Source organism: Pseudomonas sp. URMO17WK12:I6 (assembly GCF_003253625.1).
Classification (GTDB): domain Bacteria; phylum Pseudomonadota; class Gammaproteobacteria; order Pseudomonadales; family Pseudomonadaceae; genus Aquipseudomonas.
This window is the reverse complement of the sequence record NZ_QKYZ01000008.1, coordinates 171,272-284,645: the sequence shown is the minus strand read 5'-3', so window position 1 is coordinate 284,645 and position 113,374 is coordinate 171,272. Positions and strand designations below refer to the sequence as shown.

The window sequence follows — 113,374 nt, the reverse complement described above, 5'->3', positions numbered from 1 at the left end:
GGTGTTGTCAGCGCTGGTATCGGCGCGGCGTACGAAGCCGGCGTATTGGGCGTTGACCCGCAGGCGCGGCACCGACTCCTGGTTCAGTTCCACCAGCCAGCGCTCGTTGTCCTTGCGCACGATCACGTCGGGAACGACGTATTCGGCTTCGGTGGACTCGATTTGCGAACCCGGGCGCGGGTTGAGGCTCTGGACCAGTTCGATCACCTGGCGCAGTTCATCTTCCTTGAGCTTCATGCGGCGCATCAGCTGGCTGTAGTCGCGGCTGCCGAGCAAGTCGATGTAATCGGTGACCAGGCGCTTGGCCTCGGTCAGCCAAGGGGTCTTGGCGGGCAGTTGGCGCAGTTGCAGCAGCAGGCATTCACCGAGGTTGCGGGCGCCGATACCGGCGGGCTCGAATTGCTGGATGCGGTGCAGGACGGCTTCGATTTCGTCCAGTTCGATGTCCAGTTCCGGATCGAAGGCCTCGAGGATTTCCTCGAGGGTTTCGTCCAGATAGCCCTGATTGTTGATGCAGTCGATCAGGGTCACGGCGATCAGGCGATCGGTGTCGGACATCGGTGCCAGGTTCAGTTGCCAGAGCAAATGGCTTTGCAGGCTTTCACCGGCCGAAGTACGGGTGGTGAAATCCCACTCGTCGTCATCGTTGCTCGGCAGGCTGCTGGCGCTGGTCTGGTAGACGTCTTCCCAGGCGGTATCGACAGGTAATTCGTTGGGAATGCGCTCGTTCCAGTCGCCTTCCTCAAGGTTATCCACCGTCGGGGCGGTTTCCTGGTAGGAGGGTTCCTGAATGTCGGTGTTGGGTTGCTGTTCGGCTTTGTCGGCCAAGGGGTCTGCGTTATCGAAGTCGTCGCCTTCTTCCTGGCGTTCGAGCATCGGATTGGACTCCAGGGCCTCCTGGATTTCCTGTTGCAGGTCCAGGGTCGACAATTGGAGCAGGCGGATGGCCTGTTGCAGCTGCGGTGTCATCGTCAGCTGCTGGCCCATTCTCAAGACTAGCGATGGTTTCATGGCAGGGGCTTAACACCTTATTCGCCGGCGCACATGCGCCATCCACTACAGGGCGCCGAAGCGCCAAACATAAGCAAATTATATGCCTGAAACTGAAGTGTTTGCCTAGAGCGCTGTAACAATAAAAAACTATTGATTTTTTATTGATATGAGCACCAAGGCGACTGGCCAGGCACCTCAGCGCTTACAGGCGGAACTCATGGCCCAGATACACTTCCTTGACCAGTTCGTTGGCCAGGATGGTGGCGGAGTCGCCTTCAGCGATCAGCTGGCCATCGTTGACGATGTAGGCGGTTTCGCAGATGTCCAGGGTTTCACGGACGTTGTGGTCAGTGATCAGCACGCCAATGCCTTTGGCCTTGAGGTGGTGGATGATCTGCTTGATGTCGCCCACCGAGATCGGGTCCACGCCGGCGAAGGGTTCGTCGAGGAGGATGAATTTCGGGTTGGTGGCCAGTGCCCGGGCGATTTCCACCCGACGGCGTTCACCACCGGACAGGCTCATGCCAAGGCTGTCACGAATGTGGTGGATGTGAAATTCCTGCAGCAGGCTTTCCAGCTCTTTGCGGCGACCGGCCTTGTCGAGCTCCTTGCGGGTCTCGAGGATGGCCATGATATTGTCGGTCACCGACAGCTTGCGGAAGATCGACGCTTCTTGCGGAAGATAGCCGATACCGGCCTTCGCGCGACCGTGCATCGGCTGGTGGCTGACGTCCAGGTCATCGATCAGTACGCGACCCTGATCGGCCTGTACCAGACCCACGATCATGTAAAAACAGGTGGTTTTGCCGGCGCCGTTGGGGCCAAGCAGGCCGACGATCTGGCCGCTGTCGATGGACAGGCTGACGTCACGCACGACCTGGCGGCTCTTGTAGCTCTTGGCCAGATGCTGAGCTTTCAGAGTTGCCATTACTGGGTTTTCTCGTCGGTTTTCTTCTTCGGCTGGATCACCATGTCGATACGCGGACGTGTCTCGGTGACCTTGCTGCCCGTGGCGCGACCGGCGCTGGCGAGTTTCTTGACCGTGTCATAGACGATTTTTTCGCCCTGGGTGACGTTGTTGTCCTTGTCGACAACTTTGGCCTTGTCGATCAGTACGACGCGGTTTTGCGCTGCGTGGTACTGGATGGTTACGCCCCAGCCCTGAACAGGCTTGGTGTCGCCAGCGGTCTGCAGTTGCTCGAAGTAGGCGAGGTTGCCCACCGAGGTCACCACATCGATCTCGCCTGTTGGCGTGCGGGTGATGGTCACGGTGTTGCCCTTAACGATCATCGAGCCCTGAGTGATGATCACATCACCTTTATAGGTGGCAACACCGTTCTTGTCGTCCAGTTGGGCGTCGTCGGCCTGGATGCGGATAGGCTGCGCTTGATCGGTCGGCAGAGCCCAGGCGCTCACGCTTCCCAGTGCTGCGCTCAGACTGAGCAAAATAGGGAGGGTTTTAACGAGCCTCATACTGTCCTCTTACGTTCGATAGCAGGTGTATCCTGCTTTCTTTCAAGTACGCTTTCATTCCGTTGCCTGTCGATACACCGCCGGCGCCGTCGATTCTAACGGGTTGATCGGTCTGCGCATATTGCTGCTGCGGGAACACTGTCATACGGGTGGTGGTAATCAGGGTTTTACGGTTTTTTTCGTCGAAACGCGTGATACGTACCGAGTCGATCAGCTCGACCTGGGTGCCGTCCGGGTTGACTTCGCCGCGTTCGCTCTGGACGTGCCAAGGGAATTCGGTGCCACGAAACATGTTCAGGTCAGGGTTGGACAGCAACGTCACTTCCGTCGCCTTCAGGTGTTCGACCTTGTCGGACGTCATTTCATACTGCAGTTTGCCGTCCGGCAGGTACTGCACGCTGTGGGCGTTGGTTGCGTAATAGTCGATCATGGCTTCATCGACATGCGCCACTGGCTTGTCGAGGAAGCGTTCCGGGCTGATGTTCCAATAGCCGACCGCAGCGAATAGCGCCGCGATGCAACCGAATATCAGGATGTTGCGAATCTTTTTGCTCAGCATGATGGGCTCACAGGTACGCGGCGTTGGCCGCATCGAGGCGGCCCTGGGCGCGCAGGATCAATTCGCAGAATTCGCGCGCGGCACCCTCGCCGCCACGGGCCTGGGTGATGCCGTGGGCGTGTTCGCGCACGAAGCTGGCGGCGTTGGCCACGGCCATGCCCAGACCGACGCGGCGAATCACCGGCAGGTCCGGCAGGTCGTCGCCGAGGTAGGCCACTTGTTCATAGTTCAGGTTGAGTTGGGCAAGGAGCTCGTCGAGCACCACCAGTTTGTCTTCGCGACCCTGGTACAGGTGTGGAATGCCGAGGTTCCTGGCTCGTCGTTCGACCACCGGGGTCTTGCGTCCGCTGATGATAGCGGTCTGCACGCCGGCTGCCATCAACATCTTGATGCCTTGGCCGTCGAGGGTGTTGAAAGTCTTGAATTCGCTGCCGTCTTCGAGGAAGTACAGGCGCCCGTCGGTCAGCACGCCGTCGACGTCGAATACCGCCAGTTTGATCTGTTTGCCGCGTTGCAGCAGGTCCGTGCTCATTACATTACTCCAGCGCGCAGCAAATCGTGCATGTTCAGGGCGCCGACCGGGCGGTCTTCGCTGTCGACAACGACCAGTGCATTGATCTTGTGGTCTTCCATGATTTTCAACGCCTCGGCAGCCAGCATCTCGGCACGTGCGGTCTTGCCGTGGGCAGTCATCACCTGCTCGATGGTGGCGCTGTGGATGTCGATGCTGCGGTCCAGGGTGCGACGCAGATCGCCGTCGGTGAAGATCCCGGCAAGTTTACCGTTGGCTTCCAGAATCACGGTCATGCCCAGGCCCTTGCGGGTCATTTCCATCAATGCGTCCTTGAGCAGGGTGCCGCGCTTAACCTGCGGCAGCTCTTGCCCGGCGTGCATGACGTTTTCCACTTTCAACAGCAGGCGTCGACCAAGTGCGCCGCCTGGGTGGGAAAAGGCGAAATCTTCAGCGGTAAAACCGCGGGCTTCCAGCAGCGCCACCGCCAGGGCATCGCCCATCACCAGAGCGGCGGTGGTCGATGAGGTTGGCGCCAGGTTCAGCGGGCAGGCTTCGTGCTCGACGTGAACGTTGAGGTTGACCTCGGCAGCCTTGGCCAGTGCCGAGTCGGGATTGCCGGTGACGCTGATCAATTTGATGCCCAGGCGCTTGATCAGTGGCAGCAGGGTAACGATTTCATTGGTGGAACCGGAGTTCGACAGTGCCAGGATGATGTCGTCACGCGTGATCATACCCATGTCGCCGTGGCTGGCTTCGGCTGGATGCACGAAGAACGCCGTGGTGCCGGTGCTGGCCAGGGTGGCGGCAATCTTGTTGCCGATGTGCCCCGATTTGCCCATGCCGACCACGACTACGCGGCCTTTGCTGGCCAGAATCATCTCGCAAGCGCGTACGAAATCCGCGTCGATATGGGGTAACAAGCCTTGCACGGCTTCCAGTTCGAGACGGATGGTGCGTTGTGCAGATTGAATCAGGTCGCTGGATTGGCTCATGTCAGAAATCGTATAGCCTGATGAAAAGGCGGCGATTATAACGGTAATGATCAAAACCCTCACGCAAGTTCGTCGCGGTTTGTCATTCCTTGTTACCGAGACCCTCTAAATAGATGATTTCAGGTGGTCATGTTGCTGAACGTGCCCGGCTTGGGCCTTGGGCGCTTGGCATTTGCAGTGATATAGTTCGCCGCCAGTTCGGCCTGCCCGGGAAGGTATGTGCTTTCGTCAGAAAGCCAGGCGTCCGAGTGAGAGGCTGCATCGCAAGGAGTTTAGATGAGTGCCGATAACGCCTACGCGGTCGAGCTGAAGGGACTGACCTTCAAGCGCGGTGCGCGCAGCATTTTCAATAACATCGATATCCGCATACCACGCGGCAAAGTCACCGGCATCATGGGGCCTTCCGGGTGTGGCAAGACCACGCTGTTGCGGTTGATGGGGGCCCAATTGCGCCCCACCAGCGGCGAAGTCTGGGTCAATGGCCAGAACCTGCCGACGTTGTCGCGCAGCGATTTGTTCGATGCGCGCAAGCACATGGGCGTGCTGTTTCAGAGCGGCGCGCTGTTTACCGATCTCGATGTATTCGAGAACGTCGCCTTTCCGCTGCGTGTTCATACCACACTGCCGGAAGAGATGATTCGCGATATTGTCCTGCTCAAATTGCAGGCCGTGGGCTTGCGTGGCGCCATTGACCTGATGCCTGACGAATTGTCCGGCGGTATGAAGCGTCGAGTCGCGCTGGCCCGGGCGATTGCCCTCGATCCGCAAATTCTCATGTACGACGAGCCTTTTGTCGGCCAGGACCCGATCGCCATGGGCGTGCTGGTGCGCCTGATCCGCCTGCTCAACGATGCGCTGGGCATCACCAGCATCGTGGTCTCCCACGATCTGGCCGAGACCGCGAGCATCGCCGACTACATCATTGTGGTGGGTGACGGGCAAGTGTTGGGGCAGGGCACACCCAAGGAATTGATGACTTCGCAGGAACCACGGATTCGCCAGTTCATGACTGGCGAACCCGACGGCCCGGTCGCATACCACTTTCCAGCGACGGATTACCGCGCAGATCTTCTGGGGAAGCGCTGATGCGCAAGATTTCATTAATAGAAAGAGTGCGCCGTTTCGGCCACGCCGGCATCGATGTGCTGGCGGTATTCGGGCGTTCGGCGCTGTTCCTGTTTCATGCCTTGCTCGGTCGCGGTGGCATCGGCGGCAGTTTTGGCCTGCTGGTCAAGCAACTGCATTCGGTTGGCGTGATGTCCCTGGTGATCATCGTGGTCTCCGGGGTGTTCATCGGTATGGTGCTGGCGCTGCAGGGCTTCAATATCCTGTCCAGCTATGGCTCGGAGCAGGCTGTCGGGCAGATGGTTGCGCTGACACTGCTGCGTGAACTGGGGCCGGTCGTCACGGCCTTGCTGTTCGCCGGGCGTGCGGGTTCGGCGCTGACCGCCGAAATCGGCAACATGAAATCCACCGAGCAACTGTCCAGTCTGGAAATGATCGGGGTTGACCCGCTCAAGTACATTATTGCTCCGCGCCTGTGGGCCGGCTTCATTTCCCTGCCGGTGCTGGCAATGATTTTCAGCGTGGTGGGTATCTGGGGCGGTTCGTGGGTGGCCGTCGACTGGCTGGGTGTCTATGAAGGCTCCTACTGGTCGAACATGCAAAACAGCGTGACGTTTGTCGACGATGTGCTCAACGGCATTATCAAAAGCATCGTTTTTGCCTTCGTCGTGACCTGGATCGCCGTATTCCAAGGCTATGACTGCGAGCCCACTTCCGAGGGGATCAGTCGTGCCACTACCAAGACCGTGGTGTACGCCTCTTTGGCGGTACTCGGCCTGGACTTTATTCTGACCGCCTTGATGTTTGGAGATTTCTGATGCAAAACCGCACCCTGGAAATCGGTGTCGGCCTTTTCTTGCTGGCTGGCATCCTGGCTTTGCTGTTGCTTGCGTTGCGGGTCAGTGGCCTGTCCCCGAGCCCGAGCACCGATACTTATAAACTTTATGCATATTTCGATAATATCGCCGGTTTGACTGTCAGAGCTAAAGTGACCATGGCCGGTGTGACCATTGGCAAGGTCACTGCGATCGATCTGGATCGCGACAGCTTCACCGGTCGGGTGACCATGCAACTGGAAAAGCGCGTAGATAACCTGCCGACTGACTCCACTGCATCTATCCTGACCGCTGGCCTGTTGGGTGAGAAATACATCGGTATCAGTGTGGGTGGGGAACAAGCCCTGCTCAAGGATGGTGGAACCATCCACGACACGCAGTCGTCGCTGGTGCTCGAGGACCTGATCGGTAAATTTCTGCTCAATACCGTTAGCAAAGACGCCAAATGAGGAGCTTTTCAATGATCTCTATCTTGCGACGTGGCCTGTTGATATTGCTCGCAGCCTTGCCGTTGATGGCTAACGCCATGGCGGCGCAGTCGGCGCACGATCTGGTTCAGGACACCACGACCCGGATGCTCGCCGACCTGTCGGCCAATAAAGAGAAGTACAAGCAGGATCCACAAGACTTTTATACGGCGTTGAACACCATCGTCGGTCCTGTGGTGGATGCCGAGGGCATTTCCAAAAGCATCATGACCGTCAAATACTCGCGCAAAGCAACGCCCGAGCAAATGAAGACGTTTGAAGAAAACTTCAAAAAAGGTCTGTTCCAGTTTTATGGCAACGCATTGCTCGAATACAACAACCAGGGCATTACTGTTGAGCCTGCCAAGGATGAATCGGGAGACCGTACCAGCGTTGGCATGACGGTCAAAGGCAGCAGCGGCGCGATCTATCCCGTGTCTTACACACTCGAAAAGATCAACGGCGAATGGAAGCTGCGTAACGTCATCATCAACGGCATCAATATCGGCAAGCTATTCCGCGATCAGTTCGCTGATGCGATGCAGCGCAATGGCAACGACCTGGACAAGACCATCAATGGTTGGGCCGGGGAAGTCGCCAAAGCCAAGGAAAACACCGAAAAAGCTGTCGAGAAGAAAGCCCAATGAGTGAGTCGGCCATTCGCATGAGCGAAACCGGCGAGCTGCTGCTCAGCGGTGTGCTGGATTACCGGACCGGCCCGAACTTGCGCAAGCAGGGGCAGGTACTGATCAAGTCCAGCAAGGCGCCTGCGCTGGTGGTCGATTGCTCCGCAGTGGAGAAGTCCAGCAGTGTCGGCTTGTCGCTGCTGCTGTGCTTCATGCGCGATGCCCAGGTGGCCGGCAAGGCCGTGAGCATTCGCGCGATGCCCGAAGACATGCGCAAAATCGCTCAGGTCAGCGAATTGACCGAGCTGTTGGCGCACCCCTGAACCGCATCTATAAAGAAGCCCCCCGTCAGAGTCCTGCTTCGCGGGGTTCGCAGGCGCGGGGCTTTTTTGTATGATGTCCGACCCGCGCGCACAGGGCGCCGATTGAGGTTGAGCATGCAGGCCGTAGAAGTGAAGAGCTTCCTTGAAGGAAAGCTGCCAAACACGAAGGTGGAAGTTGAAGGCGAAGGCTGCAATTTCCAGCTTAACGTGATTAGCGATGAACTGGCGGCGTTGAGCCCGGTGAAGCGTCAGCAGCAGGTCTATGCCCATTTGAACCCGTGGATTGTCGATGGCAGCATCCATGCGGTCACTATGAAATTTTTCAGCAGCGCGGCCTGGGCCGAGCGCACCTGAGCCCAAGGGCGTCGAGATTCTTATGGATAAATTGATTATTACTGGTGGCGCTCGTCTTGATGGCGAGATCCGCATCTCCGGGGCAAAGAACTCGGCCTTGCCGATCCTGGCTGCCACCTTGCTGTGCGATGGCCCGGTGACCGTGGCCAACCTGCCGCACCTGCACGACATCACCACCATGATCGAGCTGTTCGGTCGCATGGGCATTGAGCCGGTGATCGACGAGAAGCTCAGCGTCGAAATCGACCCACGCACCATCAAGACCCTGATCGCGCCGTACGAACTGGTTAAAACCATGCGCGCCTCGATCCTGGTGCTGGGCCCGATGGTTGCCCGTTTCGGTGAAGCCGAAGTTGCACTGCCTGGCGGTTGCGCCATCGGTTCGCGTCCGGTTGACCTGCACATCCGTGGTCTTGAAGCCATGGGCGCGGTCATCGATGTCGAAGGCGGCTACATCAAGGCCAAGGCCCCTGAAGGCGGCCTGCGCGGTGCGCACTTCTTCTTCGACACCGTCAGCGTGACCGGTACCGAGAACATCATGATGGCGGCCGCTCTGGCCAAGGGCCGCAGCGTTCTGGCCAACGCCGCTCGCGAGCCTGAAGTCGTCGACCTGGCGAACTTCCTGAACGCCATGGGCGCGAAGGTTTCCGGCGCCGGCACCGACACCATCACCATCGATGGCGTCGAGCGTCTGCACACGACCACTTACAAAGTGATGCCTGACCGTATCGAGACCGGCACCTATCTGGTGGCGGCAGCGGTCACCGGCGGGCGTGTGAAGGTCAAGGACACCGATCCGACCATACTCGAAGCCGTTCTGGAAAAACTTCGTGAATCCGGCGCCGAAATCACCACCGGTGAAGACTGGATCGAGCTGAACATGCACGGCAAGCGGCCGAAAGCCGTCAACGTGCGGACCGCTCCATACCCGGCGTTCCCGACCGACATGCAAGCGCAATTCATCTCCCTCAACGCCATTGCCGAAGGCACTGGTGCTGTGATCGAGACGATCTTCGAAAACCGTTTCATGCACGTTTACGAACTGCACCGCATGGGCGCGCACATTCAGGTTGAAGGCAATACCGCCATCGTCACCGGCATCGAAAAGCTCAAGGGCGCGCCAGTCATGGCCACCGACTTGCGTGCTTCGGCCAGCCTGGTGATCTCGGCGCTGATCGCCGAAGGCGATACCCTGATCGATCGCATCTACCACATCGACCGTGGTTATGAGTGCATCGAAGAGAAGCTGCAGATGCTCGGCGCCAAGATCCGCCGCGTACCGGGCTAGTTCCTGCTGCATGGGCGCAGGGACGCGTCCGTTGATTTGTTGAAGTCGAGCCGGTTTCCGGCTCGATGTGTGTCCGGCGCCGTTTGCGACCGGGCATGAGTACCTTGATAAGGACTGACGTTTCCCATGTTGACTATCGCACTGTCCAAGGGCCGCATCCTTGACGACACCCTGCCGCTTCTGGCTGAAGCGGGCATCGTGCCGACCGAGAATCCGGACAAGAGCCGCAAGCTGATCATCCCCACGACCCAGGCCGATGTGCGCTTGCTGATCGTGCGTGCCACCGATGTGCCGACCTATGTCGAGCATGGTGCCGCCGATCTGGGCGTCGCCGGTAAAGACGTGCTGATGGAATACGGCGGCCAGGGTCTGTACGAACCACTGGACCTGCAAATCGCCCAGTGCAAACTGATGACGGCCGGTAAAGTCGGCGCAGTCGAGCCCAAGGGCCGCCTGCGCATTGCCACCAAGTTCGTCAACGTCGCCAAGCGCTACTATGCCGAACAGGGTCGTCAGGTCGACATCATCAAGCTCTACGGCTCGATGGAACTGGCGCCGCTGATCGGCCTGGCGGACAAGATCATCGACGTGGTCGACACCGGTAACACGCTGCGGGCCAATGGCCTGGAGCCACAGGATTTCATCGCTGCCATCAGCTCACGTCTGATCGTCAACAAGGCGTCGATGAAAATGCAGCATGCCCGTATCCAGGCGTTGATCGACACCCTGCGCAAGGCAGTGGAGTCTCGACACCGCGGCTGATTCACCTGCGCGACCTTGAGTCGCGCCCGTCTATCCGCCTCATAGCCAGAATTCTCGGGTGCCCAAGCGGATCAACGGCTAGCTTAGGGCGCCCGAGTTTTTGCCAATCCTATGAGGCTCTCGCTATGACCGCACCGACTGCAATTCGCCGACTCAACGCTGCTGACCCGGATTTCGCACATCATCTGGATCATCTGCTGAGCTGGGAAAGTGTGTCTGACGACTCGGTCAATCAGCGGGTGCTGGACATCATCAAGGCCGTGCGCGAGCGTGGCGATGCGGCGGTGGTCGAGTTCACCCAGAAGTTCGATGGCCTGCAAGTGGCGTCCATGGCGGACTTGATCCTGCCGCGCGAACGCCTGGAACTGGCATTGACCCGCATCACCGTGCCTCAGCGCGAAGCCCTGGAAAAAGCCGCGACCCGTGTGCGCAGCTACCACGAAAAGCAGAAACAGGACTCCTGGAGCTACACCGAAGCCGATGGCACGGTGCTGGGCCAGAAGGTCACGCCACTGGATCGCGCCGGTCTGTACGTGCCGGGCGGCAAGGCGTCCTACCCGTCCTCGGTGCTGATGAACGCGATTCCGGCCAAGGTGGCGGGCGTGACCGAAGTGGTCATGGTCGTGCCGACCCCGCGCGGTGAAGTCAACGAACTGGTGCTGGCCGCAGCCTGCATCGCCGGCGTCGACCGGGTGTTCACCATCGGCGGCGCGCAGGCAGTTGCGGCGCTGGCTTACGGCACCGAAAGCGTGCCGAAGGTCGACAAAGTGGTTGGCCCGGGCAACATCTATGTCGCCACCGCCAAGCGCCACGTGTTCGGCCAGGTTGGCATCGACATGATCGCCGGTCCGTCGGAGATTCTGGTGGTGTGCGACGGCCAGACCGATCCGGACTGGATCGCCATGGACCTGTTCTCCCAGGCCGAGCACGACGAAGACGCCCAGGCGATTCTGGTCAGCCCGGACGCCGAGTTCCTCGACAAGGTCGCGGCAAGCATCGCCAAACTGCTGCCAACCATGGAGCGCGCCGAGATCATCGAAACCTCGATCAATGGCCGTGGTGCGCTGATCAAGGTTCGCGACATGGAACAGGCCATCGAAGTGGCCAACCGCATTGCCCCAGAGCACCTGGAACTGTCGGTCGCCGATCCACAGGCCTGGCTGCCGCAGATCCGTCACGCCGGCGCGATCTTCATGGGCCGCCACACTTCCGAAGCCCTGGGCGACTACTGCGCAGGTCCGAACCACGTATTGCCGACCTCCGGCACTGCGCGCTTCTCTTCGCCGCTGGGTGTTTACGACTTCCAGAAACGTTCGTCGATCATCTTCTGCTCCGAGCAGGGTGCCTCCGAACTGGGCAAGACCGCCTCCGTACTGGCCCGTGGCGAATCGCTGAGCGCTCACGCTCGCAGTGCTGAATACCGCATTCTTGATGACAAGCAGGGGAACTGAACATGAGTAAATTCTGGAGCCCGTTCGTCAAGAATCTGGTGCCTTATGTGCCGGGCGAGCAGCCGAAACTGGCCAAACTGGTGAAGCTCAACACCAACGAAAACCCGTACGGTCCATCGCCAAAAGCCCTGGCGGCGATGCAAACCGAACTGAACGACAACCTGCGTCTGTACCCGGACCCGAACAGCGACCTGCTCAAGCAAGCCGTTGCCAAGTACTACGGCGTGCAGGGCAATCAGGTGTTCCTCGGTAACGGTTCCGATGAAGTCCTGGCGCACATCTTTCATGGTTTGTTGCAACACGATAAGCCGCTGCTGTTCCCGGACATCAGCTACAGCTTCTACCCGGTTTACTGCGGGTTGTATGGCATCAAGTTCGATGCGGTTGCGCTGGACGAGCAGTTCCAGATCAATCCGGCGGACTATGCCAAGCCGAACGGCGGGATCATCTTCCCGAACCCGAATGCGCCGACCGGTTGCCTGTTGGCGCTGGACGCTGTTGAGCAAATCCTCAAGGCCAGCCCGGATTCGGTGGTCGTGGTGGATGAGGCTTACGTCGACTTCGGCGGTGAAACGGCGATCACGCTGGTGGACCGTTATCCGAACCTGTTGGTGACGCAGACCCTGTCCAAGTCCCGTTCCCTGGCCGGCCTGCGGGTTGGTCTGGCCGTGGGGCACCCGGATCTGATCGAGGCACTGGAGCGGATCAAGAACAGCTTCAACTCCTACCCGCTGGATCGTCTGGCGATTGTGGGGGCTGCGGCGGCGTTCGAAGATCGCGAGTATTTCGACAAGACTTGCCGGTTGGTCATCGAGAGTCGGGAGCAAGTGGTCGCGCAACTGGAAGCGAAAGGGTTTGAAGTGTTGCCGTCGGCGGCGAACTTCATTTTCGCCCGTCATCCGAAGCACGATGCTGCGGGGTTGGCGGCGAAGTTGCGCGAACAGGGCGTGATTGTTCGGCACTTCAAGCAAGAGCGGATTGCCCAGTTCCTGCGGATTTCCATCGGCACGCCGGAGCAGAATCAGGCACTGATCGACGGCCTTGGCGACCTCTAGACCAAAACTGTTCCTGTGGGAGCGAGCGGTGCGGCTCGTTCCCACAGGGTCCCGCTTACTCTTCTTCTTTTTCCTGGATCGGCGCCGGCGGCGGACGCAGACCGATTTCTGCGGTGAGCTTGAGTTCTTTACCGTTGCGCATCACCTGAATCGTGACCTTGTCGGTCGGTTTGATGCGCGCCACCTGGTTCATTGACTTGCGACCATCGCCAGCCGGTTCACCGTCGATGCTGAGGATCACGTCGCCCAATTGCAGGCCGGCCTTTTGCGCCGGGCCGTCACGGAAAATCCCCGCGACCACAATTCCCGGGCGTCCCGACAGGCCAAACGATTCCGCCAGTTCCTGACTCAACGGTTGCACTTCGATGCCGAGCCAGCCGCGAATCACCTGGCCGTGCTCGATGATCGACTTCATCACCTCCATCGCCAGTTTGACCGGGATCGCGAAGCCGATGCCTTGCGAGCCACCGGACTTGGAGAAGATCGCCGTGTTGATGCCGGTCAGGTTACCGTTGGCGTCCACCAGTGCACCGCCGGAGTTGCCGGGGTTGATCGCGGCATCGGTCTGGATGAAGTCTTCGTAGTTGTTCAGGCCCAACTGATTGCGCCCGGTGGCGCTGATGATCCCCATGGTCACGGTCTGGCCGACGCCGAACGGGTTGCCGATGGCCAGGGCCACGTCGCCGATGCGCAGGTTGTCGGAACGGCCGACGGTGATCGACGGCAGGTTTTTCAGGTCGATCTTCAATACCGCGAGGTCGGTTTCCGGGTCGCTGCCGATGACCCGGGCCAGGGTTTCACGACCATCCTTGAGCGCCACCACAATCTGGTCGGCACCGCTGGTCACGTGGTTGTTGGTCAGCAGGTAACCTTCCGGGCTCATGATCACGCCCGAACCGAGGCTCGACTCCATGCGCTTCTGCTTGGGCGAGTTGTCGCCGAAGAAGCGGCGGAACTGCGGGTCTTCAAACAGCGGATGGCTGGGTTTGTTGACCACTTTGGTGGTGTAAAGGTTGACCACCGACGGCGCAGCCGTGGTCACCGCATCGGCATAGGACACCGGGCCCTGCTGCACACCAAGGGTTTGCGGGGCTTGTTGCAGATTGACGTCGAGGCTTGGCAGCCCGACCCACTGCGGGTAACGCTGAATAATCAGTAGAGCGACAAGCACGCCGGCCAACAGCGGCCAGCCGGAAAAACGCAGCGCCTTGAGCATTAAGCACGTCCTGAGAGGTTGCAGGCGGTATGAGACTGCCCATAATGTCGCGCATTATACGAGGCCGCGCGCGCCTCTGAACGGGATATTTAGGAGTCTTTTATGGCCGTCGCCCTGAGCACCCTGGTCGAAGAAGCCGACCGTTACCTGGCAAGTGCCAAGATCGCCGATTACTGCCCCAACGGCTTGCAGGTCGAAGGCCGGCCGCAAGTAATGCGCATCGTCAGCGGCGTCACCGCCAGCCAGGCGTTGCTGGACGCCGCAGTGGAGGCCCAGGCCGATCTGGTGCTGGTGCATCACGGCTATTTCTGGAAAGGCGAGAACCCGTGCATCACCGGCATGAAGCAGCGCCGGTTGAAAACCCTGCTCAAGCACGACATCAGCCTGCTGTCCTATCACTTGCCGCTGGACCTGCACCCGGAAGTCGGCAACAACGTACAGCTCGCCCGGCAGTTGGACATTACCATCGAAGGCCCGCTGGATCCGGACAACCTGAAAATCGTCGGCCTGGTCGGCTCGTTGAGCGAACCGATGACCCCCCGCGATTTCGCCCGCCGAGTACAGGAAGTCATGGGGCGCGAGCCGTTACTGATCGAAGGCAGCGAGATGATTCGTCGGGTCGGCTGGTGCACCGGTGGTGCCCAGGGTTACATTGACCAGGCGGTGTTGGCCGGTGTCGATCTGTACCTTAGCGGCGAGGCCTCCGAGCAGACGTTCCACAGCGCCCGGGAAAACGACATCAGTTTCATCGCCGCCGGCCACCATGCCACCGAGCGTTACGGTGTACAGGCTTTGGGTGATTACCTGGCGCGACGTTTCGCCCTCGAGCACATCTTCATCGATTGCCCGAACCCGATTTGACTACAGGGCTGGAGCCCAAACGAGGGGGTATATTCATATACCCTTTCGATCTAGCCACCGTCCTGATTAGAAGAGGGCGCTGTGCTAGGATTCCCCGCTCGAACACGGCCCGCAGGCCGTCCATAAGATCGTTTTCGTGAGTAGCCATGGTCGACAAACTGACGCATCTGAAACAGCTGGAGGCCGAAAGCATCCACATCATCCGCGAGGTCGCCGCCGAGTTCGATAACCCGGTGATGCTGTACTCCGTCGGTAAAGACTCCGCCGTGATGCTGCACCTTGCGCGCAAGGCATTCTTCCCGGGCAAACTTCCGTTTCCGGTGATGCACGTCGACACCCAGTGGAAGTTCAAGGAAATGTACGCGTTCCGCGACCGCATGGTCGAAGAGCTCGGCCTGGACCTGCTGGTACACGTCAACCCCGAGGGTGTTGCGCAGGGTATCAACCCGCTGACCCACGGCAGTGCCAAGCACACCGACATCATGAAGACCGAAGGCCTCAAGCAGGCCCTCGACAAGTATGGCTTCGACGCCGCATTCGGTGGCGCCCGTCGCGACGAAGAGAAGTCCCGTGCCAAAGAGCGCGTGTATTCCTTCCGTGACAGCAAGCACCGCTGGGACCCGAAAAACCAGCGCCCGGAGCTGTGGAACGTCTACAACGGCAAGGTCAACAAGGGTGAATCGATCCGCGTATTCCCGTTGTCGAACTGGACCGAACTGGACATCTGGCAGTACATCTACCTGGAAGGCATCCCGATCGTACCGCTGTATTTCGCAGCCGAGCGTGATGTCATCGAGATGAACGGCACCTGGATCATGATCGACGACGAACGCCTGCTCAATCACCTGAGCGACGAAGACAAGGCGCGCATCGTCAAGAAGAAGGTCCGTTTCCGTACACTGGGCGACTACCCGTTGACCGGTGCTGTCGAGTCTGAGGCCACCAGCCTGACCGACATCATTCAGGAAATGCTCCTGACGCGAACTTCCGAACGCCAGGGCCGAGTCATCGATCACGATGGCGCCGGTTCCATGGAAGAAAAGAAACGTCAGGGTTATTTCTAAGGGGTTGTCATGTCGCACGCATCTGATTTGATCAGCGAGGACATCCTCGCCTACCTGGGCCAGCATGAACGCAAGGAAATGCTGCGCTTTCTGACTTGTGGCAACGTCGACGACGGCAAGAGCACCTTGATCGGGCGCCTGCTGCACGACTCCAAAATGATTTACGAAGATCATCTGGAAGCCATTACACGCGACTCGAAAAAAGTCGGCACCACCGGCGAAGACATCGACCTGGCGTTGCTGGTCGACGGCTTGCAGGCCGAGCGTGAGCAGGGCATCACCATCGATGTCGCCTACCGCTATTTCTCTACCGCCAAGCGCAAATTCATCATCGCCGATACCCCCGGCCATGAGCAGTACACCCGCAACATGGCCACCGGTGCATCCACCTGTGACCTAGCGATCATCCTGGTCGACGCCCGTTACGGCGTGCAGACCCAGACCCGTCGCCACAGCTTTATCGCCTCGTTGCTGGGCATCAAGCACATCGTGGTCGCCATCAACAAGATGGACCTCAACGGCTTCGACGAAAGCGTATTTGAGTCGATCAAGGCCGATTACCTGAAGTTCGCCGAAGGCATCGCGTTCAAGCCGAGCACCATGGCATTCGTGCCGATGTCCGCGCTCAAGGGCGACAACGTGGTGAACAAGTCCGAGCGCTCGCCGTGGTACACCGGCCAGTCGCTGATGGAAATCCTCGAAACCGTCGAAATCGCCAGCGACCGCAACTACACCGACCTGCGTTTCCCGGTGCAGTACGTCAACCGTCCGAACCTGAACTTCCGTGGTTTCGCCGGCACCCTGGCCAGCGGCATCGTGCACAAGGGCGACGAAGTCGTCGTGTTGCCGTCGGGCAAGAGCAGCCGCGTGAAATCCATTGTCACCTTCGAAGGTGAGCTGGAGCATGCAGGCCCTGGTCAAGCGGTGACGCTGACCATGGAAGACGAGATCGACATTTCCCGTGGCGACTTGCTGGTGCACGCCGATAACCAGCCGCAAGTGACCGACGCCTTCGACGCCATGCTGGTGTGGATGGCCGAAGAGCCGATGCTGCCGGGCAAGAAGTACGACATCAAGCGCGCCACGACTTACGTGCCGGGCTCGATCACCAGCATCGTCAATCGCGTGGACGTGAACACCTTGGCCGAAGGCCCTGCCAGCTCGTTGCAGCTGAACGAGATCGGTCGGGTCAAGATCAGCCTCGACGCGGCCATTGCGCTGGACGGTTACGACAGCAACCGCACCACGGGTTCGTTCATCGTCATCGACCGTTTGACCAACGGCACGGTCGCGGCCGGCATGATCATCGCTCAGCCGCTGGCGCATGGCAGCAGCTCCCACCACGGCAAACTGGCCCATGTAGCCACCGAAGAACGCGCCCAGCGCTTCGGTCAGCAACCGGCCACCGTGTTGTTCAGCGGCCTGTCGGGCGCTGGCAAAAGCACCCTGGCGTATGCGGTTGAACGCAAGCTGTTCGACATGGGGCGCGCGGTGTTTGTACTCGATGGCCAGAACCTGCGTCATGACCTGAACAAAGGTCTGCCGCAGGATCGCGCCGGGCGCACCGAGAATTGGCGTCGTGCGGCGCACGTTGCGCGTCAGTTCAACGAAGCCGGCCTGCTGACACTGGCGGCGTTCGTTGCCCCGAGTGCCGAAGGTCGTGAGCAGGCCAAGGACCTGATCGGCAAGGAGCGTCTGCTGACGGTCTACGTCCAGGCCTCGCCGACGGTCTGCGCCGAGCGTGATCCGCAAGGCCTGTACGCGGCGGGTGGCGACAACATCCCGGGCGAATCCTTCCCGTACGACGTGCCGCTGGATGCCGATCTGGTGATCGACACCCAGTCGCTGTCGCTGGAAGAAAGCGTCAAGCAAGTGCTGGATCTGCTGCGCAAGCGTGGCGCGATCTAAGCATTAGCTGAAAACAAAAAGCCCGCAGATGAGTGATCATCTGCGGGCTTTTTTGTGTCCGGGAGGACACCTTCGCGGGCACCTCAAGAATTCACTGGATACTCCCGGTGCATTTGTCCCAACAGCGCATCCTTGTCATTCCACAACTGATTGATCCAGCCCTGAAACTCCAGGCGATACACCCCGTCCTGGTCGTAGTTCTTGCCAACGAACTGTGGTGGAATCTTCAGCTCCTGAAAGTGCACCACTACATCCTTCACATTGCCGCAGAGCAAATCCCAATAGCCTGGACGCCCGGCCGGGTAGTGGATGGTCACGTTGACGATGGCTTCCAGCTGGTCGCCCATGGCATCCAGCACAAAGGCAATGCCGCCCGCTTTCGGCTTCAGCAGGTAGCGGAACGGTGAACTCTGCTGGGCGTGTTTGCCCTCGGTAAAGCGTGTGCCTTCGACGAAGTTGAAAATCCCCACCGGGTTATTGCGGAACTTGTCGCAGGTCTTGCGGGTGGTCTCCAGGTCTTTGCCTTTCTTCTGCGGATGCTTTTCCAGATAGGCCTTGGAGTAACGCTTCATGAACGGAAAACCCAACGCCCACCACGCCAGGCCAATCACCGGTACCCAGATCAGTTCCTGTTTGAGGAAGAACTTCAGCGGGCGGATGCGACGGTTGAGCACGTACTGCAGCACCATGATGTCGACCCAGCTCTGGTGGTTGCTGGTGATCAGATAGGAGTGCCGATAGTCCAGGTCTTGCAAGCCGCTGAGGTGCCAGCGTGTGCGGCAAACCAGATTCATCCAGCCCTTGTTGTTACTGATCCACGCTTCGTGGGTATGACTCATCAGCCAACGCGCGAAACGTTGGGTGAGGGCGAACGGCAACACTTTGAACAGCGCCACACAGAACAGAAACGAGCAGAGCAGAATCGTATTCAGCGCCAACAGCAGCGAGGCGATCACGCCGCGCACGGGTGCAGGTAGAAAATCCAGCATTTAAATATCCATAGGTCGGTTGGCCGCTTGAATCGCGGTCAACGCGATGGTGTACACGATGTCGTCGACTTGCGCGCCACGCGGCAGGTCGTTCACCGGTTTGCGCAGGCCTTGCAGCATTGGCCCGAGGCTGACGCAGTCGGCGCTGCGTTGCACGGCTTTGTGGGTGGTATTGCCGGTGTTCAGGTCGGGGAACACGAACACCGTGGCACGACCGGCCACCTGACTGTTCGGCGCCAGTTGCCGGGCCACGGTTTCGTTGGCAGCGGCATCGTATTGCAACGGGCCGTCGATCAGCAGTGAGTGTTGCTGTTCGTGGGCGAGCAAGGTGGCCTCGCGAACCTTCTCGACTTCTTCGCCGCTGGCCGATTCACCGCTGGAGTAGCTGATCATCGCCACTCGCGGAGTGATGCCGAACGCCGCTGCCGAGTCGGCGCTTTGCAAGGCGATCTCGGCCAGTTCGCTGGCGCTCGGGTGCGGGTTCATCACGCAGTCGCCGTAGATCAGCACTTCTTCGGGGAACAGCATGAAGAACACCGACGACACCAGGGTGCAACCCGGCGCGGTCTTGATCAGTTGCAGGGCCGGGCGGATGGTGTTGGCGGTGGAGTGAATGACCCCGGACACCAGCCCGTCGACTTCATCCAGCGCCAGCATCATGGTGCCGATCACCACGGTGTCTTCCAGTTGCTGCTCGGCCATCGGCGCGTTGAGGCTTTTGGTCTTGCGCAGCGCAACCATCGGCTCGACATAACGCTCGCGAATCAGGTCCGGGTCGAGGATTTCCAGCCCCGGTGGCAACTCGATGCCTTGGGCGCGGGCGACCGCCTCGACGTCTGCCGGTTTGGCCAGCAATACACAACGGGCAATGCCCCGGGCCTGGCAGATCGCGGCGGCCTGCACGGTCAACGGCTCGCTGCCCTCGGGCAACACGATGCGCTTGTTGGCGGCCTGGGCGCGCTGGATCAGTTGATAGCGGAACACCGCGGGCGACAGGCGCATTTCCCGCGGCGTGCCGCAGCGTTGGTGCAGCCAGTTGGCGTCGAGGTGGCTGGCGACGAAATCGGTGATGATCTCCGCGCGCTCGCGGTCGTCGATCGGGATTTCCTTGTTCAAACCGTTCAACTGGTTGGCGGTGTCGTAGGAACCGGTACTCACCGACAACACCGGCAGACCGGCCTGCAAGGCGCCACGGCACAGCTCCATGATGCGTGGGTCGGGCAGGGTGTCGCTGGTCAGCAGCAGGCCGGCCAGGGGCACGCCGTTCATCGCCGCGAGGCTGACCGCGAGGATGATGTCGTCGCGATCGCCGGGGGTCACCACCAGCACGCCGGGCTTGAGCAGCTCCACGGTGTTGCGCACGGTGCGGGCGCAAATGATGATTTTGGTCATGCGCCGGGTTTCGTAGTCACCGGCATTGAGCACCTGAGCGCCCATCAGCTCGGCCACGTCACGGGTGCGCGGCGCGTTCAGCTCCGGTTGAAACGGGATGCAGCCGAGCAGACGGAAGTCGCCACTGCGCAGCAACGGCGAGTGCTCTCTCAGGCGCGAGGCGAAGACGTCCATGCTTTCGTCGGTCTTGACCTTGTTGAGGATCACGCCCAGCACTTTCGGGTCTTTCGGCCCGCCGAACAATTGCGCCTGCAACTCCACCCGGCCGGACAATTCGGTCAGCACTTCGTTTTCCGGCGCCGAAACCAGAATCACGTCGGCGTCGAGGCTCTTGGCCAAGTGCAGGTTGACCCGCGCGGCGTAGCTGGCGCTGCGGGTCGGGACCATGCCTTCGACAATCAGCACGTCCTTGCCGATAGCGGCTTGCTGGTAAAGGGTGATGATTTCTTCGAGCAATTCGTCCAGCTGACCGTCGCCGAGCATCCGCTCGACATGGGCCAGGCCCAGCGGCTGGGGCGGTTTCAAGCCGTGGGTGCGGGCCACCAGTTCGGTGGAGCGTTCAGGGCCGGTGTCGCCCGGGTGCGGTTGGGCAATCGGTTTGAAAAAGCCGACTTTGAGGCCGGCCCGCTCAAGGGTACGCACCAGCCCGAGGCTGATGGAGGTCAGACCCACACCAAAATCGGTGGGCGCGATAAAAAAAGTTTGCATGCGGATTCTCTAAGGGTGCATGGCAATGGTGAACGCCTATGGCTGGCGTTCTACCGATATTCAGTGGTCAAGGTTATCGCTAACCGAGCCTTGTGCGCACCAACCGCAATCAAAGGGCTGGCCTATTTTTTCATTGCGTAGCGCAGGGTCCAGCACCCAGGCCCGGGATTGCCACGGCGGCTGGTGCCGCAGGTGTTGGGTATGGCCGCAGGACAGCTCGGCCACCCAGTGCCCGTCCTCGTCCTGATGGAAGCCTGTAATGGTCGAGGGTTTCATCGCACCCCGTTTGTCCGGGTTGTGTTCGCTTTCGGGCGATTGCTTCGCTAAACTTGGACATTCATCATTCTTATGCAAAAGGTCTCGCCCCATGCTGATCGCCGCCAATAAGGCTGTCTCCATCGACTATACCCTGACCAACGACGCTGGTGAGGTCATCGACAGCTCCGCCGGCGGCGCGCCGCTGGTCTACCTGCAAGGCGCAGGTAACATCATCCCGGGCCTGGAAAAGGCACTGGAAGGCAAAGCAGTCGGTGACGAACTGACTGTTGCCGTAGAACCTGAAGATGCCTACGGCGAATACGCAGCCGAACTGGTCAGCACCCTGAGCCGCAGCATGTTCGAAGGCGTCGACGAACTGGAAGTGGGCATGCAGTTCCACGCTTCCGCTCCGGACGGCCAGATGCAGATCGTCACCATTCGCGATCTGGACGGCGACGATGTCACCGTCGACGGCAACCACCCGCTGGCCGGTCAGCGCCTGAATTTCCAGGTCAAGATCGTTGCCATCCGTGATGCCAGCCAGGAAGAAATCGCTCATGGTCACGTCCATGGCGAAGGTGGCCATCACCACTGATTTTCTGCGCTAAGCTTTCGAGAACTGGAGAGGCGCCCGAGGGCGCCTTTTTAGTCCGCGGCTGTCCTTGGCGACATGACCAAGTGGCTGTTTCGAGAAGAACACGGGAAATTTGGAGTCCGTCATGAGTGCTTTTCACGACCTTACATTGAAAGCTTTGGATGGCCAGGAGTTACCTCTGGCGCCCTTCAAAGGGCACGTCGTGCTGGTGGTCAACGTCGCCTCCAAATGTGGCTTGACCCCACAGTACGCTGCTCTGGAAAACCTCTACCAGCAATACAAGGGCAAGGGTTTCAGCGTGCTGGGCTTGCCGTGCAACCAGTTTGCCGGGCAGGAACCGGGCACAGAGCAGGAAATCCAGGCGTTCTGCAGCCTCAACTATGGCGTGACCTTTCCGTTGTCCAGCAAGCTGGAAGTCAACGGTCACGAACGTCATCAGCTGTACCGCCTGCTGGCGGGCGAGGGTGCGGAGTTTCCGGGCGACATCACCTGGAACTTCGAAAAATTCCTGTTGGGCAAGGACGGTCGCGTATTGGCGCGGTTCTCGCCGCGTACGGCGCCGGATGATCCTTCTGTTATCCAGGCGATTGAAAAAGCTCTGAGTTAAAAGCGCAGATCAAGATCAAAAGATCGCAGCCTTCGGCAGCTACAGGTATTCACATTCCTCTGTAGAAGCTGCCGAAGGCTGCGATCTTTTCGTTTCTAATCCTTAATCACTCAAATCAATAGTGCTGTTCAAGGCAGGGCGCCCTCCATATTATCGCCGTCATAAAGCCTATGTCCCGTGGAGCGTCCAATGCCTGTCAAAGCCCTGTTCAAGCCTTTTCACCTCGGCGCTCTCGAACTGCCGACCCGCGTCGTCATGGCACCGATGACCCGCTCGTTTTCGCCGGGCGGCGTGCCCAACTCCAAAGTGATTGAATACTACCGTCGCCGCGCTGCCGCCGGAGTTGGCCTGATCATCACCGAAGGCACCACGGTCGGTCACAAGGCCTCCAACGGTTACCCGAACGTGCCGCACTTCTACGGTGAAGCCGCACTGGCCGGCTGGAAAAAAGTCGTCGATGCAGTGCATGCCGAAGGCGGCAAGATCGTTCCGCAGCTGTGGCATGTGGGCAGCGTGCGCCGTATCGGCACCGAGCCGGATGCCAGCGTGCCGGGTTATGGTCCGTCGGAAAAACTGAAAGACGGACAGGTCGTGGTTCACGGCATGACCCAGCAGGATATCCAGGAGGTGATCGCTGCGTTCGCCCAAGCCGCCAAAGACGCCCAGAGCATCGGCATGGACGGCGTGGAAATCCACGGTGCCCATGGTTATCTGGTGGACCAGTTCTTCTGGGAAGGCAGCAACCAGCGCACCGACGAATACGGTGGCAGCCTGGCCAACCGTTCGCGCTTCGCCATCGAATTGATTCAGGCGGTGCGTGCAGCAGTCGGCGAGGGATTCCCGATCATCTTCCGTTTCTCCCAGTGGAAGCAGCAGGACTACACCGCGCGTCTGGTGCAGACGCCAGAGGCGTTGGGCGAATTTCTCAAGCCGTTGTCCGATGCCGGCGTGGATATTTTCCACTGCTCGACACGCCGTTTCTGGGAGCCGGAGTTCGACGGCTCCGAACTGAACCTGGCCGGCTGGACACGCAAGCTCACCGGCAAGCCGACCATCACCGTTGGCAGCGTCGGCCTGGATGGCGAGTTCCTGCAATTCATGGTCAACACCGACAAGATCGCACAGCCGGCCAGCCTGGAAAAACTGCTGGAGCGGTTGAATAACGATGAGTTCGACCTGGTGGCGGTGGGTCGTGCGCTGTTGGTGGACCCGGACTGGGCGCAGAAAGTGCGTGACGGTCGTGAGCAGGACATCCTGCCGTTCAGCCGTGATGCGTTAATGACGCTGGTTTAAGCGGCGTCAGGAAAGGCCTATATCGCGGGCAAGCCTCGCTCCAAGGGCGAGGCTTGCCCGCGAAGCTTTTAAGGTAACAACGCCGCATCGGATAGAACTTGTTCCTGCGCGCAAGCCCCCCGCAACTGCCCCTCGAACTGCTCGATAATCGCCGCCCAGCCCTGACGGCTTGCATGCTGGCGGGCATTGAGCCGCATGCAGCGCAAGGTTTCGCGCTCCTCCAGCAGCCAACGTGCCGCATCGCAGAACGCCTGTTCATCCCCGGGCATGGCCAATACGCCGTTGTAGCCATGGCGAATATGCTGAGCCGCCGCAGCCTGATCGTACGCCACCACCCCCAGCCCTGAGGCCAATGCCTCAAGTACCACATTGCCGAAGGTTTCGGTCAGGCTCGGAAACAGAAACACATCCCCCGAGGCATAGTGACTGGCCAGCGCTTCGCCGCGTTGTGAGCCGCAAAAAATCGCCTCGGGCAATTCCTTTTCCAGCGCCGATCGTTGCGGACCGTCACCGACCACAATCAATTTCATGTTGCGCTGTGGATAAGTGGTTTTCAGCGCGTCGAAACTGCGCTTGAGCAGGCCAAGATTCTTCTCCTGGGCCAGGCGTCCTACGTGGATGAAGGCGATGTCATCCTCGGCCAGTCCCCATTGCTCACGCAGCGGTTTCAGTCGTTTGACCGGATGAAACAACTGGCTGTCGACGCCTCGAGAGAGTAACGCCAGACGCTCGAAACTGCGCCGCTCCAGCTCCAGTCGCTGGCTGGCGCTGGGCACCAGGGTCAGGGTCGAGCGATTGTGAAACCAGCGCAGGTAGTGGGTCAGCAAGCGCGTCAGCAACCCGAGCCCATACTGGCTGGAATACTGCTGAAAATTGGTATGAAAGCCGCTGACCACCGAAATCCCCAAACGCCGTGCCGCGCGTAACGCCGACAACCCCAGCGGTCCTTCGGTGGCGATGTACAACACGTCCGGGCGATGGCGCTTCCAGCGCCGCAGCAGCTTGTGCATCGACGACTGGCCCCATTGCAGGCCGGGATAACCCGGCAGCGGCCAGCCCCGACACAGCAGCAACTCATCATTGCTGCCCGTCAGCGGGTCGCCGCCCTGACGTGGCCGCACCAACTCGACCTGATGCCCGCGCGCGCGCAAACCGTCGAACAAGCGGCCAAGGGTATTGGCCACGCCGTTGATTTCCGGGGGGAAGGTTTCGGTGATCAGAGTGATATGCAGAGCTGTCGTCATGACCTCAGTGTCGGCTGAGGCCATGTCGTCATTGTGACGGTGGGATGATGGATATATGACGCGATTAACTGCGTTCCGCCACCAGATTCTCCGCGCCACGCTCACGCACCCAGAACAGCGTCGCGCCAGCCACGGCCGCCGGCATCATCAAAATGTTCACCACCGGAATCAGCAGCACCAGATAAACGATCCCGCCAAAACTCATGCTCTGCCAGCGCTTCTTGCGCAGCCAGGCGAGCATCTCGTTCCAGCCCAGCTTGTGGTTGTCCGCCGGGTAGTCGATGTACTGGATCGCCATCATCCACACCCCGAACAGCAGCCACAGAGGTGCGGCAATGATGTTGACCACCGGGATGAACGACAGGATGAACAGCCCGATGGCCCTTGGCAGGAAGTAGCCGAGCTTGCGCATTTCCCGGGTCAGGGTACGGGGGATCATGGCGATCAGTTCGCCCCAGCTGAAGGTCGGGAAATCGTCGGTGCCGCGCACCACCACTTCGACTTTCTCCGCGAGGAAGCCGTTGAACGGTGCTGCAATAACGTTGGCGAGCATTGTGAAGGTGAAGAACACCATCAACACCACCAACACCACGAATATCGGCCAGAGGATATAGCTGAGGAAGCTCAGCCAATCGGGCAGGGACGGCATCAGCGTATCGACCCATAGGCTGAACTGATGACCGGCCAGATAGATCAATCCGACGAACAGCACCAGGTTGATCGCCAGCGGCAGCAACACGAACAGACGCAGACTTGGGCTCAGGACCAGATTGAGGCCTTCGCGCAGGTATTGCGGGCCGGACAGAACGGGGGCGGGCATAACGTGCTCCGAACAAGAGGGAAACGCGCCGACCTTACCGGCTTTGCCTGAGGTGCGAAAGCGCGGTAGCGGCATCGACATTAACTGTAACAAAGGCGTCTATACATTCACTGCAACGGAATAGAGACCGCCTATGAGCTGGATTGTTAAACCGTATTTCCTTAATCTTCGCCCCCTCGATACGCTGCACCCATTCTTTTACAGGACTGTCGAGCCCAAGCCTTCCCCAAGTGCTTTCAACGGTCCTTTTTTATTCCCGCCGGCAATCCGGCGTTCCGCGCCCAGTGTTTCGGGCCGGTCAACAGGAGCAGGTCATGTCTGAAGTTCGTCATTCGCGAGTGATTATTCTCGGTTCCGGCCCTGCCGGTTACAGCGCTGCTGTCTATGCGGCCCGTGCCAACCTCAAGCCACTGCTGATCACCGGCATGCAAGCCGGCGGTCAACTGACCACCACCACCGAAGTCGACAACTGGCCGGGCGACGTCCACGGCCTGACCGGCCCGGCGCTGATGGAACGGATGAAAGAGCACGCCGAGCGCTTTGAAACCGAGATCGTGTTTGATCACATCAATGCCGTGGACTTCGCTGCCAAGCCGTACACCCTGATTGGCGACAGCGCGACTTACACCTGCGACGCCCTGATCATCGCTACCGGTGCCAGCGCTCGTTACCTGGGCCTGCCGTCGGAAGAAACGTTCATGGGCAAAGGCGTTTCGGCCTGCGCGACCTGTGACGGTTTCTTCTATCGCAACAAGCCAGTGGCTGTGGTCGGTGGCGGTAATACCGCTGTCGAAGAAGCGCTGTACCTGGCCAACATCGCCAGCACCGTGACCCTGATTCACCGTCGCGAAACGTTCCGCGCCGAGAAGATCCTGATCGACAAGCTCAATGCCCGGGTTGCCGAAGGCAAGATCATCCTGAAGTTGAACGCGACCCTGGACGAAGTGTTGGGCGACAACATGGGCGTGACCGGTGCTCGCCTGAAGAACAACGATGGCAGCTTCGACGAAATCAAAGTCGACGGCGTGTTCATCGCCATTGGCCACACCCCGAACACGTCGTTGTTCGAAGGTCAGCTGACGTTGAAAGACGGCTACCTGGTTGTACAGGGCGGCCGTGACGGCAACGCCACTGCCACCAGCGTCGAAGGTATCTTTGCTGCCGGTGACGTGGCCGACCACGTTTATCGTCAAGCCATCACCTCGGCCGGCGCCGGCTGCATGGCGGCACTGGACACAGAGCGTTACCTCGACGGCCTGCAGAACGTTTCGTTCTGATTCCGTAGAAAACAAAAAAACCGGCCTTGGCCGGTTTTTTTGTGGGCAGACGATTCTGCCTCAGGACAATTTCGCCAGGCACGCCTCAAGAATATCCAGCCCTTCTTCCAGCACGGCGGCCTCAGTGGTCAATGGCGCGAGCAGCCGAATGATGTGGCGCGACTTGCCGCTGGGCATCAGCAGCAAGCCCGAGTCTCGGGCCAGCGCCAGCAGTTGTGTCAATTGCGCCGAAGCCGGTGTGCCGTCGGCATTGATCAGTTCGATGCCGCGCATCGCACCCACGCCGGTCAAACGGCCCAGATACGGTGACAGTCCGCGTGCCCGCCAGGCTTCGTAGCGGCTGACAATCGCTTCTTCCTGCTGCGTGCCCCAGGCATGCAGATGTGCATCACTCATTTCGTTCAGGGTCGCCAGCGCGGCGGCGCAGGCGATGGGATTGCCTGAGTAGGTGCCGCCCAATCCGCCCTTGGGCAAGTTGTCGACTAGCGACTTGCGCCCGACAACCGCACCCAGCGGCACGCCACCGGCAATGCTTTTACCCAGCAGGATCAGGTCCGGCTCAATGCCCAGTCGCGAAAACGCAAACCGCTGGCCGGTGCGGCCGAAGCCGGACTGGATTTCATCGGCAATCAGCAAAATGCCTTTGTCATCACAGAAACGCCGCAGCGCCTGGGCGAATTCCACATCCATCGCCAGAAACCCGCCTTCGCCCTGTACCGGTTCGACGATAAAACAGGCCACGTCATTCACGTCGATCTCGACGCTGAACAGCCGATCCATCGCCTTCAGGGCCTCGGCGCAGGTCACGTCATTGTCTTTGCTGGGGAAGGGCAGGTGGTACACCGGCCCCGGCAGCACGCCGACTTTCTGCTTGTAAGGCGCGACCTTGCCGTTGAGGTTGAGGGTGGCCAGCGTGCGGCCGTGGAAGGCGCCGTCAAAGGCAATGATCGCGGTGCGGCCGGTGGCGCCGCGGACGATCTTCAGGGCGTTTTCCGCCGCTTCCGCGCCGCTGTTGGTGAGCATGCCGCTGACCGGGTAATCCACTGGAATAAACGCGGCCAGGCGATCCATGAGTTCGATGTAAGGCACATGGGGAGCCGCGTTGAACGCGTAGTGGGTCAGGCGGGTGGCTTGTTCACGAATGGCCTCGACGATGCGTGGATGGCAATGGCCGAGGTTCAGTACGCCGATTCCCCCGACAAAGTCGATGTAGCGCTTGCCATCGGTGTCCCAGACTTCGGCATTTTTTCCGTGGCTGAGACTGATGGGGTGAACAATGGAAATCGACTGACTGATGGTTTCGCTGCGCATGAATGGCTGACTCTGAAGAAGGGATGCTTCTTTTTATCTAAGCCGCGAGCAGAGGTGTCCGGCAAACGAAATAAAGTTGCCGGGTCAATCTTAAAAGTCGGGATGTGCCCTGATACCGATCGATGGCGACGCATAATCTGTGGCGAGGGAGCAAGCTCCCTCGCCACAGGTTTAGCGACGAGTCAGTGGCTGCTGAGCGAACTTCACACCCGCCAAGCCATGGGCAATCAACGCCCGGATATTGCCGTGGTCGCTGCCTTCGGGCGTAGCTACCACCGAGCGATAATGCTCGCCAAACGCCAACAGCGCTTCTTCATCGCTCAGACCTTCCAGCAGCGCCAGGCCCAGGGTCTTGCACGAGCCTTCGTTCTGCCCGGCTGCGTTTTCCACGCCACCGTTGTTGAAAGCCTGGGGCTGGTAGTCATAACCGGCGGCAATGAACGCCAGGGTGTCGGCGAAAACGTGTTCGCCACTCTTGAGGCTGGCGCGCAGGGTGTTCAAATCACTCATTGGGTTTTCCTTTGGCGAACGCCGCTTGTTGGTCGGCGCTGGCTTCTTTCTGGTATTGGGCTTTCCACTCGGCGTACGGCATGCCGTAAACCACTTCGCGGGCTTCATCGAGGCTGACGTCGATCTGGCGTTCGTCAGCGGCGGCCTTGTACCACTTGGACAGGCAGTTGCGGCAGAAACCCGAGAGGTTCATCAGGTCGATGTTCTGCACGTCCTTGCGGCTGTCCAGGTGGGCAACCAGCCGGCGAAAGGCGGCGGCTTCAAGTTCCAGGCGTTGTTGATCGTTCATGATGGGCTCTGTGCAATCAAATCGTGGCGCGGATGATAAAAGCCTGGCGAGCGATGCGCCAGACGCGGTCAGCGGCTTGCGGCCAGGGTAATCGACACCGACTCGGCGAAGCGCAGGGCGTGGGGCTTGTCGACTTCGACTTCGGCATACAGTACCGACTCGTTGGCCATGATCAGGTCCAGCAGCTCCTGGGTCAGGCGCTCGAGCAGGGCAAAGCGATTGCCTTCCACGTGGGCAATGATCGCCTTGGTGATGGTGCGGTAGTTCAGCGCGTGATCGATGTCGTTGTCACGCACGGCGTCCTGGGCGGCATACAGGATGGTCAGGTTGATCAGCACATCCTGCTTGTTGAGGATTTCGTCCTCGTTGATCCCGATGAAAGTTCGCAAACACAGGTCCTTGACCCGGATGCGTGCCATTCCTGGTTGAAGTTGTGGCATTGCTACTTGCTCCGTCCAATCAATTGCAGGAACTCCTGGCGGGTGTTGCTCGACTCGCGGAAGGCACCGAGCATCACCGAGGTGTTCATGGTCGAATTCTGTTTCTCGACGCCGCGCATCATCATGCACATGTGCTGGGCTTCGATGACCACCGCGACACCGGCGGCATCGGTCACTTGCTGCACGGCCTCGGCGATTTGCCGGGTGAGGTTCTCCTGGATTTGCAGGCGGCGGGCGAACATATCCACAAGCCGTGCAATCTTCGACAGGCCCAGCACCTTGCCCGTTGGAATATAAGCCACATGCGCCTTGCCGATGAAGGGCAACATGTGATGTTCACACAGCGAGTACAACTCGATGTTGTCGACAATGATCATTTCATCGTTGTCGGAGGCGAACAGTGCGCCGTTGACGATCTCTTCGACGCTCTGTTCGTAACCGTGACACAGGTATTGCATGGCCTTGGCGGCGCGCAACGGGGTGTCTTGCAGCCCTTCGCGGTCGGGGTTTTCACCCAGGCCGATAAGGATCTCGCGATAGCTCTGGGACAGGGCGCTGTGGGGCAGGGATAACGTCATGGGGACATCCTCGCGGGGGCGGCTTATTTGACGTGCCGTCCGCCATTGACGGTCAGGGTCGTGCCGGTGACATAAGGGTTGTCGAGCAAATAGCGCAGGCTCTGGTAGATCACTTCGCTGCCGGGCTCGATGCCCAGTGCGGATTTGGCCAGGACCCTGGCGCGGTACGCCGCGTCGTCGTCGGGATTGAACAGTAGCAGGGCTGGCGCGATACCGTTGACCTTGATATCTGGCGCGTACTTGGCGGCAAAGGACAGGGTCAGGCTGTCGAGCCCGGCTTTGCTGGCGCAGTAGCCGATGTGCTTGCTGCTGCCCTTTCGGGTCACGTCATCGCTGATGTGCACGATGTCGGCGGGGCTTGAGCGTCTGAGTAAATCGGCACAGTGCAGGTTGATCAGGTAGGGCGCCAGCATGTGCACGCTGAACATGCGGGTGAAGGCATTGGCTTCGGCGCCCGGGGTTTCGGCCAGCCATTCGGAGGCGTTGTGGACTATCGCCCGCAGGCTGTCGGTGTGGTTCTTCAATTCACCGATGAACGCGAGAATCCCGGCCTCGCTGGAAAAGTCCGCGAACACCGCTGTTGCTCCCAGATCGCGCAGGGTCTTTACGCCGGGGCGTTCGCTGCGGTAGCTGAAAATGACCGGATGGCCGTCTTCGAGCAAACGCTGCGCACAGTGCAGGCCGACACGCTGGCCGGCACCGGTGATGAGGATGGGGGCTGCGGAAGAGGTCATGAACGGCTCGCGTCGCGGTTAGAGCAAAACTATACCAGCGACGGGAGTCGTGCACCTACGCTCCTGCAAGAGTTACTGATTTTGGGTAGTAGGCGTTGCGGGCAACGGTTGTTGCGGTGCGGTGTTCAGCCAGCCGGCCAACAGATGGGTCGACAATGGAATGAAGAAATAAACCATCAGTGGTGTCAGGCACAGGGTGCTGACGAACACCCGGGCCAGCAATCCCGTTTCAGCCAATAACGGTCCCAGCACAAAGTTGAACAGCAGGGACACCGGAAAGAACGCCAGCCAGATCGCCACGGCCTGCTTCCAGCGTGGCGGGCGTTGCCCTACCGCACCGAACCAGCCATCGATGCCACTGACCCGATACTCCGAAGGATGGGCAAACAGATTGCTGCCGCGTCCCAGCCAAGCGGTACGCGACGCGGAATGCTCCCAGGCGTGCAGGGTCTGCTCGTCGGCGAAGCGGAAAATAATCTGGAATTCGTCATCCTCGGGCGGCGGAGCGAGCACGCCAGAACCGAGATAGCCGGGGAAGTCGGTGGCCAGTTGCTCGCCTTCGCGCAACCAGGCCATCAGGTCCTGATAACGCCCATCGGCGACACGACGCGCAACCATCAACGTGACGGGTGAAGTAGACATTGTGTATCTCCGTAAGGCAAACGCGTCGCTCCGGATAGGAGTTTCGCCAGGCACAGCGCCGGGGTAGTGGGCTGCGTCTTGGGACAAGCAAGGATTATTCCTGATTGTGTCTGGAACTTTCGTTCCAATTAGTTCAACGACGTGTTGAATATCACTGGGGTATGAGAGTAAAAATGTATCAAAATACTAATATGGATCCAAAATCCCTGTGCTGACCGACATTGCGCCTGGCTTGCCCCCCATTACCTCCCTGATTCGAGAGGAGCTGTTCCCGATTCGTGAGGTCGCGCGGATGACAGGGGTCAACCCGGTCACGCTCCGAGCCTGGGAGCGACGCTACGGGCTGATACAGCCCACCCGCACCGAAAGCGGGCACCGCTTGTATTCGATGACCGATATCGAGCGTGTCCGCAGCATCCTCGGCTGGATCGAGCGCGGTGTCGCGGTAAGCAAGGTTGGCAAGATACTGGCCAAGACCGAACCGCTCCAGGTGCTGGAGCGGATCATTCCCGACGAGCTCGTTCAAGCCGACTACAGCCAATGGCAGCAGCAGGTCAAGGCGGCAGTGAGTGTTTTTGACGAAGTTCAGCTGGAACACGTCTACGGTCAGATCTTTTCCAGTTATCCGCTGACAGTTGTGTTTCAGGACATCCTGATTCCGATCTGGAAGCTATTGCTACAACGCCAAGATGCGTTCGGTCAGACCAGCGAGTGGCTTTTTCTGGATGGCTTTCTGCGGTCTCGAGTATTGCAACGCCTGCTGCTGGTGCGTGTCATGCAGCCGCGACGAGTGATTGTCTGCGCCTTGGCCGACCAATGTCGTGAGCTCGAAGTATTGGTCACGGCGCTGTATCTGAGCAGCGTCGATTCGGCTATTCAGTTGTTGGCGATCGGGCAGCCCTTTGATGAGTTGATCCTGGTCTGTGAGAAGATCAAGCCAAGGGCGCTGGTGCTGATTTCCAATCACGCGCCGGCTGCCGAACTGCCTCGACGTTTGAACCGTCTGGCCATGGGCCTGGATTGTCAGCTGTTTCTGGCCGGGGATGCGTCCGACCTGGCGCAAGAAAGTCTGGCCGGGTCGTCGGTGGGTTGCCTTGGAAACGAGGGAGGGGTGATGCGCCAGCGTCTGAAACAGTTCCTGGCGGGAAACCTGGATACCTGAGATTCAAATATGCAAAGCAGGATGGGTCAGGCGATGTTGCTGAAGGATGTACTGACGCAGACGCTCGGTTTCGTCCTTGTCACTCTGGCTCAACTCGTAGGCGTAGAAACCTTGCTCGGTCTCACGCTCCAGGGTGCCGCGCAACGCAATCCGCTCATAGCCTGACGGGCTGAACCACAACGCGAAGTGCTTTGGTGCTTTGGTCTTGTTGCGAACTTCCAGCAAAACCCCTTTGAACGATATTTCGTGCACCCACATCGTGCCGGGTTGCCCCTTGGCATTTTCCAGCGCCACTGGCTCTTCGAGCGGCAGGCGCCATGGCCGAATCATTGGCCCGTCTTCATAAATGCTGGGGACACCGAGGCGTAGATGCATTGCGTGAAACTCATCTTCCACCAGGTGCAGCGGGAAGGTCATTTGCTGATTTTCGAAAGTGGCCTGGATGGTGACTTGCTCATGAGCGGCCAGGCGTGTGAGCAAATCACGGATCTGCGAGCCGCCATTGACCAGCAAACTCGACGTCGCATCCCGCACATTGAGTTGCGGGTTGTGTTGCATGGTCTGGATAAAATCCAGCTCATCCTGGGTCAGGAGTGCGTCGCGCTGCATGATTTGCTCGAAAGAAATAATTACAAAGTCATCGGTGATTGTAGTAAATGACCACTAATTCGCAGATTGGTTTGATCCGTTCGTCGACTTGAGATCAGCAAGTTCTGCCTGTACCTCGGCCAATTGCGCTTCCAGCTGTGCAACTCGCTGCTGTGCCTTGACCTGAACCGTGACGTCTTTCTGCACCCCGACAAAATAGGTTTGTCCGTCGTGCGGGTTTTTTACCGTGGAAAGCGACAGTTCGTTCCAGAACGGGGTGCCGTCCTTGCGGTAATTCCTGAGAATTTCCCGGCAGGAACCGCCATTGCCCAACGCCTGGCGAATCAATGCGAGGGCGGGCTGATCCCGGTCTCCTGCCTGCAAAAAGCGGCAATCCTGGTAGAGGATTTCTTCGCTGGTATAGCCCGTCAGGCGTTCGAACGCTGGGTTTACGTAAATCAGGATATTGTCCTGTTCGCCTTCCTTTTCGGCAATCACGATGCCGTCGTTGGACGCGTCGATCACCATTTGCAGCAGCGAGGCATTGATCATCGCAGAGTCCTTTGCGTATTGATGGGTACGCTGCATTCTAAAAGATCAATGAGGGCTGTGCTGTTAATATCTTGGCCTTTTACTCAGCTTCAGGATCAGATTGATGAAAGTCGCCATCCTTTCCGGCTCGGTGTACGGCACGGCTGAAGAAGTCGCCCGCCACGCCGCAAGTCTATTGAACGCCGCCGGTTTTGAAACCTGGCACAACCCGCGCGCGACACTTGCCGATGTTCAGGCCTTTGGCCCGGAAGCCTTTCTGGCGGTGACTTCGACCACCGGCATGGGTGAGTTGCCGGACAACCTGCAACCATTGTATTCGATGATCCGCGATCAATTGCCCGCCGCCTGGCGTGGCTTGCCGGGTGCCGTTATCGGGTTGGGCGACTCGAGTTACGGCGATACGTTCTGCGGTGGCGGTGAGCAAATGCGTGAGTTGTTCGGCGAACTGGGCGTGCATGAAGTGCTGCCGATGTTGCGTCTGGACGCCAGTGAAACGGTAACGCCGGAAACCGACGCCGAGCCTTGGCTGGCGGACCTGGTCAGCGCTCTGCGGGGCTGACCGGCTTTTATTGGCGGCAGTGTTCTGACATGGATCCAGGCTCCCCCACGCACTGACTCGCTCGGCCACCAAGCTGGCTGCCAATGCAACTAGCCGATCTCCGGGGGCTGACTAGACTGCTGTAACGTCAGTGAACATTAAGAACCCAGAACAATAAAAAGAGATCCTTGCCGTGAGCGTAACCCCCATCCAGTCGCCACACAGTCTCCAGGATAAAGTCAGTGCCGCCGAGTGGCAGACCCGCGTCGACCTGGCGGCCTGTTATCGTCTGGTCGCCCTCCACGGCTGGGACGATCTGATCTTCACGCACATTTCAGCCAAGGTGCCAGGCACTGAAGACTTCCTGATCAACCCGTTCGGGATGATGTTCCATGAAATCACCGCGTCGAGCCTGGTCAAGGTCGATCAGGCCGGCAACAAATTGATGGACAGCCCCTACGAGATCAACCCGGCGGGTTACACCATCCACAGCGCGGTGCATGAAGTCCGGCATGACGTCGTGTGTGTACTGCATACCCACACGGCGGCGGGGGTGGCGGTATCGGCGCAGAAACAGGGCATTTTGCCGATCAGTCAGCAGTCATTGTTCGTGCTGTCCAGCCTGGCTTATCACGCCTACGAAGGCGTGGCACTGAACCATGAAGAGAAGGCGCGGCTGCAAGCCGACCTGGGTGAAAACAACTTTCTGATGCTGCACAACCACGGTCTGCTGACCTGTGGCGGCACCATCGCCGACACGTTCCTGATGATGTTTACCTTTCAGCGCGCCTGCGAGATTCAGGTGCTGGCTCAGAACGGTGGCGCGGAGCTGATTGCCATCGAACCGCAGATTCTGGCGGGCGCCAAGGCGATGATCGCCGGCGTCACCAAAAGTGCTCAAGGGATGGGTGGCGCGCTGGCCTGGCCGGCGCTGCTGCGCAAACTCGATAAACAAGACCCGGGTTATAAACTCTAAATGGCACTCGCCGAAATTCCTCTGTGTGTCTGGCGTAAACGCGGCCAGACGTTCGTCTTCCGCGGTCAGACCATCCGCTATTGGGCGGCGGGGCAGGGCGAGCCGCTGTTGTTGATCCATGGCTTCCCGACCGCCAGTTGGGACTGGCATTACCTGTGGCAGCCGCTGGCGCAGCGCTATCGGGTGATTGCCTGCGACATGCTTGGCTTCGGCGATTCGGCCAAACCGGTGAACCACAACTACAGCCTGCTGGAGCAGGCCGATCTGCAACAAGCGTTATTGGCGCACTTGAACGTCGAGCAACCCGTTCACGTGTTGGCACACGATTATGGCGACAGCGTGGCCCAGGAGCTCTTGGCCCGGCACTACGAAGCACGTGCTCATATCGCCAGTTGCGTGTTCCTCAATGGCGGGTTGTTTCCCGAAACCCATCGCCCGGTGTTGATGCAAAAACTCCTGCTAAGCCCCTTGGGCTGGATGATCGGGCTAGCTTTTACCCGTGACGCTCTGGTGAAGAGTTTCAAGCAGATTTTCGGTCCGCAGACCCGGCCCACCGAAAGTGAGCTGGATGATTTCTGGAGTCTGGTCGATAGCAATCACGGGCAGCGGATCATGCATAAATTGATCGGTTATATTCCGCAGCGGCGGGTCCAGCGTGAGCGTTGGGTCAGCGCCATGCAGCGCGGCGAGGTGCCGCTGCGCGTTATCGATGGTGAGGTCGATCCGGTTTCCGGTGCGCACATGGTGGCGCGCTATCGGCAACTGATTCCCACCCCGGACACTGTCCTGCTGTCCGAGATCGGCCATTACCCACAGATCGAAGCGCCGGCGCAGGTGCTCAAGCACTATCTGGAATTTCGCGATCAGTTGATTTCACCGCCGCTCAAGTTGGCGTGTTCCTGACTATCCCGCTGCCTTATCGCGCACCATTCAGCCGCCCCCGTGTTCATTGTGACCGGCAGCCCCGTGCCCGACACTCGCACTCATAGTCCCTGGTCTGCTGGAGTTCCCCATGAATGAGTCTGTGCGCTTCGAAGATAAAGTCGTGATTGTCACCGGTGCAGGCGGCGGCTTGGGGCGAGCGCATGCATTGCTGTTCGCCAAACAGGGTGCCAGAGTGCTGGTCAATGATCTCGGCGGCTCGGCTCAGGGTGAAGGCGCCAATGCATCGGCGGCTGATCGGGTGGTGGCGGAAATTCGTGAAGCGGGTGGCATCGCCGAGGCTAATCATGACTCTGTCACCGACGGAGACAAAATCGTCCAGCATGCCCTTGATACGTTCGGTCGTATCGATGTCGTGGTGAACAACGCCGGCATCCTGCGCGACAAGACCTTTCACAAAATGGACGACAGCGATTGGGACCTGGTTTACCGCGTTCACGTCGAAGGCGCCTACAAGGTCACTCGCGCCGCCTGGCCACACATGCGTGAGCAAAACTATGGCCGCGTGATCTTCACCGCGTCGACCTCGGGCATCTATGGCAACTTCGGGCAGTCAAACTATGGCATGGCCAAACTCGGCCTCTACGGCCTGACCCGCACACTGGCTATCGAGGGCCGCAAGAACAATATCCTGGTCAATGCCATCGCCCCCACGGGTGGCACCCGCATGACCGAAGGCCTGATCCCGCCGCAAGTATTCGAGCAACTCAAACCGGAACTGGTCAGCCCATTGGTGGTGTACCTGGCCAGCGAGCAATGCCAGGAAACGTCGGGGCTGTTCGAGGTCGGTGGCGGCTGGATGGGCAAGGTGCGCTGGGAGCGCAGCCTGGGCGCCGGGTTCGATCCGCGGGTCGGTTTCTCGCCGGAGGATGTGGCGGCGCATTGGCAGCAGATCTGCGATTTCGAAGGCGCGGCGCATCCGAAGGACAACATTGAGGCGCTGAAGGAAATGATGCAGAACTTGCAGAAGTATTCCCTCTGACGCTGATTGCGCGACATCTGGCGGGGCTTGCCTGAGCCCCGTCATCCCCTCCCGACTACTCCCTGCCTGAAAACCTTTCGCCCATAAAAAAGGCCGCTGCAAACGCAGCGGCCAAAGTAAGACGTGGATCCAGGAGCTACAAATCAACGTCAGTGAACACAGGGCGATGAGTCGAAAAAATACGCTTCGAATCATCTGGATTCTGTCGCTAATGGGGTGGTCTATCGTCCCCGTTCTTTGTGCTTTCGGGCCGTTTTCCGTGAAAGCCAGGCAAGAATAAGGTATTGATCACAAAGGAAAAATAGCGATTTCTGACATGCACTGTTACAGTCTTGGCAACAGTCTTCGGCTGACCTTTTGTAACAGCTGCCGCTAGCTGCGCCAGCTGTTACACATCCAACTTCAAACATGTCCCATGCACTGCACTGATAACCCTCCATCCAGCCCATCCATACCCCGCGCAAAACCCCGCCCCATGCGGGCCTTCATCCTTTGGAGGTACATCGCGAATACCTCCTTGGTGCGCTTATCGCTCCCGGCGAGCGGCAGTAGGGTGGGGGCTTCTGTCACTCACCGGGGAAGACGCATGACAAAAACAACAATGCGCGCCATCTTCAAACCGCAAGCGCTGGCCGCTGCGGTGGCCTTGGGCTGCTGTGCCCAGGCGCAGGCTGTTTCATTCAACATCGGCGAAATCGAGGGGCAGTTTGATTCCTCGTTGTCCGTCGGCGCGAGCTGGGGCATGCGTGATGCCGACAAGTCGCTGGTGGGTACCGTCAATGGCGGGACAGGCCAGTCTTCGACCGGTGATGACGGACGCCTGAACTTCAAGAAAGGCGAAACCTTCTCCAAGATCTTCAAGGGCATCCACGACCTCGAATTGAAGTACGGCGACACCGGCGTGTTCGTCCGTGGCAAGTACTGGTACGACTTCGAGCTCAAAGACGAAGACCGCGAGTTCAAGCAGATCAGCGACAGCGGTCGCAAGGAAGGCGCCAAGTCTTCCGGGGCGGAGCTTCTCGATGCCTTCGTTTATCACAACTATTCCATCGCCGATCTGCCGGGCACCGTGCGTGCCGGTAAACAGGTGGTCAGCTGGGGTGAAAGCACCTTCATCGGTAACTCGATCAACAGCATCAACCCGGTCGACGTTTCGGCGTTCCGGCGTCCCGGCGCTGAGATCAAGGAAGGCCTGATTCCGGTCAACATGTTGTTCGCTTCCCAGGGCTTGACCGATCAACTCACGGTGGAAGGTTTCTACCAACTGGAGTGGGACCAGACCGTCGTAGACAACTGCGGCACCTTCTTCGGTAACGACGTGGTGGCGGACGGTTGCAACAACAACTACACCGTCGGCAGCCCGGCGATTGCACCGCTTGCACCACTGGCGGCAGCCTTTGGCCAACCTATCCAGGTCACCCGTGAGGGCGTGATCGTGCCCCGTGGCGGTGACCGCGATGCACGGGATTCGGGGCAGTGGGGCGCGGCTTTGCGCTGGCTCGGTGACGACACCGAATACGGCCTCTACTTCATGAACTACCACAGTCGCACACCGACCGTCGGCACCACCACCGCCGGGCTGTCCACATTGGCCAGCCTGCCGGGCATGGTCAGCACTGCCAACCGTCTGGCCCCGGGCAGCGGTTCGGGCCTGGCGCAAAGCGTAATGCTCGGGCGCGGCCAGTACTACCTCGAATACCCGGAAGACATTCGCCTGTACGGTGCGAGTTTCTCCACCACGTTGCCCACCGGCACTGCCTGGACCGGCGAAATCAGCTACCGGCCTAACGCTCCGGTGCAGGTCAACACCAACGACCTGACCCTGGCGTTGCTCAACCCGATCGCCGGCGGCGCGGCATCGCCTGTTGCGACCCGGCCTGGCGCCGACAATACCGGTTACCGCCGCAAGGAAGTGACCCAGGTGCAAAGCACCCTGACGCACTTCTTCGATCAAGTGCTGGGCGCCCAACGGCTGACCCTGGTCGGTGAAGCGGCGATGGTCCATGTCGGTGGTCTTGAGCCGCGGAGCAAGCTGCGTTACGGCCGTGATTCGGTCTACGGCCAGTACGGTTTCGGTGGCGATACCGACGGCTTCGTCACCTCGACCTCCTGGGGCTATCGCGCCCGGGCGATCCTCGATTACGCCAACGTGATTGGCGGGATCAACCTCAAACCCAACCTGTCCTGGTCCCATGACGTCGCCGGCTACGGCCCCAACGGGCTGTTCAACGAAGGCGCCAAGGCGGTCAGCGTTGGTGTCGATGCCGACTACCGCAACACCTATACCGCAAGCTTGAGTTACACCGACTTTTTCGGCGGGAATTACAACACCCTGACCGACCGCGACTTCCTGGCGCTGAGCTTCGGCGTGAACTTCTGATCTGGCTGAGAAGGATGATGTTAATGCGCAAGATGATTCTGCAATGCGGCGCCCTGGCACTGAGTCTGTTGGCCGCCAACGTGATGGCTGCGGTCTCGCCGGAAGAGGCCAATAAGCTCGGCACCACCCTCACGCCGCTGGGCGCCGAGAAGGCCGGCAACGCCGATGGGTCGATCCCGGCCTGGACCGGTGGCATCCCGAAAAACGCTGGCGCGGTCGACAGCAAAGGCTTCCTGGCTGACCCGTTCGCCAGTGAAAAGCCGCTGTTCACCATCACCGCCGCAACGGTCGACAAGTACAAGGACAAGCTTTCGGACGGTCAGGTGGCGATGTTCAAGCGCTACCCGGAAACCTACAAGATTCCGGTCTACCCAACCCATCGCACCGTGGCCGTGCCGCCGGAAATCTACGAGTCGGCCAAGCGCAGCGCGCTGAACGTAACCAGCATCAACGACGGTAACGGCCTGGCCAATTTCACCGGCAATCGCTATTACGCGTTCCCGATTCCGAAGAATGGCGTCGAAGTGCTGTGGAACCACATCACCCGTTACCACGGCGGTAATCTGCGACGGATCATCACCCAGGTGACCCCGCAGACCAACGGCAGCTACACGCCGATTCGCTTCGAGGAAGAGATCGCCGTACCGCAACTGATGAAGGACCTGGACCCGGACAAAGCCGCCAACGTGCTGACCTTCTTCAAACAGTCGGTAACCGCGCCGGCGCGGCTGGCGGGTAACGTATTGCTGGTGCATGAAACCCTCGACCAGGTGAAAGAGCCGCGACTGGCGTGGATCTACAACGCCGGTCAACGTCGAGTGCGCCGTGCACCGCAAGTGGCCTACGACGGACCAGGCACCGCCGCTGACGGCCTGCGGACTTCGGATAACTTCGATATGTTCTCCGGTGCGCCAGATCGCTACGACTGGAAACTGATCGGCAAAAAGGAAATGTACATTCCCTACAACAGCTACAAACTCGATTCGCCGAGCCTCAAGTACGATGACGTGGTGAAAGCCGGGCACATCAACCAGGACCTGACCCGCTACGAGTTGCACCGGGTCTGGGAAGTGGTCGGCACGGTCAAGCCGAGTGAGCGGCACATCTACGCCAAACGCCACATGTACCTCGACGAAGACAGCTGGCAAGTGGCGCTGGTGGACCACTACGACGGTCGCGGCCAACTGTGGCGAGTGGCCGAAGGTCACGCCCAGTACTACTACGATCACCAGACTCCGGCCTACACCCTCGAGGCGCTCTACGACATCATCGCTGGCCGATACATTGCCCTGGGAATGAAGAACGAAGAGAAGCACAGTTTCATATTTGGCTTTGACGCCAAGGCTGCCGACTACACACCGTCGGCTCTGCGCGCCGAGGGCGTTCGGTAAGGGTTTTGATACATTGGCATCACGAAAGGCGACCGGTGGGTCGCCTTTTTTATGGGCGCCAATCAGCGCGCTGAATACCTCTCAACAAGCGGGTGGGAGAGGGTTAGGGTTGTCGGACAATTATAAAAAGGCACGCTGCAATGACCGCCATGACCCCGTGTCTGGACCATTCTGGATTCCTGCCCCGCCTGTCCTCTCATCACTTGTCGCGGGCTCGCTTGACCGAGCCGCTACTGACCTCAACGGCCCGGGTGAAATTACTCTGCGCCCCCGCCGGCAGCGGCAAGAGTGCGCTGCTCGCCGAGTGCCTGTTGCGGGCGCCATCCCGGTGCCGGGTGCATTGGCTGCCCTTGTCTGGCGTGGTGTCGAGCGCGGCCGATTTTCGTCATCGTCTGGCAGAGGCGCTGGGGTTGGCCTCGTCGGGTGAAACCGAATTGCTGAGCAATCTGGCGCGATTGCAGACGCCGACCTGGCTGTTCCTCGATGACTACTGCCGTCTGCCGAACCCGGAGCTGGACTCGTTGCTGGATCGCATGTTGGCGATCGGCAGCCCGATGCTGACCTGGTGGCTCGGCACTCGTCGCCGGCCGCAATGCAACTGGCCACGGCTGTTGCTTGATGATGAATTGTACGAATGCGAGAGCGCTTCGCTGGCTTTTACTTCAGGTGAAGTGGAGCAGCTGTTGCGTCCCTGGGTGCGGGATCAGGCCAACAAGGTGGCCAGTCGGGTCATCCAGCGCACCGGCGGCTGGTGTGCCGGTGTGCGGATCGCGCTGTTGCAGAAGTGCGACTGGTCGCGTCAGGACACTCCCCAGGGACGGGCGGACACCTTGCTCGATTATCTGGAGCACGAGTTGTTCAGCTCGCTGACGCCTGAGTTGAGCGAGGCCTGGCGCGTGCTGGCCCACTTGCCACGCTTCAATGCCCGACTGTGCGATCACCTGTTTGGGGCCGGGGAGGGCGCGCAGTACTTGAGGACCTTGCAAGCACTGGGTTGTTTTATCGAACCCTGGCGCGACTCCACCGACTGGCTGCAGGTTTTCACCCCGTTCACCCAATTGCTGCGCGATGAGCAATGGTCGGCCGGACGCTCCTGGCATCGGCGGGCCTGCCAGTGGTTCTGCGCCGAGCAGGACTGGAAATCAGCCTTCGAACAGGCATTGCTCGCCGAGGAATACGAAGTGGCGGTCAGCCTGTTGCAGCACTTCAGTTTCGAGCATCTGTTCGAGGAGCAGACAGTGGTGCTGTTGTTGCGTCTGCATGAGCAACAAGGCGAGGAGCTGATGCTCGGCTCGCCGCAACTGATCGGGCTGATCACGGCGGCATCGCTGTTTGCGGGGCGGTTTGAGCAAGCCGGAGCCTGTATCGAGCAGTTGTCACGATTCGTCCCGCAGCCGTCGGCGATTCTGCAACGGCAACTGATCGCACGGTGGCAGGCCCAGCAGGGGTGGCTGTTGCATCTGCAGGGGCGGATGGAGGGCTCGCGTGCGCATTTTCTCGATGCGCTGAAGGACCTTGGTCCCGAACTCTGGACTGTACGTGTGATGTGCTTGTCGGGGCTGACCCAGCAAGCATTGCTGCGTGGGGAGCTGGAAGTCGCCCAGGCAATGAATCGTGAAGCGTTGTGCCTGGCGCGTGCGCAAGGTTCACTGGTTTTCGAAGGACTGCTGGAACTGGATCATGCGCAATTGCTGGAGCAGCGTGGTGCTCTCCAACGTGCCGAGGACTTGCTTGCCAATGTTCACGCCATGTTCACCAGGCAGCAACGCGATGCCGAACCTTTGCTCGGACGACTGGCGTTGCAGCGTGGCCGTTTGAATCTGTCTCTGGGACGCGATGCACAGGCGAGCGAGTTGTTTGAAAGTGGCTTGCGGATCTGCCTGCGCAATCACGACAAGCGGGTGCTGTACGGTTTTCTGGGGCTTGCGCAATTGGCGGCCAATCAACGTGACTATGACTTGGCATTTGCTCATCTGCGCGATGCTGAACGGTTGATGCAGCAGCGGCAGAGTCCTGACACCGTTTATCGTGGCGTACTGCTGCAAGTCAGCAGCCATTTCTGGCTGCAGCAGGGCCGGCCAGAACTCGCCTGTGAGGCGCTGAGTCGCGTCTTGCGCCACTATCTGGGCCAGGCGCGGCAAGCACCTCCGGCAACTTTGCTGCTGATTGCCCGGATTGAGTACCTGCTGGTGTTGGCCCAAGTCTATTTGCGCCGGAGCGAGGCCCCATTGAACATCCTCGCTCGCCTGCTTGATCAGTCGAAGCGCTCCGCTCAGTTGACGCTGGAGGTGGAACTGTTGTTCGCCAGGGCCGAAGTCGCCTGGTTGAATAGTGACCTGGTCAGTGCCAACGAGTTTTTACGCAGTGGATTAAATCTGGTGGAGCGATGTGGTTTGCGGCAGGCGCTGCGTGAACTTCAATTACGCCAGCCTGACCTGCTGTCGGCACTGGGAATGACGGAGCCGAATATTGAAGGCGTGGCATATACAGGAGGTAATAATCCGCTTAGTCAGCGCGAGGTCGAAGTACTAAAGTTGATTGCGTTGGGTAATTCGAATCAACAGATTGCCGAGCAATTATTCATCTCGTTACATACGGTCAAAACGCACGCTCGACGCATTCACGGTAAGTTGGGCGTTGAGCGCAGAACTCACGCAGTTGCCCAGGCGCGACTGCTTGGGCTGTTGGCGTGATGTAACAATTGATCGGCTGTTTGTGGCGCGGCGTTATTGTTGCTGCAACATAAGTCGAAAAGAAATCCGACTGTATTGTTGGTTATCTTTGATTTAGTTTCGCTGGAAGTTGGTGTGTGCAAGTGCACCGCTTTTAATTGGCTAAGTCAGGATTATGTATTTATGGAAAGTAATAAGCTCGAATCGGTTTTAAATAAATTCACCGGCGTAAACGAGGCCGTTGAACAGTTGTCCGGGCAATTGAAGTTTATCCCGTCATTTGCGTCTTTGCTACAAGATTGCCTGGCGGAGGACATGTGGCGTTTGGTGCCGGAACTCTATATTTCCAAGGTGTTTATCAATTATCGCGGTGCTGCGACTGCCCAAGAGCCGACAGGTTCACTGAATGATGTATTGATGGAGTGTCTGCTGCGCGGAAGTGCACCGAATTATAATCCAGACCAATATGGTGTGTACGATTGGCTGAACGATACGGACGAAAGCGCCCGATACGCTGATCTGGATGTTGGGACAGTGAGTCAATTTATCGCCGAATTGCTCCGGACGTTGCCTGCAAAGTTTGTCGTGGCGCTGGATCAGTACTGGGCACGTAATACGGGCAACAACGTGATGCGTAAAGGCCTTCTGCGAAGTTATGCTGTCAAACTCTTCTGGCAGGAATTGAATAACGTAACGCAAGAGGGCGGTGTCACACCGGAAGACGAAAAAAAGATTCACGCGTTGACCAGTCCTCTGGTTCCCAGCGCATTTTATGGCGTTGCTGTCCAACTGCACGATGGCGTCTTCAAAACATTGGCTTCGGCTTTTGTCATGCGTCTGGATGGTCAGTCGTCAGGGGCAATTGTTCCTGCGGCGGACAGCGCCATGATTTTATATACGGCGAACGCAGGGGTGGAAAAGTTCGCTACGTCGGCAGCGCTGCATCAAGAAGTCCGGAAACGCCTGAGTACGCCAGCGAGTCGTGGCGAATTGCTGAAGGACTTGGCAGTTGAAAACGCGCTGAAGGTCGAGGCTGATCCAGGGATTCGTTATCCACGAATTGATACGGATGTATTCGGTGTTGGCACAGACGCGCTGTTGGCAAAACAACGTGCTGACATCAGTCGTCAACTCAAGGGGTTGAGTGGCTCGCGCACGGACAAGGAGAATGTGATCCGAGAAGTTAACGCCCTCCTGCCCTTGAAGGAGCTGCTTGAGAATGCGAAACATCGCACAGCCGCGCTGATCAAGTTGATCAGTAAAAATGCGTGGCCTGAATGGTTGAAGCGCAGTAGCGAAAGGGACCAGAAGATTTATGTCGATCTGGAGCGCACCCTGCTTCAAAGTGAAGTAGATCTGCATCGACGAGTGGGTCATGTCGCGTCGCTGAAAGCCTATACACGAAACAGTGTTCAAGACTTTATTTTTCGGCGTGCTGCACTGCATGTCGATCCTGATTTTGTCCTCGTGACCTTGAACTACAATTTCCGTATGGGCGTGAAGGAAATCAGGCATCAAGAAACGAAAACGTTAACCGAACTTTTTATGTACGGTTTGCATGATAAAGCCGCCCGCTATCAGCTCAAGATCAACGGCGAACATGCGCGGGATTTGACCCCTTCATTCATCGAGTCAGCCATCGAAACGCTCGATGTGCGGATGAAGTACGCAGCGCTGCGGAACGCTGCCTATAAAGAGCCCGAAGTACAAGACGCTATCCATGAAAACCTGGCAAGAGTGACGGCCTTGTCGGTATTCGCCGCCGGGCTGCAAGGTCATTTGAAGGCACAAAGTCTGGATATGGTGAAACGTTGCAATCTTGGCGATACATCATTAATTACTCATGGTCTTTCCTTTCGTGATGATTATCAGGCATTCAAGGATCTCACCGTTTATACCTCTAAAAGCAATGGTGCGCTTGTTCCTTGTGTGTTATATGCGCCAGGCGCGCCGGGAGGTAAAGACTGGTTTGAATTCGATAATGTTTGGTTGCTCAAGGAGCACGTTGCGAAATGGGTGCTTGTTCCAGGCGGTAAGGATTACTTGATCGATCAATGCCACTTGAAGGATCGCGGCAAGCTGGTTGACGAAATAAATAAATCCGGAGCAGCGGTCATAGCTGGTCAATCGTCACGAATCAATAGCGTTACATGGATGTCTCTTCCCCAGAGACGCTTTGAAGACAGTGTCCGGCAGCTACTGGCATGGGCGGAGTACGAGGTCGAATTTGTTACGCCTGGTTGGTTCAGGCAAGCGAAGCTGTCTGAACGGCAATGCCTGGCTCGACTGAGTACTGAACAAAGCGCCATTTATGAGCTGGCGAAAGATAAGGTTAATGTACAGCCGTTTCAGGTGTTTGCTCGGGAATTGGTGAAAAAGCGAGTTAATGACTATTTACTTCGCTCGGGGCCACACCCGGAAATTGATCCGGACCAGGTTGAGATCACAATTGCAGGTCATCAGCCAATGACCCTGACTCAGCTGTTTATTAATTGGGAAATCTGGCGCAGCGACACCAGTTCTTTTGTGAAGGCTCTTGCGTGGTTTGACACGGTGGTCAAAAGTCTGGTCAATGTTCATGATCTATTGAGAACGGCTACGTTCAGGTCAAGAGACGGCACTTCGGTGGGAAGGCTGAGTGCGGCAGTGATCAACGACTTGATTGGAGTGTTGCCAGGGGATCAATACATCGATTATTTGAAGAGCACTTTCCTCAATCCCGGGGGCGGAGATCTGTCAACAAGACCTGAGGTGTATGGCAAGCTCAAGCAAAACAAACTCCAGTTCGATGCTCTGACTCAGAGAATGCAAGGCAATTTGAGCGTGGAGCAATATACCTGGCTGAATGCGGTGCTGGAAGAGTTGCACATTACTGCAAGTACTGCCAATGGCGAAGTCTACAGGTTTGTCGTTAACGGCAAGCGAGTTGAAGGTGGATATGTCTTTGCTCGCAAAGGCACAACTGAAAAAATTATTTATCTGCCAGCGGCTTACGATGGCAAGAATTTTGTTTCACTGGAATCTTATGCCGCGGAACTGAAGATGCATGCGCGATGGGATATTGTTAAAAGTGTCCGGAGTAGAGATCAAGAGGTTGTGCGCAATTATTTGTTCGAAGTTCTGAAGGGATATCATGATTTCACGCTAACACTCGGACGGCCTATCCGCTTCTCGGATGACTACGCGCCGATGATCGAGCTTTTCATCGCCGAGACGGATGACCAGACGACCAGTCTTTCCGAAGCATTCTGGCGCGACACGCTGATTGTTGCCGAATTTGCGGTGGACATTGTTTCGCTCTTAATTCCACCGGTCGGGGTCGCAGCCACGTTATTGAAGGCAACGCGATCAATTGTGCTGGGGGTAATCGCTCACCACAACGGGTATGAAAAACAGGCAAACGGGCATTTTTCAGCTGCATGGGTCGGGTTGATTTCTCTCTATGTGGGTACCGTTGCGGGCATTGGCGGTGCAAATGCCGGCTTGAGTCACCTTTCCAGAATCAACGATTTTGCCGGAATTGTTTCAACCGTTACCGGTGTTGAGGTCGGCGTAAATTATCTGACCTATGTGGCGGGTCGGTCTCTCGCGAGTACAACCGGTTCGGTAACAACCTCTATTCGCTGAGCAGGGAAAAGAGTGGATGAATAGCGGGCGGTGATATTTCCGCTTTATTACGTCACGGTTCAACCTGGTAACCCATCCGCCAACTCACGGCCCGCGTCGCTGCCAGCAATCGCTGCGCCGCCGGGCCGTTTTCGTCAGCGTGAAACAGTGAGGTCGGACCGACGATGGTCATGACCGCCGCTACATTCCCTGCTGCGTTGAATACCGGTGCCGACAACGCATCCACTCCCGGCATCAGCAACCCATGCACATGATGCAGGCCGCGTACGCGGATCTGTTCGCATAAGGCCGCATAGGTCTGATCGTCCGCCAAGATGTGGTCAGTGGCGTTGTGAAGTTCCTGATCGCGCAAGTCCACGGTTTCCCGCTTTGGTAGGTAAGCGCCAAATACCAGGCCAGTGGATGAACTGAGCAACGGCAATACCGAGCCCAATTGCGTGACCACCGTCACCGACCGCACCGCCGGTTCGATGTGCACGACCGTCGCGCCCTGATTACCCCATACCGCCAAAAAACAGGTTTCGTTCAGATCGTCGCGCAGTTCGGCCAAGGGCAGGGCGGCGACTTTCAGCACGTCCATACTGTTCAGGGCAGCCAGGCCGACTCGCAGCGCTTCACGGCCCAGGCCGTAATGGTTGGTGGCGGGGTTCTGCTCGGCAAAACCGCTGGCGATCAATGCCTGTAGATAACGGTGAACCTTGCTCGCCGGCATCTGCACGTGTTCGGCCAAGCGCGACAACGAGGTCGAGGGCGACAGCTCGGCGAGGGCCTTGAGGATATCGGTGCCGACTTCGGCCGAGCGGACTTTCTGTTTACCGTTGCTTTCGCTGGTCATGGAGGCGGTGTGATCCCGGGACGAATGGGCGTCTTTATAGCTTGACGGTCAATACCAATCAAATTACGTTATGCGTAATTGAATTACGATAAAAATAACTACCCGTTCAGGAGGCTCCATGAACCTCGATTCAACGGCGCCAGCGCTGGCTTATCAGTCAGGCTTTGGCAACGAATTCAGCAGCGAAGCATTGCCCGGCGCACTGCCTGTCGGCCAGAACTCCCCGCAAAAAGCCCCTTACGGCCTGTATACCGAACTGTTCTCCGGCACCGCGTTCACCATGGCCCGCAGCGAAGCACGCCGGACCTGGATGTACCGCATTCAGCCATCGGCCAATCACCCGGCATTCGTCAAACTGGATCGGCAACTGGCCGGTGGTCCGTTGGGTGAAGTGACCCCCAATCGCCTGCGCTGGAACCCCTTGGACATTCCGACCGAGCCCACCGATTTCATCGACGGGCTGGTGAGCATGGCCGCCAATTCGGGCGCGGATAAACCGGCCGGGATCAGCATCTACAACTACCGCGCCAACCGGTCCATGGAGCGGGTGTTCTTCAACGCCGACGGCGAACTGCTGTTGGTCCCGGAACTGGGCCGCCTGCGCATCGCCACTGAACTGGGCGTGCTGGATCTGGAACCGCTGGAAATCGCCGTGCTGCCTCGCGGGCTGAAATTCCGCATCGAACTGCTCGATCCGCAAGCGCGGGGCTACGTGGCCGAAAACCACGGCGCGCCACTGCGCCTGCCGGACCTGGGGCCGATCGGCAGCAACGGTCTGGCCAACCCTCGCGACTTCCTGACTCCGGTGGCGCATTACGAAAACCTCAAGCAACCGACCACCCTGGTGCAGAAATTCCTCGGCCAGTTGTGGGGCTGCGAGCTCGATCATTCGCCGCTGAACGTGGTCGCCTGGCACGGCAATAACGTGCCCTACAAATATGACCTGCGTCGCTTCAACACCATTGGCACGGTGAGTTTCGATCACCCGGATCCGTCGATTTTCACCGTCCTGACCTCGCCGACCAGCGTGCACGGTCTGGCCAACCTCGACTTCGTGATCTTCCCGCCACGCTGGATGGTGGCCGAGAAAACCTTCCGTCCGCCGTGGTTCCACCGCAACCTGATGAACGAATATATGGGCCTGATCAAGGGCGAGTACGATGCCAAAGCCGAAGGTTTCGTGCCGGGCGGCGCCTCGTTGCACAGCTGCATGAGTGCTCACGGCCCCGATGGTGAGACCTGCACCAAGGCGATCAACGCTGAACTGGCGCCGGCTAAAATCGACAACACCATGGCTTTCATGTTCGAGACCAGCCAGGTGCTGCGCCCGAGCCGGTTCGCCCTGGATTGTCCACAGCTGCAAAACGATTACGACGCCTGCTGGGCTTCGTTGCCCGCCACTTTCGACCCGACACGGAGATAATCCATGACTCAGACTTCCATCACTCGTAGCTGGGTTGCCTCCGCCAACGGCCACGCGGATTTCCCGCTGCAAAACCTGCCGTTGGGTGTGTTCAGCGTGAAGGGCGGAGCGCCGCGCAGTGGCGTGGCGATCGGCGACCATATCTTTGATCTGGGAGCGGCACTCGATGCCGGGCTGTTCGACGACGGTGCCGCGCGGACCGCCGTCGAAGCCACCCGTGGCGGCCAGTTGAATGCGTTTTTCGAGCTGGGTCGCGAGGCTCGCGTCGCCCTGCGTGAACGCTTGATCGAGTTGTTCAAGGAAGGCAGCACCCTGCACGGCAAGATCGAAGCCCAAGGCGCAAAACTGCTGCCGCTGGCGGCGGATTGCCAGATGCACCTGCCGGCGAAGATCAACGACTACACCGACTTCTACGTCGGCATCGAGCACGCGCAAAATGTCGGCAAACTGTTCCGCCCGGATAACCCGTTGCTGCCGAACTACAAGTACGTGCCGATCGGTTACCACGGCCGCGCCTCGACCATTCGCCCGTCCGGCACCGACGTGCGGCGTCCGAAAGGCCAGACCCTGCCGGCCGGCCAGACCGAGCCGACGTTTGGCCCGTGCGCACGCCTGGATTACGAACTGGAACTGGGTATCTGGATCGGTCCGGGCAATGCCATGGGTGACTCGATCGCCATCGGTGACGCCGCCGATCACATCGCCGGTTTCTGCCTGCTCAACGACTGGTCGGCGCGGGATATCCAGGCCTGGGAATACCAGCCGCTGGGGCCGTTCCTGTCCAAGAGTTTCATCACCAGCATTTCGCCGTGGGTGGTGACGGCCGAAGCGCTGGAACCGTTCCGTCGTGCGCAGCCGGCGCGCCCGGAAGGCGACCCGCAGCCGCTGCCTTACCTGTTCGACAAACGTGATCAGGCGGCCGGTGCCTTCGACATCGAACTCGAAGTGCTGCTGCTGACCGAATCGATGCGCGAACAGAATCTGCCGGCCCATCGCCTGACCCTCAGCAACACCCAACACATGTACTGGACCGTTGCGCAGATGGTGGCGCATCACAGCGTCAACGGCTGCCAGTTGCAGGCCGGCGACCTGTTCGGTTCGGGCACGTTGTCCGGCCCTGAAAGCGGTCAGTTCGGCAGCCTGCTGGAAATCACCGAGGGCGGTAAAAAGCCGATCGAACTGGCCTCGGGTGAGGTGCGTAAATTCCTCGAGGATGGCGACGAAATCATCCTGCGGGGACGTTGCAGCCGTGAGGGTTTTGCTTCCATCGGTTTCGGCGAGTGCCGCGGCAAAGTGCTGCCGGCGCGCTAAGAGGATCGGCCCATGGAACTCTATACCTATTACCGTTCGACCTCGTCTTTCCGGGTACGCATTGCGCTGGCGTTGAAGGGGCTGGATTACCAGGCACTGCCGGTCAACCTGATCGCGCCGCAGGGGGGCGAACATCGCCAGCCGGCGTATCTGGGCATCAACCCGCAAGGCCGGGTGCCGGCCTTGCGCACCGATGAAGGCGAATTGCTGATCCAGTCACCGGCGATCATCGAGTACCTGGAGGAACGTTATCCACAGGTGCCGCTGCTGTCCAAAGACCTCGCCGCCCGCGCCCACGAGCGTGGCGTGGCGGCGGTGATCGGCTGCGACGTTCACCCGCTGCATAACGTCAGCGTGCTCAATAAGCTGCGGCAGTTGGGGCACGATGAGCCGCAGGTGGTCGAGTGGATCGGTCACTGGATCAGCCAAGGGTTGGCGACGGTGGAGCAGTTGATCGGTGATGCCGGTTACTGCTTCGGCGATCGACCGGGGCTGGCGGACGTTTACCTGATCCCGCAGCTGTATGCGGCCGAGCGTTTCAATATTTCACTGGACGCCTACCCGCGTATTCGTCGAGTGGCAGCGTTGGCGGCGCAACATCCGGCGTTCATCAAGGCGCATCCGGCGAACCAGCCCGATACCCCTTGATGGCGTCACAGTGCCCCCTGTGGGATCAGTGGACGATGGCGTTGGGCGGCAAGTGCCCCAACCTTTCTGTCAGGCGAATCCGCTGGATCGGGTCGTCGCAGAGCAGCAGCGCGTGTTCCAGGTCAAAACGCTCGGCATTCGGGCAATCCAGCCGTTGATAGAGGCTGGCCCGGGCCAGGTAGTCGGAGGCGTTAGCGTTGCCCAGCTCCAGCACGCGCTCGGCGTCGATCAGGGCGTCGATGTAGTCATCATTCGTGAGGTACAACTGGCGCAGGTTGCGTGACAGCCGTTGCAGCATCTGCGCAGGTTCGGCGGTCTGCAAATGCTCGGCGCTGAGCTGCATGTTCGGGCCGTACTGGCGTTGCAGCAGCTCACGGCAATCGTTGGGGTACAGCCGGCGCCCGCCGCACGGGTCGAGCAGGTGATCGGCGCCTTGCACCCGCAGCAGGAAATGCCCGGGGAAGTTGACCCCGACCATGGGGATTTCCAGTCTTCTGGCCAGCTCCAGGGCAATCAGGCCCAGCGCCAACGGCTGACCGCGCCGGCGTTCCAGCACTTTATGGAGCAACGCCACTTGCGGGCGCAAGGGCGTGAAGTCGTCCTGGGCGAACCCCAGGTCATTCATGCGCCGCAACAACGGTTGCGCCAACTCATTTACTGGCAGCATCGGTAATCCGTAACTGACCCTCTGTTGCAGGTCCTTGAAGTCCGCCAGCACAGTTTCGGGATTCAGCTCTTTATCGTGTTCGGCGGCGATCCACAACGCCGCCTCGAACAGCGCGGGCGGTGATCGTTGCAGACAGTCGAAAAAGCGTTGGCGCGGGGTCATCAAAATCTCCGGGGAATGCCTCGTTTTAGCCCCGTCGCAGGCTTTCGTCCAGTGCTGAACACAGGCCGTAACAGGTTATGTCCGAAAACCTTTAAAGCCGCGCTGCTTATTCCTGTGCGCTTCTGCAATTTTTGTGCGCAAGCCTATACTGGCGACTACAAGAAGTGATTCGGGAGCCCTACGATGTTCGCTCTCATGCAAAGCACTCGCCTTGAATCGCTGCACCTGAGCGTCGATCCGGTCACCGGGTTGAAGGCGGTGATTGCCATCCATAACAGCCGCCTGGGACCTGCCTTGGGCGGGTGTCGTTACCTTGCCTACCCCAGCGATGAATCCGCGATCGAGGATGCTGTGCGCCTCGCCCAAGGCATGAGTTACAAGGCGGCCCTGGCTGGCCTGGCTCAGGGCGGTGGCGTTGCGGTGATTATTCGCCCGGCCCATGTGGAAAACCGCGCCGCTGTATTCGAAGCGTTCGGGCGCTGGATCAATCAGCTCGACGGTCGCTACATCACTGCCATCGACGCCGGCACCTCGGTGGCGGACATGGACTGCATCGCCCAACATACGCAATTCGTCACCAGCACCACCGCTGCGGGGGACCCAGCACCGCATGCCGCCATGGGCGTATTCGCCGGCATCCGCAGCACCGCCATGGCCCGCTTGGGCAGCGATAATCTGGAAGGGCTGCGCATTGCCGTTCAAGGCCTGGGCAATGTTGGTTATGCCCTGGCCGAGCAGCTGCACGCTGCCGGCGCCGAGCTGCTGGTCAGCGACATCGATCACGGCAAAGTACAACTGGCCATGGAGCAGTTGGGCGCTCATCCGATCGCCAACGAAGCGCTGCTCAGCACCCCTTGCGACATTCTCGCGCCTTGTGGCTTGGGCGGTGTGCTTAACAGGACCAGCGTAACGCAACTGCGCTGCTCGGCGGTCGCAGGTTCGGCCAACAACCAACTGACCCATCTGGAAGTCGCCGATCAGCTGGAACGCCGGGGCATTCTGTATGCGCCGGATTACGTGATCAACGCCGGCGGGCTGATCTACGTGTCGCTCAAACACCGTGGGGAAGAGCTGACGACCATCACCGCGCACCTGTCGAAAATCAGTTCACGGCTGACCGAAGTCTTTGCCCATGCCCAGGCGGAAAAACGTTCTCCGGCCAGGGTAGCGGATGAGTTGGCAGAGAAAGTGCTGTACCGGTAAACGTTTGAATCGATAAAGGAGTGAGTGCCTATCCGGCCAACTTGCTCCCCAAGCCCTGCGCCACAAACGTCGGGCCTGACAATCGCACGCCGACCCCGCGTGCCAGGAGCCCTGTGATGCTTCACAAGGTTGAGCTGCCCTACACCCGTTTTTTATCCCCTGACGGCCAGGTGCTCTGCGATCTCCCTCCCTGGGCCGACGACTTCAATCTGTTGACACGCTTGTATCGGCAGATGGTCCTGACCCGCCTTTTTGACCAGAAAGCGGTCGCCCTGCAACGCACCGGGCGCATCGGTACCTACGCGCCGACCCTGGGCCAGGAAGCCATTGGCGTTGCGGTCGGCAGCCTGATGCACGCCGAAGACGTGCTGATCCCGTATTACCGCGACACCGCCGTGCAACTGATGCGTGGCGTGCGCATGGAAGAAATCCTGTTGTATTGGGGCGGCGATGAGCGTGGCAGCGACTTTGTCGACCCGGCGGTGGCGCAGGATTTCCCGATCTGTGTGCCGATTGCCACCCAGGCCCTGCATGCCTGCGGCGTCGCCAGCGCATTCAAGATCCGTGGCGAGCATCGGGTTGCCGTCACCACCTGCGGCGATGGCGGCACCAGCAAAGGTGATTTTCTCGAGGCCCTCAATGTCGCTGGCGCCTGGCAGTTGCCGGTGGTGTTCATGATCAACAACAACCAATGGGCGATTTCGGTACCGCGACGCATTCAGTGCGGTGCTCCCACGTTGGCGCAGAAAGCCATTGGCGCCGGGTTCCACGGCGAGCAAGTCGACGGCAATGACATACTCGCCGTGTATGACCGCGTGCAAGCGGCCCTCGAACGGGCGCGCCACGGCAAAGGCCCGGTGTTGCTCGAATGCCTGAGTTATCGCCTCGGCGATCACACCACGGCCGACGATGCCACACGCTACCGGTCGGCGGACGAAGTCAAGCAAGCCTGGCTCGAAGAACCGATCAAACGTCTGCAGCGTTTCATGGTCGGGCAGGGCGTGTGGGATGAAAGTCGCGAGCAGGCGCTGATCAGCGAATGCCAGGGGTTGGTGCAGGTTGCTGTGGATAACTTCGAAGCGGCGGGCCTGCAGGCGCCGGCATCAGTGATCGATCATGTCTACGCCCAGTGGCCACAAGCCCTGGCCGAGCAGCGTGAAGACTTCCTCGAACGAGTGGCGCGCCGGACGGGAGGTTCGGGCCATGAGTAACGGCAAGGTAACGCTGCTGGAGGCGGTGAATCTGGCGTTGCATCGGGCCATGCGCGAGGACGAGAACGTTATCATCCTCGGTGAAGACGTCGGGGTGAACGGTGGCGTGTTTCGCGCCACGCTGGGCCTGCGCGACAGCTTTGGTTTCAAGCGGGTAATCGATTCGCCGCTGGCCGAAACCATGATCGGCGGGCTGGCGGTGGGCATGGCGGCCCAAGGCTTGAAACCGGTGGTGGAAATCCAGTTCATGGGGTTTATCTACGCCACCATGGAGCACCTGGTGTCCCACGCCAGTCGCATGCGCAACCGCACGCGCGGGCGGCTCACCTGCCCGATGGTGCTGCGCTCGCCGATGGGTGCAGGGATTCGTGCGCCGGAACATCACAGCGAAAGCACCGAAGCACTGTTCGCGCACATTCCGGGGTTGCGGGTGGTGATCCCGTCCTCGCCGGCTCGGGCCTATGGTTTGTTGCTCGCGGCCATCGACGACCCGGACCCGGTGATCTTTCTCGAACCGACCCGACTCTATCGCATGAACCCGCAACCGTTGTTGGATGACGGCAAACGCCTGCCGCTGGACAGCTGTTTCACCCTGCGCGAAGGCAGCGACATCACCTTGATCAGTTGGGGCGCCAGTGTGATGGAAACCCTGCAAGCCGCCACGGCGTTGGCCGAGCAGGGCATCTCGGCGGAAGTGATCGATGTCGCCAGCATCAAACCGTTGGACCTCGACACGATGGAGGCCTCGGTTCGCAAGACCGGTCGCTGCGTGATCGTGCATGAGGCGCCGCGCTCCTGCGGGGTCGGCGCGGAAATCGCCGCCAGTCTCTACGAACGGGTGTTTCTGCAGTTGCAGGCACCGATCCAGCGAGTCACCGCGCCGGACATCCCGCCACCGCTGTATCGACTGGAATCGCTGTACATGCCTGGCGTCGAGGACATTCTTCACGCCTGTGACACCGTGTTGCGCCACGCCTGAAGAAGCTCTTGAAGAAACGCCAGAGGCCGAGGAGATTGCGATGAAATATTTCAAACTGCCGGATCTGGGCGAAGGCTTGCAGGAGGCGGAAATCGTCCGCTGGCACGTCAAGGTCGGCGATACCGTCAAGGCTGACCAATTGCTGGTGTCGGTGGAAACCGCCAAGGCGCTGGTGGACATTCCCGCGCCTTACGACGGCGTGGTGGCGAAAACCTTCGGCGGCGAGGGCGACATCCTGCATGTGGGGGAGCCGTTGCTCGGTTACGAAGGCGAAGCGGATGCGGGCACCGTGGTCGGACGGCTTGAGGGCGGCGGCACGAATCAGGAGGATGCCTTTTTTATCGGCACCGCGCCTTCGACCCGCGAATACCTGGCGAACCGCGCCACGCCAGCAGTGCGTCAATTGGCGCGACAACTGGGCGTTGAACTGAGCGCCTTGGTCGGCTCCGGCCAGGACGGTCAGATCACCCGCAGCGATGTGGAAAATGCGGCCCAGACGGAACGCGAGCGTTTCGGCGGTGAGAAGCTGCGCGGTGTGCGGCGCAGCATGGCGCTGAACATGGCCAGGTCCCATGCCGAAGTGGTGCCGGTGACGATTTTCGGCGATGCCGATCTGCATCGCTGGGGGCAGGCGCGAGAACCACTGATTCGTCTGGCCAAAGCCATGGCGGCGGCCTGCGCGGTGGAGCCAGTGCTCAATAGCGGCTTCGATGGCAAAACCCTGTCGCTCAAACAACACGAACGGCTCGACCTGGGCATTGCCGTGGATACACCGGACGGTTTGTTCGTGCCGGTGCTGCGCGATGTCGGCAATCGCACGTCGGCGGATTTGAAAGAAGGTGTGATGCGCCTGCGCGCCGATGTGCAGGCGCGTTCGATTCCGCCCAAGGAAATGATGGGTGCGACCCTGACTCTGTCGAATTTCGGCACCTTGTTCGGTCGCTACGCCAACCCGGTGGTGGTGCCGCCACAAGTGGCGATCCTCGCCGCCGGGGCGATCCGCGATGAACCGGTGGCGGTCGAGGGGGCGGTGGCGGTGCATCCGATCCTGCCGCTGTCCCTGACCTTCGATCACCGCGTGGTCACCGGCGGCGAGGCGGCGCGGTTCTTCAAGGCGTTGGTCGACGCACTGGAGCAGCCTGACGCCTGATTTTCTGCGAGCATGAAAAAGGCCCTGAGCCATTGGACTCAGGGCCTATTCAATTCGGGCATTGCTTACTTCGGCGTCTTGGCGGCTTTGGCTGGCTTGGTCGGCTCAGCTTGCTCCACTTCAACAGGTGCAGCCACTTCAACAGGTTTAGCGACTTCAGCCGGCACGTTGAGCAATTCGGACAGCGCGTCCGGTTGGCTCTTGAACGCCTTGGCGAACACATCGCGGTTCTTCGCCATGTAGATCCCGGCTTCTTCCACTTGCTGCTCGGTCAGGGACGGAACGGCTTTTTGCAACACTTCAGCCAGCAATTCGGCCAGTTCGAGCATTTTGTCATGACGGTCAGCTTCGGCTTTATCCATGAACAAGCGCTCCAGATCTCGGCTGCTGCGGTATACCACTTCGACGGCCATTCACCACCTCACATGCCTTCACATTTAGTTGTCTTTGCGACTACTGTATCTATATACAGCGAAAAGGATAAGCGAATCCCTGCGCTTTGGGTAGTGGCTTTTTAATGTAGACCGGATTCGGGGTTTGTCAGGTGAACGGTGGCGCTCCATTCGCGGCTACAGGTTTGGTGTTGACCTGCGACCAAACGCCACGGAGCGTGTTTTAAAGCACCTCGCCATCATGTGGCAGGCAACCCCTGGCCTTTTTTCTGCATGCAGAACAACCGTCACGTCCAACCCGCATCATCCGCTCGAACCGAGCTAAGGAACAATCATCGTGAAAATCAACTGGGCCGAGAACCTGCGGCAGAACGTGCACCAACTGGCCGAGTCCCTGGGCAACCTGTTCGTCGAGACCTTCCACTACCTGGCGCTGTTCGCCATCGGTGCGGTGACTGCCTGGGCGGCGGTCATGGAGTTCATCGGGATGCTGGAACAGGGGCACATCAAGATCGATGACATCCTGTTGCTGTTCATCTACTTGGAACTGGGGGCGATGGTCGGGATTTACTTCAAGACCAATCACATGCCGGTGCGGTTCCTGATCTACGTGGCGATCACCGCGCTGACACGGCTGCTGATCTCCAACGTCTCGCACCACAATCCGCCGGACCTGGGGATCATCTACCTGTGCGGCGGGATCCTGCTGCTGGCGTTTTCGATTCTGGTGGTGCGTTATGCCTCGTCGCAATTTCCTTCGGTGAAGATCGAACACCCGCAGCGCAAGATCGGTGCGGGTTCCGGTGAGCATCCCGAAGTGGAGAAGGGCGAACTTTAATACCCGATTTCAGGTCGGGGCCGGGCTTTGGCCTGTGGCGGCGGCAGCTTACGGTTGTCGCCGTCGGTCATGGCTTCGAGGATGGCCACGGCGCATTGACCCTGTTCGATGGCGATGCCGAATTGAATGCTTTGCACCAGGCGTTTGAGGCGCTTGGGGTCATTGCGTTGTTCGGCGCTGATCATCCGTTTGGCCACCACGCGGCCAGCGTTGGAGAGGGTCAGCATGATGCTGCCGTCCAGGCCCTGGATGCTCAGGTTGATTTGATAATCCGCTGCAAAAGCATCGGTAATGAGCTGAAAAGGGTTGTCCATAATGCGTCACCGCCTGATTGAACGTGCAGTTGTTGACGGCCATGATCGGGATTAGTTCGCAATACCAGACCACCGGCCTTCCATGTTCATGCGCTTTCTTCCGTGCCGCACAAGGGAGATAGCAAGGGGCATGCCGGAAAAACTGTCGGACAATGTTTACGGCAAAAAAACGGCGGGCACTCTGGCCCGCCTTCTTTTTGCCTGCCCGTTTCAGGGCATAAATGAATAGATGATCGCAGACAGTGCAATCAGACCGACCAACACCACGAACACGTTCGAGGCCTGGCCCGAGTACTGGCGCAAGGCCGGCGCGCGGCGGATGGCGTACATCGGCATCAGGAACAACAGGCAGGCGATGATCGGCCCGCCGAGGGTTTCGATCATGCCCAGGATGCTCGGGTTGAAGGTCGCCACGGCCCAGCAACTGAGGATCATGAACAGCGCAGTGAGGCGGTTCAGCCAGCCGGCGGAGACGACTCGACCACGGCCACGCAGGCTTTTCACGATCAGGCCCTGAAAGCCTTCGCTGGCGCCGATGTAATGGCCCAGGAAGGATTTGGTGATTGCCACCAGTGCAATCAGCGGCGCGGCGTAAGCGATGACCGGCGTCTGGAAGTGGTTGGCCAGGTACGACAGGATCGAAATGTTCTGCGCCTTCGCCGCGGCCAAATCAGCCGGGGACAACGCCAGCACGCAGCTGAAGCAAAAGAACATCACCGTGACGACCATCATGGCGTGAGCGATCGCCAGAATGCCGCTGCTTTTGCGTTCGGCTTGCTTGCCGTAACGCTGCTTCTGATCGACGGCGAAAGCGGAAATGATCGGCGAATGGTTGAACGAGAACACCATCACCGGGATTGCCAGCCACAAGGTCTTGAAGAACAGCGGCAGCGGCATGCCTTCACTGGCGGTGGCGAAGAACGCGCCGTTCCAGTTCGGGATCAGGCTGATGCCCAGTAGCAGCAATGCCGCGACGAACGGGTAAACCAGCACACTCATGCATTTGACGATGACGCCCTGACCACAACGGACGATGGCCATCAGGCCTAGAATCAGCCCCAGTGACAGGATCGCCCGAGGCGGTGGCGTCATGTGCAACTGGTGCTCCATGAGGCTGCTCAGGGTATTGGTCAGCGCTACGCTGTACACCAGCAGAATCGGGAAAATCGCGAAGAAATACAGCAACGTGATCAGCTTGCCGGCACCGATGCCGAAGTGTTCTTCCACCACTTCAGTGATGTCCCCGGAACGGCCGGACAACACGAAACGAGTCAGACCGCGGTGTGCAAAGAATGTCATCGGAAACGCCAGCACTGCCAGGATCAGCAGCGGCCAGAAACCACCCACGCCGGCGTTGATCGGCAAAAACAGCGTGCCGGCGCCAATCGCTGTGCCATAGAGGCCAAGCATCCAGGTGGTGTCGTGTTTACTCCAGCCTTTGTGGGTTATTTCGTTATTGCGTGTGAGGTCTACAGCGGGATTATCGGCAGCAGGTGTACGTACATCGGTCATCGTTTTCGCCTCGTTATTATTATTACTCGGGCTCACGTGTTGCGAACGGTCAGGAAATGCTCCTCAGCACTCCACCCAGCTAACCGCCAGGCCGCCCCGTGAAGTTTCTTTGTATTTGTCGTGCATATCGGCGCCGGTATCGCGCATGGTGCGGATCACCCGGTCCAGGGAAATGAAGTGTTTGCCGTCGCCGCGCAGGGCCATTTGCGTGGCGTTGATCGCCTTCACCGCGGCAATCGCGTTGCGCTCGATGCACGGCACTTGCACCAGACCGCCGACCGGATCGCAGGTCAGGCCGAGGTTGTGTTCCAGGCCGATTTCAGCGGCGTTTTCCAGTTGTTCCGGGGTGGCGCCGAGCACGTCGGCCAAACCGGCGGCGGCCATGGCACAGGCGGAGCCGACCTCGCCTTGGCAGCCGACTTCGGCGCCAGAAATCGAGGCGTTTTTCTTACAAAGAATGCCTACGGCAGCCGCGCCCAAAAAGAACGCCACGACGTCATCGTCCGACGCGTCCGGGTTGAATTTCATGTAGTAGTGCAGCACGGCCGGAATGATCCCCGCCGCCCCGTTTGTAGGCGCGGTGACCATCCGTCCGCCCGCGGCGTTTTCTTCGTTCACGGCGAGGGCGAACAGGTTCACCCACTCCATGGCCGACAGGGTGGAGCTGATGACGTTCGGTTTGCCGATTTCCAACAGGCTGCGATGCAATTTCGCGGCGCGGCGGGGAACATTCAGACCGCCGGGAAGGATGCCTTCGTGACGCAAGCCTTGCTCGACGCACTCGCGCATTACCGACCAGATGTGCAACAGGCCCTGACGGACTTCGGCTTCGCTGCGCCAGGCCAATTCATTGGCCATCATCAATTCGGACACCCGTAGACCGTGCTGTTTGCAGAGCTTGAGCAACTCGGCGGCGCTGGAGAAATCGTACGGCAGCACAACGTCGCTGGCCGGCGCAATGCCGGACTCGGCTTCGGCCGCGTCGATGATGAAACCGCCGCCCACCGAGTAGTACGTCTGCTCGAACAGCTCACCGGTTTCGCCGAAGGCTGTCAGGGACATGGCGTTAGGGTGGTAGGGCAGGCTCTCATCGAGCAGCAGGAGATCGTGCTGCCAGTTGAAGGCGATGGTCGCTTTGCCGGCCAGGGACAGCTTGCCGGTTTCCCGCAGGTGCTGGATACGCGAATCGATGGTGGTCGGGTCGATGCTATCCGGCCATTCGCCCATCAGGCCCATGACACAGGCGCGGTCGGTGGCATGGCCGACGCCGGTGGCTGAAAGCGAACCGTAAAGCCGGATTTCGACCCGACGGACGGCGGCCAGCAAATTCTGCTCAATCAGTGCTTGGGCAAAGGTCGCTGCAGCGCGCATCGGGCCGACGGTGTGGGAACTGGACGGACCGATGCCGACTTTGAAGAGATCGAAAACACTGATAGCCATGCTAAAGCCTATGCAAGCAATGGAAGAGAAATCGCCGCCATTTTTGTAGGCCAAGCGCAATGTCGGCGATACTGCCTACCTCGGTCCTACGTGACCAACGAAACTTCCTAAGACAGCCTTTAGCAGGACTAAACGATGAGTCGTCAATTGCACGCCCAGACTTATGTCTGGCTGCACGTGTTTTCCTGTGCCGCGCGGCACCTGTCGTTTACCCGTTGTGCCGAAGAACTGCACATCACGCCGGGTGCGGTCAGTCAGCAAATTCGGCAACTGGAAGAGCGGCTGGGTTTTCGCCTGTTCCACCGTCGCGCTCGTGGCGTGGAATTGAGTGCGCAAGGCCAGCGCCTGGCCATTACGGTCAACGAGGCTTACGGCAGCATCGACGCAGAATTGCGACGACTGGATGCGGGAATGATCAGCGGGATTTTGCGGGTGCGTTCGATTCCCTCGTTCCTGAGCAAATGGCTGACCCCGCGTTTGCCGCGTTTACAGCAGCGTTTTCCGGACATTCAATTGCGCCTGGTGGCGGAGGACAGCAGCGTGCCGTTGCACGAAGGAGATTTCGACCTGGCGATCGATCTGAATGACGGCAGCTATCCCGGATTGTTATCCACAGCCTTGCTCGACGAGCAGATATTTCCGGTGTGCGCCCCGAGCCTGTTGCGAGGGCGTCCGCCGCTGCACGGCCCGGCAGACTTGATGCACTTCCCGTTGTTGCATGACATCACCGCGTGGCGCGGTAGCTACGAGTACGCGGAATGGGAATTTTACCTCAATGCTATCGGTTTCGAAGGCGCGGACGTGCGGCGCGGGCACACCTTCAACCGCAATCACCTGACCATCGAAGCGGCGATTGCCGGGATGGGCGTGGCGATTGCGCGGCGAACGCTGCTTAACGATGAGCTGGAACGGGGCACGCTGATCGTGCCGTTTGGCCTGGCGGTGCCTAATCACAAGCGCTACGTGCTGCTCTACGCGCCGGGTGCGCTGAGCCATCCGGGCGTGCGCGCGGTGCATGACTGGCTGGTGGAAGAGGCGGGGATTTTTCGTGACCTGCATCCGTTGGGGGGCGCGGCAGATGTGACCATTTGTGACTGAAGACAGGGCCGACCCAACTCCCGACATTAACAGCGCTTTTGCTCGTTGTCCGGCTTTTTTTGCGTATGAATATTTATCTTTTTTTAGGGCTTGAAATGTTCCGCGCACACACCGATTGTGTAACCAAGAGGTTGCGGTGATGACGCCCAAGGGCCAGCCGATGCGCCTCTTGCGAGCTAGCTGAAATAAGGGAAGAACTATGCAAATCCAAGTCAATAGCGATAACCATATTCAAAGCAGTAAACGACTGGAGGAGTGGGTACGTACTACCATTGAGAGCACGCTCGAACGTTATGAAGAGGACCTGACCCGCGTCGAGGTCCATCTGCGGGACGAGAACGGCGACAAGCCTGGTCCCCATGACATGCGCTGCCAGCTGGAAGCGCGGCCAAAAGGTCATCAACCGATTTCCGTCACCCATAAAGCTGACTCCCTGGAACTGGCGATCGACGGGGCAGCCGAAAAACTTGAACATGCGCTGGAGCATATGTTTGGCAAATTACGCGGCAAACCACGCGCCGCTGTGGTGCCGTTCGATAGGGGCGCTCATGCCGATGCGCTGCTTGAGGATGAGTTTCTCGAGAACGAACAGGCTGCGCTCAATGGCTGAGGCCTGATTCACCTTTTACCTTCCTGATTAAAACGGGCCTGCGATTGCAGGCCCGTTTTGTTTCTGGCGCGAGAGCTGCCGAAGGCTGTGATCTTTTACTCTTTGTTCTAGCGTAAAAACGCCTGCCGATACTCCCCAGGCGTCCCACCCAACGCCTGTCGAAACCGGTTGGTGAAATGGCTCGCACTGGCAAACCCGCACGCCAGCGCAATCTCCCCCAACGGCTGCGACGATGCGCGCAACAACTCCCGCGCGCGGCTCAGACGCCGCGCCAACACATACTGATGCGGTGGCAAGCCGAAGCTCACACGAAACATCCGCGCAAAGTGATATTCCGACAGCGCGCACAAGCTCGCCAATTGCCCAAGGCTGATCGCCTCCGCCAACTGACTGTCGATGAACTCCACCAGTTGCCGCCGCTGATGCGCCGCCAATCCACCCTTGAGGCGCAGGCCCTGACGCACACCGACCTGGCTGAGCAAGGCGTGGCTGAGCATCTCGTGGGCCAGGCTGCTGGTGAGCAGGCGTTCGCCGGGTTCGTCCCAGTTGAGGCTGATCAACTGCCGAAAGTGCCGTACTTGCTGCGGGTCTTCGAGGAACGTGCGCTCGCGCAACTGCAATTCCCGTGGCTCGCGATCCAGCAACGTGACGCAACCAAGGGCAAATTGTTCGGGGCTGAAATACAGGTGGGCCAGGCGAATGTCGCCGTTGATCACCCAGCCTGACTGATGGTCGGCCGGCAGAATGCACAGCTTGTCCGGGCCGCCCTTGGTGCCGGGCTGGTCGCGGCGAAAGGTGCCGGTGCCGCCGGCGATGTAGCACGACAAAGTGTGATGGCTCGGCGCTTCGTAGTCCTGGGCGTCATGGTGGTTGCTCCACAAAGCCGCAGCCATGCCGTCACCGAGCTCGGCGCTGTGCTCCAGGCGAGCATTGGGCGAGCGGTTGAGGGCTTGAAAGACTTGCAACGTTTCCAGTGCGGCCATGATCGGTTCTCTCCAACGCCTTGCATCCTACTCCGTAGACGCTGGCCTGCCAGCCTGCGGGCCGACAAAAGCGCAAGTTTATGCAAGTGAAAAAGGGGGGCGCGCCGAACACTGAAGGCCTATTCAGGAGTCTTCACCATGAACCTCTCGTTATACCTGCTGACCGTATTGATCTGGGGCACCACCTGGATTGCCTTGAAATGGCAATTGGGCGTGGTGGCGATTCCGGTGTCGATCGTCTATCGCTTCGGCCTCGCCGCGCTGGTGCTGTTCGTGATGTTGTTGCTTAGCCGGCGTCTGCAAGTGATGAACCGTCGCGGGCATCTGATTTGCCTGGCGCAGGGGCTGTGCCTGTTCTGTATCAATTTCATGTGCTTCCTCACCGCCAGCCAGTGGATCCCCAGCGGTCTGGTCGCCGTGGTGTTTTCCACCGCCACGTTGTGGAACGCCTTCAATGCGCGGGTGTTCTTCGGCCAGAAAATCGCCCGCAACGTGTTGATGGGCGGTGCGTTGGGCTTGCTCGGCTTGGGCCTGTTGTTCTGGCCGGAGCTGGCCGGTCATACCGCCAGCCCGGAAACCTTGCTCGGGTTGGCTCTGGCGTTGCTCGGAACCTTGTGCTTCTCGGCGGGCAACATGCTGTCGAGTCTGCAGCAGAGGGCCGGCCTGAAACCCCTGACCACCAATGCCTGGGGCATGGCTTATGGCGCAGCGATGTTGTCGGTGTGGTGCCTGGTCAAAGGCATCCCGTTCGACATGGAATGGAACGCCCGTTACATCGGCTCGTTGCTGTACCTGGTGATTCCGGGCTCGGTGATCGGCTTCACCGCCTACCTGACGCTGGTCGGGCGCATGGGGCCGGAGCGGGCGGCGTATTGCACCGTGTTATTCCCGGTGGTGGCGCTGAATGTGTCGGCGTTTGCCGAGGGCTATCAATGGACGGCGCCGGCATTGGTGGGGTTGGTGCTGGTGATGTTGGGCAATGTGCTGGTGTTTCGTAAGCCCAAGGCACCGATGGTGCAGGGAAGCGGCAAATTGGCCTGATGCTTTGACCGAGCGCTGAACAACTCAGCGCTCGATTCTGATAGCGATATAAATCAGCAACGGCAATATGAAGTCGACAATATGCCGAGAGCGGGCAGGTGTTTAAAACACCCGCCCTTTTTGATCAGCCTTTCCACACTTGTGGGTTCACCAGATCCTGCGGTCTTTCACCCAACAAGGCACTGCGCAAGTTGGCCAACGCACGGTTCGCCATGGCTTCGCGGGTTTCGTGCGTGGCCGAGCCGATATGCGGCAGGGTCACGGCGTTTTTCAGTTGGAACAGCGGTGATTCAGCCAGTGGTTCTTTCTCGTAAACGTCCAGCCCGGCGCCACGAATCCGGTTGTTTTGCAGCGCTTCGACCAGCGCCGGCTCGTCTACCACCGGGCCACGGGCGATGTTCACCAGAATGGCGCTCGGTTTCATCAGTGCCAGTTCGCGGTGGCTGATCAGGTGCCTGGTTTTTTCGCTGAGCGGCACCACCAGGCAGACGAAATCGGCTTCGGCCAGCAGTTGATCCAGGCTACGGAACTGTGCGCCGAGTTCCTGTTCCAGTGCGGTCTTGCGGCTGTTGCCGCTGTAGATGACCGGCATGTTGAAGCCCAGTCGACCACGACGGGCGATGGCCGCGCCGATGTTGCCCATGCCGACTATCCCTAAGGTTTTGCCATGCACATCGCTTCCGAACAACGGTGCACCGACGGTGGCTTGCCATTGGCCAGCCTTGGTCCAGGCGTCCAGTTCGGCGACGCGGCGGGCGCTGCTCATGAGCAGGGCGAAGGCCAGGTCGGCGGTGCTTTCGGTGAGCACGTCGGGGGTGTTGGTGAGCATGATCCCGCGTTCGTTGAAGTAGGCGAGGTCATAGTTGTCGTAGCCGACGGAGACGCTGGACACCACTTCCAGTTTGCTGGCGTTTTCCAGTTGCGCCCGGCCGAGTTTGCGACCAACGCCGATCAGGCCATGGGCGTGGGGCAGGGCTTCGTTGAACTGGGCGGCGATGTCGCCGTTTTTCGGGTTCGGCACGATCACATCGAAATCCTGTTGCAGGCGTTCGATCATGGGCGGGGTGATGCGGCTGAAGGCGAGGACGGTTTTTTTCATTGGAGAGGGGCTCGTCGGGCGTGGAGATTGCCAAGCAAGCTAACATTCTTCGCGGACATTATGCGAGTGCTCGGATTGCCCGGGTGTACGCCATCCAAAATTGTGGGAGTGAGGTTGTGGCTCACTCCCACAAGGGATCAGCTATGTGGCGCGGGCTTCGGTACGTCGACGTTATCCAGCACCCGGTTCACCGCCAGTTCGGCCAGCATGATGACTTGCTGGATCGCCAGGAGCGTGTGCCGCTGCGGGGCGTCGACATAGGCGGCGATGTCGCTGGTCATGACGCTGGCCGAGGCCAGGGATTCGCAGACATGGGCCAGCAGGCTCTCGTTGTCCATGTCCGGCGCGACCTGAAACATCCTGCTTGGCTTGCGGCCTTCTGGTTTTTTCGGAGTGGGCTTGAGGTAGTGATCGAGCGCTCGTTCGGCGGCTTCGTTGAGTTTTTTCGAATCGAGAGATTCGTAGGGGGAAACGTCGTCGGTTTCCGGAGGGTTCGGTGTTTCTTTAATCATGCGGAAGTTACTCATTGGCAGATGAAGTGGAACTGCCATCTTTCGTTTTCCAGACGAAAGGGTGGCAGCTGTGCGCGGACTGGAAAAACCGGAACACCCACCAAAACCCGGCAGACCCGAAGGTCTCCCGCGCACAGCCGCCATAACAAGGATTGCGTGCAGTAAAAAGCGCCGCAGTATGCCATGGGGTGTGGTCAGTGTTCGCCAGGTTTTCCAGACCTGATCGCTGATTTTGCAGCGACCCACAAAGCCTACCCACTTCGCTTCCGACCCAACAACCGACAGAACTCGTCGGAAACATCCCCCAAAATCACCGCGTCTGTAGGACCGTGAAATCAGTTCGCCAGCCGAGCCCCGCCCAAGCTGCCGCTCAATTCATACGCCGCCAATTCCGCCTGATGCGCCGCCAGAATCTCCGGCAACGACCCACGCAAGTATTCGACCCAGGTCTTGATCTTCGCGTCCAGATACTGCCGCGACGGGTAAATCGCATACAGATTCAATTCCTGCGAGCGGTACTTTGGCATCACCCGCACCAGCGTACCGTTGCGCAGCCCTTCAATCGCCGCATACACCGGCAACACCCCAACCCCCATGCCGCTGGTGATCGCTGTCTTCATCGCGTCAGCGGAGTTCACCAAGAACGGTGAGCTGTTGATGGTGACCATTTCCTGGCCTTCGGGGCCATCGAAAGCCCACTTTTCCAGCGGGATCACCGGGCTCACCAGGCGCAAGCACATGTGATTGAGCAAGTCGCTGGGCTTCTGCGCGCAGCCGTTGGCTTTTACATAGGCGGGCGATGCGCAAACGATGCTGTAGGTGATGCCCAAACGCTGGGAGACGAAGCCCGAGTCGGGCAGTTCGCTGGCGAGCACGATGGACACGTCGTAGCCCTCGTCGAGCAAGTCCGGCACACGGTTGGCCATGGTCAGGTCGAAGGTCACGTCGGGGTGGGTCTTGCGGTAGCGAGCGATGGCGTCGATGACGAAGTGCTGACCGATGCCGGTCATGGTGTGCACCTTGAGTTGCCCGGCCGGGCGCGCGTGGGCGTCGCTGGCCTCGGCTTCGGCTTCTTCGACATAGGCCAGGATCTGCTCGCAGCGCAACAGATAGCGCTTGCCCGCTTCGGTCAAGGCAATGCGCCGGGTGGTGCGGTTGAGCAGGCGGGTTTGCAGGTGGGCCTCCAGGTTGGAGACCGCGCGCGAGACGTTGGCCGTGGTGGTGTCCAGTTGTACGGCGGCGGCGGTGAAGCTGCCGGCCTCGGCCACGTAACTGAAGGCGCGCATGTTTTGCAAAGTGTCCATGGGGTGCTCTCTTGGCGGATGGCAAATTGTGACACGAAGTTTCAGAGACTGAGACCCCGACCAAGGGATTATCTCGTTAACGGTAACAAAGATTCACAAGATTCCCGACTTATCGCCAACAAGGCCCACCCCTAGAATTGCGCCGACTGTAGGAGCCGGCTTGCTGGCGATGGCATCACTGCGGTCTTCAGATAGACCGCGGCGTTCCCATCGCCAGCAAGCCGGCTCCTACAGGATCTCGTGACTCTCCCCCTTTCAGGAATTTGCAGCAGTGCCGCGTCGCATCAACAGAGCGCTCAAGACGCTCAGTGTTTTGGCTTTAACCCTGGCAATCAACGGCTGCATCGGAACCGGAGGTATTGCCCCACAGGGCAAGGCGCTGGAGGCCAATTCATTGGCCACCGACGAAGCCATCCAGAGCGCCGCCCGGGACGCTCACTGGCCCACCGCCCAATGGTGGCAGGCCTACGGCGACCCGCAACTGAACCGCTGGATCTCCCTCGCCCTGCAAGACAGTCCGAACATGGCCATGGCCGCCGCGCGGGTGCGTCAGGCCCGGTCCATGGCGGGTATTGCCGAGTCCGCCGAGTCGCTGCAGATCAATGGCCAGTCGACCCTCAAACGCCACAACTGGCCCACCGATCAGTTCTACGGGCCCGGTGAGTTGGCCAACACCACCACTTGGGACAACAACGCCGCGCTGGGCTTCAGCTATGCCCTCGACCTCTGGGGGCGCGAAAGCAACGCCACCGAGCGAGCGGTGGACATGGCGCACATGAGCGCTGCCGAAGCACGGCAGGCCCAGCTCGAATTGCAGAACAACATCGTGCGCGCCTACATCGAGCTCTCGTTGCATTACGCGCAACGGGACATCGTCGCGGCGACCTTGAAGCAGCAACAACAAATCCTCGACCTGGCGCAAAAACGCCTGGACGGTGGCATCGGCACGCACTTCGAAGTCAGCCAGGCCGAAACGCCGCTACCGGAAACCCATCGCCAACTCGATGCGCTGGACGAAGAAATCGCCCTCAGCCGTAATCAGCTCGCAGCCTTGGCCGGTAAGGGCCCGGGGGAGGGCGCGCAGTTGCAACGGCCGACGTTGTCGTTGGGGGCGGCGCTGAAGTTACCGTCGTCGCTGCCGGCGCAATTGCTCGGTCAACGCCCGGACGTGGTTGCCAGTCGCTGGCGAGTGGCGGCCCAGGCGCGGGGCATCGATGTCGCTCACGCAGGCTTCTACCCCAACGTCGATCTGGTCGGCAGCCTCGGTTACATGGCCACTGGCGGCGGTGCGCTGGAGTTCCTGACCGGCAAGAAGCTCAACTACAGCGTGGGGCCTGCGATCTCGCTGCCGATTTTCGATGGAGGCCGCTTGCGTTCCGAGCTGGGTGAAGCCTCGGCCGGTTATGACATCGCCGTGGCCAAATACAACCAGACGCTGGTCAATGCGCTGAAGAACATCTCCGACCAGTTGATCCGCCGCGAGTCGATGGACAAGCAGCAAACGTTCGCCGCCGAATCGGTGGCCACGGCGCAGAAGACCTACGACATCGCGATGATCGCCTATCAACGTGGGCTCACCGATTACCTCAATGTACTCAATGCGCAGACCTTGCTGTTCAAGCAACAGCAAGTGCAGCAGCAGGTTCAGGCTGCGCGGTTGAGTGCTCATGCGGAGTTGGTGACGGCGCTCGGCGGCGGACTCGATGCGGGCGACGACGTCCCGAGTGCCGAGAAAACCCTGCCCCCGAAAACCCCGAGCCTTTTGAAGTGAGCACGACGTTTCAGGCACACCCACAGTTCCTCAAGCCCTAGACCATTGAGCAAAATTTCATGACTCCCTTGCCCGCACCTTTGCGCTGGCTGTATTCCCTTGAATGGCGCCGGGGGTTCTTCGACTGGGCGCGCAGCGACGGCGTGACCTGGGTCTACATTTTCAAGGTGCTGTTCGCCGCATTCCTCACGCTGTGGCTGGCCATGCGTCTTGAATTGCCGCAACCGCGCACCGCGATGATCACCGTGTTCATCGTCATGCAACCGCAAAGCGGCCAGGTGTTCGCCAAGAGTTTCTATCGCTTTCTCGGCACGTTGGCCGGGTCGGCGGTGATGGTCGCGCTGATTGCCTTGTTCGCGCAGAACACCGAACTGTTCCTCGGCTCGCTGGCGATCTGGGTCGGCCTGTGCACGGCTGGCGCAGCGCGTTGTCGCAACTTTCGCGCCTATGGATTTGTGCTCGCCGGTTATACGGCGGCGATGGTTGGGCTGCCCGCTCTGGCTCACCCGGACGGCGCATTCATGGCTGCGGTCTGGCGAGTGCTGGAAATCTCCCTGGGGATTCTCTGCTCGACGCTGGTCAGCGCCGCGATCCTGCCGCAAACCGCCAGCGCCGCAATGCGCAATGCGTTGTATCAACGCTTCGGTGTGTTTGCGTTGTTCGTCACTGATGGCTTGCGCGGTCGCAGTCGGCGCGAAGCGTTTGAAGCAAGCAACGTTCGGTTCATCGCCGAAGCGGTGGGCCTGGAAGGACTGCGCAGCGTTACGGTGTTCGAAGACCCGCACATGCGTCGACGCAACGGGCGACTCAGTCGTTTGAACAGCGAGTTCATGGGCGTCACCACACGCTTCAATGCCCTGCATCAGTTGCTCGAGCGCCTGCGCGGCAGCGGCGCCGATCATGTTGTCGCGGCGATCAAACCAGGGTTGCAGGACCTGGCCGAAGTGCTCGACGGTTTCAGCGGCCGTGCGCTGACCAGCCCTGATGCCGCTCGCCTGGCCAGCGCCTTGGCGACCTATAAGGACAACTTGCCGGCGCGGGTGCGCAAGCTGCGGGCGAGCTTTCAGGAGAGCGATCCGAGCGACGCCGAGCAGCTGGATTTTCACACTGCCTACGAACTGCTTTATCGCTTCGTCGACGACCTGCACAGTTATGCACAGACCCACGCGTCGCTCGCCGATCACAGCCACGAACGGGAGCGTTGGGACGAACCCTTCACCCCGCAAACCAATTGGCTGGCCTCGGCCGCGTCGGGGATTCGCGCCGCGTTCATCCTTGTGGTGCTCGGCAGCTATTGGGTGGCCACCGCGTGGCCGAGCGGGGCGACCATGACCCTGATCGCCGCCGCCACAGTCGGCCTGTCGGCCGCGACGCCGAACCCCAAGCGCATGGCCTTTCAGATGGCCTGCGGGACCTTGCTCGGGGCGCTGATCGGCTTCGTCGAGATGTTTTTCATCTTTCCCTGGATCGACGGTTTTCCATTGCTTTGCGTGATGCTCGCGCCGGTGATCGTGCTCGGCTCGTTCCTCACTTCTCGGCCGCAATACGCCGGTGTCGGCCTGGGGTTGCTGATCTTCTTCAGCACCGGTTCGGTGCCGGACAACCTTACGGTCTACAACCCTTACGCCTTCATCAACGACTACATCGCCATGGTCATGGGCATGCTGGTGTGCGCGGCGGCCGGGGCAATCATTTTGCCGCCCAACAGCCGCTGGCTGTGGCGGCGGCTGGAGCAGGACTTGCGCGGGCAAGTGGTGTACGCCATCAGCGGCAAACTCAAAGGGCTGGCGTCGAGTTTCGAAAGTCGCACGCGGGACTTGCTGCATCAGGCCTATGGCCTCGCCGCAGGGCAGCCGCAGGTGCAGCGGGACTTGTTGCGCTGGATGTTGGTGGTGCTGGAAGTTGGCCACGCGATTATCGAACTGCGTAAGGAACAAGCGATTCTGCCGGTGCACCCGGCGTATGCCGAATCCCAGCCGTGGCGCCAGTCCATCCGGGTGATGGGGCGTTCGCTGGTGCGGCTGTTTCTGCAACCGGGCCAGAGCAATCTGGAGCGGGCGCTGGTCGCCGTCGACCACGCGATCGGCCGCGTGCAGGCCACCGACGAACCCTTTGCGCCGCACTTTGATACCTCCGCATTACGCCGGGTGAAGAGTTACCTGCACTTCATCCGCACCTCGTTGCTCGGCCCGCAATCGCCGCTGGCTTCATACACCACTGCCAAGCCCCAAGGACTTGAACATGCCTCGTGAAATCGCCTTCCACGGCGTGTACATGCCGACCATGACCCTGATGTTTTTCATTGCGGCGGCGCTGGCCTGGGCGCTTGACCGGTTCTTGTCCGGGTTCGATCTGTACCGCTTCTTCTGGCACCCGGCGCTGCTGCGCCTGAGCCTGTTTACCTGTCTGTTCGGCGCCTTGGCGCTGACTGTCTACCGTTGAGAACACTTTGATGAAAAAGCTTTTCAGCCTGCTCGCGACCCTGCTGGTGCTGGCCCTTGCCCTGTGGATCGGCCGGACCTTGTGGGTGCATTACATGAACACGCCCTGGACCCGTGACGGCCGGGTGCGCGCCGACATCATCAATGTCGCCGCCGACGTGACCGGTGAGGTGGTGGAGGTGCCGGTACGCGACAACCAGTTGGTGAAAAAGGGCGACTTGCTGATGCGCATCGACCCCGAGCACTACCGTCTCGCGGTAAAACAGGCGCAGAGCCTGGTGGCCTCGCGCAAGGCCACGTGGGAGATGCGCAAGGTCAACGCCCATCGCCGCGCCGACCTCGACAACCTGGTGATCTCCAGGGAAAACCGCGACGACGCCACCAACATCGCCGACTCGGCCCTGGCCGATTACCAGAACGCACAAGCGCAACTGGAGGCCGCCGAACTGAACCTCCAACGCACCGAAGTGCGGGCGGCGGTGGACGGCTACGTCACCAACCTCAACGTCCATCGCGGTGACTACGCGCGCATCGGCGAAGCGAAAATGGCGGTGGTCGACATGAATTCGTTCTGGGTTTATGGCTTCTTCGAAGAAACCAAACTGCCGCATGTTCGCGTGGGCGATAAAGCCGACATGCAACTGATGAGCGGCGAAGTGCTCAAGGGCCACGTGGAAAGTATTTCTCGCGGCATCTACGACCGCGATAACCCGGAGAGTCGCGAGCTGATCGCTGATGTGAACCCGACCTTTAACTGGGTGCGTCTGGCGCAGCGGGTGCCAGTAAGGATTCACATTGATGAAGTGCCGGAGGGCGTGCTGTTGGCGGCGGGGATTACGTGTACGGTGGTGGTGAACCCCCCGGCTGGCGAATAACCTGTGGCGAGGGGGCAAGCCCCCCTCGCCACAAAAAGTGGCCGTGTCAGCCTTGGCAAAACGTCTCATGCAAATGCCGCCAAACCACCTTGCCATCGGCCTGTTTCTCAAACACCGCCGAGGACCGCCGATCAGAATGCAGCCCCATCGCATCGGTCTGTTGCTCGCGGTAACTGACCACTGCGCCACTGTCATACAGCGCGACACCTCGCAACTCGCTGAGCTCAATCCTGAACCCGAGCTTCTTCCCGCCCGCCAGCAGAAACAATTCATTCAACGCCGCGAAATCCAGTACCCGGCCCAACGGCGAGACCATGGAAAACTGCGGTGAAAAACGCGTCAGCAATTGCTCAAGCTCGGCCTCGTCCCGTTCCTCGGCCAACCATTGCTCGATGGCTACGTGGGCCTGGATCACTTCGTCAAAGTATTCGGTGTAGTCGGTCATGCTGTTTCCTGAAAGTCTGAAAGTGTGTTTTGACGCCTTCGCGGTCTCAGAGCTGCCCGCGCAACCCGAACCGCTTCATCAACCCTGACTCCAGCAACCCTTTTGGCAATAACCCCGCCATCAACGGCAACGCCCGGCTGCCGTTACCCAAACGCACCAGACGCGGTGGTTTGCTCTGCTGCACAGCCTTGAGCAAACCGGCGGCAAATTCACTGGCCGGCGTTGGTTTATCTTGAGAGGCCTTGGCCCGTGCACGAATACCTTCACGCAGCGGAAACCACGGTGATTGTTCGGTGATCAGTTGCTCGGCTTCGTGGCCGGCATTCTTCGCGAAGCTGGAGGCGATGGCCCCAGGCTGAACTTCCATGACCCGCACGCCGAACGGCGCCAGCTCCATGCGCAGCGCATCGCTCAAGGCATGCACGGCGGCTTTCGAGGCGCAGTAGGCCCCGGCAAACGGCGTGACCAGAACCCCGGAAACGCTGCCGATGTTTATCACCAGCCCCCGGGCGCTACGCAGTACCGGGAACATCGCGCGAGTGACGCCGACAATCGCAAACACGTTGGTTTCGAACTGGCGCTGCATGGCCGGCACGCCGCCATCGAGCAGCGGCCCCATGGCGCCATAACCGGCATTGTTGATCAGCACATCGAGACCGCCGCGTTGCTGGTTGATCCGCTCGCTCAGCTGTTCGAGGGCCGGGCCATCGTTAACGTCCAGCTGCACGGCGGTGAAACCGGCGGCGGTGAGGGCTGCCACGTCTTCAGCCTTGCGGGCACTGGCCCAGACTTCGTAACCGGCATTTTTGAAGGTGTCGGCGAGGGCGCGGCCAATGCCGCTGGAGCAACCGGTAATCAACGCAACAGGCATGGCGCGGTCCTTGTGCAAAAGAAAAAGGGGGATCAGTCGGAGAAACTACCCTGCAACCGTTCAGCGCGAAATTCCAGGGTTTGCGGGCGGTAGCCGGGGCGCAAGGGTGGTAGCGGCAAGCAGTCTTCCCAACTGCCGCCGGCCTGCAATTCACCGGGGCCGCGATAACGTGGCGCAGCGTATTGATTGTCGGCCAGGTTCACCGTATCGCCCGGCGCATACGCCGCGATGCGCCAGCGCAACTCGGTCAGCGGCACGTCGTTGCCGTTTTTCATTGTCAACTTCAACGGCCGGTCTGCGGGACAGTGCTCGGGTGCGTAAGTGATGCGCAGCTCAAGGCGTGCCAGTTGCTTGATTTCGCGATTGTCCATCCAGAACACCCACGTCGCCACCAGGCCCAATCCGACAGCGGCCGCCACGGAAACCGGCACGGCCTTGGTCGGGTAGCGCAGCAGCAGGATCAGCCAGGTGATGACCAGCAGGACGCCGATGAACATGTTTGAACGCTCCATGAACGGATAACCGACATCCTACCGAAGGGGCACGAGAATGGATATTCGGTGAGCAAGGGGTTGTACCGTTGGTCGGTACTGTAATTTCTGACAGTAGCCAGCCATGTTCTTGAAACGTTAGAAGACATTGGCCGACGGGGCTGTTATTCAATGGACAGAGGCGATGGAAATGCACCACAAGACGCCCACACTGAGGATCTTCGATCCGCGCGGCCTGTCGATTCGCTTGGTAGATTACTGGCGCGGCATCGAAAACCTGCCCGCTGAGGTCCGCATCAATCGCACTGCTCACAATGGCGCAGGACGTGCAGTCAAACAGTGGGATCCGCGGTTATGGGCGCTGCAAGAAGGCGATCCCCTGACCCCTCCCAATCTGATCACGGTGTATTCGCTGTCCGGGAACGCGTTGCGCACGGACAGCGTTGATGCCGGAACGCAGATCACCCTGCGCGGTCTGGCCGACGAAGTGTTGTCGGACTGGGACAGCCGCCAAACACGTCGCGAGGTCGAATATGACGATTTGCTGCGGCCCGTGGCGGTGTTCGAACAGGGCGCCGTGGAGCCCCGTCGCTGTGTCGAGCGCTTTACTTATGGCTACCCGGGCCAGGGTAATCAGGACCTTAACCAGTACGGCAAACTGATTCGCCATGACGACCCGGCGGGCAGCGTACTGTTCGACTCGTTTGCGATCAGCGGTGAAGGCATCGAAAACACCCGCCACTTCACCCTTGAGCCGGTAACCCCCGATTGGCCGGAATCGATTGATGATCGCCGACGGCTGCTCGAACCGGGGACTGGGGCGACGTCCAGGTGGCGTTTCGGCCCGTTGGGTGATGTGCTGGAACAGACCGATGCCAAGGGTAATCGTCAGACTTTCGGTCTGACCGTCGATGGCCGATTGCGCGAAAGCCGACTGCAATTGAAGGATCAATCCATTTGGCAAACGTTGGTCAGCGAGATCCGCTACAGCGCCCAAGGGCAAGTCGAAGAGGAGGTCGCGGGTAACGGGGTGCGGACGACGCTGGCCTATCGACCCGAAGACGGTTTGTTGATGGAGCGTCGGGCACAGGATGCCAGTGCCCGAATGTTGCAGCATCTGATCTACGACTATGACCGGATGGGCAATGTCTTGAGCATCGAGGACAAGGCCCTGCCCGTGCGCTACTTCGCCAACCAGCGCATCGACCCGATCAGTCGCTTCATCTACAACAGCCTGTACGAGTTGATCGAAGCCTTTGGCTGGGAGGCGGGCGGTCCCGATCAAGGACCCGAGTCGGTTGGTCGCACCGATCCGGCGGCGGTTAGCAACTATCGGCAGATTTACCACTATGACGAGGGCAGCAATCTGCTGAAGGTGACCCACATCGGCGCGCAAAAACATGGGCGCGATTTGAAAGCTGCCCGCTACAGCAATCGCTGCCTGCCCTGGCGCAACGGCGTGCCGCCCACTGAAGAGGACATCGCCGCCGCATTCGACGCCAAAGGTAATTTGCTGGAGTTGGACCAGGGACGGTTGTTGACCTGGGATCTGCGCAATCAATTGCGCTCGGTCAGCCCGGTGGAGCGCGCCTCCCGGCGCAATGACGGTGAGTGCTATTTTTACGATGGCGCTGGCCAGCGGGTGCGCAAAATCCGCGCGTTGCAGACCAGGGCTCGCACCGTGATAGCTGAAGTGCGTTACTTGCAGGGTTTGGAACTTCGTACCGACAGTGGCACCGGGGTGGTGTTGCAGGTCATCACCGCGCAGGCTGGCCTCAACACCGTGCGGGTGTTGCATTGGGACAGCGAGCCACCGTCCGGTGTCAACGATCAGTACCGCTACACCCTGGTCGATCACCTGAGCTCCTGCACCGTGGAACTGGCCGATGACGCGCAAATCATCAGCCGGGAAATTTTTTATCCCTTTGGCGAGACCGCGTGGTACGACGCGATTGAAGTGGACTATAAAACCATTCGTTATTCGGGCAAGGAACAGGATGCCACGGGGCTTTATTGCTATGGCTTCCGGTACTACATACCGTGGTTGCAGCGATGGGCGAGTACCGATCCGGCAGGCGCTGTGGATGGCTTGAACCTGTATCGGATGGTTCGAAACAACCCGTTAACGTTCTTTGACGAGCAGGGTGAAAACTCAAAATCCAACTCGGCAGTGCGTACCGCGATCGAGATTTTTGAATCGTATAAGGACAATTACAGCGATACGGACAGAATGACTCCTTACAACATGATGAACACAATCACTCAGGGCAAACTGAAGTTCAAAACAGCAAAGGCAACACCTGCGGTGCTTGAAAAGACCAAGCCCCAGAACTTTACCTTGCGCCATTACACGGTCTACGGGAGCAGCGGCGAAACACCTCCCTTTATGGAAATCGCGTCTAACTTTTCTTTGGTTCACAAGAACTTGAAGACGTTGGGCGGAAAGGGCGGCAATACCAATGAAAAGGATTGGACCAAGGCCGGAAACATGGGCTTCACCTTCTTTCTTCTGGCGATAAATGGAGAAGTGAATGAACGCAAGTTTCTCGGCTCGATGACACACTTTGCCGAATACGATCTTGAGGATGACAAGGCGCTGGAGGCAGCCTTGGGTAAAGATTTCGATAAGGTAGAGTTTTTTGCTTCTCCCGATGTACTCGATCCCAAACACTCTTCGGACCTGAGCGCGGTGCCAATGGTTAAAGGCCCACTGAAAGAATTGAAGGCGCTGCTGTTAGGCAACTCGGGAATCAGTCCGGTTCAGGTGGGAAGAATGAGTTCACGAGCATTACTTGACAGTATCGATAGTGCGTTTCATGGAACACTTGAGATCAAAATACCAGGATCAATAAAGGTCAGTGGCTGGCATAGAAAACCAGCCACAACCCGTAAGGCTGCATGAATGTGTAAAAAAGCCCCCGCCCAACCCGCTGCGGATAGGGAACGCAGCGGGCTGGACGAGGGCTTTTTGATTTGCTGATTGATTACTGCGCGATGGTTTTCACCGACACGCCGCGCTCGATCGGGGTGGAGCGACCGTAGATATCTTCAAACCGCTCGATATCGTCTTCGCCCAGGTAGCTGCCCGATTGCACTTCGATGATCTCGAGTGGAATCTTGCCCGGGTTGCGCAGACGGTGTACCGAGGCGATCGGGATGTAGGTCGACTGGTTTTCACAGAGCAGGAACACGTTTTCGTCGCAGGTCACTTCAGCGGTGCCGCTGACCACGATCCAGTGTTCGGCGCGGTGATGGTGCATCTGCAGCGACAGGCACGCGCCCGGCTTGACCGAGATGTGCTTGACCTGGAAACGACCGCCCATATCCACCGAGTCGTAGGAACCCCACGGACGATAGACTTCGCAGTGGTTCTGGGTTTCGCTGCGGCCCTGTTCGTTGAGGGTGTTGACCATCTGTTTGACGCCTTGGACCTTGTCCTTGTGGACGATCATCATGGCGTCCTTGGTTTCGACCACCACGATGTTTTCCAGGCCGATCACCGACACCAGTTTGCCGTTGCCGTGGATCATGCAGTTTTTGCTGTCCTGGATGACCACGTCGCCTTTGGTGACGTTGCCGTTGGCGTCCTTTTCATTGACTTCCCACAGCGACGACCAGCAACCGACATCGCTCCAGCCCGCGGTCAGCGGTACGACGCAGGCGCGCTGGGTTTTTTCCATCACCGAATAGTCAATGGAATTGTCCGGGCAGCAGGCAAAGGTGGCGGAGTCGATGTCGATGGTGTCGGCATCCTGCACGCTACGTTCCAGGGTCAGTACGCAGGTGTCGTAGATGTCCGGATCGTGCTTTTTCAGCTCTTCGAGGAAGCGGCTGGCGCGGAACAGGAACATGCCGCTGTTCCAGAAATAACCGCCGGACTGGACGAACTCGGTGGCGCGTTTCACGTCGGGTTTTTCGACGAAGTGCGAGACACGGCTGACGCCTTCCGGCAGCAGGGCATCGTTGGTGGATTTGATGTAGCCGTAACCGGTTTCCGGTTTGGTCGCCGGCACGCCGAACAGCACCATTTCGCCACGCTCGGCCGCCACAGTGGCCAGGGCCAGGGCGCGTTGCAGGGCTTTCTGGTCTTCCAGGACGTGGTCGGCCGGCAGCACCAGCATCAACTCGTCGCGACCTTCATTGACCAGCATCATCGCGGTCAGGGCCACGGCCGGCGCGGTGTTACGGCCGAACGGTTCCATCAGGATGCGCTGGGTTTCCAGTTTACGGGCGCTCAGCTGCTCGTTGACGATGAAGCGGTGATCCTTGTTGCAGACCACGATCGGGGTATCCATGCCTTCGAACACCAGGCGTTCCAGGGTTTGCTGGAACAGCGTGTGTTCGCCGGTCAGGGCGAGGAATTGCTTGGGGAATTGCTTTCGGGAAAGCGGCCAAAGACGTGAGCCGCTACCACCTGACAAGATCACCGGAATCATGTTGTTACTCCCTTAAATCGATTGGTTAGAGCCACGAACGTTCTGTCGTTTCACTCTTGTTTTTGTTCCGTAATCAGATCGGCTCACCGATTCTGTAGCAGCTGCCGAGCCTGCGAGGCTGCGTTCGGCGACGTAGTCGTCGTGAATCCCGTCAATGCGGTCATTCAGAAAGACCGAGTTGCTTGGATTGCGACTGCTTCGCAGTCGGACGCAGGCTTCGCCAGCTGCTACAGGGTGATCACCGTCCTGATGAATTAATCAGCGCGTCGAGACCGGGCGCTTGACCCAGACTGGCGACAGGCTGCTGCCGTTGCCGGTGACGTACAGCACCGCCGCTTCACCGCGCTCCAGGGCAACCGGCTTCACGTCGCCGACTTTCTTGTCGCCTTCGTACAGCGCCAGGCTGACTTTCACCGGGTTGATTTCACGCTCGCCACGGCCCTTGGCGGCCACGTTCGGCACCACATCGGTCTTGCCGTCGGCGGTTTTCAGGGTCAGGGCCTTGTCGCTGAGGTTCTGCACGCGTACCAGGGATTTCTGTTTGTTCTTGAACGGCGGCTCTTCGATCAGTTGTGGCGCGCCGCTGGCGTTGTTGACCAGAGTGTAATAGTGATCGCCGGCCAGTTTCACCGGCAAGGTCTGGCTACCGACCTTGGCGCTGTAGTCGCCGCCCGGCATGAAGCTGAAGTCAGTGCTGGACAGCGGCGCGACTTCGTTCAGGTTGGTGGTGCCGACTGTAGCACTGACTTCAGCGTTACCGGCGTTGTAGACCCGCACGAAGGTGGAGCCTTTCGGTGCGGTCGGGCCGTAGAGGGCGGCGTCGCCACCGGCAAAAGCCTGCATCGAGAGCACGCTCATGCCGGCAACGAGAGCGAAGGTCTTGGCGAGACGGCGAGGAGTAGTAGTGAAAGTCATGGGTGTACCTCTCTTTCAGTTTTGCGCCCGGTCGGGCGTCTCGGATTTGGTGTTTACAGCTACGTTTTGTTGGCGCGCGCCGGCTTGTTTAAGCTCTGCGACCCACTGCGGGTCGGCGTCACCGATTTCGTTGTTCACAGGCAGATATCGTTCAGGGAATTCCCAGATCAGCACTTGTGGCGGGCTGTTCTTGAAGGCATCGCTTTTCAGGTAGTTGAGCATCGGCAGAATCGGGCCATGGCCGTCTTCGGCGTAATTGACCACGTCGCTGTGCAGCGCTTCTTTCAGCGCACCGACGAAGTTCCAGTTAGGGTTGGCGCTGTAGCTGGTGCCGATCAGGGCCACCGGCACTTCCGTGTTGGCGAACAACGCGTCATCACCGGTCGGTTGATCCTGGGCCGCCACGGTGTTGCGCTTCTGCAAAGGTTCTGGCGCCGGCATCAGGTTTTCGAACAGCGGGTCCAGCGGCAGGAACAACCGCAGGTCGCCCTTGTGCGTCACCTTCTCGGCAGGTTCAGTGACGAAGTTTTGCGGTTCGCCGCTGAGCGGAGCCTTGTCGGCGATGGTTTTGGCCAGGGTCTGGGCAGCGACTTGTGCGCCTTCCGGGGTCCAGTGGGTGTCGGTACGCAAGAACACTTGCTGACCGTTGCGCTTGGCTTGTTGCAGCGGGCCGAGCAGGTCAGGGGCGAGGATCTTGTCGGCCGCCACGCGAGCGTGGAAGTCCTTGTACAGATTGGTGTGGATACTCGCCGGCTTCACTTCACCCAGGTGCTCCGGGTACAGACGCGTCTTGGCCGGAACAATTGCCATCACCAGTTGCACGCCTCGCTTTTTCAGTTCCTGGCGCACGCCTTCGACCAGCGCGTAGTTGCCTTGCAAGTTCAACTCTTCGTTGACGATCGGGTGGAACTCTTCATCGCTGTAGAGCCACTGATCGCGACCGAGCACCACGCCCGGACGACCTTCGTTGAACAGTTTGAAATCCAGCGCGGCCCAAAGGTTGGTGCCCAGGCGCTTGATCGGGAACTCGTCGTCATAGTGTGTCTCGACGGCTTTGGTCCAGCGCCCGTTGAGCACGGTGGCATCGGCGTTGGTACTGAAGCCGAAGAAGCTGCGTACCGACCACACGCCCAGGACCAGCAAGGTCACCAGGAACAGCGCGATGTAGAAGATGCGTAATGAGCGGGTCATGGTCAGATCCCTCAGAACTGGAAGTAAAGGAACGGCGAGAAGCTTTGCGCCGAGAGTTTGAGAATCGAGGCGATGAACAGCAGCAGTACCAGGGCGCGCATCACGTAACGGGACCAATCGGCGGTCCAATAGGCCGGTTGCACAGTCGCTTCAACGCCGACGGTGTAACCCGGCTCGTGGATGCTGGCCGGGTTGTCGCCCGGTACGGCTTTGATCATTCCAGGCGTCGCCGCGGCCGGGCCGTCGGTTTCGATGTTCACCGCAGGTTTGGTCTTGACCGGCGGCTGGTTGGTGTAGAAATCACGCAGGCCGAAGAACGCCAGGGTCACGTAAGCCACCACCAGGGTTGCCACTTGCAGACCGGTGAGGCTGGCCTGGTTGAGTTCCGACAGCGACCATTCGCCGAAGCTGAACATTGCGCCGTACATGCGACCGGCGACGTGCAGGTTCTCTGCGCGGAAGATCACCCAGCCCATCACCACCAGCAGGAAGGTCAGGACCCAGCGGATCGGGTTGAAGCTGCGCGGCGAAGTGTTCAGGCCGATGGCTTTTTCGATTGCCAGCCACATGCCGTGCCAGGCGCCCCAGACGATGTAGGTGATGTTCGCGCCGTGCCACAGACCACCGAGCAGCATGGTCAGGAACAGGTTGCGATAGGTCATCAGCGTGCCTTTACGGTTACCGCCGAGGGTGATGTACAGGTAGTCACGCAGCCAGGTGGAGAGGCTGATGTGCCAGCGCCGCCAGAACTCGGTGATCGACTGGCTGACGTACGGCTGTTTGAAGTTCTCCATGAAGCGGAAACCCATCATCAAGCCCAGGCCAATCGCCATGTCGCTGTAGCCGGAGAAGTCGAAGTACAGCTGTGCGGTGTAGGCCAGGGCGCCGAGCCAGGCATCGCCCGTGGTCGGGTTCTGCAAGGCGAAGCAATGGTCGGCGACCACCGCCAGGGTGTCGGCGATGAACACTTTCTTGATGAAACCCTGCATGAACCGCGTGGCACCTTCGGAGAACTTGTCGAGGGTGTGGGTGCGGTTGTTGAACTGGTCGGCCAGGTCGCGGAAACGCAGCACGGGGCCCGCGATCAAGTGCGGGAAGATCGCTACGAATGCCGCAAAGTCGATCAGGTTGCGGGTGGCCGGGGTATCGCCGCGGTAAACGTCGATGATGTAGCTGATGGACTCGAAGATGTAGAACGAGATCCCGATCGGCAACAGTACGTGGGTCAGGATGAACGGCGACAGACCGACCGAGGTCATCATCGCGTTGATGCTCTCCACGCCGAAGTTGGCGTACTTGAAGTAGCCCAGGATGCACAAGTCCACCGCGACGCCGAGCAGCAGCCAGCGCTGGGCCGGTTTGGTCCGGACACCAGCGGCGCCAACTTTCAGGCCGATCCAGTAGTTCCACAGCGTGACGGCTGCGAACAACGCAAGGAAGTCCACACGCCACCAGGCGTAGAACACGTAGCTGGCGATCAGCAGCAGCAAGTTGCGATAGCGTTGCCCGCTCAAGTAGTACAAGCCGAGAAAGATCGGCAAGAACAGAAACAGGAACACGTTGGATGAAAATACCATCCTGATCTCTCCATGTTTAACCAACAGTCAAGGGCCAACGGCCCCCCCAAACCCCCCACTGAAAACCGGGGTGGTTGTATTGCATGCTGTGCACTTACCTGTGGCGAGGGAGCTTGCTCCCGCTGGGGTGCGAAGCGCCCCTGAAACCTGATGACGCGGTGTCTCAATCAATCCGCGTTCACTGGGTTACGACTGCTTCGCAGCCGAGCGGGAGCAAGCTCCCTCGCCACAGGGGAATACAGTCAGCTTTAAGAACCTTTGCCTTTCTCGTTGGCCGGGTCGTAGACCTTGGTCAAGTCCCCGCCGAGGCGGAAAGACTTGAACGGCTGCATCTTGTGCTTGAGTTCCAGCACATTCGGCGCGCAGGTGTAGAGCGAGCAGAACGGTTCGAGCCAGGCGAATTTCGAGTCGATCTTGAGATCGGTCATGTCCTGGCCTTTACCGTTTTTCTTCTCGAATTGATCCGGGTCGTCCACGCCGGCCAGCACGCGATCACCCAGGCGTTTCAAGGCACCGTTGTTTTCCTGACGCAAATCCACACCGTTGGCCTGGGCGAAACTGGCGATCATCGCCAGCGGCGGCAGGGCATAGTTGTGGTAGGCGAGGGCGCGTTGCTGGCGCTTGAGTTCGTTAGGCAGGAAGCCTTGGGCATCGATCTGATTGGCGCCGACCTTGAATTCCTTCACGGCCCAGTCGAACAGGTCGCGGCGGTTGATGGCGACCGACGTGGCCATCACCGACCAGGCGGCCCAATACGAGTGGTTGTTGGTCTGTTCAAGCGGCAGGTTGTCCCAATCGCTGACCACCTGATCGGCCATTTTGCTGAACCAGGCTTCAATCACCTGCGCTTGTTCCTGGTGGGTGGCCAGGGGATGCGAGTCAGAGAATTTCAGGCGGATATAGGACGAAGCCATGCTGCCCAATGCCCATTTGCGCATGGACTTGCCGGTGTGGTTGAAGTCCTTGGACATCAATGCATCGGCCTTGGCCCAGGCGGTCAACCAGTCGAGGGTGCATTCCAGTTGTTCCGGGCGACCGTCACGCATGAACTGCATCACTCGCTTGCTGGTGCCGCGCTCGATCTTGGTGATGTCGGCGGTGGTATCGCGGAAGGCCTTTTCCGACTCCTCGTTCAGAGTCGAACGGGCCTTGTCGGAGCCTTCGTATTTGCTGCGAAACTGCAGGGCGCCGGTGTAGGGCGTCGGCATTGCGTCGCAGCCTTCGCTCTTGTCGCCGGTCTTGAATTTATCCACTGGCGCAAAATACCCCTGAGGCGGGCGCAGTGGCGCGGCGGCCTGGGTGGCGCCAGCGAACATCGCCAGAGCCAGCAGGGAAGGCGCGAGTAACTGTTTCAAAGCTCGGGTTTGCATGCAGTTCATAAGAGGTAGCCTCATTGCCCGGCTTGAGCAGTACGCTGCCCGGTGCCGGAGAACACGTTACGTTTGCAGATTTTCGCTTCGACTTTCTGCGGCGCGGCACCTGGTGTTTCAGGCCCCTGGACTTCAACGGCCAGCAGATTCTGCGAGGCCCAGTCTTCGTCCGTGCGCAACTCGAAGGCGAAACGCCCGTCGGTTTCGGAGGTTTCCGGTTTCTCGATCTTGATGTCCTCATGACGCCCATTCATGTACCAGAGGGTGGCATGCAAGGTTTTCACCGACGTATCGGCGAAGCGGATGTCGACCTGGTGGTCGCTGTTGCGCAGGTCCAGGTTCTTGCTGTTGACCAACAGTTCGTTTTTGCCCGGCTTCACCATGGCGCTGCTGCTCATCTGTGCATCCTTGCCTTCGCAACCGTTGTCGAGCAGCGCCATCATCTGGCGGTAGATGGTTTCCTGGTCGAGGCGATAAAGCGGTGAGAACTCCCAGATGAGAATCTTCGGTGGTTTGGTCTGGAACTCCTGGCTGCCCAGGTACTGCAGCATCGAACCTTCCAGGCCACCGCCGGGGAATGCCACGTTGAGGATGTCGGCGCCGATGGCCTCTTCGAGGAAACCGGCGAAGTTGTAGTTCTTGCCACTGTGGCTGGTGCCGACCAGGGTGATTTCCGGGTTGCCGGATTCACCGAACAGATCGCCATCCGCCGCTTCGCCCTTGGGCTCGGTGGTGAACTGATCCATGTACTGGATCGCGTAGCTGGTGCCACAGAGTTGACCCGCCATGTTGTGTAACGTTCCGGTCTTGCCCATGCGACCCGACTTATGGGTCTCGAATTCACGCTTGGGAATGTCGGCGAAGGCCGGCAACTGCTTGACCTTCTCGGCGACGATCTTCGCGGTGCGCTGGGCGCCATACGGGGTCCAGTGCTGGTCGCCGCGGAAGTAGAAATCGTGGGCGGGCAGGGTGTCGGGCAGCGATTCGTTGGTCAGTGGTGACAGGTCGGGGACCACGTAGCCCATCTGCGCGAAGCGCCCGAGCATGGTCTTGTAGTTGGTCAGGGCCTTGTCGAAATCGTATTTGGCTTTTTCTTCCGGGTTCAGCTTGTTGCGGTTCACCAGGCCACGGGTCGGCTGGTAAACGATGACCAGCTCCACGCCTTTGCTCTTGAACGCATCGTGCAGTTGTTTCAGGCGTTTGTAGCCGGCGGGTGTGGTGTCGAACTCGGTGCGCAAGTCTTCTTGGGTACGGAACAGCCAGTCGCCCTGGGCCTGCACCAGCGTGGTGAAGTTCTGCTGATAGCGGGTGGTGTAGTTCTTCGGGTCGTGGGCTGCCGGGCACAGGCTGCAGCACGGCTCGGCGCTGAAGCTCGGTGCCTTGGCGTCTTCGGCACGCACGCCAGTGCTGGCCGCGAGAATACCCGCGGTCAGGGCCGACAGGCTGAGTAATTTGATCAAGTGTGGGTGCATAAAATTATCCTCAGTCCCGCATTTCGGTCTGGCGTTCGACAGGGTCGATCAGCACGGCTTTCTGCTGGCGCACCAGCAGGTCGAGAATTTCATCCTGACGCTCGCCGAGAATTCCCGAGAAGCTGATGCCGCTGGTTTTGGTCGGTGCGAGCATCGACACGCGATACAACTCCACGCTCAGCGGCGAGTCGATCGACAGCGGTCCGCTGCCGTTGGCAGCCAGTTCACCACCGACCACGATCAGCGACACTTCGGCATCGAACGGGTCGAGCTTGATGTCCCGGTCGGTGTCGCTCAGGTCTTTGATGTGCCCGTAGACACCGGTCAGGCCGTTGGCCATCGAGACGTTTTCGTACAGGCGAATGTTCACGCTGTTACGAATCCGGATGCCGTGACGCTTATTGCTGATCACCTTGTTGCCCCACAACAGGTTGTCAGCACTCTCGTAGAGGGTGATGCCGTCGGTGTGGTTCTTGTAGATCTCGTTGTAGGCGATCAGGTTGTTCACGCTGTTACGGTCGATCACCAGGCCCGACAGGTGGTTGTCGTAGCTGCGGTTGTTGAAGATGAAGCTGTCGTTGACCTCACGGGAAATAATGATCCCGTGCTTCTTCTTGGTACCGTACACCGTGTTGTCGGCGATGATCAGGCCGTGGGAACGGTCATGGGGGTCGATGCCGTAGACGATGTTGTCTTTGTAGGTGTTGCCCTTGACCACGAAGTCGCGGGTTTCGTAGCAGTAGAAGCCGTACCACATGTCCGAGAACTCGGAGCCGACGATCCAGCCGGTCGGTTCAGGGCGCTTGAGCACCTTGGCCATGTTCGGCGTGTACTGGGAAATACTCACGCCGTAGGACTTACTGTTGGCGTAACCGAAACTGGCGATCTTGCTGTTGGCGATGTAGGTCTCAGTGCCGCCCCAGGACAACAGGAACGGCCGGAATTCCTTGGGCGACGAGAAGGCCGCCGGGCCGTTGGCCTTCTCGCTCCAACCGGTGATCTTGGTATCACGCACAAACAGCTGACCGTCGTTGACCAGGAATGAGCCGGCCTCTTGGGACAGGCGCAATTCCTGGGTCTGTTTGTCGATTTCCAGAATGCCGTGTCTGCCCACCACGATCGGCAACTTCGCCAGGAACACACCTGGCGACGTTTCGCTGAGGTACTGCTTGGGCAGCTTCTTGGTCAGGTCCTTGAGGTTCATGTAGCCGTCGTCGACGAAGATCGCCTGCGGGATGCCGTGCTGACGCACCACCCACTCGGCCATCTTGTTGTCGCCGCCGATGAAGTCCTTCAGGGCGTCTTCCTGCATCATCCGGCGCACGCTGATCTTGCCGGGTTTGGTGCGCACGATTTTCGCGGCAATAGCTTGGGCGGTGTAGCCAGAAGTGTCCGGCAGTTTCGGCTTGGCCAAGTCCAGCGGCGCGGTGGGTGCGCTGCTGACGGTGTAGGTCTTGGCCTGTTGCAGTCCTTTGGCTATGGTCGTCGGCTTGCTCTGCTGTTCAGGCTGGTGCACAGCCTTGACCGGTTCGACGGTGGCGAAGGCGGCTGTGCTGGCCAGCAGCAGCGCGCCGGCCAGCAGGCTGATCGAGCCTTTCTTGGCGCTGTTCATGTCGGGCACTCCCTTCGCGGTTTGCATCAGAAGCGCCAGATCACGTCGATAAACGCACGGTGCATGTACGAGTCGACTTCTTTGCCATAGGCATCGCCGGGCTTGAACACACCGCCACGGAATCGCACCAGGGCCGAAGGCTCATCGATCGACTGGCTCAACGCTGCCGGCAACAGGCCTTGCTTGAAGTACTTGGTGACCACCAGGTCCATTTCCTGACCGAGGTCCTTGTTGCCATCTTCCAGCGGCAGGGAGGTGCTGGAGAGGATCGCGCCGGTCGCGTCGTCGGTGTTGTTTTCAACAGCGTTGATGCCGTTGTTGCCCACCGGCTTGTTGCCGTCCACACGCCAGAACTTGTGGTAGATCAGGCTGGCGTCGTATTCGTCGTTGAGCATCCAGGAGCCGAACAGCGTAGCGGTCTGCATGTTGTTCATTTCGCCACGGAAGGCTTCGCCGAAACGGTGAACCCGCGAGCGAGTACCGGTGTAGTTCGAGCGGTTGCTTTCCAGGCCGTTCTGTTGGTACTCGGCGCTGGCGCGGGCATAGGCTGCACCGACTTGCCACTGCGGATCGAGACGCAGACGAACACCCAGGTCAGTAGCCCAGCCGTTCAGGTCTTCACCACGCTTGGCTTCTGCCGGGCGAGTGCCGTCGGCATTCAACGGGTTGACCGTGTCACGGTCGCCGTTCATGCCGGTGATGCTGCCCCAGTAATTGACGGTGTTGGTGTTGCGCCAGTTGTAGGCATCACTGTCGGCGGTGAGGCCGAGCCAGCTGATGTCGCCGTTCTGTTTCTTGTCCAGGGTATCGCCAGCCACGCCCGGCTCCGGATAGTCGAGCTTGCCGTTATCGTGGGTGTGATGACCGCGAATGCCGACCCAGTTACCGGGTGTCCACTGATACGCCGCATCGGCGTAGGCGTGCAGGCGATCCTTGTCTTTGGGGGACAGTTCTTTCAGGTCGGTGCGGTATTCGCTGAAGCGTTCGGCAACACCGACGTTGGCGCGCAACAGGGTGGTGTCGAAGGTCCAGTTCAGGGCTTCGATGTTGGTGTCGCGCCATTGGCCGTCGTCGTTACGCAGGCGTTGGCGACCGAACTTGAGGATCTCGCCAGGGTAAGGCGTGAGGCCCTTGTAACCGACCCAGAACTCGCGCATCGCCAGGTAGTTTTTCCTGGTCTTGCGATCACCGCTGTCGGTGGTCTGGGTGCCGCTGTTGTCGGACTGTTGCAGGGTGTCGGTTTCGATGATGTCGGTGGACGTCACGGCCTGACCCATCGCGTAGGCGCTCCACGCGCCGCTTTCGCCATAGACCCAAGGGCGCAGGTCGAGGCCGACGCCGTTAACGTCGCCGCCACCGGCGGTGCCCAGGTCACTGTCGTTTTCGGACTGGCCGGTAACTTTGACTTCGAGACCGAAGTTCTTGTCTTCGGTCAGGGCCGCCAGGGTCGGGCACGACCACAGCAGGGCGAATGTCAGGCCAATACCGGCCTGCACGAATGGATTGAGTTTCATAGGGATTCCTCGCCGTCTTCTTCTTGCAAAGCGTGCAGTTCCAGCGTGTCCGGACTCACGGTGCTACGAATGGCTTGCTCTTGTTTGAGCAGGCGTTGGGCCTCGGCCAGCCGGTCAGGCGGCAGTTGCGCTTCGAGTGTTTGCGCAAGCTCAGTGGCTTGCGGGGTGTCTTGAGCCTTGGCCAATTGGCTGAAGACGTAAGCGTTGACCGGGTCGGGCCGGGTGCCCTTGCCTTGGGAGAACAGTTGGGCGATGGCGAAATCGGCGCTGTTCTGGCCGTTGCGCGCAGCGGTCAGCAGGTGATCCAGGGCTTTCTGCGGATAGACCTTGCCCAGGTAACCGCGACGGTAAATTTGGCCGAGGTAGTAATCGGCGGCGACTTCCCGGCCGAGGGCTTTCTTGAAGTGCTCTTCGGCGACCTTGGCGTCGGCCGGCACCATCTTGCCTTCGTAGTAGAGCTTGCCCAGCAACAGTTCGGCGCGCGGCTGGTCGGCGGCGCGGCCGTTGTCCAGGTACTTCATCATCGTGTCGACGTCGCCCAGTTCAGGGAAGTCGTAGAGCAATTGCGCCAGGCTGACCCAGGACGCCGGGTAGCCCGGGGCGATGCCTTCGAGCAGCGACTGAGCGGTTTTTTCGTCGGTCTTGCCCAGGCTCGCATCGCCCAGCACGCGGGCCACGCTGTCGACCCGTTGCGCGGAGACGGTGCCACGGCTGTGAGCAGCCTGCATCTGCTTGATCAACTCGGCCTGTTGTTCGGGCTGGCCACGTTTCTGATAGACCGTGGCCAGTTCGACGTAGCAGATGTCGGTGGTGTTCAACGCCGCTTTGCAGATCTTTTCCACGTCATTCAGGTGTTGGTCGTAAGTGCCCTGGGTGCGATAGAGCAGCACCTGGGCCAGACCTGCTTCCGGTTTGCCTTCGGCGCGCCATTGGCTGATCTGCTGCTGCGCGTTGACGTTGGGGAAGCTGTGTGGGAATTGCAGATACAGCATCGCCAACGGGATCAGGGTGTTGCCTTCGCCGTTGGTCGCGGCTTTCTTCAACAGTGCCTCGGCTTCGTGGTGTTCGGCTTCGGTGGCGCCAGGTTTGGCCACCAGCAGGCGACCCAGGCGAGCCTGAGCCCGCGGCGAGACGCTGGCTGCGGCGCGGTAAGTCGCCTCGGCCTTTTTGATCTGTGCCGGGTCGCGGCTGTCGACCTGAATGTCGGCCAGCCCAACCTGGGCTTCGCTGTAACCCAGGTCGGCCAGTTGCTGATAGTTCTGCGCCGCCAGCGTGGTATCACCGCGCTTGAGGGCTTCATTGGCCAGGCGCTGGTCGGGCAGGCCGGCGCAACCGGCCAGGCTTACGGCCAGTGCAACTGCACACAGTGATCCTATGTGGGTGCGCGGTGTTCTGAGGATTTGTGGAGTCGTCACGGGCATGTCCTCTGTTTAAAGACCGGCGGCCATGGCTTTGTTGATCAGCCAGTTCAGGTTCGGGCCACGGGTGCTGTTCACTTCCGCCGGGCGACCGGCGAGTGCGCTGTCCAGCGGCTCGTCAGGTTTGATCTGCACGCGGATATCGGATGACAGGTCTTCGCTTTTCAGGCTGGTGCTGCTGACGATCTTGCCGGTACGGGTCTGGTCTTCGCCGGCGATCTGGAAGCTGACCGTGGTGCCTGGGCGCACGTCGCCGAACTGGCGATAGGAGAAGCGTGCTTCAACGTTGGCTTCGGTATTGCGTGGCACCAGTTGGAAGATCACGTCACCTTTGTTGGCGTATTGACCGTTAGCCACCAGTTGCTGGGCCACGGTGCAATCGCACGGAGAGGTCAGGGTGCCGGTCATTTGCTTGCCGAAGAGCTCTTCAACCTTGGACGGTTGCAGTTGGTTTTCGTCCAGATGGCCTTTGAGTACGTCGAGCATGCTGGTGCTGAAGGTCGCCAGCGGGGCGCCTTTGGCGGCAACGCCGTCAGCCTTGATCAGGCTCTGCACGGTGCCGTCGCGCGGCATGGTGATGTTCATGCCTTGCACGCTGACCAGACCAGCCTGGGCGTGGCTGACGAAGTACATGCCGTACACCGATTTGAAGATAAAACCGAACGCCACCAGGCCGACCACGAAGATACCGGCGCTGAAGGTCACCGCTTTCAGACGGCCGAGCGCGGTCATGCCGTGGCCGCCGTCCTTGACCTTGCGCGCCTTGGTGAAGTTGTCGCGTTGCAGGGTTGCGAGCATTTCACCCACGCTGACGATGTCACCGGCCAGGTGCGAAGTAATCAGGTGGCGCAGGGTGGAAATGTCCCGGGGTTCCAGGTTCTGGAACTGGCAACCTACGCGGCCGGTCTGGCGGTCGACGGAGCGGATCTGCAATTCCACGTCCATGGCCAGACCGAGGTTGTCGATGACGAATTGCAGGCGGGCCTTGTGCACATCGCCGACCTTCAGCGGCAACTGACCGGCGTTGAACGCCAGGCCGCCGGCGGAAAGGTCGATGACCCGGGCTTCGACCGGGGTACGGTCAGGGCCGAAGAAACGCAGCTTGGCCGGAATTTTCACGCGGGCGTGTTGGCGCTGGGCTTCGGATTCGTGCACTACGTTGCTGTTGACGGCGGTATTCATATGGGCGATTTCCTAGTTAATTCAGGCGAGTTCGGTCAGACCATCATCAGCAGCACGGCGACAAAGATGCTGCCGGCGGAGAAGGTCATGGTCCGAGACGACCAGGTGTTGAACCAACGTTGAAAGCTGGCGAGATCACGGGTCAGAGAAGTGGGCTGGCGAGTCCAGGATTGTTGATCGAGGCGGAAGAACACGTAGATCTTCACCAGCGCGCCGACGATCTGGTTGTAATAGAGAATGGCCGGGTATGCCGGGCCGATCCGGTGACCGGAACAGGACAGCAACAGGGTCAGGATCAGGCGGGTGATGCCGATCCACAGCAGGTAAACCAGGATGAACGCGGTGCCGTACTTGAAGGTGGCGATGAGCGCCACCGTCAGGCCCAGCAGGGACGTCCACATCGACACGCGCTGATCGAACAGCACCACTGACGTGAACAGGCCGAGGCGTTTCATCCCCAGGCCCAGGGCGCGGGAGTTCTGCCGCAGGTTGTTGCCGTACCAACGGAACATCAGTTTGCGACTGGCCTTGATGAAGCTCTTTTCCGGCGGGTGTTCCACGGTATGGATCGCGGCGTCGGGCACGTAGAACGTGTCGTAACCCAGGCGCATCAGGCTGAACCAGCTCGACTTGTCGTCACCGGTCAGGAACTTGAAGCGGCCCAGGCGCCAGTGTTGCAGCGAGTCGCTTTCCACGTCGGCGATGAAGTCCGGGTTGGTGACCACGGTGGCGCGGAACACCGACATCCGGCCAGTCATGGTCAGCACGCGCTTGGACAGGGCCATGGAGCACATGTTGATGTGGCGCTGGGCGAATCGCAGTTTGTGCCATTCGCTCATGATGTAGCCGCCGCGCACTTCGCAGAACTCGTTGGTGGTCAGGCCGCCGACATTGCCGAACAGCTGGAACCACGGCACGGTCTTGAGCACGACGCCTTCGGCCAGCACGGTGTCGCCATCGATCACTGCAACCACGGCACGGTCGTCCGGCAGGTGGCGGGAGATGGCGCGGAAACCATAGGCCAGCCCATCGCGCTTGCCGGTGCCGGGAATGCGCACGAAGTCGAGCTTGACCCGTGTCGGTGGGTTCATGCGTTTCCAGAGGCTCTTGACCAGCAGCTCATCGGACATTTCGACGATGGAGCACACCACGGTAGTCGGCAGGCCGCAGTCGATGGCCTCGCGGATCACCGAGCTGTAGACCTGCGCGGTGGTCAGCGCGTCGATACGGAAGCTGGTGACCATCAGGAACACGTGGGACGGGTCTGCCTCTTTGCCCAGCTTGCGCACTTTGCGCCGCAGGTGCGGGTAGACCACGTACAGAAACAGCATGCCGCGCAAAAAGTGCGTGGCACCCATCGAGTAGCGCCAGATACCGACGATACCGATCAGGAAGATGAAGTCCTTCGACTCGGAGTCGAACGTGGACGGAGGCAACGCCAGGGCGATGCCCATTAATAAACTTAGGTAAAACAGCCAACCGGCGGCCTGAAGTAGGCCGTGCTTTAGCCTGTGCATAATCTGCATCCGTCTCGATCTCGGGCGGAGCCCGATTGGGTTAAGGCAGGCTTGTGAAAACTGGCGCCACCCGGTTTGGATAACGCCAGAATCCCTGTAGGAGCTGGCGAAGCCTGCGATCTTTTGATCTTTCGCTTGGGATTCAAGTGAGCTGGGAAAGATCGCAGCCTCGTTTCACTCGACAGCTCCTACAGGCGTGTTACCAGCAGATACCTTCGGTGCGCTTGCTGACGCTGGTGGCTTGAGACATGAAGCCGACCAGGTCGACCACTTGCTTGCCGTGCGGTGCTTCCAGTGCCAGGGCGCGGAATTTCTCATCACGGTTGCCAAGGATGATCACGTCGGAGTTGTTGATCACTTCCTCGAAGTTCGAGTTGAGCAAGGACGAGACGTGAGGGATCTTCGACTCAATGTAATCCTTGTTCGCACCGTGGACACGGGCGTACTCGACGTTGCTGTCGTAGATGCTCAGGTCGTAGCCCTTGCCGATCAACATTTCCGCCAGATCGACCAGCGGGCTTTCGCGCAGGTCGTCGGTGCCGGCCTTGAAGCTCAGGCCCAGCAGGGCGACTTTGCGTTTGTCGTGGCTGGAGACGATGTCGAACGCGTTCTGCACCTGGGACTCGTTACTGCGCATCAGCGAGTTGAGCAGTGGTGCTTCGACGTCCAGGGAACCGGCGCGGTAGGTCAGGGCGCGCACATCTTTCGGCAGGCAGGAGCCGCCGAATGCGAAGCCAGGACGCATGTAGTACTGGGACAGGTTCAGTGTCTTGTCCTGGCAGACCACTTCCATCACTTCACGACCATCGACGCCGACAGCCTTGGCGATGTTGCCGATCTCGTTGGCGAAGGTCACCTTGGTGGCGTGCCACACGTTGCAGGTGTACTTGATCATCTCGGCAACGGCGATGTCCTTGCGGATGATCGGTGCGTCGAGTTCTTCGTACAGCGATTGCAGAACGTCGCCCGAAGCCTTGTCGAACTCGCCGATGACGGTCATTGGCGGCTGGTCGTAGTCGGCGATCGCGGTGCTTTCACGCAGGAACTCAGGGTTCACGGCAACGCCGAAGTCGACGCCTGCTTTCTTGCCGGAGCAGTCTTCGAGAATCGGGATGACCACGTTTGCCACGGTGCCCGGCAATACGGTGCTGCGCACGACGATGGTGTGGCGGGTGGTTTTGTCACGCAGAACAAAACCGATTTCGCGGCACACAGCCTCGATGTAGTTCAGTTCCAGGTCGCCGTTCTTTTTGCTCGGCGTGCCGACGCAGATCATCGACAGGTCGGTGTCGCGAATCGCCTCGGCGAAGTTGGTCGTGCCGCGCAGGCGGCCAGTCTCGATGCCCTGTTTCAGAAGTTCGCCCAGGCCAGGTTCAACGATCGGCGAACGACCGGCGTTGATCATATCGATCTTGTCTTTGGCAACATCGACGCCAACGACGTCATGGCCCCGTGCAGACAGGCAACCGGCACAGACTGCACCGACGTAACCCAAACCAAATATGCTGATGCGCATCGCATTTACCTCTCAGTTAATCAAGACTGTGTTCAACAAGCCATTACATGGCCGGAGTTAATGGTGTTCAGCGGTCATAATGCACTCGCAAGTGCGGCCTTAAAGGCGTCACAATGCCGGGTGCAGGCATACTAAGTTCCGAGTGTCTAAATAAGTGCACTCAAGAAGTGCGCAACCAGGCCTTATTGTTATGACGTGCCCTGTTATGCAGCCGACCCTCTAATCAGAGGACGTTCGTGCAAAGGTCTTGCGCGCTCAATGCCAGGCCAGAAGCCCGTAAATCAAGCGGTTGGGTGCTCGGGTGAGCACGTTTATAGGGGCGCAGCCGTGGCCTTGTAGGGGATATTAATGATGCGTTATCTCCTGTCCTTCATGTGTTGCCCAAACAAGTGATCCATAAGTTCAAGTTAATATGACAACTTCGCTATCGGGACCGCTTCTCTGTGTAAGTTATCTCGTACGTTCGCCGAGAGAATCGTTACGGGTGGTATGAGCGACGCATTTGGACATAGTTCCAGTCCACCCATCGCGATTTCTGGAATTTCTTGAAATATTGAAAAAGATGGCACTGCTTTCATATTGATAGCACTTGCCGTTTCGCCCTTTATATATAGGGTGATTATTGCCTTGGGTACTTTTTTGCCACTACTCACAAAAATTTTCAGTGCCACTACTGAAAAAAATCAGCAAAGTCGAGTGAAACAAAAGTTAGAAAATCGAGTGCTTGTTTTTTGGCGCCAATAAGTCGGCGAAAAGGGCGGGGATTGTTCGAGGATCGAAGGGGTAGCGCACGACGAAGTTGTTGGTGTCGTGCGCGAATTGAGTGCGGGTCTGGTTACTCCGGTGCGTGATCGCGCAGGAACACCAGATTGTCCGGTTTAGACTGTTCGTTGCTGTAGCGATAACCCTGAACATCGAACTGCTTGAGGGCGACCGGGTCATTGATGCGTTCTTCGATGACGAAGCGGCTCATCATCCCGCGGGCCTTTTTCGCGTAGAAGCTGATGATTTTGTACTGGCCGTTCTTCAAATCCTTGAACTCGGTATTGATGATGCGCGCGTTCAAGGCGCTGCGTTTGACCGCCGAGAAGTATTCGTTGGAGGCCAGGTTCAGCAGCACATCGTCGCCCTGATCGGCCAGCGCTTCGTTCAGCCATTCGCTGATCCGCGTGCCCCAGAAGGCATACAGATCCTTGCCACGGGCATTGGCCAGCTTGGTGCCCATCTCCAGCCGATAGGGCTGCATCAGGTCCAGAGGGCGAAGCAGGCCGTACAGGCCGGAGAGCATGCGCAAGTGCTGCTGGGCGTAATCGAAGTCGGCTTCGCTGAAGGTTTGTGCATTCAGGCCGGTGTACACGTCACCCTTGAATGCCAGCAAGGCCTGCTTGGCGTTGGCAGGGGTGAAGGCCGGGGTCCAGCTGCCGAAACGTGCGGCATTGAGGCCGCCAATCTTGTCGGAGACGTGCATCAGCTCGCTGATCTGCGCCGGTGTCAGGTCGCGCAGTTGCAGGATCAGTTCCTGGGAGTGGTCGAGGTATTGCGGCTGAGTGAAGCGCTGGGTCGCCGGCGGTGTTTCGTAATCGAGGGTCTTGGCGGGGGAAATCACCATCAGCATGAAGTCGTCTCCTTTAATCGTGGGGGCGATTCTAGGGGGTTGTCCTTGTTGACTCCAGCTATCAAGTCCATAGGTGATCGGTGGCTATGCGCTGTAGGAGCCGCTGCGGGAATGTGAGCGGGATCGGCTATAGTGCCGCGCGGGTTTTGTTATGGAGACATCCCATTGCGTATCGTTTTTCTATTCTTCGCCTCGCTGTTGAGTTTCGTCGCCCAGGCGGCGCCGGGCGATGTGGCGACGCTGGATCGCAGCACCTGGCCTGAGCGGCTCAGCAACCCGACCCTGTTCGACGTTGCCTCCCGGGCCGAAATCCTCATGTTCGCCCGCGTCCTGCTCGCCAGCGAATCGCTCGATGAAGCAAGCCTGGCTCAACGCCTGGGCCTGCGCACCGTCAATCTGGAGTCGGTCAACCAGCTGCGCCAGCGCATGTGGCAGCGGTTGCTGAGCAACTACAACTTCGCCCAGCAGAGTTGCGATCAGGATGCCTCTTTCTGTTTCCTCGTCGAGGACATGGATACCTTGCGTGAGCAAGCGGCCAAGTTTCAGATCAGCAACGACAGCTACTACATCAAGTGGGCCGAGCCGAGCCGGTTGTTCCACGCCCAGTATCTGGACGAGCAATTGCGCAAGGCCGCGCTGTTCCCGCAGACCAGCAGCGAAGTCGATCGTTTTGGCGACTATGAGCGCAATGGCGATGCCATGAATGATCGCCTGTTCCTGCTGACTTTCGACAGCGCTGCCAATGCCGTGCCGGATAACACTGCCTGGGTCACCGAGTACCTGCGCAAATCGAACATGAGCGCGACGTTCTTCGTCCTCGGCAAGGACATCCAGGCCCGTCTGGCTGAAGGTTCGGCGACCAGCCTGCAAGGGACCTATTCGCAGCAATGCGTTGGTGTGCAGGGTTGGGAGTTCCGTTCCCACAGCCACTGGCAAGACTGGCAGGACTCGGTGCGGCGCAGCGCCGAGCTGGTCAAGGGCAAGCTGCCGGAGAATTACGTGCCGCTGTTTCGTCCGCCCGATGGCCAGCGTCGGTCCGATGCTGAAGGCTTCTTCAGGTCTCAGGGTTTGCAGGTGGCACTGTGGGACATCGATGCCCAGGACGGCGCCGGCAAGCTCAAGGGCAGCCAGAGTGCGCAACGGGTGCTGACCCTGATGCTGCTGTGGCGGCACGGGGTGATCAACTTCAATGTGAAGCAGGACGCGCTGAAAACCGCGATGCCCTGGCTCATCACGCAAACGGCGCCAAGCGGGATCGGTTGGGAAAACTGTCAGGACGCGTTTCGCTGAAACGGGGAAAGCCCGTAAACATTGGGGCAGGGACGTTTTTGGAGGAGATTTCGATGCAGGCGGACTTCCGACTTTAGCGGGGTGCTGGCAGTCCGCCAAGTGCTATTGGTCATTCTGAAAAATAAACTTCAAAAAAACGTCAAAGTGCTTTTTTCTGTCATGTGTTTTGGAGTATTACGAAGACAGACCGCCGAAACCTGCAACACAGGTGGCGTCTTCCAAGACTCCGTTTGGGTTGCAATCACTTGAGTCTGAGCAGGTGATTTCGGTGGCCACTTCGAGGCGCAGCACTGTCATGGTATTGCGTCGACTGGCTCCCACAAAGGTGACCGAGTATGGATGATCACGGACGTAGCCCTTCCAACCAGCCAATCCTTTATGTACTCGATACCAACGTATTGATTCACGATCCAAACGCCCTGCTTAACTTCGAAGAACACCACGTCGCGATCCCGATGACCGTGCTTGAAGAGCTGGACAAGCTCAAGAGCGGGCCTCACAGCGTTGCAGCGGAATGCCGCCAGGCCATTCGGCTGATCGACAAGACCCTGGGCGATGCCAGCCCCGAAGACGTCGAACTCGGCGTTCCGATCCAGCGTGGCAAGGGCGGGCCCAAGGGCTTGCTGTCAATTCTGATGAGCAAGCGTGCCGAGCCGAACATCATTCTGCCCGAGCACCTGAACGACAACATCATCATCAACCAGCTGATCGACCTGCGCGCGCGTGATGCAAAACTGCCCGTGGTGCTGGTCACAAAAGACATCAACATGCGCCTCAAGGCCCGGGCTTGTGGGATCGCGGCCGAGGACTACAGTACCGACCAACTGGTCGACGACGTTTCGTTGCTGCCCAACGGTTACCACAACATGACCGGCTCCTTCTGGGACCGGGTGAGTAAAGTCGAAACCCGGCAGGATCATGGTCGCACCTGGCATCAGGTGCAGCTGATCGACAACCTGCCTGCCGTGCACGTTAACGAGTTCATCATCGACGAACAGGGCTTTGTCGGCTGGATCAAGGAAATCCAGGTCGACAAATTGTTGATCCTCGACCTGCATCAGGAGCCTCTGTTGCACCAGGAAGCCTGGGGCCTGAAACCGCGTGACATCTATCAAAGCCTGGCGCTGTACGCCTTGCTCGATCCGGACATTCATCTGGTGAACCTGTCCGGCGCGGCCGGTTCCGGTAAAACCATCCTGGCCCTGGCGGCGGCCATCGAGCAGACCATGGTCAGCAAACGCTACCGGCGCATCATTGCCACCCGCAGCGTGCAGGGGCTCGACCAGGAAATTGGTTTCCTGCCCGGCACCGAAGCGGAAAAGATGGAGCCTTGGCTGGGCGCCATCACCGACAACCTCGAAGCCTTGCACATGGATGACGAAAACACCCATGGCAGCGTCGACTACATCCTCAGCAAAGTGCCGTTGCAGTTCAAATCCCTCAACTACATTCGAGGCCGTAGCTTCCAGCAGAGCCTGATCCTGATCGATGAATGCCAGAACCTCACGCCGCACCAGATGAAAACCATCATCACCCGTGCTGGCGCCGGTTCCAAAGTGGTGTGCCTGGGCAACCTGGCGCAGATCGACACCCCTTACCTGTCCGCGACCAGCTCCGGGCTGACGTACCTGACCGAACGCTTCAAAGACTTCCCCAACGGTGTACACATCACCCTGCAAGGGGTGCCACGTTCGATTCTGGCCGAATACGCCGAATCGCATCTGTAACCCTCACCACAGAACCGGGCGACCTCAAAGTCGCCCGGTTTTTTTATGAGCAACACTTTCCCCTGTGGTGATCGGATAATCGTGCGTGCGGAAAATTGACCCGCAGGTTTACAATCGATGCTCCTGATCAGGAGTAACGCTGTGCTGACTCATCTCGATTCCCAAGGTCGCGCCCATATGGTCGACGTCACCGAAAAAGCCGTGACGTTCCGCGAAGCGACGGCCCAAGCGCTGGTGCGCATGCTGCCCGAAACCCTGCAGTTGATCGTCAGCGGCGGTCATCCCAAGGGTGATGTGTTCGCCGTGGCGCGGATCGCCGGCATCCAGGCGGCGAAGAAAACCAGCGATCTGATTCCTCTGTGCCATCCGTTGATGCTCACCGGCGTCAAGGTCGAACTCAGTGCCGAAGGCGACGACACCGTGCGCATCGTGGCGCGCTGCAAGTTGTCCGGGCAGACCGGTGTCGAGATGGAAGCGCTGACCGCCGCCAGTGTCGCGGCGTTGACCATCTATGACATGTGCAAGGCCGTGGACCGCGGCATGACCATCGAGAGCGTGCGGCTGCTGGAAAAACTCGGCGGCAAGAGCGGCCATTTTCAGGCGGAGCAGCCATGAACGTGACCGTGAAGTTTTTTGCCCGCTACCGTGAGGCGCTCGGCGTGGATTCGGTGAAGGTTGAAGGTGATTTCGCCACGGTCGACGATGTGCGTGCACTGCTGGCCCAACGTGAAGGCGCCGAAGTGTTGAGCGAGCAGAACCTGATGTGCGCCCGCAATGAAGACCTCTGCCAGCTCGATGAGCCAGTCGGCGATGGCGATGAAGTGGCTTTCTTTCCAACCGTGACCGGGGGCTGAGCCATGGCGATTCGTGTGCAGCCCACGCCGTTCGACCCGGGCGCTGAGGTCAACGCCATGCACGCAGCCAATGTGGGCGTCGGTGCGGTGGTGAGTTTTGTCGGCTACGTACGCGACTTCAATGACGGCCTCGACGTCGCCGGGATGTTTCTGGAGCACTACCCGGGCATGACCGAAAAAGCCCTGGGCAAGATTGCCGCGGAGGCCGAGCAGCGCTGGCCGCTGTTGAAGCTGGAAGTGCTGCATCGCATCGGCGCGCTGGAGCCGGGCGAGCCGATCGTCTTCGTCGGTGCCGCCAGCGCCCACCGTCAGGCAGCGTTCGATGCCTGCGCCTTTGTCATGGACTACCTGAAAACCCGCGCGCCATTCTGGAAGAAAGAAAACACCAGTGATGGCGCGCGCTGGGTTGAAGGGCGTGACAGCGATCATGCGGCGGCGGATCGCTGGAAGCAGTAATTCCTCCAGTGCTTTCGAATACGCCTTCGCGGTCCGACTTGTCCGCGAAGAGGCCTTCTGCATCACCCAAAAATCCACTGATTCCCCTCCCGACCAGAGGCTGGAAGATCTGTATGCGCCCGATTGACGGTTAATACATAAAAGTCCAGTATGGATTTATAAGTACAAAAAAGGCGTTCCCTGTTTCAGCTTTTTCTTCTGTCTTGCCAAACCAACAACAACCCGCGAGAGAACGAACATGAAGAAATTCCCCCTCATCACCGGTCTGGCCCTGAGCCTGTTGGCGTGCAGTAGCGTGTTCGCTGCCGAGAAAAGCCTGCGTATCGGTATTGAAGCGGCTTATCCGCCGTTCGCATCGAAAACCGACAAAGGTGAAATTGTCGGTTTCGACTACGACATCGGCAACGCCCTGTGCGCGCAGATGAAGGTCAAGTGTGTATGGGTCGAAGGCGAATTCGACGGTCTGATTCCTTCCCTCAAAGTGAAGAAAATCGACATGGCGCTGTCGTCCATGACCATCAATGAAGACCGTAAGAAGTCGGTGGATTTCACCCACAAGTACTACTTCACCTCATCGCGACTGGTGATGAAGGAAGGCGCGGCGGTCGATGACCAGTACGCCAGCCTCAAGGGCAAGACAGTCGGCGTTCAACGCGCAACCACTACCGACCGTTACGCCACCGAGGTTTTCGAACCGAAGGGCATCAACGTCAAGCGTTACGGCAACAACGAAGAAATCTACATGGACCTGGCGGCAGGTCGCCTCGATGCCATTTTTGCCGACACCATTCCATTGAGTGATTTCCTGTCCATGCCGCGCGGCAAGGGTTACGCCTTTGTCGGGCCGGAACTCAAGGATCCGAAATACGTGGGTGAGGGCGCCGGGATTGCCGTGCGCAAGGGCAACACCGAGTTGGTCAGTGAACTGAACGCGGCCATCGACGGCATTCGCGCCAATGGCGAATACCAGAAGATTTCGGAGAAGTACTTCAAGTCCGACATCTACGGCGATTGATCGGAAAAAGATCGCAGCCTTCGGCAGCTCCTAAAGAGGACCACATTTCTCTGTCGGAGCTGGCGCAGCCTGCGATCTTTTGATTTTCAGCCCTTCAATTCCTTCAAATGCTTGTACACCGTCGCCCGGCCCATGTTCAGCACATTGGCCACGTAGTTGGAGGCGCTTTTGCCTTTGAAGGCGCCTTCGGCGTGCAGCGCCAGCACCAGTTCGCGTTTGTGGTCGCGGGTCAGCACATTCAGGCTCAACTGGCGCTCGCGCAGCCAGGCATGCAGAAAAGTGTTGATCCGTTCCTGCCAGTCATCGCGAAACAGTGAGTCCGGTTGCGGAATCAGCTTGGTCGGCGACAGGAACAAATCCAGCGCCGCCTTCGCGTTCTCGAACAACGAGATATTCAGGTTGATGCACAGCACTGCCAGCGGTTGCCCTTCGCTGTCGCGCAGCACGCTGCTGAGGCTGCGAATCTTCTGGCCGTCCCAGTTGAGCTTTTCGTACGGCCCGATGTTTCGTTCACTGACCTCTTCGCTGAGCATGTCCTCCAGCGACGAGTCGTCTCCAATTTCCCGTTTGGACAGGTTGTTGGCGATGTAGTCGACCTTTTGTGTGCGCAGGTCGTGCAGCACCACCTCGGCGTGAGGGAAGAACAACGTGGCGATGGCATCGGCAATCGCGCGGAAGTTGTCCATGGACACATTGTCCAGGGCCGAGTTTTTTTCAGGTGCGTTCATACAGTGGAGCTCCAGGCCAGCGTCAGTGCCCCTTTAAAAAGGGGCACTGGAAGTTTGCCGCAATCGTGTGGGCACGTCACCTGAGGATCAGGATCAACCCAGGCGGGCGGGGGAGAGCATCGCGGCGTCCAGACCGAAACGGGTGAGCTGTTCGGGCAAGGCTTCGCCGCGTACCAGTGCAGCACTGGCCTGGCCCATGGCCGGTGACGTCTGGATGCCGTAGCCGCCTTGTCCCGCCACCCAGAACAGGCCCGGTACGTGTTGATCGAAGCCGGACAGCAAATCCCCGTCGTGCACGAAACTGCGCAAGCCGGCCCAGGTGCGGGTCGGGCGGCGGATGGTCAGGGTGGTGGCCTCTTCGATCTGGTAGATGCCCATGGCGATGTCCAGTTCTTCGGGCTGCACGTCGTGCGGCTCCACCGGGTCGGCGTTGGCCGGTGAGCCGAGGAACATGCCGGCGTCGGGTTTCATGTAGAACGATTCATCGAGGCTGACCAGCATTGGCCAGTCATGGCTATCCAGGCCCTCGGGGCCGGCGAAGATAAAGGCTGCCCGGCGCTTGGGTTGCAGGCCCAGAGGCCGTGCACCGGCCAGCTCGCCAACCTTGTCGGCCCAGGCGCCGGCGGCGTTGATGATGATCGGGGCGCTGAAGGTCTGAGTGGCGGTTTGAACCTGCCATAGCCCTTCGGTATCCCGGGCCAGGCTCAGCACTTCACTGTCGGTATGCACCTCGCCTTTATTGCGCCGGATACCGCGCAGATAGCCTTGGTGCAGGGCATCGGTATCGATGTCGCTGGCGGTTGGGTCGTAGATCGCGCCATGGACTTTTTCCCGACGCAGGATCGGCAGACGCGCACAGGCTTCGTCGGCGCTGAGCAGTTGCATCTGCGGCACGGTGGCTTTGGCGCTCAGGTATTGATTGTTCAGCTCGGCCGGATCGCCCGTGAAGTCGACGGTCATCTCACCGCGCGGGGTCAGCAGCGGGTGTTCGCAGAAACCGGGCGGTGGTGCATCGAAGAAATCGCGGCTGGCCAGGGTCAATGCCCGAACCTGGGGCGTGCCGTAGGCGGCGGTGTAGAGCGCCGCCGAGCGTCCGGTGGAGTGATAGGCCGGATGGGATTCGCGCTCGAGCACAATCACCCGTCCGTGCTGCGACAGCCAGAAACCGGTGGAAGCACCGGCAATCCCGCCGCCGATAATGATGAAGTCTGCCTGGCTCATGAACGTCTCCTGATGGGGCGTAAATGCCGAAATTGTTGGGGATCCCTGTGGGAACGGGTGTTAGCCCAGTAGGCGGTAAATGGCATTGGCCAGTGCGATGTCTTCCAGGCCCAGGCCGATGGAGCGGAAGAACACAGGTCGGTCGTAGTCCGGGCGCTGCACTTTTCCGCTGAGCAAGTCGGGCAGGTCGCCGACTATCGAGCGCTTGTCCCAGCCATGCTGTTCACCGGCGATCAGCATTTCGCCGGCCGAGCCCGGGGTGGTCTGGCGATAGTCGCAGAATACCTGCATGTCATTGAGGCTCTGTGGCGGCACTTCATGGGCACGCGGAGCATTGGTGCTGATGGACGTGATCAGTGCCGGTTTGCTCAACATGGACGGGTCGATCACCGGGCCGGCGGACGAAGTACAAAGCATGATCACATCGGCGTCTTGAATCGCGGTTTCGCAACTGTCGGCGAGGGTCAGCCGTGGATCGAGGCTTTCGAGTTGCGCCAGCGCCTCGGCGTTCTTGCCGCGCAAGCTCGGTGAATACAGGCTGATGCTTTGCCAGTCTCGCAGGTTCTTCACGTAGTGCAGGTGCGCCTGGGCCACCTTGCCGCTGCCGATGATCGCCAGGCGTTGGGCCTTCAGCGGTGCGAGGGCATCGACCGCCACCGCCGTCGTCGCCGCGGTGCGTGCGGTGGTCAGTTCACCGGCATCGCAGAGCAGCAGCGGCTGGCCGGTCTGCATCGACATCAACAGCGTCCAGGCGGTCACCAATGGGCCTTGTTCACGCACGATGTAGGGCGATGTCTTGACGCCATACACGCCATCTTCGGCCAGCACGCCCAAGTAGTTGATGAAGTCCCCGGCACCTTTCGGGAATTCCACCAACTGCTGGGCCGGTTGCACGGCTTGCCCGGCGGCCAGGTCGCGGAACAGCTTGCGCAGGATCTGCGGCACGTCGACTTGCGCCAGCAGTTCGCAGGCCTGGGGTTGGGTGATCATGTAAGGCGTGCTGGGCATGGTCGGCTCCGGGTTCGGAAAGTAAACTAATTTGTCCATTATGGACTTTTAGTTGTGTCGAGCAAGCTCCTGTTGAAAAAACCGGACGAAAAAAAAGCGCAGTCCGTTTCCGGCTGCGCCTTTTATTCTGCGACCCGTGTTATGGGCGCTTGCGCTCAACCGCCCGCAGCAGATGCGTCGGTGGCGTTTCACAACTGATCTTGCGACCCAGCAGCGCCTCGATGGACGGTAGCTGGTAGGAGTCGTCTTCACCGGCAAAGCTGATGGACACACCATCGGCGCCGGCACGGCCAGTACGACCGATGCGGTGCACGTAGTCGTCCGGGACTTCTGGCAGGGTGAAGTTGATCACGTGGCTGATGCCGTCGATGTGAATGCCGCGACCGGCCACATCGGTGGCGACCAAAACCCGTATCTTGCCTTCGCGGAAACCTTCCAGGGTTTTGATGCGCTTGTGCTGCGGCACATCGCCGGACAGTTGCGCGGCGTTGACGCCATCGCGCACCAGGCGTTCTTCGATGCGCCGCACTTCGTCCTTGCGGTTGGCGAAGACCATCACCCGTTCCCAGCCGTTATCGTTGACCAGGTTATAGAGCAGTTTGTACTTGTCGGCGCCGGCCACTGCGTAGATGTGTTGCTCGACGTTTTCGCTGGCCACGTTCTGCGCTTCGATCTCGACGATCGACGGGTCGGTGGTCCATTGCTTGGCCAGGTTCATCACGTCGTCGGTGAAGGTCGCGGAGAACAGCAGAGTCTGACGTTCGTTCTTCGGTGGAGTCTGGCGAATGATCTGACGCACTTGCGGGATGAAACCCATGTCGAGCATCCGGTCGGCTTCGTCCAGCACCATGACTTCGACCATGTCCAGGTGCACGTCGCCGCGCTGGTTGAAGTCGAGCAAGCGGCCCGGAGTGGCCACGAGGATGTCGCAGTGACGGGCTTCGAGGTGCTTGAGCTGCTTGTCGAAGTCCATGCCGCCGACAAACGTCATGACGTTGAGGCCGGTGTACTTGGTCAGGTCGGCCGCGTCCTTGGCGATTTGCACCACCAGTTCCCGGGTCGGGGCGATGATCAGTGCTCGCGGTTCACCCATGTAGCGTTCTTTGGGCGGCGGGGTTTGCAGCAGCTGCGTGATGATCGAAATCAGGAACGCGGCGGTTTTGCCGGTACCGGTCTGGGCGCGACCGATGGCGTCTTTGCCCGCGAGGGTGAAGCCAAGCACCTGCGCCTGGATCGGCGTGCAATAAGGAAAGCCCAGGTCCTGAATGGCGTGCATCAGCTCGGGGGCGAGTTTGAAATCGTGGAAGCGGGTTTTGCCTTCCTGCGGTTCGACGACGAAGTCTTCGAGTTTCCAGGGGATGACCGGCGCCTTTGGCTTCGGTTCGCGGCGTGGTTTTGCCGGTTTCGGGGCTTCGCTGCGCGGCTGTTCAGAGGCAATGGCCGGAGCAGAGGGGGCGGTCGGTGTGGTCACCGGCTCGTGTTTCGGTGCCGCTACGGTTGCGGTCCGGCCAGGCTGATTACCGTCGGTACGGTGGCTGGGGGTATGAGAAGGAGCGCTGGAGCCTGGCGCGAGCTGCTCAGCCTCGCTTTTACCGAACATTTTCTTGAGTGCTTTGAGCACGGTCATCTCATCAATTGGTTAAGGAATGTACGCCGGCCAGTGTAATGCAAGAATCGGGCGCGGCGTAGTGCGATGGATCAAAGGGTAGCTTTTAGCGCAAACGCTCGGCGAGCCAGACGCCGATGTCGCGAATTTCTTCGGGTAACACTTCGTGGCCCATTGGGTATTCCTGCCATGTCACGGTGACACCATGCTGCTTTAAATACTCGTAGGCGGTCCGGCCCATGGAGTTTTGCACGACGTCATCATACTGACCATGCAACGACAACACGGGAATGCGCTGCTGGCTGGCGGAAAGCTCCAGTTCATCGCTGAATGTCGGGGCATAAGTCGAGAGCGCAAGTACACCGCCCAACGGTCCCTGCCATTTCAGGAAGGCTGTGTGCAAAACCACGGCGCCGCCCTGGGAAAAACCGGCGAGAAAGATCCGCGAGGCGTCTATTCCGCAGGCCTTCTGCGCTTCAATCAAATCCACGACCCGTTGCGCGGACTCCTCCAACTGCTCGCGGCTGATGGCGCGTGCCGGGCTCATGGCCAATATGTCGTACCAGCTTGGCATCTCGTAGCCACCATTAATGGTGACGGCGCGGGTCGGAGCCTGGGGCAAAACGAAACGGGTAGTGAGCAGGTTTTCCTGTAACGCTTCAGCTACCGGCAAAAAATCGTAGCGGTCGGCACCCAGCCCATGCAGCCAGATTACGCAGGCGTCTGCGGGCTTGACGGGTTGAAGAATCAGGGGCTCGGTCATGTCTGCTCCATTGTTGTGCGTGCGCTCTCATTGTGTGCGAGGTTCGAGTGCGCCATCGGTTGATCAGTTAAGAAGATGTCGCAAGGTTGAAAGTTTTTCTATTGACCTGTCGCTGAATCGCTTTAGCGAGCGGTCTGGTACGGGCTTTGCTATGGGGAACCCTGTGCAACCAATCTCGTGCCTGGCGGTAACACTATCAGTGTATGGCTAGTCGTGGGATAGCAAAGAATCCGGTGATGGATGTTCGCCAGTGGCCGCTACGGGCTTCGCGAACGTGAAAGGGCTACAGCCCGTTCGGCCGATTGGTGAGAAGTGAGTTATCCATGATGTGGATTTTCTCCTACTAGACTCATAGCGACGGTCCTTACGTCGGTTGACCCTAAAAAAAGCCAACAAGGGTCAGCAACGCCTCAAAAGGGTGCGACAGGGCTCAAGCTCCGACACAACAAGAGCAAAACTGGAGGTTTGAATGAAGATGTTGAAATCCACCCTGGCCGTCGTGACTGCAGCTGCAGTGCTCGGTGTCAGTGGGTTCGCTCAGGCGGGTGCAACCCTGGATGCAGTGCAGAAGAAAGGTTTTGTACAGTGCGGTGTGAGTGACGGTTTGCCGGGTTTCTCGGTTCCGGACTCTACCGGCAAGATCGTTGGCATCGATGCTGACTTCTGCCGCGCTGTAGCTGCTGCAGTGTTTGGTGATGCGACCAAGGTCAAATTCAGCCAGTTGAATGCCAAGGAGCGTTTCACTGCTCTGCAATCCGGCGAAATCGACATGCTGTCGCGCAACTCCACCATGACCAGCTCCCGTGACGCTGGCATGGGCCTGAAGTTTCCTGGCTTCATCACCTATTACGACGGCGTAGGCTTCCTGGCCAACAGCAAGCTGGGCGTGAAAAGTGCCAAGGAACTGGATGGCGCGACCATCTGTATTCAAGCCGGTACCACCACCGAGCTGAACGTGTCCGACTACTTCCGCGCCAACGGCCTGAAGTACACCCCGATCACCTTCGACACTTCCGATGAAAGCGCCAAGTCGCTGGAATCCGGTCGTTGCGACGTGCTGACCTCCGACAAGTCCCAGTTGTATGCACAGCGTAGCAAACTGGCCTCGCCGAAAGATTACATCGTTCTGCCTGAAACCATCTCCAAAGAGCCTTTGGGGCCGGTCGTGCGTAACGGCGACGATGAGTGGCTGGCAATCGTTCGTTGGGTTGGCTACGCGATGCTCAACGCCGAAGAAGCCGGTATCTCTTCGAAGAACGTCGAGGCAGAAGCCAAGTCGACCAAGAACCCGGATGTTGCTCGTCTGCTGGGCGCCGACGGTGAGTACGGCAAGGATCTGAAGCTGCCGAAAGACTGGGTGGTGAAAATCGTCAAGCAGGTCGGTAACTACGGCGAAGTCTTCGAGAGAAACCTCGGCAAGGGTACTCCGCTGGAAATCGATCGTGGCTTGAACGCCCTGTGGACCAACGGCGGCATTCAATACGCACCACCAGTGCGCTGATGGTTCTATCGCCCGGTGGGCCAACCACCGGGTGATGTTCTGTTCCATTATTTCCGGGGCACTTCATGCAAAATTCAATCGGCGCACCAAAGCAGAGGTTCAGCCTCAGCGATCCGCGAGTGCGTGCGTGGCTGTTTCAGATCATTACGGTTCTCGCCGTGGTCGGGATGGGTTGGTACCTGTTCGACAACACTCAAACCAACCTGCAACACCGGGGCATTACCTCCGGTTTTAGCTTTCTTGAGCGCAGCGCCGGTTTCGGCATCGCTCAGCACCTGATCGACTACACCGAATCGGACAGTTATGCCCGGGTGTTTGTCATCGGCCTGCTCAACACCTTGCTGGTGACGTTCATCGGCGTGATCCTGGCGACGATCCTCGGTTTCATCGTCGGTGTGGCACGACTCTCGAAGAACTGGATCATTGCCAAGATGGCGACGGTTTATGTCGAGGTCTTCCGTAACATTCCCCCGCTGCTGCAAATCCTGTTCTGGTACTTCGCGGTGTTTCTCACCATGCCAGGGCCGCGCAATAGCCATAACTTCGGCGACACCTTCTTCGTCAGCAGCCGCGGCCTGAACATGCCGGCAGCGTTGATAGCGAACGGTTTCTGGCCGTTTGTGGCGAGCATCGTCGTGGCCATTGTCGCGATCGTGCTGATGTGCCGCTGGGCCAACAAGCGTTTCGAAGAGACCGGCGTACCGTTCCACAAATTCTGGGTAGGCCTGGCGATGTTCCTGGTGATCCCTGCGTTGTGCGCATTGATCTTCGGCGCGCCGCTGCATTGGGAAATGCCACAGCTGCAAGGTTTCAACTTTGTAGGCGGCTGGGTGCTGATCCCTGAACTGCTGGCACTGACCCTGGCCCTGACGGTGTACACCGCGGCGTTCATCGCCGAAATCGTGCGTTCGGGGATCAAGTCGGTCAGCCACGGCCAGACCGAAGCGGCTCACTCGCTGGGGCTGCGCAACGGTCCGACCCTGCGCAAGGTGATCATCCCGCAAGCCCTGCGCGTGATCATTCCGCCGCTGACCAGCCAATACCTGAACCTGGCGAAAAACTCCTCGCTGGCGGCCGGTATCGGTTATCCGGAGATGGTGTCGTTGTTTGCCGGTACGGTGCTGAACCAGACCGGACAGGCGATCGAAGTCATTGCCATCACCATGAGCGTGTACCTGGCGATCAGTATCAGCATTTCCCTGCTGATGAACTGGTACAACAAGCGCATTGCGCTGATCGAGCGGTAAGGAAGAGCGCATGACGACTCATACTTTCAAACCCGACATGCCTCCACCGAGCAGTAGCATCGGTGTTGTGGCGTGGATGCGGGCGCACATGTTTTCCAGCTGGATCAACACCCTGCTGACGCTGTTCGCGTTCTATCTGATTTACCTGATAGTTCCGCCTCTCGTGAGCTGGGCGATTCTCGACGCCAATTGGGTCGGCACCACCCGTGCCGATTGCACCAAGGCCGGCGCCTGCTGGGTGTTCATTGAGCAGCGCTTCGGCCAGTTCATGTATGGCTACTACCCGGTGGACTTGCGCTGGCGCGTGGACCTGACCGTGTGGCTGGCAGTTATCGGCGTGGCGCCGTTGTTCATCGCACGTGTTCCGCACAAGGCAATCTACGGCCTGAGCTTTCTGGTGCTCTATCCGATCATTGCCTACCTCCTGCTGCACGGTGGTGTATTCGGTCTGAGCCAGGTGGCGACCAGCCAGTGGGGCGGCCTGATGCTGACCCTGGTGATCGCTACCGTTGGTATCGTCGGCGCACTGCCGCTGGGTATCGTGCTGGCCCTGGGCCGTCGTTCGAACATGCCGGCGATTCGGGTGGTCTGCGTGACCTTCATCGAGTTCTGGCGCGGTGTGCCGTTGATCACGGTGCTGTTCATGTCGTCGGTGATGTTGCCGTTGTTCCTGCCCGAAGGCATGAACTTCGACAAATTGCTGCGGGCGTTGATCGGCGTGATCCTGTTCCAGTCGGCCTACATCGCCGAGGTGGTGCGTGGCGGTCTGCAAGCGATCCCTAAAGGTCAGTACGAAGCGGCTGCGGCAATGGGCCTCGGTTACTGGCGCAGCATGGGCCTGGTGATTTTGCCGCAAGCCCTGAAGCTGGTAATCCCTGGCATCGTCAACACCTTCATTGCGCTGTTCAAGGACACGAGCCTGGTGATCATCATCGGCCTGTTCGACTTGCTCAACAGCGTCAAGCAAGCCGCCGCCGACCCGAAATGGCTGGGCATGGCCACTGAAGGCTATGTGTTCGCGGCCCTGGTGTTCTGGATTTTCTGTTTTGGTATGTCCCGCTATTCCATGCATTTGGAACGCAAGCTGGACACTGGCCACAAGCGTTAGGAGCGTAGTTTATGAGTGAAGCGATCAAACAGCCTGTGAGTCCTCAAGGCATTATTCAGATGCAGGGCGTAAACAAGTGGTACGGCCAGTTCCACGTGTTGAAAGACATCAATCTGAACGTCAAGCAGGGCGAGCGTATCGTGCTGTGCGGTCCGTCGGGTTCCGGCAAATCCACCACCATCCGTTGCCTCAATCGCCTGGAAGAACACCAGCAGGGCCGTATCGTGGTCGATGGCGTGGAACTGACCAACGACCTCAAGCAGATCGAAGCGATCCGTCGTGAAGTCGGCATGGTGTTCCAGCACTTCAACCTGTTCCCGCACCTGACCATTCTGCAGAACTGCACCCTGGCGCCGATGTGGGTACGCAAGATGCCCAAGCGCAAGGCCGAAGAAATCGCCATGCATTACCTGGAACGCGTACGCATTCCAGAGCAGGCGCATAAATACCCGGGGCAACTGTCCGGTGGTCAGCAACAGCGCGTGGCGATTGCCCGTGCCCTGTGCATGAAACCGAAAATCATGCTGTTCGACGAGCCGACGTCGGCACTCGACCCGGAGATGGTGAAAGAGGTTCTGGACACCATGATCGGCCTGGCCGAAGACGGCATGACCATGCTCTGCGTGACCCACGAAATGGGCTTCGCCCGTACCGTGGCCAACCGCGTGATCTTCATGGACAAGGGTGAAATCGTCGAACAGGCCGCGCCGAACGACTTCTTCGACAACCCGCAGAACGAGCGGACGAAGTTGTTCCTGAGCCAGATCCTGCATTGATAGACGCTTGGCAGTGAAATAAACCCGGACTCTGTTCCGGGTTTTTTTTGCTCCAATGAAACGCTCCACCTGCTGACCGCGAACCCTGTAGGAGCCGGCTTGCTGGCGATGGCGGCATACCAGACGCCACCGAGTATCCCGGCTATAGCCATTTGGCATCCCACAATGGGTAATCGTGCACACGTGTGACAAGCCCCGCACGCAATGGATTGGCAACGATGTATCGGGCGACTGCTTGCAGATCCGCTTCACGGCGAATCGCGCGATCATGGAAACCTCTCTGCCATACCATCCCTCTGCGCTCCAGTCGCGCGTTTACCGCCCGCGCGCTGCGCGATTTGGTTGCCAGCACCAACGCCGACAACGAGTTGTTCTTCAGTTCGACCAGCCAATGAAAATGGTCGGGCATCACCACCCAGGCGAGGGAATCGACCCATTCTTCTGTCTGCGCCTGACGAAAGTGGTCTACCACCAGACGTCATGCCCGCCAGTCAGTAAAAAACGGGGTGCGATTCCAGGTGACAGCTGTCAGCAGGTAGATTTGGCCGGTTTGGGAATAACGTCCGGCGCGTAAGCGATTGGCATGGGGAAGATCGAGCATTCCATTGCCCTCCTGTGTTTTGAGAGAAACAGAAGGCTAGTACGCAATAGTGAGGGGCATTGCCAAAGTTCAGTTCTGAATGTGTCGGTACGATCGCCATCGCCAGCAAGCCGGCTCCTACAGGGTTTGCGTGAGCCCGTTGCCTTGTCGGACGAAGCTGACTAACATGTCAGAAAATTCATCCTATGATTGGATGAAAGGGCGAATCTTATGTCAGATATTTCTCCATTAATTAAACGATCTCTGGTCGATCAGGCCCTGGACCAGTTGCGCCTGCGCATTAATCAAGGTGTCTGGACGGTCGGCCAGCGCTTGCCCACCGAGCCGGAATTGGCGACGGAGCTGGGCATCAGTCGCAACACCGTGCGCGAAGCCATGCGCGTGTTGGCGTTTTCCGGGTTGATCGAGATCCGCCAGGGCGACGGCAGCTACCTGCGGGCGGTAGTCGATCCATTGGATACGATGAAGGCGCTGTCCCGCTGCTCTCAGGAACAGGCTCGGGAAACCCGGCACATTCTGGAAGTCGAAGCCATCGGTCTGGCTGCATTACGCCGCACCGATGAAGACCTGGTGGCGTTGCGCGAGGCGCTGGGCGTCAGCGGCAGTCACTACCACGGCGATCTCGACACCTACATCGCCTGTGACCTGGTGTTTCACCGTCGTCTGGTGGACGCGGCGCACAACCCGACCCTCAGCGAGCTGTATCGCTACTTTTCCAGTGTCGTGGGCGCGCAGTTGCGTCAGACCCTGAACGTCACCCCCCGACGCCAAGCGGTGTTCGACCTGCATATCGAGCTGCTCGATGCCGTCGAACAACGCGACCCGGAACGGGCCAAAGCCCTGATGAGGCAATTGATCAATGAACCTTGAAACCGAGAACCCGATGCCCAGTCAGCAGGCGAGCCACAGCCGCATCACCGAGCTCAAGCGGACGGCGGAGCTCGAAGAGCTGTTGATCGACGCCGAGGCCGATGACGCAGAGGTTCAGCGAAGTCACCCGCTCCTGCGGCGCCCGTGGCTGTTGCTGCTGGGGCTGATTCTGGTGGCGCTGAACTTGCGTCCGGCGCTGTCGAGCATGGCGCCGATGCTCAGCGAGGTCTCGAAAACACTGGGGCTATCGGCTGCCCAGGCCGGTTTGCTGACCACCTTGCCGGTGCTTTGCCTTGGTCTGTTCGCGCCGTTGGCGCCGGTGCTTGCGCGACGTTTTG

The 113,374-nt window shown here is 59.4% G+C and carries 105 protein-coding genes and 2 pseudogenes (2 of these 107 cut by a window edge); 54 read left to right on the top strand and 53 right to left on the bottom strand.

The features are described 5' to 3' along the window. The 6 genes from F475_RS17125 to F475_RS17100 form a co-directional block, all read right to left on the bottom strand. Positions 1-1,011: the 5' portion of an RNA polymerase factor sigma-54 gene (locus tag F475_RS17125; protein WP_064620307.1), read on the bottom strand. It extends 483 nt beyond the left edge of the window; 1,011 of the gene's 1,494 nt are visible here — the first part of the coding sequence; its start codon is at positions 1,009-1,011; its stop codon lies beyond the left edge, outside the window. 184 nt (positions 1,012-1,195) lie between these two features. Beyond that, a complete protein-coding gene (gene lptB / locus F475_RS17120; protein WP_018927206.1) occupies positions 1,196-1,921 on the bottom strand; it encodes an LPS export ABC transporter ATP-binding protein in 726 nt (241 codons plus the stop codon). Continuing rightward, entirely contained in the window at positions 1,921-2,466 is a 546-nt protein-coding gene (gene lptA / locus F475_RS17115; protein ID WP_111454341.1) for a lipopolysaccharide transport periplasmic protein LptA, read from the bottom strand. The genes lptB and lptA overlap by 1 nt, the downstream gene beginning before the upstream one ends. After that, positions 2,453-3,025: an LPS export ABC transporter periplasmic protein LptC gene (gene lptC, locus F475_RS17110; RefSeq protein ID WP_019581167.1), complete on the bottom strand. Its 573-nt coding sequence runs from the start codon at positions 3,023-3,025 to the stop codon at positions 2,453-2,455. The genes lptA and lptC overlap by 14 nt, the downstream gene beginning before the upstream one ends. Positions 3,026-3,032: 7 nt before the next feature. Further along, positions 3,033-3,557 (bottom strand): HAD family hydrolase, encoded by a 525-nt coding sequence (locus F475_RS17105; protein WP_064620298.1) that lies wholly within the window; start codon positions 3,555-3,557, stop codon positions 3,033-3,035. After that, complete coding sequence (locus F475_RS17100) at positions 3,557-4,531, bottom strand: KpsF/GutQ family sugar-phosphate isomerase (protein ID WP_086944705.1); 975 nt, start codon at positions 4,529-4,531, stop codon at positions 3,557-3,559. Before F475_RS17100 ends, F475_RS17105 begins: the two co-directional genes overlap by 1 nt. Positions 4,532-4,807: 276 nt before the next feature. Between F475_RS17100 and F475_RS17095 the strand changes: the two genes are divergently transcribed. From F475_RS17095 to hisC, 10 genes are all read left to right on the top strand, one after another. Next, positions 4,808-5,617: an ATP-binding cassette domain-containing protein gene (locus F475_RS17095; protein ID WP_018927201.1), complete on the top strand. Its 810-nt coding sequence runs from the start codon at positions 4,808-4,810 to the stop codon at positions 5,615-5,617. After that, complete coding sequence (mlaE, locus tag F475_RS17090) at positions 5,617-6,414, top strand: lipid asymmetry maintenance ABC transporter permease subunit MlaE (RefSeq protein WP_026286502.1); 798 nt, start codon at positions 5,617-5,619, stop codon at positions 6,412-6,414. Before F475_RS17095 ends, mlaE begins: the two co-directional genes overlap by 1 nt. Then, a complete protein-coding gene (gene mlaD, locus F475_RS17085; protein ID WP_007941252.1) occupies positions 6,414-6,881 on the top strand; it encodes an outer membrane lipid asymmetry maintenance protein MlaD in 468 nt (155 codons plus the stop codon). The genes mlaE and mlaD overlap by 1 nt, the downstream gene beginning before the upstream one ends. Positions 6,882-6,892: 11 nt before the next feature. Next, positions 6,893-7,546: a phospholipid-binding protein MlaC gene (locus F475_RS17080; protein ID WP_018927198.1), complete on the top strand. Its 654-nt coding sequence runs from the start codon at positions 6,893-6,895 to the stop codon at positions 7,544-7,546. Next, a complete protein-coding gene (locus F475_RS17075) occupies positions 7,543-7,848 on the top strand; it encodes a lipid asymmetry maintenance protein MlaB (protein WP_018927197.1) in 306 nt (101 codons plus the stop codon). The genes F475_RS17080 and F475_RS17075 overlap by 4 nt, the downstream gene beginning before the upstream one ends. Positions 7,849-7,962: 114 nt before the next feature. Further along, positions 7,963-8,202 carry a BolA family protein gene (locus F475_RS17070; protein WP_018927196.1) on the top strand — a complete coding sequence of 80 codons (240 nt, stop codon included), beginning with the start codon at positions 7,963-7,965 and terminating at the stop codon, positions 8,200-8,202. Between the two features lie 22 nt (positions 8,203-8,224). Then, on the top strand, positions 8,225-9,490 hold the full coding sequence (gene murA / locus F475_RS17065) for a UDP-N-acetylglucosamine 1-carboxyvinyltransferase (RefSeq protein WP_018927195.1): 1,266 nt from the start codon (positions 8,225-8,227) through the stop codon (positions 9,488-9,490). A 126-nt stretch (positions 9,491-9,616) separates the two neighbouring features. Next, positions 9,617-10,252, top strand: coding sequence for an ATP phosphoribosyltransferase (hisG, locus tag F475_RS17060; protein ID WP_007941260.1), 636 nt, complete (start codon positions 9,617-9,619; stop codon positions 10,250-10,252). 125 nt (positions 10,253-10,377) lie between these two features. Further along, complete coding sequence (hisD, locus tag F475_RS17055) at positions 10,378-11,703, top strand: histidinol dehydrogenase (RefSeq protein WP_018927194.1); 1,326 nt, start codon at positions 10,378-10,380, stop codon at positions 11,701-11,703. 2 nt (positions 11,704-11,705) lie between these two features. Then, positions 11,706-12,758 carry a histidinol-phosphate transaminase gene (gene hisC / locus F475_RS17050; protein ID WP_018927193.1) on the top strand — a complete coding sequence of 351 codons (1,053 nt, stop codon included), beginning with the start codon at positions 11,706-11,708 and terminating at the stop codon, positions 12,756-12,758. Positions 12,759-12,813: 55 nt separating this feature from the next. Here hisC and algW read toward each other — a convergent pair whose 3' ends face one another. Beyond that, positions 12,814-13,974: a Do family serine endopeptidase AlgW gene (gene algW / locus F475_RS17045; protein ID WP_018927192.1), complete on the bottom strand. Its 1,161-nt coding sequence runs from the start codon at positions 13,972-13,974 to the stop codon at positions 12,814-12,816. A gap of 102 nt (positions 13,975-14,076) precedes the next feature. Here algW and F475_RS17040 point away from each other — a divergent pair, with 102 nt between their 5' ends. The 3 genes from F475_RS17040 to cysN all read left to right on the top strand — a co-directional run bounded on the left by F475_RS17040 (position 14,077) and on the right by cysN (position 17,807). Further along, positions 14,077-14,835 (top strand): Nif3-like dinuclear metal center hexameric protein, encoded by a 759-nt coding sequence (locus F475_RS17040; RefSeq protein ID WP_111454340.1) that lies wholly within the window; start codon positions 14,077-14,079, stop codon positions 14,833-14,835. Between the two features lie 146 nt (positions 14,836-14,981). Continuing rightward, the gene (gene cysD / locus F475_RS17035; RefSeq protein WP_007941268.1) at positions 14,982-15,899 is read left to right on the top strand and encodes a sulfate adenylyltransferase subunit CysD; all 918 of its coding nucleotides are present in this window, start codon (positions 14,982-14,984) and stop codon (positions 15,897-15,899) included. A 9-nt stretch (positions 15,900-15,908) separates the two neighbouring features. Further along, positions 15,909-17,807, top strand: a complete 1,899-nt coding sequence (gene cysN / locus F475_RS17030) for a sulfate adenylyltransferase subunit CysN (protein ID WP_018927190.1) — start codon at positions 15,909-15,911, stop codon at positions 17,805-17,807. Between the two features lie 83 nt (positions 17,808-17,890). Here cysN and F475_RS17025 read toward each other — a convergent pair whose 3' ends face one another. Genes F475_RS17025 through F475_RS17015 form a run of 3 tightly spaced genes read right to left on the bottom strand, consistent with a single transcriptional unit; the run spans position 17,891 to position 21,295 of the window. Beyond that, a complete protein-coding gene (locus F475_RS17025) occupies positions 17,891-18,796 on the bottom strand; it encodes an acyltransferase (RefSeq protein WP_064620287.1) in 906 nt (301 codons plus the stop codon). Beyond that, positions 18,797-20,896 carry a phosphate acetyltransferase gene (gene pta / locus F475_RS17020; RefSeq protein WP_064620284.1) on the bottom strand — a complete coding sequence of 700 codons (2,100 nt, stop codon included), beginning with the start codon at positions 20,894-20,896 and terminating at the stop codon, positions 18,797-18,799. 60 nt (positions 20,897-20,956) lie between these two features. Beyond that, positions 20,957-21,295, bottom strand: a complete 339-nt coding sequence (locus F475_RS17015) for a DUF3565 domain-containing protein (RefSeq protein ID WP_111454353.1) — start codon at positions 21,293-21,295, stop codon at positions 20,957-20,959. On the opposite strand from F475_RS17015, the gene F475_RS17010 reads away from it, so the two are divergent. The 3 genes from F475_RS17010 to F475_RS17000 all read left to right on the top strand — a co-directional run bounded on the left by F475_RS17010 (position 21,264) and on the right by F475_RS17000 (position 23,649). Beyond that, complete coding sequence (locus F475_RS17010) at positions 21,264-21,749, top strand: peptidylprolyl isomerase (RefSeq protein ID WP_007942189.1); 486 nt, start codon at positions 21,264-21,266, stop codon at positions 21,747-21,749. The two genes, F475_RS17015 and F475_RS17010, sit on opposite strands and share 32 nt — an antisense overlap. 124 nt (positions 21,750-21,873) lie before the next feature. Continuing rightward, on the top strand, positions 21,874-22,356 hold the full coding sequence (locus tag F475_RS17005; RefSeq protein WP_064620279.1) for a glutathione peroxidase: 483 nt from the start codon (positions 21,874-21,876) through the stop codon (positions 22,354-22,356). 189 nt (positions 22,357-22,545) lie between these two features. Then, positions 22,546-23,649 carry an NADH:flavin oxidoreductase gene (locus tag F475_RS17000; RefSeq protein ID WP_111454339.1) on the top strand — a complete coding sequence of 368 codons (1,104 nt, stop codon included), beginning with the start codon at positions 22,546-22,548 and terminating at the stop codon, positions 23,647-23,649. A gap of 68 nt (positions 23,650-23,717) precedes the next feature. On the opposite strand, the gene F475_RS16995 is transcribed toward F475_RS17000, so the two are convergent. Continuing rightward, positions 23,718-24,917 carry a glycosyltransferase family 1 protein gene (locus tag F475_RS16995; protein ID WP_111454338.1) on the bottom strand — a complete coding sequence of 400 codons (1,200 nt, stop codon included), beginning with the start codon at positions 24,915-24,917 and terminating at the stop codon, positions 23,718-23,720. A gap of 40 nt (positions 24,918-24,957) precedes the next feature. Next, positions 24,958-25,713 (bottom strand): sulfate transporter CysZ, encoded by a 756-nt coding sequence (gene cysZ / locus F475_RS16990; protein ID WP_018927183.1) that lies wholly within the window; start codon positions 25,711-25,713, stop codon positions 24,958-24,960. 314 nt (positions 25,714-26,027) lie between these two features. On the opposite strand from cysZ, the gene trxB reads away from it, so the two are divergent. After that, on the top strand, positions 26,028-26,990 hold the full coding sequence (gene trxB, locus F475_RS16980) for a thioredoxin-disulfide reductase (RefSeq protein WP_018927182.1): 963 nt from the start codon (positions 26,028-26,030) through the stop codon (positions 26,988-26,990). 60 nt (positions 26,991-27,050) lie between these two features. Here trxB and F475_RS16975 read toward each other — a convergent pair whose 3' ends face one another. The 7 genes from F475_RS16975 to F475_RS16945 form a co-directional block, all read right to left on the bottom strand. Continuing rightward, the gene (locus F475_RS16975) at positions 27,051-28,301 is read right to left on the bottom strand and encodes an aspartate aminotransferase family protein (RefSeq protein ID WP_111454337.1); all 1,251 of its coding nucleotides are present in this window, start codon (positions 28,299-28,301) and stop codon (positions 27,051-27,053) included. A 171-nt stretch (positions 28,302-28,472) separates the two neighbouring features. Next, complete coding sequence (locus F475_RS16970) at positions 28,473-28,811, bottom strand: HopJ type III effector protein (RefSeq protein ID WP_018927180.1); 339 nt, start codon at positions 28,809-28,811, stop codon at positions 28,473-28,475. Further along, positions 28,804-29,100: a DUF1244 domain-containing protein gene (locus F475_RS16965; RefSeq protein ID WP_018927179.1), complete on the bottom strand. Its 297-nt coding sequence runs from the start codon at positions 29,098-29,100 to the stop codon at positions 28,804-28,806. Before F475_RS16965 ends, F475_RS16970 begins: the two co-directional genes overlap by 8 nt. A gap of 68 nt (positions 29,101-29,168) precedes the next feature. Then, positions 29,169-29,540, bottom strand: a complete 372-nt coding sequence (gene folX, locus F475_RS16960) for a dihydroneopterin triphosphate 2'-epimerase (protein ID WP_007942179.1) — start codon at positions 29,538-29,540, stop codon at positions 29,169-29,171. Between the two features lie 2 nt (positions 29,541-29,542). Then, positions 29,543-30,118, bottom strand: coding sequence for a GTP cyclohydrolase I FolE (folE, locus tag F475_RS16955; RefSeq protein WP_018927177.1), 576 nt, complete (start codon positions 30,116-30,118; stop codon positions 29,543-29,545). Between the two features lie 23 nt (positions 30,119-30,141). Beyond that, positions 30,142-30,852 carry a dihydromonapterin reductase gene (gene folM / locus F475_RS16950; protein WP_018927176.1) on the bottom strand — a complete coding sequence of 237 codons (711 nt, stop codon included), beginning with the start codon at positions 30,850-30,852 and terminating at the stop codon, positions 30,142-30,144. Positions 30,853-30,924: 72 nt separating this feature from the next. Continuing rightward, positions 30,925-31,494, bottom strand: coding sequence for an antibiotic biosynthesis monooxygenase (locus tag F475_RS16945; RefSeq protein ID WP_111454336.1), 570 nt, complete (start codon positions 31,492-31,494; stop codon positions 30,925-30,927). A gap of 202 nt (positions 31,495-31,696) precedes the next feature. Here F475_RS16945 and F475_RS16940 point away from each other — a divergent pair, with 202 nt between their 5' ends. Continuing rightward, entirely contained in the window at positions 31,697-32,656 is a 960-nt protein-coding gene (locus F475_RS16940; RefSeq protein WP_177431114.1) for a MerR family transcriptional regulator, read from the top strand. 3 nt (positions 32,657-32,659) lie between these two features. Here F475_RS16940 and F475_RS16935 read toward each other — a convergent pair whose 3' ends face one another. After that, positions 32,660-33,265: a hypothetical protein gene (locus F475_RS16935; RefSeq protein ID WP_007942172.1), complete on the bottom strand. Its 606-nt coding sequence runs from the start codon at positions 33,263-33,265 to the stop codon at positions 32,660-32,662. A gap of 54 nt (positions 33,266-33,319) precedes the next feature. Then, positions 33,320-33,796: a PAS domain-containing protein gene (locus tag F475_RS16930; protein WP_111454334.1), complete on the bottom strand. Its 477-nt coding sequence runs from the start codon at positions 33,794-33,796 to the stop codon at positions 33,320-33,322. 103 nt (positions 33,797-33,899) lie between these two features. On the opposite strand from F475_RS16930, the gene F475_RS16925 reads away from it, so the two are divergent. The 8 genes from F475_RS16925 (at position 33,900) to F475_RS16890 (ending at position 47,304) form a co-directional block, all read left to right on the top strand. Further along, positions 33,900-34,355 (top strand): flavodoxin, encoded by a 456-nt coding sequence (locus F475_RS16925; protein WP_064620259.1) that lies wholly within the window; start codon positions 33,900-33,902, stop codon positions 34,353-34,355. Positions 34,356-34,527: 172 nt separating this feature from the next. After that, positions 34,528-35,310: a class II aldolase/adducin family protein gene (locus F475_RS16920; protein ID WP_018927170.1), complete on the top strand. Its 783-nt coding sequence runs from the start codon at positions 34,528-34,530 to the stop codon at positions 35,308-35,310. Then, complete coding sequence (locus F475_RS16915) at positions 35,311-36,213, top strand: alpha/beta fold hydrolase (protein ID WP_018927169.1); 903 nt, start codon at positions 35,311-35,313, stop codon at positions 36,211-36,213. A gap of 109 nt (positions 36,214-36,322) precedes the next feature. Next, positions 36,323-37,234 (top strand): SDR family oxidoreductase, encoded by a 912-nt coding sequence (locus F475_RS16910; RefSeq protein ID WP_111454333.1) that lies wholly within the window; start codon positions 36,323-36,325, stop codon positions 37,232-37,234. A 586-nt stretch (positions 37,235-37,820) separates the two neighbouring features. Next, the gene (locus tag F475_RS16905) at positions 37,821-39,614 is read left to right on the top strand and encodes a DUF1302 domain-containing protein (protein WP_111454332.1); all 1,794 of its coding nucleotides are present in this window, start codon (positions 37,821-37,823) and stop codon (positions 39,612-39,614) included. Between the two features lie 23 nt (positions 39,615-39,637). Then, entirely contained in the window at positions 39,638-41,005 is a 1,368-nt protein-coding gene (locus F475_RS16900; RefSeq protein ID WP_018927165.1) for a DUF1329 domain-containing protein, read from the top strand. 140 nt (positions 41,006-41,145) lie between these two features. Further along, positions 41,146-43,698: a LuxR C-terminal-related transcriptional regulator gene (locus F475_RS16895; RefSeq protein WP_111454331.1), complete on the top strand. Its 2,553-nt coding sequence runs from the start codon at positions 41,146-41,148 to the stop codon at positions 43,696-43,698. Positions 43,699-43,860: 162 nt separating this feature from the next. Then, positions 43,861-47,304, top strand: a complete 3,444-nt coding sequence (locus tag F475_RS16890) for a dermonecrotic toxin domain-containing protein (RefSeq protein WP_111454330.1) — start codon at positions 43,861-43,863, stop codon at positions 47,302-47,304. Positions 47,305-47,356: 52 nt separating this feature from the next. On the opposite strand, the gene F475_RS16885 is transcribed toward F475_RS16890, so the two are convergent. After that, positions 47,357-48,139 (bottom strand): IclR family transcriptional regulator, encoded by a 783-nt coding sequence (locus F475_RS16885; protein WP_111454329.1) that lies wholly within the window; start codon positions 48,137-48,139, stop codon positions 47,357-47,359. A 118-nt stretch (positions 48,140-48,257) separates the two neighbouring features. Between F475_RS16885 and hmgA the strand changes: the two genes are divergently transcribed. The 3 genes from hmgA to maiA are packed head-to-tail and all read left to right on the top strand — an operon-like array spanning position 48,258 to position 51,521. Continuing rightward, a complete protein-coding gene (gene hmgA, locus F475_RS16880; protein ID WP_111454328.1) occupies positions 48,258-49,562 on the top strand; it encodes a homogentisate 1,2-dioxygenase in 1,305 nt (434 codons plus the stop codon). Between the two features lie 3 nt (positions 49,563-49,565). Further along, positions 49,566-50,873 carry a fumarylacetoacetase gene (gene fahA / locus F475_RS16875; RefSeq protein ID WP_018927160.1) on the top strand — a complete coding sequence of 436 codons (1,308 nt, stop codon included), beginning with the start codon at positions 49,566-49,568 and terminating at the stop codon, positions 50,871-50,873. A 12-nt stretch (positions 50,874-50,885) separates the two neighbouring features. Continuing rightward, on the top strand, positions 50,886-51,521 hold the full coding sequence (maiA, locus tag F475_RS16870) for a maleylacetoacetate isomerase (RefSeq protein ID WP_111454327.1): 636 nt from the start codon (positions 50,886-50,888) through the stop codon (positions 51,519-51,521). A gap of 25 nt (positions 51,522-51,546) precedes the next feature. Here maiA and F475_RS16865 read toward each other — a convergent pair whose 3' ends face one another. Further along, a complete protein-coding gene (locus tag F475_RS16865) occupies positions 51,547-52,350 on the bottom strand; it encodes a SirB1 family protein (RefSeq protein WP_111454326.1) in 804 nt (267 codons plus the stop codon). A 183-nt stretch (positions 52,351-52,533) separates the two neighbouring features. On the opposite strand from F475_RS16865, the gene F475_RS16860 reads away from it, so the two are divergent. The 4 genes from F475_RS16860 (at position 52,534) to F475_RS16845 (ending at position 56,893) form a co-directional block, all read left to right on the top strand. Next, positions 52,534-53,553 (top strand): Glu/Leu/Phe/Val dehydrogenase dimerization domain-containing protein, encoded by a 1,020-nt coding sequence (locus tag F475_RS16860; protein ID WP_018927157.1) that lies wholly within the window; start codon positions 52,534-52,536, stop codon positions 53,551-53,553. 116 nt (positions 53,554-53,669) lie between these two features. Continuing rightward, positions 53,670-54,764, top strand: a complete 1,095-nt coding sequence (gene pdhA, locus F475_RS16855) for a pyruvate dehydrogenase (acetyl-transferring) E1 component subunit alpha (RefSeq protein WP_111454325.1) — start codon at positions 53,670-53,672, stop codon at positions 54,762-54,764. Then, positions 54,757-55,743 carry an alpha-ketoacid dehydrogenase subunit beta gene (locus tag F475_RS16850; RefSeq protein ID WP_064620225.1) on the top strand — a complete coding sequence of 329 codons (987 nt, stop codon included), beginning with the start codon at positions 54,757-54,759 and terminating at the stop codon, positions 55,741-55,743. The genes pdhA and F475_RS16850 overlap by 8 nt, the downstream gene beginning before the upstream one ends. Before the next feature lie 40 nt (positions 55,744-55,783). Beyond that, entirely contained in the window at positions 55,784-56,893 is a 1,110-nt protein-coding gene (locus tag F475_RS16845; protein WP_018927154.1) for a dihydrolipoamide acetyltransferase family protein, read from the top strand. 173 nt (positions 56,894-57,066) lie between these two features. On the opposite strand, the pseudogene F475_RS16840 reads toward F475_RS16845, so the two are convergent. Then, positions 57,067-57,306 (bottom strand): annotated as a pseudogene (locus F475_RS16840) (YebG family protein); the annotation flags it as partial. Between the two features lie 316 nt (positions 57,307-57,622). Between F475_RS16840 and F475_RS16835 the strand changes: the two are divergent. Further along, positions 57,623-58,123, top strand: coding sequence for a phosphate-starvation-inducible protein PsiE (locus F475_RS16835; protein WP_018927152.1), 501 nt, complete (start codon positions 57,623-57,625; stop codon positions 58,121-58,123). Here the strand turns inward: F475_RS16835 and F475_RS16830 are convergent. The 3 genes from F475_RS16830 to F475_RS16820 all read right to left on the bottom strand — a co-directional run bounded on the left by F475_RS16830 (position 58,120) and on the right by F475_RS16820 (position 61,389). Then, positions 58,120-58,437 (bottom strand): DUF3509 domain-containing protein, encoded by a 318-nt coding sequence (locus F475_RS16830; protein WP_018927151.1) that lies wholly within the window; start codon positions 58,435-58,437, stop codon positions 58,120-58,122. The genes F475_RS16835 and F475_RS16830 overlap by 4 nt on opposite strands. Positions 58,438-58,647: 210 nt before the next feature. Beyond that, on the bottom strand, positions 58,648-59,949 hold the full coding sequence (locus F475_RS16825) for a serine/threonine transporter (RefSeq protein ID WP_111454324.1): 1,302 nt from the start codon (positions 59,947-59,949) through the stop codon (positions 58,648-58,650). Positions 59,950-60,012: 63 nt separating this feature from the next. Next, positions 60,013-61,389 carry an L-serine ammonia-lyase gene (locus tag F475_RS16820; protein WP_018927149.1) on the bottom strand — a complete coding sequence of 459 codons (1,377 nt, stop codon included), beginning with the start codon at positions 61,387-61,389 and terminating at the stop codon, positions 60,013-60,015. A gap of 135 nt (positions 61,390-61,524) precedes the next feature. Between F475_RS16820 and F475_RS16815 the strand changes: the two genes are divergently transcribed. Both F475_RS16815 and F475_RS16810 read left to right on the top strand, forming a co-directional pair. Continuing rightward, a complete protein-coding gene (locus F475_RS16815) occupies positions 61,525-62,487 on the top strand; it encodes a LysR substrate-binding domain-containing protein (RefSeq protein WP_018927148.1) in 963 nt (320 codons plus the stop codon). Positions 62,488-62,686: 199 nt separating this feature from the next. Then, positions 62,687-63,097, top strand: a complete 411-nt coding sequence (locus F475_RS16810; RefSeq protein WP_064620217.1) for an HPF/RaiA family ribosome-associated protein — start codon at positions 62,687-62,689, stop codon at positions 63,095-63,097. A gap of 107 nt (positions 63,098-63,204) precedes the next feature. Here the strand turns inward: F475_RS16810 and F475_RS16805 are convergent, their stop codons facing one another. Next, the gene (locus tag F475_RS16805) at positions 63,205-64,080 is read right to left on the bottom strand and encodes a helix-turn-helix domain-containing protein (RefSeq protein ID WP_111454323.1); all 876 of its coding nucleotides are present in this window, start codon (positions 64,078-64,080) and stop codon (positions 63,205-63,207) included. Positions 64,081-64,218: 138 nt separating this feature from the next. On the opposite strand from F475_RS16805, the gene F475_RS16800 reads away from it, so the two are divergent. Next, positions 64,219-65,121 (top strand): DMT family transporter, encoded by a 903-nt coding sequence (locus tag F475_RS16800; RefSeq protein WP_018927145.1) that lies wholly within the window; start codon positions 64,219-64,221, stop codon positions 65,119-65,121. 124 nt (positions 65,122-65,245) lie between these two features. Here the strand turns inward: F475_RS16800 and F475_RS16795 are convergent, their stop codons facing one another. The 3 genes from F475_RS16795 to F475_RS16785 form a co-directional block, all read right to left on the bottom strand. Next, positions 65,246-66,220 carry a D-glycerate dehydrogenase gene (locus F475_RS16795; RefSeq protein ID WP_018927144.1) on the bottom strand — a complete coding sequence of 325 codons (975 nt, stop codon included), beginning with the start codon at positions 66,218-66,220 and terminating at the stop codon, positions 65,246-65,248. 137 nt (positions 66,221-66,357) lie between these two features. After that, positions 66,358-66,732 (bottom strand): DUF6124 family protein, encoded by a 375-nt coding sequence (locus F475_RS16790; RefSeq protein ID WP_111454322.1) that lies wholly within the window; start codon positions 66,730-66,732, stop codon positions 66,358-66,360. Positions 66,733-67,067: 335 nt separating this feature from the next. Next, a complete protein-coding gene (locus F475_RS16785; protein WP_018927142.1) occupies positions 67,068-68,036 on the bottom strand; it encodes a LysR family transcriptional regulator in 969 nt (322 codons plus the stop codon). 271 nt (positions 68,037-68,307) lie between these two features. Here F475_RS16785 and F475_RS16780 point away from each other — a divergent pair, with 271 nt between their 5' ends. Genes F475_RS16780 through F475_RS16765 form a run of 4 tightly spaced genes read left to right on the top strand, consistent with a single transcriptional unit; the run spans position 68,308 to position 73,123 of the window. Continuing rightward, on the top strand, positions 68,308-69,807 hold the full coding sequence (locus tag F475_RS16780) for an efflux transporter outer membrane subunit (RefSeq protein WP_111454321.1): 1,500 nt from the start codon (positions 68,308-68,310) through the stop codon (positions 69,805-69,807). Between the two features lie 59 nt (positions 69,808-69,866). Then, the gene (locus F475_RS16775; RefSeq protein WP_111454320.1) at positions 69,867-72,059 is read left to right on the top strand and encodes an FUSC family protein; all 2,193 of its coding nucleotides are present in this window, start codon (positions 69,867-69,869) and stop codon (positions 72,057-72,059) included. Then, entirely contained in the window at positions 72,049-72,249 is a 201-nt protein-coding gene (locus tag F475_RS16770; protein WP_007896379.1) for a DUF1656 domain-containing protein, read from the top strand. Before F475_RS16775 ends, F475_RS16770 begins: the two co-directional genes overlap by 11 nt. Before the next feature lie 10 nt (positions 72,250-72,259). Continuing rightward, positions 72,260-73,123, top strand: coding sequence for an HlyD family secretion protein (locus F475_RS16765; RefSeq protein WP_018927139.1), 864 nt, complete (start codon positions 72,260-72,262; stop codon positions 73,121-73,123). Positions 73,124-73,169: 46 nt separating this feature from the next. Here F475_RS16765 and F475_RS16760 read toward each other — a convergent pair whose 3' ends face one another. From F475_RS16760 to F475_RS16750, 3 genes are read right to left on the bottom strand one after another with little or no spacing between them, the layout of a single operon-like run. Then, positions 73,170-73,568, bottom strand: coding sequence for a DUF4440 domain-containing protein (locus F475_RS16760; RefSeq protein ID WP_111454319.1), 399 nt, complete (start codon positions 73,566-73,568; stop codon positions 73,170-73,172). Between the two features lie 46 nt (positions 73,569-73,614). Next, positions 73,615-74,439, bottom strand: a complete 825-nt coding sequence (locus F475_RS16755; protein ID WP_111454318.1) for an SDR family oxidoreductase — start codon at positions 74,437-74,439, stop codon at positions 73,615-73,617. Positions 74,440-74,471: 32 nt separating this feature from the next. Continuing rightward, positions 74,472-74,936 (bottom strand): multidrug transporter, encoded by a 465-nt coding sequence (locus F475_RS16750; RefSeq protein ID WP_111454317.1) that lies wholly within the window; start codon positions 74,934-74,936, stop codon positions 74,472-74,474. Positions 74,937-75,114: 178 nt separating this feature from the next. On the opposite strand from F475_RS16750, the gene F475_RS16745 reads away from it, so the two are divergent. Continuing rightward, positions 75,115-77,832 carry an RHS repeat-associated core domain-containing protein gene (locus F475_RS16745; protein WP_111454316.1) on the top strand — a complete coding sequence of 906 codons (2,718 nt, stop codon included), beginning with the start codon at positions 75,115-75,117 and terminating at the stop codon, positions 77,830-77,832. An 82-nt stretch (positions 77,833-77,914) separates the two neighbouring features. Here F475_RS16745 and F475_RS16740 read toward each other — a convergent pair whose 3' ends face one another. The 13 genes from F475_RS16740 to yaaA all read right to left on the bottom strand — a co-directional run bounded on the left by F475_RS16740 (position 77,915) and on the right by yaaA (position 96,265). Then, entirely contained in the window at positions 77,915-79,366 is a 1,452-nt protein-coding gene (locus tag F475_RS16740) for a mannose-1-phosphate guanylyltransferase/mannose-6-phosphate isomerase (protein WP_064620199.1), read from the bottom strand. A gap of 258 nt (positions 79,367-79,624) precedes the next feature. After that, complete coding sequence (locus tag F475_RS16735) at positions 79,625-80,281, bottom strand: alginate O-acetyltransferase AlgF (protein ID WP_019581115.1); 657 nt, start codon at positions 80,279-80,281, stop codon at positions 79,625-79,627. A gap of 15 nt (positions 80,282-80,296) precedes the next feature. Further along, a complete protein-coding gene (locus F475_RS16730; RefSeq protein ID WP_111454315.1) occupies positions 80,297-81,472 on the bottom strand; it encodes an alginate O-acetyltransferase in 1,176 nt (391 codons plus the stop codon). 11 nt (positions 81,473-81,483) lie between these two features. After that, complete coding sequence (locus F475_RS16725) at positions 81,484-83,049, bottom strand: MBOAT family protein (RefSeq protein ID WP_018927131.1); 1,566 nt, start codon at positions 83,047-83,049, stop codon at positions 81,484-81,486. 248 nt (positions 83,050-83,297) lie between these two features. Continuing rightward, entirely contained in the window at positions 83,298-84,428 is a 1,131-nt protein-coding gene (locus F475_RS16720; RefSeq protein ID WP_305887970.1) for a mannuronate-specific alginate lyase, read from the bottom strand. Positions 84,429-84,439: 11 nt separating this feature from the next. Then, entirely contained in the window at positions 84,440-85,891 is a 1,452-nt protein-coding gene (locus tag F475_RS16715; protein WP_018927129.1) for an alginate O-acetyltransferase, read from the bottom strand. Between the two features lie 10 nt (positions 85,892-85,901). Then, positions 85,902-87,503 carry a mannuronan 5-epimerase AlgG gene (gene algG / locus F475_RS16710; protein ID WP_111454314.1) on the bottom strand — a complete coding sequence of 534 codons (1,602 nt, stop codon included), beginning with the start codon at positions 87,501-87,503 and terminating at the stop codon, positions 85,902-85,904. Between the two features lie 26 nt (positions 87,504-87,529). Continuing rightward, a complete protein-coding gene (locus F475_RS16705) occupies positions 87,530-89,017 on the bottom strand; it encodes an alginate export family protein (protein ID WP_064620190.1) in 1,488 nt (495 codons plus the stop codon). Continuing rightward, a complete protein-coding gene (gene algK, locus F475_RS16700) occupies positions 89,014-90,438 on the bottom strand; it encodes an alginate biosynthesis TPR repeat lipoprotein AlgK (RefSeq protein ID WP_018927126.1) in 1,425 nt (474 codons plus the stop codon). The genes F475_RS16705 and algK overlap by 4 nt, the downstream gene beginning before the upstream one ends. Before the next feature lie 9 nt (positions 90,439-90,447). Further along, on the bottom strand, positions 90,448-91,617 hold the full coding sequence (locus tag F475_RS16695; RefSeq protein WP_018927125.1) for an alginate biosynthesis protein Alg44: 1,170 nt from the start codon (positions 91,615-91,617) through the stop codon (positions 90,448-90,450). 35 nt (positions 91,618-91,652) lie between these two features. Further along, complete coding sequence (gene alg8 / locus F475_RS16685) at positions 91,653-93,134, bottom strand: mannuronan synthase (RefSeq protein ID WP_370741111.1); 1,482 nt, start codon at positions 93,132-93,134, stop codon at positions 91,653-91,655. A gap of 199 nt (positions 93,135-93,333) precedes the next feature. Further along, complete coding sequence (locus F475_RS16680) at positions 93,334-94,650, bottom strand: nucleotide sugar dehydrogenase (protein WP_064620187.1); 1,317 nt, start codon at positions 94,648-94,650, stop codon at positions 93,334-93,336. An 835-nt stretch (positions 94,651-95,485) separates the two neighbouring features. Then, complete coding sequence (gene yaaA / locus F475_RS16675) at positions 95,486-96,265, bottom strand: peroxide stress protein YaaA (protein WP_111454313.1); 780 nt, start codon at positions 96,263-96,265, stop codon at positions 95,486-95,488. A 165-nt stretch (positions 96,266-96,430) separates the two neighbouring features. Here yaaA and F475_RS16670 point away from each other — a divergent pair, with 165 nt between their 5' ends. The 6 genes from F475_RS16670 (at position 96,431) to F475_RS16645 (ending at position 101,607) form a co-directional block, all read left to right on the top strand. Next, the gene (locus F475_RS16670) at positions 96,431-97,555 is read left to right on the top strand and encodes a polysaccharide deacetylase family protein (RefSeq protein WP_018927121.1); all 1,125 of its coding nucleotides are present in this window, start codon (positions 96,431-96,433) and stop codon (positions 97,553-97,555) included. A 335-nt stretch (positions 97,556-97,890) separates the two neighbouring features. Further along, a complete protein-coding gene (locus tag F475_RS16665; RefSeq protein ID WP_018927120.1) occupies positions 97,891-99,282 on the top strand; it encodes a PhoH family protein in 1,392 nt (463 codons plus the stop codon). Between the two features lie 141 nt (positions 99,283-99,423). Beyond that, positions 99,424-99,897, top strand: coding sequence for a cyclic pyranopterin monophosphate synthase MoaC (gene moaC / locus F475_RS16660; RefSeq protein ID WP_018927119.1), 474 nt, complete (start codon positions 99,424-99,426; stop codon positions 99,895-99,897). Further along, complete coding sequence (moaD, locus tag F475_RS16655; protein WP_018927118.1) at positions 99,894-100,136, top strand: molybdopterin converting factor subunit 1; 243 nt, start codon at positions 99,894-99,896, stop codon at positions 100,134-100,136. Before moaC ends, moaD begins: the two co-directional genes overlap by 4 nt. 3 nt (positions 100,137-100,139) lie before the next feature. Next, positions 100,140-100,592, top strand: coding sequence for a molybdopterin synthase catalytic subunit MoaE (gene moaE / locus F475_RS16650; RefSeq protein WP_018927117.1), 453 nt, complete (start codon positions 100,140-100,142; stop codon positions 100,590-100,592). Between the two features lie 238 nt (positions 100,593-100,830). Beyond that, complete coding sequence (locus tag F475_RS16645; RefSeq protein WP_064620181.1) at positions 100,831-101,607, top strand: ABC transporter substrate-binding protein; 777 nt, start codon at positions 100,831-100,833, stop codon at positions 101,605-101,607. Positions 101,608-101,693: 86 nt separating this feature from the next. Here F475_RS16645 and F475_RS16640 read toward each other — a convergent pair whose 3' ends face one another. The 5 genes from F475_RS16640 to F475_RS16620 form a co-directional block, all read right to left on the bottom strand. After that, positions 101,694-102,335 (bottom strand): transcriptional regulator, encoded by a 642-nt coding sequence (locus F475_RS16640; RefSeq protein WP_018927115.1) that lies wholly within the window; start codon positions 102,333-102,335, stop codon positions 101,694-101,696. A 93-nt stretch (positions 102,336-102,428) separates the two neighbouring features. Next, on the bottom strand, positions 102,429-103,556 hold the full coding sequence (locus tag F475_RS16635; RefSeq protein WP_064620178.1) for an FAD-binding oxidoreductase: 1,128 nt from the start codon (positions 103,554-103,556) through the stop codon (positions 102,429-102,431). 60 nt (positions 103,557-103,616) lie between these two features. Continuing rightward, on the bottom strand, positions 103,617-104,564 hold the full coding sequence (locus F475_RS16630; protein ID WP_177431113.1) for an ornithine cyclodeaminase family protein: 948 nt from the start codon (positions 104,562-104,564) through the stop codon (positions 103,617-103,619). Positions 104,565-104,703: 139 nt separating this feature from the next. Continuing rightward, complete coding sequence (gene rhlB / locus F475_RS16625) at positions 104,704-106,191, bottom strand: ATP-dependent RNA helicase RhlB (RefSeq protein ID WP_018927112.1); 1,488 nt, start codon at positions 106,189-106,191, stop codon at positions 104,704-104,706. A gap of 85 nt (positions 106,192-106,276) precedes the next feature. Next, on the bottom strand, positions 106,277-106,933 hold the full coding sequence (locus F475_RS16620; RefSeq protein ID WP_111454311.1) for an alpha/beta hydrolase: 657 nt from the start codon (positions 106,931-106,933) through the stop codon (positions 106,277-106,279). 469 nt (positions 106,934-107,402) lie between these two features. Here F475_RS16620 and F475_RS16615 point away from each other — a divergent pair, with 469 nt between their 5' ends. The 4 genes from F475_RS16615 (at position 107,403) to F475_RS16600 (ending at position 111,565) form a co-directional block, all read left to right on the top strand. After that, positions 107,403-108,434, top strand: coding sequence for an amino acid ABC transporter substrate-binding protein (locus F475_RS16615; RefSeq protein ID WP_018927110.1), 1,032 nt, complete (start codon positions 107,403-107,405; stop codon positions 108,432-108,434). A gap of 65 nt (positions 108,435-108,499) precedes the next feature. Next, a complete protein-coding gene (locus F475_RS16610; protein ID WP_018927109.1) occupies positions 108,500-109,681 on the top strand; it encodes an amino acid ABC transporter permease in 1,182 nt (393 codons plus the stop codon). Positions 109,682-109,691: 10 nt separating this feature from the next. After that, positions 109,692-110,789 carry an amino acid ABC transporter permease gene (locus F475_RS16605; RefSeq protein WP_018927108.1) on the top strand — a complete coding sequence of 366 codons (1,098 nt, stop codon included), beginning with the start codon at positions 109,692-109,694 and terminating at the stop codon, positions 110,787-110,789. 11 nt (positions 110,790-110,800) lie between these two features. Next, positions 110,801-111,565 carry an amino acid ABC transporter ATP-binding protein gene (locus tag F475_RS16600; protein WP_007936266.1) on the top strand — a complete coding sequence of 255 codons (765 nt, stop codon included), beginning with the start codon at positions 110,801-110,803 and terminating at the stop codon, positions 111,563-111,565. A 142-nt stretch (positions 111,566-111,707) separates the two neighbouring features. Here F475_RS16600 and F475_RS16595 read toward each other — a convergent pair. Then, positions 111,708-112,166, bottom strand: a pseudogene (locus F475_RS16595) (transposase). Positions 112,167-112,376: 210 nt separating this feature from the next. Here F475_RS16595 and F475_RS16590 point away from each other — a divergent pair. Both F475_RS16590 and F475_RS16585 read left to right on the top strand, forming a co-directional pair. After that, positions 112,377-113,036 (top strand): FadR/GntR family transcriptional regulator, encoded by a 660-nt coding sequence (locus tag F475_RS16590; RefSeq protein WP_018927106.1) that lies wholly within the window; start codon positions 112,377-112,379, stop codon positions 113,034-113,036. Then, positions 113,026-113,374, top strand: partial view of a CynX/NimT family MFS transporter gene (locus F475_RS16585; protein ID WP_111454310.1) — the start only. Its footprint extends 968 nt past the window's final position; 349 of the gene's 1,317 nt are visible here — the first part of the coding sequence; it begins with the start codon at positions 113,026-113,028; its stop codon lies off the right edge, out of view. Before F475_RS16590 ends, F475_RS16585 begins: the two co-directional genes overlap by 11 nt.

What these genes read in the sequence shown, in the direction of transcription:
- mlaD (WP_007941252.1), top strand. Translation starts at nt 6,414, where the DNA reads ATGCAAAACCGCACCCTGGAAATCGGTGTCGGCCTTTTCTTGCTGGCT.
- mlaE (WP_026286502.1), top strand. Translation starts at nt 5,617, where the DNA reads ATGCGCAAGATTTCATTAATAGAAAGAGTGCGCCGTTTCGGCCACGCC.
- cysZ (WP_018927183.1), bottom strand. Translation starts at nt 25,713, where the DNA reads ATGCCCGCCCCCGTTCTGTCCGGCCCGCAATACCTGCGCGAAGGCCTC.
- moaD (WP_018927118.1), top strand. Translation starts at nt 99,894, where the DNA reads ATGAACGTGACCGTGAAGTTTTTTGCCCGCTACCGTGAGGCGCTCGGC.
- F475_RS17000 (WP_111454339.1), top strand. Translation starts at nt 22,546, where the DNA reads ATGCCTGTCAAAGCCCTGTTCAAGCCTTTTCACCTCGGCGCTCTCGAA.
- F475_RS16590 (WP_018927106.1), top strand. Translation starts at nt 112,377, where the DNA reads ATGTCAGATATTTCTCCATTAATTAAACGATCTCTGGTCGATCAGGCC.
- F475_RS17075 (WP_018927197.1), top strand. Translation starts at nt 7,543, where the DNA reads ATGAGTGAGTCGGCCATTCGCATGAGCGAAACCGGCGAGCTGCTGCTC.
- F475_RS16795 (WP_018927144.1), bottom strand. Translation starts at nt 66,220, where the DNA reads ATGAAAAAAACCGTCCTCGCCTTCAGCCGCATCACCCCGCCCATGATC.
- F475_RS16695 (WP_018927125.1), bottom strand. Translation starts at nt 91,617, where the DNA reads ATGAATACCGCCGTCAACAGCAACGTAGTGCACGAATCCGAAGCCCAG.
- F475_RS16905 (WP_111454332.1), top strand. Translation starts at nt 37,821, where the DNA reads ATGACAAAAACAACAATGCGCGCCATCTTCAAACCGCAAGCGCTGGCC.
- F475_RS16775 (WP_111454320.1), top strand. Translation starts at nt 69,867, where the DNA reads ATGACTCCCTTGCCCGCACCTTTGCGCTGGCTGTATTCCCTTGAATGG.
- F475_RS17025 (WP_064620287.1), bottom strand. Translation starts at nt 18,796, where the DNA reads ATGCTGGATTTTCTACCTGCACCCGTGCGCGGCGTGATCGCCTCGCTG.
- folM (WP_018927176.1), bottom strand. Translation starts at nt 30,852, where the DNA reads ATGACCTCTTCCGCAGCCCCCATCCTCATCACCGGTGCCGGCCAGCGT.
- hisD (WP_018927194.1), top strand. Translation starts at nt 10,378, where the DNA reads ATGACCGCACCGACTGCAATTCGCCGACTCAACGCTGCTGACCCGGAT.
- F475_RS16785 (WP_018927142.1), bottom strand. Translation starts at nt 68,036, where the DNA reads ATGGACACTTTGCAAAACATGCGCGCCTTCAGTTACGTGGCCGAGGCC.
- F475_RS16995 (WP_111454338.1), bottom strand. Translation starts at nt 24,917, where the DNA reads ATGGCCTCAGCCGACACTGAGGTCATGACGACAGCTCTGCATATCACT.
- F475_RS17095 (WP_018927201.1), top strand. Translation starts at nt 4,808, where the DNA reads ATGAGTGCCGATAACGCCTACGCGGTCGAGCTGAAGGGACTGACCTTC.
- F475_RS16765 (WP_018927139.1), top strand. Translation starts at nt 72,260, where the DNA reads ATGAAAAAGCTTTTCAGCCTGCTCGCGACCCTGCTGGTGCTGGCCCTT.
- F475_RS16970 (WP_018927180.1), bottom strand. Translation starts at nt 28,811, where the DNA reads ATGAGTGATTTGAACACCCTGCGCGCCAGCCTCAAGAGTGGCGAACAC.
- F475_RS16930 (WP_111454334.1), bottom strand. Translation starts at nt 33,796, where the DNA reads ATGATCAATGCCTCGCTGCTGCAAATGGTGATCGACGCGTCCAACGAC.
- F475_RS16815 (WP_018927148.1), top strand. Translation starts at nt 61,525, where the DNA reads ATGAGTCGTCAATTGCACGCCCAGACTTATGTCTGGCTGCACGTGTTT.
- F475_RS16605 (WP_018927108.1), top strand. Translation starts at nt 109,692, where the DNA reads ATGACGACTCATACTTTCAAACCCGACATGCCTCCACCGAGCAGTAGC.
- F475_RS17080 (WP_018927198.1), top strand. Translation starts at nt 6,893, where the DNA reads ATGATCTCTATCTTGCGACGTGGCCTGTTGATATTGCTCGCAGCCTTG.
- F475_RS16845 (WP_018927154.1), top strand. Translation starts at nt 55,784, where the DNA reads ATGAAATATTTCAAACTGCCGGATCTGGGCGAAGGCTTGCAGGAGGCG.
- F475_RS16770 (WP_007896379.1), top strand. Translation starts at nt 72,049, where the DNA reads ATGCCTCGTGAAATCGCCTTCCACGGCGTGTACATGCCGACCATGACC.
- lptA (WP_111454341.1), bottom strand. Translation starts at nt 2,466, where the DNA reads ATGAGGCTCGTTAAAACCCTCCCTATTTTGCTCAGTCTGAGCGCAGCA.
- F475_RS16945 (WP_111454336.1), bottom strand. Translation starts at nt 31,494, where the DNA reads ATGTCTACTTCACCCGTCACGTTGATGGTTGCGCGTCGTGTCGCCGAT.
- F475_RS16860 (WP_018927157.1), top strand. Translation starts at nt 52,534, where the DNA reads ATGTTCGCTCTCATGCAAAGCACTCGCCTTGAATCGCTGCACCTGAGC.
- F475_RS16635 (WP_064620178.1), bottom strand. Translation starts at nt 103,556, where the DNA reads ATGAGCCAGGCAGACTTCATCATTATCGGCGGCGGGATTGCCGGTGCT.
- pdhA (WP_111454325.1), top strand. Translation starts at nt 53,670, where the DNA reads ATGCTTCACAAGGTTGAGCTGCCCTACACCCGTTTTTTATCCCCTGAC.
- cysD (WP_007941268.1), top strand. Translation starts at nt 14,982, where the DNA reads ATGGTCGACAAACTGACGCATCTGAAACAGCTGGAGGCCGAAAGCATC.
- pta (WP_064620284.1), bottom strand. Translation starts at nt 20,896, where the DNA reads ATGCAAACTTTTTTTATCGCGCCCACCGATTTTGGTGTGGGTCTGACC.
- F475_RS16615 (WP_018927110.1), top strand. Translation starts at nt 107,403, where the DNA reads ATGAAGATGTTGAAATCCACCCTGGCCGTCGTGACTGCAGCTGCAGTG.
- lptC (WP_019581167.1), bottom strand. Translation starts at nt 3,025, where the DNA reads ATGCTGAGCAAAAAGATTCGCAACATCCTGATATTCGGTTGCATCGCG.
- F475_RS17070 (WP_018927196.1), top strand. Translation starts at nt 7,963, where the DNA reads ATGCAGGCCGTAGAAGTGAAGAGCTTCCTTGAAGGAAAGCTGCCAAAC.
- rhlB (WP_018927112.1), bottom strand. Translation starts at nt 106,191, where the DNA reads ATGACCGTGCTCAAAGCACTCAAGAAAATGTTCGGTAAAAGCGAGGCT.
- F475_RS16975 (WP_111454337.1), bottom strand. Translation starts at nt 28,301, where the DNA reads ATGCGCAGCGAAACCATCAGTCAGTCGATTTCCATTGTTCACCCCATC.
- F475_RS16735 (WP_019581115.1), bottom strand. Translation starts at nt 80,281, where the DNA reads ATGACTTTCACTACTACTCCTCGCCGTCTCGCCAAGACCTTCGCTCTC.
- trxB (WP_018927182.1), top strand. Translation starts at nt 26,028, where the DNA reads ATGTCTGAAGTTCGTCATTCGCGAGTGATTATTCTCGGTTCCGGCCCT.
- F475_RS16900 (WP_018927165.1), top strand. Translation starts at nt 39,638, where the DNA reads ATGCGCAAGATGATTCTGCAATGCGGCGCCCTGGCACTGAGTCTGTTG.
- folX (WP_007942179.1), bottom strand. Translation starts at nt 29,540, where the DNA reads ATGCCACAACTTCAACCAGGAATGGCACGCATCCGGGTCAAGGACCTG.
- algW (WP_018927192.1), bottom strand. Translation starts at nt 13,974, where the DNA reads ATGCTCAAGGCGCTGCGTTTTTCCGGCTGGCCGCTGTTGGCCGGCGTG.
- hisC (WP_018927193.1), top strand. Translation starts at nt 11,706, where the DNA reads ATGAGTAAATTCTGGAGCCCGTTCGTCAAGAATCTGGTGCCTTATGTG.
- F475_RS16830 (WP_018927151.1), bottom strand. Translation starts at nt 58,437, where the DNA reads ATGGACAACCCTTTTCAGCTCATTACCGATGCTTTTGCAGCGGATTAT.
- algK (WP_018927126.1), bottom strand. Translation starts at nt 90,438, where the DNA reads ATGCCCGTGACGACTCCACAAATCCTCAGAACACCGCGCACCCACATA.
- alg8 (WP_370741111.1), bottom strand. Translation starts at nt 93,134, where the DNA reads ATGCACAGGCTAAAGCACGGCCTACTTCAGGCCGCCGGTTGGCTGTTT.
- F475_RS16805 (WP_111454323.1), bottom strand. Translation starts at nt 64,080, where the DNA reads ATGGCCGCACTGGAAACGTTGCAAGTCTTTCAAGCCCTCAACCGCTCG.
- F475_RS16705 (WP_064620190.1), bottom strand. Translation starts at nt 89,017, where the DNA reads ATGAAACTCAATCCATTCGTGCAGGCCGGTATTGGCCTGACATTCGCC.
- yaaA (WP_111454313.1), bottom strand. Translation starts at nt 96,265, where the DNA reads ATGCTGATGGTGATTTCCCCCGCCAAGACCCTCGATTACGAAACACCG.
- F475_RS16610 (WP_018927109.1), top strand. Translation starts at nt 108,500, where the DNA reads ATGCAAAATTCAATCGGCGCACCAAAGCAGAGGTTCAGCCTCAGCGAT.
- F475_RS17005 (WP_064620279.1), top strand. Translation starts at nt 21,874, where the DNA reads ATGAGTGCTTTTCACGACCTTACATTGAAAGCTTTGGATGGCCAGGAG.
- F475_RS16645 (WP_064620181.1), top strand. Translation starts at nt 100,831, where the DNA reads ATGAAGAAATTCCCCCTCATCACCGGTCTGGCCCTGAGCCTGTTGGCG.
- F475_RS16665 (WP_018927120.1), top strand. Translation starts at nt 97,891, where the DNA reads ATGGATGATCACGGACGTAGCCCTTCCAACCAGCCAATCCTTTATGTA.
- cysN (WP_018927190.1), top strand. Translation starts at nt 15,909, where the DNA reads ATGTCGCACGCATCTGATTTGATCAGCGAGGACATCCTCGCCTACCTG.
- F475_RS16755 (WP_111454318.1), bottom strand. Translation starts at nt 74,439, where the DNA reads ATGCCTGTTGCGTTGATTACCGGTTGCTCCAGCGGCATTGGCCGCGCC.
- F475_RS16790 (WP_111454322.1), bottom strand. Translation starts at nt 66,732, where the DNA reads ATGATTAAAGAAACACCGAACCCTCCGGAAACCGACGACGTTTCCCCC.
- F475_RS16750 (WP_111454317.1), bottom strand. Translation starts at nt 74,936, where the DNA reads ATGTTCATCGGCGTCCTGCTGGTCATCACCTGGCTGATCCTGCTGCTG.
- F475_RS16925 (WP_064620259.1), top strand. Translation starts at nt 33,900, where the DNA reads ATGAAAGTCGCCATCCTTTCCGGCTCGGTGTACGGCACGGCTGAAGAA.
- hisG (WP_007941260.1), top strand. Translation starts at nt 9,617, where the DNA reads ATGTTGACTATCGCACTGTCCAAGGGCCGCATCCTTGACGACACCCTG.
- F475_RS16895 (WP_111454331.1), top strand. Translation starts at nt 41,146, where the DNA reads ATGACCGCCATGACCCCGTGTCTGGACCATTCTGGATTCCTGCCCCGC.
- F475_RS16730 (WP_111454315.1), bottom strand. Translation starts at nt 81,472, where the DNA reads ATGACCCGCTCATTACGCATCTTCTACATCGCGCTGTTCCTGGTGACC.
- F475_RS16820 (WP_018927149.1), bottom strand. Translation starts at nt 61,389, where the DNA reads ATGGCTATCAGTGTTTTCGATCTCTTCAAAGTCGGCATCGGTCCGTCC.
- folE (WP_018927177.1), bottom strand. Translation starts at nt 30,118, where the DNA reads ATGACGTTATCCCTGCCCCACAGCGCCCTGTCCCAGAGCTATCGCGAG.
- F475_RS16680 (WP_064620187.1), bottom strand. Translation starts at nt 94,650, where the DNA reads ATGCGCATCAGCATATTTGGTTTGGGTTACGTCGGTGCAGTCTGTGCC.
- F475_RS16965 (WP_018927179.1), bottom strand. Translation starts at nt 29,100, where the DNA reads ATGAACGATCAACAACGCCTGGAACTTGAAGCCGCCGCCTTTCGCCGG.
- F475_RS16725 (WP_018927131.1), bottom strand. Translation starts at nt 83,049, where the DNA reads ATGGTATTTTCATCCAACGTGTTCCTGTTTCTGTTCTTGCCGATCTTT.
- F475_RS16600 (WP_007936266.1), top strand. Translation starts at nt 110,801, where the DNA reads ATGAGTGAAGCGATCAAACAGCCTGTGAGTCCTCAAGGCATTATTCAG.
- F475_RS16760 (WP_111454319.1), bottom strand. Translation starts at nt 73,568, where the DNA reads ATGACCGACTACACCGAATACTTTGACGAAGTGATCCAGGCCCACGTA.
- F475_RS17015 (WP_111454353.1), bottom strand. Translation starts at nt 21,295, where the DNA reads ATGGAGACAGCCTTATTGGCGGCGATCAGCATGGGGCGAGACCTTTTG.
- murA (WP_018927195.1), top strand. Translation starts at nt 8,225, where the DNA reads ATGGATAAATTGATTATTACTGGTGGCGCTCGTCTTGATGGCGAGATC.
- F475_RS17010 (WP_007942189.1), top strand. Translation starts at nt 21,264, where the DNA reads ATGCTGATCGCCGCCAATAAGGCTGTCTCCATCGACTATACCCTGACC.
- F475_RS17105 (WP_064620298.1), bottom strand. Translation starts at nt 3,557, where the DNA reads ATGAGCACGGACCTGCTGCAACGCGGCAAACAGATCAAACTGGCGGTA.
- F475_RS17100 (WP_086944705.1), bottom strand. Translation starts at nt 4,531, where the DNA reads ATGAGCCAATCCAGCGACCTGATTCAATCTGCACAACGCACCATCCGT.
- F475_RS16810 (WP_064620217.1), top strand. Translation starts at nt 62,687, where the DNA reads ATGCAAATCCAAGTCAATAGCGATAACCATATTCAAAGCAGTAAACGA.
- F475_RS16630 (WP_177431113.1), bottom strand. Translation starts at nt 104,564, where the DNA reads ATGCCCAGCACGCCTTACATGATCACCCAACCCCAGGCCTGCGAACTG.
- F475_RS17040 (WP_111454340.1), top strand. Translation starts at nt 14,077, where the DNA reads ATGGCCGTCGCCCTGAGCACCCTGGTCGAAGAAGCCGACCGTTACCTG.
- F475_RS16885 (WP_111454329.1), bottom strand. Translation starts at nt 48,139, where the DNA reads ATGACCAGCGAAAGCAACGGTAAACAGAAAGTCCGCTCGGCCGAAGTC.
- F475_RS16720 (WP_305887970.1), bottom strand. Translation starts at nt 84,428, where the DNA reads ATGAACTGCATGCAAACCCGAGCTTTGAAACAGTTACTCGCGCCTTCC.
- lptB (WP_018927206.1), bottom strand. Translation starts at nt 1,921, where the DNA reads ATGGCAACTCTGAAAGCTCAGCATCTGGCCAAGAGCTACAAGAGCCGC.
- moaE (WP_018927117.1), top strand. Translation starts at nt 100,140, where the DNA reads ATGGCGATTCGTGTGCAGCCCACGCCGTTCGACCCGGGCGCTGAGGTC.
- F475_RS16850 (WP_064620225.1), top strand. Translation starts at nt 54,757, where the DNA reads ATGAGTAACGGCAAGGTAACGCTGCTGGAGGCGGTGAATCTGGCGTTG.
- hmgA (WP_111454328.1), top strand. Translation starts at nt 48,258, where the DNA reads ATGAACCTCGATTCAACGGCGCCAGCGCTGGCTTATCAGTCAGGCTTT.
- F475_RS16890 (WP_111454330.1), top strand. Translation starts at nt 43,861, where the DNA reads ATGGAAAGTAATAAGCTCGAATCGGTTTTAAATAAATTCACCGGCGTA.
- F475_RS16715 (WP_018927129.1), bottom strand. Translation starts at nt 85,891, where the DNA reads ATGCACCCACACTTGATCAAATTACTCAGCCTGTCGGCCCTGACCGCG.
- F475_RS16910 (WP_111454333.1), top strand. Translation starts at nt 36,323, where the DNA reads ATGAATGAGTCTGTGCGCTTCGAAGATAAAGTCGTGATTGTCACCGGT.
- F475_RS16915 (WP_018927169.1), top strand. Translation starts at nt 35,311, where the DNA reads ATGGCACTCGCCGAAATTCCTCTGTGTGTCTGGCGTAAACGCGGCCAG.
- algG (WP_111454314.1), bottom strand. Translation starts at nt 87,503, where the DNA reads ATGAACAGCGCCAAGAAAGGCTCGATCAGCCTGCTGGCCGGCGCGCTG.
- F475_RS16935 (WP_007942172.1), bottom strand. Translation starts at nt 33,265, where the DNA reads ATGCAGCGCGACGCACTCCTGACCCAGGATGAGCTGGATTTTATCCAG.
- F475_RS16740 (WP_064620199.1), bottom strand. Translation starts at nt 79,366, where the DNA reads ATGATTCCGGTGATCTTGTCAGGTGGTAGCGGCTCACGTCTTTGGCCG.
- maiA (WP_111454327.1), top strand. Translation starts at nt 50,886, where the DNA reads ATGGAACTCTATACCTATTACCGTTCGACCTCGTCTTTCCGGGTACGC.
- fahA (WP_018927160.1), top strand. Translation starts at nt 49,566, where the DNA reads ATGACTCAGACTTCCATCACTCGTAGCTGGGTTGCCTCCGCCAACGGC.
- F475_RS16825 (WP_111454324.1), bottom strand. Translation starts at nt 59,949, where the DNA reads ATGACCGATGTACGTACACCTGCTGCCGATAATCCCGCTGTAGACCTC.
- F475_RS16640 (WP_018927115.1), bottom strand. Translation starts at nt 102,335, where the DNA reads ATGAACGCACCTGAAAAAAACTCGGCCCTGGACAATGTGTCCATGGAC.
- F475_RS16745 (WP_111454316.1), top strand. Translation starts at nt 75,115, where the DNA reads ATGGAAATGCACCACAAGACGCCCACACTGAGGATCTTCGATCCGCGC.
- F475_RS16620 (WP_111454311.1), bottom strand. Translation starts at nt 106,933, where the DNA reads ATGACCGAGCCCCTGATTCTTCAACCCGTCAAGCCCGCAGACGCCTGC.
- F475_RS16800 (WP_018927145.1), top strand. Translation starts at nt 64,219, where the DNA reads ATGAACCTCTCGTTATACCTGCTGACCGTATTGATCTGGGGCACCACC.
- F475_RS16865 (WP_111454326.1), bottom strand. Translation starts at nt 52,350, where the DNA reads ATGACCCCGCGCCAACGCTTTTTCGACTGTCTGCAACGATCACCGCCC.